This is a genomic window from Mycetocola sp. Y791 (genome assembly GCF_059445325.1).
This window is the reverse complement of the sequence record NZ_JCAIUC010000003.1, coordinates 631,099-746,441: the sequence shown is the minus strand read 5'-3', so window position 1 is coordinate 746,441 and position 115,343 is coordinate 631,099. Positions and strand designations below refer to the sequence as shown.

Genomic DNA, 115,343 nt, shown 5'->3' with positions numbered 1-115,343 from the left:
CATGGGTAAGATCCGTGCGCCGTACTACCGCATCGTCGTTGCTGACTCGCGCACCAAGCGCGACGGCCGCGTCATCGAGGAAATCGGCAAGTACCACCCCACCGAGAACCCCTCCTTCATCGAGGTCAAGTCTGACCGCGCGCAGTACTGGCTCTCCGTTGGCGCACAGCCGACCGAGCAGGTTGCCGCTCTTCTCAAGCTCACAGGTGACTGGGGCAAGTTCAAGGGTGACAAGGACGCTGTTTCCACCGTCAAGGTGAAGGAGCCCAAGGTTCCCTTCGTCGCAGACGAGAAGAAGAAGCCGGTCCTCAAGCCAAAGGCAGAGAAGCCGGCCGTCAAGGAAGAGGCTCCTGCCGCTGACGAGACCGCTGCAGAAGAAGACAAGGCGTAACAATTGCTCGCACCTGCTCTCGAACACCTCGTCAAGGGGATTGTTGACAATCCGGACGACGTGACCGTCGTAGCGCAGAGCTCACCACGCGGTGAGGTCCTCGAGGTTCGCGTGAACCCCGAGGACCTCGGCCGTGTGATCGGCCGTTCAGGCCGCACGGCAAAGGCACTGCGCACACTGGTTTCAGCCCTCGCCGATGGCCGACGCGTCCGCGTCGACGTCGTCGACACCGATTCCTAAGGTGAGCACCGACAAAATGCCGAAGACCCAACTGCGGGTGGGTCGGCTCACGAAGGCCCACGGGCTCAAGGGAGCCATCAAGCTCGAACTCTTCACCGACGACCCCGGCAGACGATTTGTCCCCGGCGCCGTCTTCACCCTCCAGGTTCCGACAGGATCGCCCTGGCACGGCAAGACGCTCACTCTGAGCGAGCTGCGCTGGTACAACGGCCACGCCGTCGGGTTCTTCGAGGGTGTCACCGATCGCTCCGAGGCGGAAACCCTCGTGAAAGCGATCCTCTGGATCGAACAGGATTCCGCTGAGCCTTCGCAGGAGGAAGACGCGTGGTACGACCACCAGCTGGTCGGGCTCGCTGTCTCGCGTGATGGCCAGACCATTGGCTCCGTTGCCCGGGTCGAGCACTTCCCGGCACAGGACCTTCTCATCGTGAAGACGCCTCAGGGCGAGGTCATGCTTCCGTTCGTGAAGGCGCTCGTTCCCGCTGTGGACATCGCCGCGGGGATCGTCACCATCACGCCACCGCCTGGCCTCTTCGAGGAGTTGCCGGACGAGCCCGATGACGAGACTGACGTGCCGGTCGACGCGGATGCCGCTGACGGTGTTGAGGCTGATGCTGACGTCGCTGAAACCGACGCTGATGAAGCGGATGCCTCTGCCGAGTCCGCTGCGGACGTCGCGGATTCAGGCCACACAGACCGCTAACCCCGGTTTCACGATGCAGGCCGCCGGGCGACCGGCGTCCCCGCCAGCAAGGGCCGCGTCCGGCGTCCGCCCCGTGCCACCTAGGATTTCTCATATGCGTATCGACATCGTCACGATCTTTCCCGAGTTCTTCGATGTGCTCGATATCTCCCTCCTCGGCAAGGCACGGCAGGCCGGAATCATCGACCTCGGCGTGCACAACCTCCGCGATGCCACGACGGACCGCCACCGCACCGTCGACGACACCCCGTACGGCGGCGGTGCAGGGATGGTGATGAAGCCTGAGCCGTGGGGGAAAACCCTCGACGGCATTCTCGCCGCAGACGGTTCGGAGGCCGACCACGAGAAGGGGCCCCTCGTCATCTTCCCCTCGCCGGCCGGTGAGGTCTTCACGCAGTCGATGGCCCGCGAGCTCTCCACCGAGGAACACCTGGTGTTCGGGTGCGGTCGCTATGAGGGCATCGACCAGCGCGTGTTCGATGACACGGCAACCCGGGCGCGGGTTCGGCTCGTCAGCCTCGGCGACTACGTCCTGAACGGGGGAGAGGTCGCCGTGATGGCAATGATCGAAGCAATCGGTCGGCTGATTCCCGGTGTCGTCGGCAACCCGCATTCCCTCGTCGAAGAGTCGCACGAAGACGGACTCCTCGAGGCACCGAGCTACACCAAGCCGGCCTCCTGGCGCGGCCTCGACGTTCCTCCGGTGCTGCTGAGCGGTAATCACGCTGCAATCGCCGCGTGGCGCCGTGAGCAGCAACTCGAACGCACCAGACGGGTGCGTCCGGACCTGCTTCAGCCCTGAGCGATCGGTCCGGCACGCGGGGGGATATTCCCAGCACACGGGCCTAGGCTTGGGCCATGATCGTACGCCGGGTATATCGGACCTGGATGCTCGTCGCATCCGTCGCCCTTCCCATCTGGCCGCTTATCGGCTGGGGCATCTTCGGCGGTGGCGGCTGGGAGTTCGTCGGCCTCGTCATCGCCATGCCGATTCTCTTCCTCGCCCTCGCCGCGGTATCCCTGCTGATCTACGCCCGCCCGACGGTACGCCGCGAGAAAGCCGTGAACTGGTGGGACGTCCTCGTACTCACTCTCTGGCACGTGTTCATCATTGGCTTCGGGTTGTTCGGTGACAACACCACGACATTCGCCGTCCTCGGAGTACTCGCCGGCATCGTCGCGTTCTGGTACTCGGTGTGGGCGTTCTTCAAGGATGCCGCGAAGCGCGCGCGGGAGACCCTCGCCGAGTTCGAGCAAATGGCGACGGCGCCCACCATCGGCCGGGTTCCCCCCGGTGCGACCGGCGTGGCGAGTGAGCAGGTAATCATCGTCAGGGAGAACCCCAGGGACGAGCCGTAGCCCACCCCGCTTTGCGCGTGGCATCCGATTCATGACAGAATAGAACATTGTGCCGCGGCCGGACTCTGCCACAGGGGAGTAAGCGCCTTCGCCCTGACTTTTCAGGGCAAGCGGACACACATCAACTCAACCCCTTATTCGTAGTCGACCTGTGGCGGTTACAGAGAGCGAACTATCATGCACATCCTCGACAGTGTCGATGCAGCATCCCTCAAAAGCGACATCCCTGAATTCCGCGCCGGTGACACGGTCAAGGTTCACGTCAACATCGTTGAGGGCAGCCGTTCTCGAATCCAGGTCTTCCAGGGCATCGTGATCGGTCGCCAGGGCGAAGGCGTCCGCGAGACCTTCGCCGTCCGCAAGGTCAGCTTCGGCGTTGGCGTCGAGCGCAAGTTCCCGGTGCACTCCCCGGTGATCGAGCAGATCGAGGTCATCACCCGCGGTGATGTCCGTCGTGCCAAGCTCTACTTCCTCCGCGAACTGCGCGGCAAGAAGGCGAAGATCAAGGAAAAGCGCTTCAACTAAGGTTTCTGAGAACTCAGCGAAACTTCACCGAGCTCCCCACCGATAAACTGGTGGGGAGCTCGGGCGGTTATATGACAGATATCACAGTGCCAGCGGACGATACGTCCGCCAGGTTGCGACGACGATCGCAGAAGAAAGGCGCGCTCCTCTTCGTGAGGGATGTGCTCGTTATCTTCGTCGTCGCCCTGCTCGTCTCCTTTCTCATCAAGACGTTCCTCGTCCGGTCGTTCTTCATCCCGTCGAGCTCCATGGAGCAAACCCTTCAGATCGACGACCGCATTCTCGTCAACGAGCTGGTGCCTGACCTCATCGACGTCCAGCGCGGCGACGTTGTCGTGTTCCGCGATCCGGGCGGCTGGCTGCCGCCGTCGGTCGAGCCGGAGCAGGCTCCGCTGATCGCCGCGGCCGACTGGGTGCTCTCGGCGATCGGGCTGTCGGCCTCTGACAGCGACGACCACCTCATTAAACGCGTCATCGGCCTTCCCGGTGACCATGTTGTCTGCTGCAACGCCCTCGGGCAGATGACCGTCAACGGCGTTCCGCTGAACGAGCCATACGTCACGCTTCCCGCCGGGGTCGCCACCGTGTCGAAGGACGCCTTCGACGTCACGGTTCCCGACAACTCGCTCTGGGTGATGGGCGATAACCGGTACAACTCGAAGGACTCGCGGTACAACCGCGAACAGCCCGGCAACGGGTTCGTCCCCATCGATAATGTTGTCGGCCGCGCCTTCGTCATCAGCTGGCCGAGTTCGCACTGGGGCTGGCTCGACAACCATCCGTCGGTCTTTGCCGGAATCCGGGACCCGGAAGGGTCATGATGGCGGTCTGCGACCCGACCGACCTCGTCGAGCGGGAATTCTTCTCGGCCGGTTCCCGGTTCGTGATCGGGTGTGACGAAGTCGGCCGCGGCGCTGTCGCAGGTCCTGTCGCCGTCGGTATGGCTGTCGTCGCCGAGACCTGCGGCGCCCACCCCGAGGGGCTGCGCGATTCCAAACTGCTCAGCCAGAAGCGGCGCGAGGAACTCGAACCGCTGCTCAGGAAGTGGGTGCTGTTCGGCGCCGTCGGAATCGCCGACGCGCGGGAGGTCGACGACCTCGGCATCGTCCACTGCCTCGGCCTCGCCGGCAAGCGGGCACTTCAGTTGCTTCACTCACAGGGCGCAGACGTCTCCTCGAGCGTGATCCTCCTCGACGGGAACCATGACTGGCTGAGCCCGGTGCTGTCGACGCCGCTCGACGTCCGGACCCGGATCAAGGCCGACCGGGATTGCGTGTCGGTCGCAGCGGCATCCGTCCTCGCAAAAGTGCACCGTGACGCGATGATGATCGCCGAGGATGCTGTGCTTCCCGGCTACGGCTGGAGCGGCAATAAGGGCTACGGAAGCGGCGAACACCTCGACGCCATCCGCACGCTCGGTACGACCGAATTCCACAGGAAGAGCTGGCTGGTTTCCTACGCGTAGGATGGACTCACCATGGAAGAAGACGAGTTCGAGGACTACGACCGCGAGGTCGAGCTGGCCCTGTATCGCGAGTATCGCGACGTTGTGTCGCAGTTCAAGTACGTGATCGAGACGGAGCGCCGGTTCTATCTGGCGAATGACGTCGACCTCGTTCGCCGCGACACCGAGCACGACTTCTACTTCGAGATCACCATGACCGACGTGTGGGTCTGGGACGTCTACCGGTCCGACCGTTTCGTGAAGAGCGTGCGGGTGCTGACGTTCAAGGATGTCAACATCGAGGAACTCTCCACCCGCGACTTCGAGCTTCCGAAGGAACTCGCGCTCGACGAGTAGGGCGCCCGGCTCCCGAGGCCTCGATTGCGTCGCTTTCGCGTGCGACTATTGTCTCCATGGCGGAGACTGATGCCGGAACGGGGCGAGGCACTGGCCACCGCCTGATCCGGATGTCGGGTCGGGACCCCGCCGAGCCACACCGCGGTGCGACTCCACTCGAGCTGCTCTTCGACCTCACGTTCGTCGTGGCGATCAGCCAGGCCAGCTCCCAACTGGCGCATCTGCTGGCAGAAGGCCACACGGCGTCCGCTGTTCTCGCGTTCTCCTTCAGCATGTTTGCAATCTGCTGGGCGTGGATCAACTTCACCTGGTTCGCATCGGCATACGACACCGACGACTGGTTCTTCCGGGTAACGACAATGGTGCAGATGATCGGCGTTCTCGTGCTGGCGCTCGGCCTGCCCGCCGTCTTCGAGTCGGTCGACCATGGCGAGTACCTCGACAACCGGGTCGTGGTCGCCGGGTACGTCGTCATGCGCATCGCGATGGTTGCCCAGTGGCTGCGGGCCGCGCGGAGCGACCCGCCGAGGCGCAGGGTGGCGCTCACGTACGTCGGATTCATCGCCGTCGCCCAGATCGGCTGGACCGTACTTGCCGTGATCGACGTGCCGCTCCTGGCGTTCTGCGTCTTCGCCGTCATGCTGTACCTCACCGAGCTCGCGGGCCCACTCACCGCCGAGAAGCGGTTCGGGAACACCGGATGGCACCCGCACCACATCGCCGAGCGTTACGGACTGCTCACGATCATTGCGCTCGGCGAAGTCATTCTCGGTTCGGTCGCGTCGGTGGCGGCCGTTGTCGAGAAGCACGGCTGGAGCGCCGAGGCGGTGTTACTCGTCGTGGCAGGTATCGGCCTTGCCTTCGGGCTCTGGTGGATGTACTTCATGCTTCCGGCCGGGCGGCTGCTCGAGCGACACCGGAGGCGGAGCTGGGTGTGGGGATACGGGCACATCGTTCTCTTCGCGTCGATTGCCGCGACCGGTGCAGGGCTCCACGTCGCCGCTTACGTCGTTGAGGATGCTGCGCACATCGCGGTGAGCGGGGCGGTCCTGGCCGTGGCGGTTCCCGTTGCGGTTTTCCTGGTCGCGCTCTTCATCCTGCACAGTCTTTTGCTGGGTGAAACCGCCCGATTCCAGGTTGCGGCCCTTGCCTGTTCCCTCGTCCTGCTCGCGTGCGCCGTTGCGCTCGCGGGTGCTGGCACGCCGCTCGGCCCCTGCCTGCTGGTGGCGATGGCAGCGCCAGCAGTAGTCGTGGGCACGTTCGAGGTGGCGGGACACCGAGGGCAGGAGCGCATTCTCGCCCGGGCCCTCGGGGAACAACTGCGGCCCGGTTCAGGACCTACTTGAGCAGCCGCGAGAGCACCCGGTCGGCGAGCACCTTCCCGCCGGTCTGGCAGGTCGGGCAGTACTGGAACGTCGAGTCGGCGAAGATCACCTGCCGCACCATGTCACCACACACCGGGCAGGGCTCGCCGGTGCGGCCGTGCACCTGCAGGCCGGCCTTCTTCTCTTTCTTCAATTCGGATGCCGCGAGGCCGTCAGCGCGCTCGATCGCGCTCCGCAGCGTGAACTGCATCGCGTCGTAGAGGCGCGCCACTTCCTCATCGTCGAGGGTTGCCGGCTTGAACGGAGACATCCTGGCGGTGTGGAGGATCTCGTCCGAGTAGGCATTGCCGATGCCGGCGATCACCGACTGGTTACGCAGCACGCCCTTGAGCTGCGCTCGCCCCGCCGAACGGAGGATGGCTGCGAGGGCGTCGACGGTGAAGCTTTCGTCGAGCGGGTCCGGGCCGAGCCGCGCGATCCCGGGGACATCCGCCGGGTCACGAACCACCGAGAGCGACAGGCTCTTCTTCGAGCCGGCTTCGGTGATATCGATGCCTGACCCGTCATCGAGGACGAGCCGCGCTGCGAGTGCAGTTTTTCCGCCCCGCGCCGACCGCTCAGGCGCGTTGTCGCGCCAGCGGATCCAGCCGGCCCTCGCGAGGTGGATAACGATGTGCAGGTCGTCCGCCGCAATGTCGAGGAACTTGCCGTGGCGGGAGACACCATCGATGGTTGTGCCCGCGAGCGCTGTGACGGGCGGGTCGTAGGTTTTGAGCGCGGCGAACGCGACGACCTCGAGCCGTTCGATGACGCGGCCGGTGAGGCGGGCGCCGAGGTCGGCGGTGAGCGCGTGTACTTCGGGGAGTTCTGGCACGACCCCAGTCTGACCCGCGCCGCGGTCATCAGTCCAGCGGCGTGGCTGCCGCCCCGGCCTTCAGTTGTCACAGAGTGCGGTTATCGGGCGTGCACGCGTGCGTTCGTGACAACTGAAGCGGGACGACCGTCCTCCCCACGCGGATGACGCGCCGCGGTTATCCGCAGAAGTACGGGTGGGCGGCAGGGTAGGCGACCGCGCGCCAGTATCGAGGGATGAAGGTACTCGTGTCGAATCGGATCGCGCTCGGGCGCCGCGGCGAAGATCTTGCCGCTGAGCACCTCACCGGGCTTGGCTACCGGGTAATCGCACGCAACTGGCGTTGCCGACAGGGCGAAATCGACATCGTTGCCACGCGCGGTGATGTCATTGCATTTGTGGAGGTGAAGACGCGCTCCTCGCTCGCTTTCGGGCATCCGTTCGAAGCCGTCACGCCAATGAAACTGGCCCGCCTGCGTCGGCTGGCTGCCGCGTGGTGTGCCGAGAACGATCCGCAGACGCCGCGCATCCGCATCGATGTGATCGCCGTCGTGATCCCTCACGATGGCCCATTCACCATCGAGCACCTGAGCGGGGTGTCCGCGTGACGGTCGGACGCACCTGGGCCGTCGCGCTTCTCGGCCTCGACGGCTCACTCGTCGAAGTCGAAGCCGACATCTCGGCCCAGCTGCCCAAGTTCGTGATCATCGGCCTCGCCGATCGTTCCCTCGGTGAGGCGGAGGGCCGGGTCCGTCAGGCGGCGACCAATGCCGGGTGCCGGCTGTCGGGCCAGCGCATAACCGTGAACCTGTCGCCAGCGAGCCTGCCCAAGAACGGGTCAGGCTTCGACCTCGCCATCGCGCTCTCGTGCCTCGCCGCCGACAGCGTCGTGTCGAATGAATCGATCGACGGCGTTGTCCACATCGGCGAACTCGGTCTCGACGGGAGGCTGCGGCCCACCCCCGGGGTGCTGCCCGCGGTCCTCGCCGCCGTGCGCGCGGGCCGAAAAACGGTGATGGTTCCGGCGGGAAACGAGCACGAGGCCCGCCTTATCCCCGACGTGACGGTCATCCCTGTGGCATCGCTCCGTGAGGCAGCTATCTGGCATGGCGCCGCCCTGACGCCGGTGGAGGTCACACCGATACTCGCCGCAGCGACGGATGCCGAGGCGCCGGTCGATCTGGATCTCTCGGAGATCGTCGGCCAGGAAGACGCGATCCAGGCGCTCCTGGTCGCAGCGGCCGGCGGCCACCACCTCATGATGCTCGGCCCGCCCGGGGCGGGAAAGACGATGCTCGCCGCCCGGCTCCCCGGTATCCTGCCCGACCTCGACGTCACCGAAGCACTCGACGTGACCTCGGTCAGGTCCCTCGCCGGACAGCCGATAGGCACGCAGCTCGTGTCGCGCCCGCCCTTCGAGAGCCCGCACCACACAGCGACGACCGCGGCGATCCTCGGCGGGGGGAGCAAGCTCATCCGCCCCGGTGCGGCGGCGAGGGCTGCGCACGGTGTCCTCTTCCTCGATGAGGCACCCGAATTCCAGGCGAGCGTTCTTGACGCACTGCGTCAGCCGCTCGAATCCGGAACCATCAGCATCCACCGTGCCAACGCCGTCGCCCACTTTCCGGGCAGGTTCCAGCTCGTCCTCGCTGCGAACCCCTGCCCGTGCGGCCAGTACGGCAGCAGGGAGAATTCGTGTGTCTGCCCGCCGTCCGCAATTCGTCGTTACCTCGGCCGTCTCTCCGGACCGCTCATGGACCGGATCGACATCCAGCTCAGAATGCGGCGGATCTCGCGGGCAGAAATGGTGCTCTCGGGTGAAAGCGCCGGCACGCACAGCGCTGACGCACGGCGCGTGGTCTCGGAGACCCGGCAGCGCACCATGGCCCGTCTGGCGGGCACCCCGTGGACCACGAACGGGCAGGTGCCAGGCCCGTGGCTGCGTGCAGGTCCGCGAGCGTTGCCGCGTGACGTCACAGAACCGATTGATCGCGCGCTCGAACACGGCAGCATCACCATGCGCGGATACGACCGTGTGCTTCGCGTCGCGTGGACTCTCGCCGATATGGACGCGACCCAACGGCCGGAGAAGACGCACATCGGGCGGGCTCTGTTCCTCAGGAAGGGGATCTGACATGCGGGTATTCGAACTCGACGCCGACGACGTGAACATGGCGATATTCTCCATAACCCCACAGGCTGTCGTCGACGCTGCCCGCGAATCCGGTGCGACGGCCGAGGTGGCGGCGGAGCGATTCGCCCGAGCCGTCTGGACGGGCATCGTCGAGCCGGGAGACGGCACCGCCGGATCCTTGATCGATGCTGTCGGTGCGACCGCGGCACTGCGCATGCTGATCGAGCGGTGGGGTCCGCAGCGGATCAGCGCGGCGCTTGGCGGCACTCGTAACGACGGTGCTCCTGGTGACAGCGACCCGAGTGACGGCGACTTGCTCGAGCACGTTCAGAAAGCGTGGGCCAGGTGGATTCCCCGGCTGGATTCCGCAGCAGCGATGGCATCCATCCGGCTTGCCACACACAACGGCGCGACGCTTATTTGCCCTGACGACGGCTGGTGGCCGGCGGGGCTGAACGACCTGGGCCCGCATGCCCCGCTCGCGCTCTGGGTGAGAGGGGATCCCCGGCGGTTACCGGCGACCTCGCCGTCGATTGCGCTGGTCGGCGCTCGCGCGGCCACCGGCTACGGCGAACACGTGACGGTCGAAGCCGCGAGCGCTCTCGTCGATCGCGGTTTCACCATAGTGTCCGGAGCGGCGTACGGAATCGACGGAGCGGCACACCGCGCAGCGCTCGCCTCGCAGGGCACGACGGTTGCGTTCCTCGCCGGGGGAGTCGACCGTCCGTATCCGAGCGGTCACGACGCGCTGATCGGGCGCATTATCGAGACGGGCGCCGTCGCTTCGGAGGTGCCCTGCGGAGTGCCGCCGAGTAAGTGGCGTTTTCTCCAACGCAATCGACTTATAGCTGCGGTCAGTTCGGCGACCGTCGTGCTCGAAGCGGGGTGGAGGTCTGGCTCACTCAACACAGCGGGCCACGCTGCGGCGCTCGGCAGGCCGCTCGGTGCCGTGCCAGGCCCCGTGACGAGTGCCGCGTCTGCGGGATGCCATCGGCTGATCAGAGAGTATGGAGCGACGTGCGTGACGAACGCCGACGAGATGGCCGAACTCGCGGGGGAGGTGGACCTGGGAGTTGGCATGCCGGGAGACACGCCCTCCCGGGGGACTGATCGAAGCTCGGATGAGGTGCGGGTGCTCGATGCGCTGAGCACCCGATCGGGTCGCAACGTCGACGACATCGCACGGCGGGCCGGGCTTCCTGTCGATGCGGTGCAGTCAGTACTCGGCGTGCTGGAACTCGACGGCGTGGTGGGAGAGCGTCCGCTGGGCTGGGTGTACCTGCCTCAGGGGCGCTGAGGCGGAGTCACGTGTTCAGCGGGTCAGACGACCTCTTCCAGGAACCTCACCCGGTCGGTGAGCAACCGTGCACGGATCTCGGGACGATAAACGTCGACGTGCGCGACGTCGTAATCGATCTGGCGTCCACGCGGGGCACGGTTAGCGAACTCGCTCACCTGATCGAGCGGGGACTCCCGATCCCCGACGGCAGCGCAGACCGACAGGGCCACAACCTCGATCCGTATCTCGTCAGGAAACGAACGATACCCGCGTGGTTGACGGGCGTTCAAGGGGCTCCCCGGAAAGACCGGCGGGTAGAACCGTACTGGATGGTACGGTCCTGCCATGAGTGAAGCACGGGAGCGCTGGCTGAACGAGGGCGTCCGCGTCCTGATGGACGAGGGGTTCAACGGCGTCCGGATTGACAGGCTCGCGGCCAGGCTCGGTCTGTCGAAGGGGTCGTTCCACCATCACTTCGCCGGCGCAGATGACTTCAAACACGCGCTGCTCGGCCGGGTCGAACAGCTGTCGCTCGAGGCGCTCGAACGGGCGGTCAACAGTGCTGCGAAAACAGCCACCGCGCGGGACATCCTGGGGCGCCTTACCGACGCCGTCGGAGCTCCGGAGGCGGGACTGTACCGACCGGAACTGGACATCGCGGTGCGCGCGTGGGCCCTCTCTGACGCTGACGCGAGTGCCACCCTGGCGAGGATCGACGAAGCGCGACTCGCGGCGCTGGAGCAGGTATGGCGACCGTACGTTCGAACGGACGCCGAGGCGCGCATCGCCGCCCTGGTCCCGTACCTGCTGTCCGTCGGAGCCGCGGTCACCTCACCGCCGGTCTCAGATGCAGAGTTAAAAGCTGTGTTCGAGCGGATCCTGCCGCTCGTTCCCGAAGTGCCGGGGGAGTAGGCCCCTCTCACCGCCGAAGGATTCACCTTCAGACCCCTTGATCCAAACCATACGGTTTGGTATGTTCTGGCATCAGTTCAAAGGTGGTTGACCATGACTGCACTGCAGGCGCCCGTCTGGCCCGTTCTCGCGCTCGCCGCGATCCAGGTGGCCGACGGCATCCTCTGTATCAAGCCTGTCGGGTTCGTGGCAGCGTGCTTCACCGACGTCAATTTCCCGAGGCGGTACTGGCGGCTCATGACCCCGGTCAAATTCGCCGCAGCCGTGGGTCTTATGGCAGGCATCTGGATTCCTTACCTCGGTGCGATCACGTGCGCGGCGCTGGTGCTGTATTTTCTCGTCGCGATCTCCATGCACATCGCCGCCCGCGACTTCGGCAGGAATCTCTTCCTGAACGCAACGGGGATGCTGGCCATTTGTGTGGCGACAGGGATGTTCTGTTTTCTGCTGTGAAGCTCGTCGCTCACCAGCGTCCCAATCCGGGCAGAGAGCGATTCGTGGTGCGCCTGCGGGGGATAGGGCAGCGGGTGCGCAATTCTTGACGGATGAAGATCCCGTCCGCCGTCGCTCAATACATCGACCACATAGCGGTCGAGCGGCAGTACTCCGAGTCGACCTGCAGGGCCTATGAATCCGACCTCACTGACTTCGCGGCGTTCGCGGCGAAACGTGAGAGGGCTCTCGTGACTGATGTGGACCTCGACCTGCTGAGGGACTGGCTCTGGAAATCGTCCCAGTCAGGGCTCGGGCCGTCGACGCTCGCCCGACGATCCGCTTCCGTCAGAGGGTGGTCCGCCTGGCTCGCGCACAACGGACATGTCCCGGTCGATACCGCGGTTCGGCTGCGGTCGCCGAAGACAGGCAGGGCCTTGCCGCACGTGGTGCAACGGCCCCAGATGGACGCCATGCTGGATTCCCTCGCCGAACTGGCCGCGGAAGGCGATCCGGTCGCCCTGCGCAACGCGGCGCTCATCGAATTGCTCTACGCAACCGGGACCCGGGTGTCGGAGCTGTGCGGCCTGAATGTCGATGACATCGATCTCGACCGACTGACCCTCCGCGTGGTCGGCAAAGGATCAAAGGAACGCGTCGTTCCGTTCGGTGTCCCCGCGCACTCGGCACTCGTCGACTACCTGCGGCTCGGTCGCGACGCCCTGCTGGCGCGCGGGAAAGAGAGAACGGATGCCGTGTTCCTCGGTGTGAAGGGAGCGCGAATGGGTCCGAAGAGCGTGTACAACCTGGTCAGTCGGCTGCTGGCGTCGCTTCCGGGTGGCTCTGCCCAGGGGCCCCACGCGCTTCGGCACACAGCGGCGACACATCTGCTCGACGGCGGCGCCGATCTTCGCGCGGTCCAGGAGATGCTCGGCCACGCCTCACTCGGCACGACCCAGATCTACACCCACGTCTCAACCGAGCGACTGAGGGAGAGCTACCGCGGCGCTCACCCCCGCGCCTGAGTGGATCTCAGCCCTCCAGCGGGAGGAGCACCGCCCGGTGGAGGGACTCGAGCAACGCGAGGGGGCTCACATACTCGCCGTGGAGCCGGACGCCGAAGTGCGCGCAGGATCCCGAACAGTGACCGCCGGAAGTCACGGTGCCGATCACGGCGCCCGCCAGGACCTGATCGCCCTCGGCCACCGTGGCGATGACGGGCTCGATGCTCGACACCAGCCCGTCGGGAAAAGTGATCGACAGCACCGGCCGGTCGACGACCGTACCAGCGAAGCTCACCGCGCCGTCTGCCGGTGCCACGACCGACGTGCCCGCGGGCGCTGAGAGATCCACTCCGCGGTGACCGGCCGAGTACCTGGTGGCCGGTGCCTCGAACCGCCGGAGAACCACCCGTGGCCCTGCGACGGGCCACACCCAGCTGTCGTCTGCTCTGGCGATGGGGGACGTGGCCTGACCGACCCGCGCTGCGGCATCCGGAACCGCAGCCGCGGTCGGCACCGCGAGGGTGGCGGCCACGCAGCTCGCGGCGAGAGCGCCGGAAAAAACTCCGTGCGATCGAAGGGTCATCCACCCACACTGGCCCGAAGCGCCCAGCGGCTCAGCGCCGGACGAGTGCCTGTGCCGAACGCGCAGGCCAGAGGCAGCTGTTCGGGACTCCGACGGCTGTCCCGTGCTGCTAAGATATTCGGAGCACCTCGCATGTCGGGGTGACTACGCGTGCCCATTCGGCTCCCACTTCCAATCGGTCTCTCTCGTGAAATACGACAGGGCGGACGTGCGCCGGGCACCAGGAGGAGCGGCCACTCGGCCGCACTGACAACCGACAGACGCTCGCCCGGCATCCGGGCGCGTCAGAATAGGAGAACGGCTCATGGCCGTCGTAACCATTCGCCAGCTGCTCGACAGCGGCGTGCACTTCGGGCACCAGACCCGCCGTTGGAACCCGAAGATGAAGCGCTTCATCTTCACCGAGCGTTCCGGCATCTACATCATCGACCTCCAGCAGTCGCTTGGATTCATCGACAAGGCATACGACTTCGTCAAGGAGACCGTCGCCCACGGTGGAACCATCCTCTTCGTTGGTACCAAGAAGCAGGCACAGGAAGCGATCGCCGAGCAGGCAACCCGCGTCGGCCAGCCCTACGTCAACCAGCGCTGGCTCGGTGGACTCCTCACCAACTTCCAGACGGTTTCCAAGCGTCTCGCTCGCATGAAAGAGCTCGAAGAGCTTGACTTCGAAGACACCGCAAAGTCGGGCTTCACCAAGAAGGAAATGCTCATCAAGAAGCGCGAGCTCGACAAGCTTCACAAGTCGCTCGGTGGAATCCGCAACCTCACCAAGACGCCGTCGGCTCTGTGGGTTGTCGACACCAAGAAAGAGCACCTCGCCATTGACGAGGCCAAGAAGCTCGGTATCCCCGTGATCGGTATCCTCGACACGAACTGCGACCCCGACGAAGTCACCTACCCGATCCCGGGTAACGACGACGCGATCCGTTCGGTCGGCCTGCTCACCCGCATCATCGCTGACGCAGCCGCTGAAGGCCTCATCCAGCGTCACCAGAAGCCGGTCGAGGGCGATGCCCCCGTCGAGCCGCTGGCCGCATGGGAAGCAGAACTCCTCGGAGCTGACGCTGCTGCAGCTGACGCGCCCGCAGCAGACGACGCCGCAACCGAAGCGCCGGTCGAGCAGAACGACGCTGACGCTGAAGTAGCCGAGAAGAACGCAGCAATCCCGGAAGACGCTCCGGTCGAGGTCGTTGCCCCCGAAAGCGACGAGAAGACTGAAGAGCGCCTCGAGGCGGAAGCGACCGAGGCTGAAAAGCAGCCGGTCGCCGACAACAACTAACCCGTAAACGAGGAGTTCACGAATATGGCAAACATCGCTCTTGCTGACATCAAGGCTCTTCGCGAGCAGCTTGGGACCGGAATGGTCGACACCAAGAACGCGCTCGTCGAGGCCGACGGTGACATGGAGAAGGCCACCGAAATCCTGCGTCTCAAGGGAGCAAAGGGTAACGCCAAGCGCGCCGACCGCTCCACGAGCGAGGGTCTCGTTGCTGTCAAGGAAAACGGCACGACGGCAACGATGATCGAGCTCGCCTGCGAGACCGACTTCGTTGCGAAGAACGACAAGTTCGTCGCTCTCGCCGACAAGGTCCTGGAAGCTGTCGCGGCATCCGGTGCATCCTCGCTCGAGGAAGCACTCGCCGCACCGGCCGGTGACCAGACGGTCGCCGACCTGATCAACGACCAGGCCGCCATCCTCGGCGAAAAGGTCGAGCTGCGCCGTGTCGCGCTGGTAACGGGTGAGCAGTTCGCTGTTTACCTGCACAAGACCAGCAAGGACCTGCCGCCGCAGATCGGTGTTGTCGTCAGCTACACCGGTGATGACGCTGAAACCGCCCGCGCGGTCGCCCAGCACATCGCCATGTTCGACCCGCAGTACCTCACCCGCGAAGAAGTTCCGGCTGAGACTGTGGACAAGGAGCGCGAGATCGTCACCGAGATCTCGAAGAACGAAGGAAAGCCGGAAGCGGCACTTCCCAAGATCGTCGAGGGTCGCCTGACCGCCTTCTTCAAGCAGGTTGCCCTGCTCGAACAGGACTACGCACGCGACAGCAAGATTCAGGTCAAGAAGGTTCTTGCCGATGCGAACCTGACAGTGACGGGCTTCGCCCGCTTCAAGGTCGGCGCGTAAGCACATCATGAGGAGTCCGGATCACAGTCGTGATCCGGACTCCTTTTTTGTGTGCGGCCACTCGCTCACACCAACTCCCCATCTCTGAAGTTCAAGGAAAGGCGTACAACGGATGTCTGCAGCCACGAAGAAGCGCAGGGTACTGCTCAAACTCTCCGGAGAGTCGTTTGGGGCAGGCTCCCTCGGCGTCAACCCCGACGTCGTTTCGAACATCGCCCGCGAGATAGCGGAAGCGGCAAAGACCGTCGAGATCGCGATCGTCGTCGGTGGAGGGAACTTCTTCCGCGGGGCAGAGCTGTCCCAGCGCGGCATGGATCGCGGCCGAGCTGACTACATGGGGATGCTTGGCACCGTCATGAACGCCCTCGCCCTCCAGGATTTCCTCGAGCAGGCCGGTGCCGAAACCCGGGTTCAGTCCGCGATCTCCATGACGCAGGTGGCTGAACCCTACATTCCGCGCCGGGCGGAACGTCACCTCGAGAAGGGCCGGGTCGTGATCTTCGGCGCCGGCGCCGGCTTGCCGTACTTCTCGACCGACACCGTCGCCGCCCAGCGCGCGCTCGAGATCGGCGCAGACATCGTCCTTCTCGCGAAGAACGGCGTTGACGGCGTCTACACGGCGGACCCGAAGGTCGACCTCAGTGCGACCCGCATCGATCACATCACGTACCAGGAGGCCCTGCAGAAGGGGCTCAAGGTCGTTGACTCCACCGCGTTCAGTCTCTGCATGGACAACGCGATGCCCATGCAGGTGTTCGGCATGGCGCCAGAGGGCAATGTCACCAAGGCCATCCTCGGTGACGGCATCGGAACGCTCGTCTCCAACTGACCCGCCGGTCTCCGGCCGACCTCGAGTCCTCCGCCTAGAATGGAGGACGACTACACGCAACAAGAAGGAGTCGCACGTGATTGCCGAAGTTCTCTCTGACGTAACAACCCGAATGGGAAAAGCGGTCGAGGTCGCGAAGGAGGACTTCGCTACCGTACGAACGGGGCGCGCAAACCCCCAGATGTTCCAGAAGATCCTCGTGAACTACTACGGCACCCCGACTCCTCTCGACCAGCTTGCGTCGCTCAACAACGCCGAGGCGCGCACGATCATCGTCAGCCCGTACGACAAGACGGCGCTCAAGGACATCGAGCAGGCCATCCGCGACGTACCGAACCTCGGTGCCAACCCCACCAATGACGGCACCATCGTCCGGGTCACGCTCCCTGAACTCACTCAGGAGCGCCGCAAGGAGTACGTCAAGATCGTGCGTACCAAGGGCGAGGACGCGAAAATTGCTGTCCGCAACATCCGCCGTAAAGGCAAGGATGACCTCGACGCGCTGAAGAGCGAGGTCGGGGATGACGACGTAGCGAGGGCCGAAAAGGAACTCGAGCAGGTCACGAAGACCCATATCGACGCCATCGACGACGCTCTGAAGCGCAAAGAGACCGAACTGCTTGAGATTTAGGCGCCCGTGGCTTCTGGAACGACGGTGACGGCATGACCGAACCCGGTGACGGACCAAGGGGACGGGCCCCTCGGTCGAAGCGTATGTCGCGCGACGACCTTCAGGCACAGCTGAGGGCACGGCGGGCCGAGCTCGAGCGCCAGGTGCGGTCGACTCGTGCGCAAATTGACCAGGTCAACGAGCGGATAGAGGCTCGCGCCGGGCGCAACCTGCTCCTGGCGACGGTCTTCGGCCTCGCACTCGGCCTGGTCATGATCGCGAGCCTGATCTTCGTGAAGGCCATCTTCGTGGTGTTCTGCGGGATCGTCGTTGCGTTCACCACCTTCGAGCTCGTGCGTGCGCTCAGCGAGAGCGGCAGACGCATCGACATTATCCCGGCGGTGCTCTCCGGCCTCGGAGTCGTTGCAGTGAGCTTCCTCGCAGAGCCCGCGTGGCGCTGGATAAGCCTCGCGGCCGCAGTGCTCTTCATCGTCGTGTGGCGGTTGATCGCGCTGCTCTTCGAGAAGGACAAACGAGCGCCTGGCAGCGTTCTGCGCGACCTCGTCACCGGGATTCTCGTTCAGCTCTACGTTCCCTTCCTCGCGAGCTTCGCGGTCGTCCTCGTCGCCCAGCCCGAGGGGCAGTGGTGGACGCTCGCGTTCCTGATCCTCGTGATCTCGGTCGACATCGGTGCGTACGCAAGCGGGCTCTCGTTTGGTAAGCACCCGATGGCGCCGAAGATCAGCCCGAAGAAAACCTGGGAAGGGTTTGCCGGTGCAGGCGTCGCCGCCGTGGTCGTCGGCACCCTGCTCGCTATCTTCATGCTGCACGTCCCCTGGTGGGTCGGTGTGATCTTCGGGCTTGCCCTTCTCGGCACCGCGACGCTCGGTGACCTGACCGAGTCGCTGATCAAGCGGGACATCGGCATCAAGGACATCAGTTCCTGGTTGCCAGGGCACGGAGGATTCCTCGACCGGATCGACTCCATGCTTCCGTCAGCACCGCTCGCGCTTCTGATGTACACGCTCTTCAGCGTGACCGGTATTACGGCATAGTGCTCACAGGTTATGCATGCGGGCACCGGTGCTGAGAGGATGAACGGGTGAGCACGACTTTTCCTCAGGCTGCCAAGCGCACAAAGGGCTATAAGCCTTCCCAGGTCGATGCATTTCTTGCGAAGGCCAGAGAGGCTTATGACGCCGATGAGCAGGACGGCGGGGCGCTGACCGCCGCCGACATCAGGCATACGTCTTTCTCCCTGGTGCGGGGCGGTTACTCCACGAGTCACGTCGACGCGGCGCTCGAGAGGCTCGAGGACGCTTTTGCGCTCCGCGAGAGGGAGCGCGCCCTGGCCACCGAAGGGAAGGGCGCGTGGCTCAGCGCAGCGCGAGAGACGGCGCAGGTGATCCTCAACCGCATCACGCGTGAGCCGGGACATCGGTTCCAGCGCACGAGCGCCCTCGCCCAGGGCTACAACGTCGACGATGTCGACGCTCTGTGCGACGCGTTGACCGAGTACTTCGAGCGCGGTGTGCCGTTCAACACCGACGCCGTGAGGACCGCCGTGTTCCGAGCGCAGCGGGGCGGATACCGCGAAGCGCAGGTCGATCTGCTGCTCGACAGCGTGGTCGATGTGATGCTCGCTGTTCGGTGAATCGGGATTCAAACTCGCGGTGAGCGGTGTTCTGGGCTAAAATCGAAAAATCGTGGCTAAACATCCTGTGAAACTCGAGTCCTCTGTACCTGCTCCCCGAGTCGGGCGGGCGTTCGAGAGACCCCGGTCCCGCAGCCCGTTCACGCTGTTCTTCTTCTCCTTTGTCGCCGCGGTTTCGGTTGTGGCTGTCAACGTGGTTGACCCTTACTCAGGAGCAACGGCGTCGCCATACTTCCAGGTCGCTGACCGGTATGACGGTGAGAGCACTCAGACCCTCGCAGTCGCTGGCGCGTACGAGACCACCTTCACGCGCGACGGTTACCAGTTCGTCGCTGCGCCCATCCCTGAGCCGGTCGTTGTCGAAGAACCCGAGGCCGAGCCGGACGCGAAGGCCACAACGCCGGGCAAGACGCCGCCTGCAGCGCTTCCGAAGGTCAACGCTGACCCCGGATCGGCGCAGGCCATCGCCCACGACATGGTGCTTGCCCGCGGTTGGGGCGAAGATCAGTTCTCCTGCCTCGTTGCCCTGTGGAAGAAAGAGTCGGGCTGGCGTGTGAACGCAGAGAACAAGTCCAGCGGTGCGTATGGCATCCCCCAGGCCCTGCCGGGAAGCAAGATGGCCAGCGCTGGCAGCGACTGGAGAACGAACCCGGCGACCCAGATCACCTGGGGCCTCGGATACATCACTGGCCGCTATGGCACCCCGTGCGGTGCGTGGGGTCACTCGCAGGCCAAGGGCTGGTACTAGCCGCAACGCCCGCCGATCGGCGGGCGCAGTGTCTAGGCTGAACCCATGCCACGAAGCAACCGTCCGAAGCGACGGCCTGGCGGTGCGCCCACGGGTGACGGCGGTTCCCTTGAACACCTGCTTTCCGGGTGGAAAAGAACGGAATCCCGGCGGGGGCGCGAGTTCTTTGTCCAGCCCGTCAGCGCTGAGCGCGCTGTCAAGGAGTACATCTGCCCGGGTTGCGGTCTCGGCATCGCGACATCGGTGCCGCACCTCGTCATTTGGCGCGCTGACGGCGTCATGGGGGACGAGGCTGACCTCGCGGCGCGGCGGCACTGGCACAATCACTGCTGGCGAATCGGCTGAACGGAACCCATGACCCGAATTGAGGTGCGCGGCGGCACGCTCTTGCCCGCTGTGCGCGAAGAGATCACGCTCACGACCGATGATGGGCTCACGCTCGTCGGTGAACTCGCTGTCCCCGTCGACCGGCCCCCGGTCGCGACGCTCGTCACGCTGCACCCGCTGCCGACCGCCGGCGGCTTCATGGACTCCCACATCCTGCGCAAGGCTGCGGCTCGACTTCCCGCCATGGCTGACCTCGCTGTGCTCCGATTCAACACGCGGGGCACCAGCTCCGACCGGGGGACGAGTGATGGCGAATTCGGCGACGGCGTCGCCGAAGAGCTGGACCTCAAGGCGGCGATGGACTTCGTCACCGCGAGGTCACTGCCGCGGCCGTGGCTCGTTGGCTGGTCATTCGGAACCGAGATCATCATCAAGTACGGCAGGGACCATCCGGTCGAAGGCGTCATTCTGTTGTCGCCGCCGCTTCACCGGGCCACGCAGGCGGAGCTTGACGCCTGGCGAGACGATCCCCGCACCCTGATCGCCGTCATCCCTGAATTTGATGACTATCTCCGCCCCGACGAGGCACGGGCGCGGTTTTCGACCCTGCCTGACGCCAAGCTGGTCGCCGTCGACGGCGGGAAACACCTCTGGGTGGGCGAAACACAAACCCGCCGCGTGCTTACCGAGATCGTCGCCGCGGTGAACCCGGCAGCGCTCCCGCTGCCGGACGAGTGGGACGTCGACGACGCCTGACCGCGCACCGGAGCGTTTCGGGCGGAGAATCGTCGGGTCCGGCCGACTCTCGAGCGTCGACAGCCGCATTTGCCTCCCGAAACGACAGGGAGGACCCAGGGCATTGAGCGGTGCGACGGATGCCGGCGGTCGGCACAGTTCGTGGGCCACGGCCGCTGCGTCCCGGTTTCGGCAGCCGGGTCAGTGTCGCGCCGTGTGGTTTCGGGCGGAGAATCGTCGGGTCCGGCCATCTCTCGAGCGTCGACAGCCGCATTTGCCTCCCGAAACGACAGGGAGGACCCACGGGACCGAAACGACAGGGAGGGCCCACGGCGTTGAGCGGTGCGACGGATGCCGGTGGTCGGCGCCCTGCCGCACCGTGCCGCCGGGCCGTCGCCCGGACGCCGGGTGCTGGGTCACAGCTCGTTCTGCCGGGGGATGACCACCTGTTTGATGATGAGCAGTATCGATGCCGCCGTCGGGATGGCGATGAGGGCGCCGAGAAGTCCGAGCAGCGATCCGCCGGCGAGTGCGGCGATCACGACGACGGCGCCTGGCACGCTGACGGCACGCCTCATGATGTTCGGGCTGAGGATGTACGCCTCGACCTGCATATAGATGAGGTAGTAGATGGCGGCAACGAGCGCGGTGAGCGGTGAACCGAGACCCGGGATCAGGCAGACGAGCGTGATGATGATCGAGCCGGTCAGGGTACCAACAAGCGGGATCATCGAGAAGAAGAATGCGACGCACGCGAGCACCGGCGGGAATGGCCCCTTGATAATCGACAGGAAGATGAACGTCAGGATGCCGCTGCACGCGGCGATTCCCACCTGCCCGATAACGTAGCGTCCCACCGAGTCGGTGATCTGCTCGGCGAGGTCGGCGAAACGCTCACGCTTGGTCGCCGGAACCAGCTGGTAGAGGCCCCGCTTGATTGCCGGGAGGGATGCCGTGAAGTAAATCGTCAGGATGAGGATGATGAGGGCCCCGAAGAGCCCGCTCCCGATGGCGACGGCGAACTTAATGGCGCCACTGCCGATGTTGGTGATGTTCTCGGTCAGGAAACCACCGGCGTCCGTGATGATCTTCTGGAAGTCAATGAACGGGAACTGCTCGGAGAGGTTGTCGACGAGCGGATACTCCTGGAACTGCGTCTGCAGGTCAGGAATGATCCTGATGAGCTCCGAGATCTGATCGACGATGATGGGGACGACCATCCACACCAGGCCGGCGAAGAGCGCGAGCAAACCGACAATGACGACGATCAGCGCACTCCAGCGGGGGACCCTCTTCTTCTCCAGCCAGGTGATGATCGGATCGAGTCCGAGTGCGATGAAAATCGCTGCACCGATGTACGTGAGAATCGTCTGCAGCGTGACGATCGAGAGGATGATGAGTACACCGAGACCGACGCCGAGGGTGCCGATAAGGCCGAACCGGAACGGGTTCTGAATCTTCACGTGGGTACCATCGCGGTGAACATTTCATCATCGTAGTGGTCGGGCACCGACGTGTGCGATGCCCACGGCGCTGCTAGGTCCCTCTCAGGGATCTCGGCTAGTCTGAAACGTCTGTGCCTGTTGCTTCCGGCCCGATGATGACCATAATTCGAGCGAAAATGCCCGTGCGGTAGCAGCAGAGAAGGAGATTTAGTGCGATTCGTACTCGCTATTCTGGCGTTCGTGGTTGCCGCGACAATGATTGTGCTCGGCATTGCCCAGCGCACCGTGTTCCTCGGCCCGTCAACCTACGGCATCGAGACCAGTGTCGACAGCGACCTTCCCTACACCGTGATTGACGGAGAAGTCCTCGTTTCCGAGGAAGGCCAGCAGTCGCTGACGGTCTCCGGCAGCGACACTGTTTTTGTGTCGTACGGCAGGACCGCCGACGTACTCGCCTGGCTCGGAGACGCCTCGTACAACGAACTCACACTTGACGAAGAGAGCGGTGAGCTCGTCGACGCGGTTGTCGAGCCGGAGCCCGCTGACACGCCACAGGACGAAGCCGGTGAGCTCACCCCCGAGCAGGTCACCGCGCAGATGGCACTCGACGATCCGCGTGGCTCCGATCTCTGGCTGGCTGAGCATTCGGAAGAGGGTGCTGTCGTCACGACCATCAACGTTCCGGAAGACATCAGCGTGCTGATCGCCTCGAACGGAACAGACCCTGCGCCGTCGAATGTCGGTATTTCCTGGCCGCTGGATAACGCGACCCCGTGGGCCGGCCCCCTCATTGCCGGCGGCATCCTCCTCCTGATCGCCGGTCTCGTTCTGTACCTGCTCGGTATCCACCAGATGCGGAAGAGCCGTGGGCCTCGCCGAAAGGGCATCACGGCCGGACCCGGAATGGAGAAAATGCCCAAGGTGCCGAAGCCTTCGCGCTACAAGTCAGACAAGAGGCACGGAAGCGTCCCCCGCCGACAGCGCGCGCCGAAGAGGACAATGATCGCGCTCATTCCTGTCGCGCTCGTCTCCTCCCTCGCGCTCAGCGGTTGCTCCGCCGGGTACTGGCCGGATTTCTCCAGCGACGAGACGCCGTCGGCCACACCGACGGAGGGCGAACTCGAGCTCGAGGCTGACGACCAGCCGGCCCCCGCCGTGACGACGCCCCAGCTTGAGCGCATCACAGCCCGTATCTCGACCGTCGCGTCCGAGGCAGATGAGGCGCTCAACGCGGACCTCGCTGCCACCCGATTCGTGGGGCCGGCGCTCGACGAACGCAAAGCGAACTACCTGATTCGTGCCAAGATCCCCGAGTATGCACCGGCACCGTCGATTCCCTCTTCGCCGGGCGGACTCACCCTGCCGCAGGCAACGGATACCTGGCCACGCACGGTCATGACCGTGGTTCAGGACGAAGCGAACCCGACGGCGGCTCCGACCGCGGTCGTTCTCGTGCAGGCGAGCCCGCGCGAGAACTACCACGTCGAATACGCCGTCCGCCTCGAGCCGCAGGCACAGATCCCAGAGGTGGCACCCGCGACGATCGGCGCTGCCCAGCTGCCGCCAGACTCCGCCTTCCTCCTCCTGCCGCCAAACGAGCTGGCCGCGGCGTACGCCGACATCATCACCAATGGAGACAACAGCGAGTTTGCGCCCCTGTTCAGCGGTGACGCGGACACACTCAGGGGAGTGATTGCCGCTGACCGTGAGGCCAAGAAGTCCGCTCTCCCGACGACGGCATCCATCGAGTTCTCCGTCGCTGCGGGCAATGCCCCAGCCGTTGCGCTCGCGACCAACGACTCGGGAGCTCTCGTCTCCGTCGACATTGCCGAGAACGAGATTGTCAAACCGCTCGAGGTCGGTGCCAAGATTAAAACGACCGGCGCGGTATCGGCGCTGAGTGGAATCACAGAAACGGAGAAGGGCGTGCAATCGACCTACGGTGATCAGCTTTTGTTCTACGTGCCCCCGGCCGGGAGCACCGATCAGATCAGGTTGCTCGGCTTCAGCCAGAGCCTGACCGCCGCGGTGCAGCTGCCGTGAGCGGCGTCCAGCCAGGGCCGTCGCCCCTCAACAGTGCAGCACTCCGCGGCGCGGTCGACCTGTCGAGCCTCGTGAACCGTCCGGCACCAGGAGCCGCGGCGCCAGCAGCACCAGGTGCCCCCGGCGCGGCACAGGGTGACGGGGGCGGCGTGAACGTACCCGCTCTTGTGCTCGACGGTACCGACGAGAACTTCGCCCAGTTCCTCGAGATCTCGCAGCAGGTTCCCGTGATCGTCGACCTGTGGGCCGAATGGTGCGGGCCGTGCAAACAGCTATCGCCGGTGCTGGAGAAGCTCACCGCCGAGTACGGAGGACGACTCCTTCTCGTCAAGGTTGACGTTGACGCGAACCCGCAGCTGGCGCAGGCGTTCCAGGCGCAGTCGATCCCGGCCGTTGTCGCCCTCATCGGTGGCCGCCCGTTGCAGCTCTTCACCGGGGCCATTCCCGAACAGCAGGTCCGCGCCATCTTCGAGCAGGTGCTCCAGGCGGCAGAACAGACGGGCGTCAACGCCGTCGCTGTTGCTGCCGGCGAACCGGTTGAAGAGGCCGAACCCGTTGAGCCGCCGCTTCCCCCTCTGCACGCCGAAGCGTACGACGCCATCGAGGCGGGGGACTACCCGCGCGCAATGGCCGCATACTCGAAGGCGATCGCCCAGAACCCCCTCGACAAGATGGCGGTGGCAGGACTGGCTCAGGTCAGCCTGCTCCACCGGCTCAACGGCAAGACCATCGAGTCGATCCGCTCCGCGGCCGCCGCGAAACCCAACGACCTCGACGCGCAGCTCGATGTGGCCGACCTTGACCTCTCCGGAGGCCACGTCGAGGATGCCTTCGACCGGCTCCTCACCCTCTTCGAGGCAGCGGGACCCGAGGATCGCACGGTCATTCGTACGCGGTTGCTCGACCTGTTCGAGGTCGTCGGCGTCACGGACCCCCGGGTCGGACGGGCGCGGGCGCGCCTGACAAACCTGCTCTACTGAGCCAGCTTCACCGAGAACACCCGTTCCCGTCGAAAACACCCGATATAACGGGTGTTCTCGACCGGAGCGGGTGTTTTCACGTGGGGGCGGCGGCTGGCACACCACGCGGGGCAGCGCACGGGCCGGCGGACGAGACGTTCTACCTCAGCGCGAGCGCATCAGTTCCGGTCGAGAACATCCCGCGGAAGTGGTGCTTTCGACCGGAAGTGATGCTCTCGCGGTACGGCGGGCCCGACGACCGCGTGGCACGCCGGGCCCAACGAGAACGCGCCCCGCGCCGGTCACGGGGACCAGCGCGAGGCGCGATGCAGGGGTGCTGAGCGGCCTAGCGGCGAAGACGCAGCCAGATGCTCCCGAGCGGGGGCAGTGTCACCTCGGCGGAGGCGGGACGCCCGGCCCACGGTGTGTCCGTGGCCGTGACGGAACCCATGTTGCCGACTCCAGAGCCACCGAAGACTGTGGCATCCGTGTTGAGCAGTTCTTCCCACTCGCCGGCTTCTGGCAGACCGACCCGGTACGGGCCGACAGGTGCGCCGGAGAAGTTCAGCAGCACGGCAATGGCGTTGCCATCGTGATCGCGGCGGAGGAACGACAGCACGCTGTGCTCGGCGTCGCCCCCGTCGATGAGCTCGAACCCTTCCGGGTCGCTGTCGCGCGCCCAGAGGGCCGGGTTCTCCTTGTAGACGGCGTTGAGCTGTCCGACGAGGTTGAACAGGCCCTGGTGGGCTGGCTGGTCCAGGATCCACCAGTCGAGACCGCGTGCCTCAGACCATTCGGACGGCTGACCGAACTCCTGGCCCATGAACAGCAGCTGCTTGCCGGGGTGCGCCCACATGAAGGCGAGGAACACGCGAACGTTGGCCAGTTTCTGCCAGTGGTCTCCCGGCATCCGTGTCAGGAGTGATCCCTTGCCGTGCACGACCTCGTCGTGGCTGATCGGCAGGAGGAAGTTCTCGCTGAACGCGTAGACGAAGGTGAAGGTCAGTTCGCCATGGTGGTACTGGCGATACATCGGGTCTTCCTTCATGTACTGGAGGGTGTCGTTCATCCAGCCCATGTTCCACTTGATGCCGAAGCCCAGTCCGCCAGACGACGTCGGCCTGGTAACTCCGGGCCAGCTCGTCGACTCCTCGGCGATCATCACGATGCCTGGGTTGCGCTTGTACGCTGTCGCGTTCGCCTCCTGGAGCAGGCTGATGGCGTGGAGGTTCTCCCGGCCGCCGTGCTCATTGGGCACCCACTGGCCCTCTTCCCTCGAGTAGTCGAGGTAGAGCATCGATGCAACCGCGTCGACGCGAAGACCGTCGACGTGGAACTCCTCCAGCCAGTACAGCGCGTTGGCAACAAGGAAGTTGCGCACCTGGCTGTCGCCGAAGTTGAAGATGTACGTGCCCCAGTCCTTGTGCTCGCCGAGGCGCGGGTCTGAGTGCTCGTAAAGGGCCTGGCCGTCGAAACGGCCGAGCGCCCACTCGTCGGTGGCGAAGTGCCCTGGAACCCAGTCCATGAGCACGCCGATGCCGGCCTGGTGCAGCTGGTCGATCAGGTACTTGAGGTCGTCGGGGTGGCCGAAGCGGCTCGTCGGCGCGTAGTACCCGCTGATCTGGTAGCCCCACGAGCCGCCGTACGGGTGCTCAGCGAGCGGCATGAACTCCACGTGCGTGTAGCCGAGCGCGCGGATGTACTCGATCAGCGGCTCGGCAACCTCGCGGTAGCCGAGGCCAGGGCGCCACGATCCGAGGTGCATCTCGTAGATGCTCATCGGCCCGTCCTGCGGGTTGGTGCCCGCGCGACGCTCGAGCCACGCTGAGTCGTTCCAGGTGTGCGTGGATTCACCGACGACGGATGCCGTGAGCGGCGGGATCTCCGTGAACCTGGCCATCGGGTCGGCGCGCTGCACCCACTCGCCATTCGCGGTCAGGATCTCGAACTTGTACTTCGCGCCGGCGGCCACATCTGGAACGAAAAGCTCCCAGACGCCGGTCGGCCCCATGGTCCGCATGGCATGGGACAGGCCGTGCCAGCCGTTGAACTCGCCGATCACACGGACCGCACGAGCGTGCGGTGCCCACACGGTGAACGCTGTTCCCTCGACGGGGTCGCCGTAGGCGGAATGGGTCGTGAGGCGGGCGCCGAGCGCGTGCCACAGCTCCTCGTGCCTGCCCTCACCGATGAGGTGAAGGTCGAGTTCACCGATCGTCGGCGGGAAACGATACGGGTCGTCTGACGTCCAGGGTTCGCCGTCCTCGTACGTTGCGCGCACGCGGTAGTCGACGAAACCGTGAGCGTGAGTACCTGACCAGATGCCGCCGTGGAGGTGCTCGAGCTGCACCTCTTCTCCGGCGGAGAGGATGGCGGTGACCGACGAAGCGAACGGTCGGAGCACGCGGATGACCGACTCGGCTCCGAACGTGTGCTGTCCGAGGACCGCGTGCGGGTCGGGGTACGCACCGGCGGCGACAGCCTCGAGGACAGCGGTCTCGGGGACCGGAACCGGCGTGGCAGCCGGTGTCACGGCATCCGCCCTGGGCGGCACGACATCAGCGGCCGGGGGAGTGACAGTGCCGGAAACGGCATCCGTCTTCGGGGTGGCATCCGTCGGGGTGTCCGCGTCCGCGGGCTCCTGGGTCAGCGGCTTCTGGATCGCCGGCTCCTGGGTCGCGGGTTCCTGGGTCGCGGGCTCGCGGGGAGCAGCCTCCAGGGGCGCGGGTTCCGGGGTGGCGGGGGTCGCCGTCGCCGGACGCGCGGGGGTGACGGGCGTGACCGGCGACGCCGAACGCTCGGGCGTTACCGGTGCTGCGGGCGTGACCGGCGCTGCTGGCGTTACCGGTGTCCTGGGTGTTGCCGGGGGTACCGGCGTCTTCGGTGTCGGCGTGTTTGGGTCTGTCACTTGTTGAGCTCCTCAACGTGGAAGATGTGTACCGGTTCGACAAAGGCATCGAGCCGGACGAAGTTGTCGGTTCCCCACTCCCAGGCGTTGCCCGTGATGAGGTCCGTGACACGGTACGGCGTTCCCGGCGCGATGCCGAATGCCGTCGTGTCGAGGTGAACCATGGTCTCCCGCACCGAGTGCGGATCGACGTTGGCAACGACGAGGATCGTGTCAGGGGCACCGGTCGGTGTGAATGCACCGTCGAGGTGCTTGCTGTACACGAGGATGGAGTCGTCGTTGCTCGCGTGCAGGGTGAGGTTCCGCAGCTGCTGCAGCGCAGGGTGCGCCCGGCGGATCTTGTTCAGCATCCCGATGTAGACCGAGAGCGACTTTCCGGCCGCGTCGGCAGCGGCGAAGTCACGAGGCTTGTACTCGTACTTCTCGTTGTCGATGTTCTCCTCTGAGCCGGGACGGGCGACGTTCTCGAACAGCTCGAATCCGGAGTAGACGCCCCAGGTCGGAGCGGCGGTCGCCGCGAGGGCGGCACGGATGGTGAACGCGGCCGGTCCGCCGAACTGGAGGTACTCGGTGAGGATGTCGGGCGTGTTCACGAAGAGGTTGGGGCGGAGGAAATCGGCGGTCTCGCTGGAAATGCTCGTGAAGAATTCCTCGAGCTCTTCCTTCGTGTTGCGCCAGGTGAAGTAGGTGTAGCTCTGCTGGAACCCGACGCGGGCAAGAGCCTGCATCATCGCCGGGCGGGTGAAGGCCTCCGCGAGGAAGACGACATCCGGGCTCTCGGCGTTCACGGTCCCGATCAGCCACTCCCAGAACTCGACGGGCTTGGTGTGGGGGTTGTCGACGCGGAAGATCTTCACGCCGAGCGAAATCCAGTAACGGACGATACGGAGGACTTCGGCGCGGATGCCCTCGGGGTCGTTGTCGAAGTTGACCGGGTAGATGTCCTGGTACTTCTTCGGCGGGTTCTCCGCGTACGCGATGGAGCCGTCCGGCAGGGTCGTGAACCACTCGGGGTGAGTGGTCACCCAGGGGTGGTCGGGCGAGGCCTGGAGGGCGAGGTCAATAGCGATCTCGAGCTTGTGCCGCGCTGCCTGCTTGATGAACCAGGTGAAGTCGTCGACGGTGCCGAGGTCGGGGTGGATGGCGTCGTGTCCGCCCGCGGGCGATCCGATGGCCCATGGCGAACCCGGGTCGTGCTCACCGGGGGTGAGGGAGTTGTTGGGGCCCTTGCGGAATGACGTGCCGATGGGGTGGATCGGGGGCAGGTATACGACGTCGAAGCCCATGTCTGCGACGGGTCCGAGGCGTTTCGCGGCGGTCCGGAACGTGCCCGACTGCCATGAGCCGTCCGCGCGCTGCTTCGCGCCTTCCGAACGGGGGAAGAACTCGTACCAGGCGCCGAGTCCGGCCCTGGCGCGTTCCACCCGGATCTCGGCGGTCTCTGATTCGCTCGCGATGCCGCTGATCGGGCGAACGCTGACGATGCGCTCGATCTCGGGGTCGGAGAGCACGGCGAACCGCGCGGCGTCATCGATCGAGGTGTCGAGCAGGAGCTCAGCCGCTGTGGCGAGTGCATCGCGCTCACGTACCGGGCGGTTTTTGTCCTTTGCGGCGCCGACGAGGAGCTCGGCACCCATGGTGTACATGAGCTCGACGTCGATGCCTGCGGGAATCTTGATCTCAGCGTTGTGCTGCCATGTTGCCCACTCATCGGCGTATGCACGCACACGGAACGTCCACGTTCCCTGCGAGGTGACCTGCGCGAGTGCGGAGTAGTCGTCGAGTCCGACGGTTACGAGCTGCATCGGATGCCGTGTCGTGCGCCCGGAAGGATCGGTGAGCAACAGCTCAACCCCGATGCTGTCGTGACCCTCGCGGAATGCCGTTGCCTGGAACGGGATGACCTCGCCGACGAAGCCTCGTGCGGGCCACCGGCCACAGGAGACGACGGGTGAGATGCCGAGAACGGGGATGCGACCGATTCGGGACACGGGAGCTATGGATTTAATGTTTGCTGCAGTCGGGGCTGTCGCCGCCGCCGCGCTGGATGCTTTCTTCGCCACCCCCCGACCGTACCGCGAATACACGATCGACGAGGAGCCTTGACCAAACCGTCACAAGCTAATACGGCCCACTGCTAACGCCCGAAGTGCTCGCTCACCTAGGCTGAAACGCGTGAAGGCCATTCGACGATTTACTGTACGCCCCGCACTCCCTGAGCGGCTCGCCGCACTCGAGGCGCTCGTAGGGAATCTCCGCTGGGCGTGGCATCTGCCGACGCAACAGCTGTTCTCTGAAATTTCACCCGGCGCGTGGCGGGACTACCAGCACGATCCGATGAGCCTGTTCGGCGAGATCGGGCAGGAGCGAATCGACGCACTCGCCGCCGACGATGCGTTCGTGCACCGGGCAAACACGCTCAGGGATGACCTCGATCGGTACCTGCACGAGCCGCGCTGGTACCAGGGCATCGAGGGAGAGAAGCCCGGGCTGATCGCATACTTCTCACCGGAGTACGGCATCGCCGCCGCACTGCCGCAGTACTCGGGCGGACTCGGCATCCTCGCGGGTGACCACCTCAAGAGCGCCTCCGACCTCGGCGTCCCGCTCGTCGCCGTCGGACTCTTTTACCGCGCCGGTTACTTCAGCCAGTCGCTGTCGCCCGACGGCTGGCAGCAGGAGACGTATCCGGTTCTCGATCCGGACGGACTCCCGCTCCGGGTGCTGCGCCAGCCAGACTCGAGCCCCGTCGTGATCACCCTGAGCCTCCCCGACGATCGCGTCCTGAGCGCTCGGGTCTGGGTCGCTGCGGTTGGCCGGGTGACACTGCTGCTGCTCGACACCGACATTCCCGAGAACACCGACGACCTCAGCCGGGTGACCGACCGCCTGTACGGCGGTTCAGAAGAGCACAGGCTGCAGCAGGAGCTCCTCCTGGGTATCGGCGGGGTGCGCGCTATTCGAGCCTGGACAGAGCAGACCGGAGTCGGGCAGCCCGATGTCTTCCACAGCAACGAGGGGCACGCCGGTTTCCTCGGGCTCGAGCGGATCGGCGACCTGATCCGTGGCGGGCTCAGCTTCGACGAAGCCCTCCAGAGCGTTCGGGCCGGAACCGTCTTCACCACTCACACCCCTGTCCCTGCCGGCATCGACAGGTTCTCGGCCGACCTGGTGAGGCGCTACTTCGACGCCGATCTTCTCCCCGGCGTATCGGTCGACGACATCCTCGCGCTCGGAAGCGAAACCGGAGCTCCCGGCGGCGCGTTCAACATGGCCGTCATGGGTCTTCGACTCGGGCAGCGCGCCAACGGGGTGTCGAAGCTGCACGGCAAGGTGAGCCGCGGCATGTTCTCGTCGCTCTGGCCCGGATTCGACCCGGAGGATGTCCCGATCACGTCGATCACCAACGGTGTCCACGCCCCCAGCTGGACGTCACCCGAGCTCACGGCGCTCGCCGAGGCCACCTGGGGTAACCCGGAAACCGCGCACGCCGACTGGACCAGTCCCCAGCTGTCGACCGCGGCCCTGTGGGAAACCCGCAACGTCATGAGAGCGGAACTCGTCGCCGACGCCCGACGCCGGGTGATCAGGGCGTGGAACGAGCAGAACCCGGGAGGGCTCGCACCGAACTGGCTCTCAACGATCCTCAACCCCGATGTCCTCACTATCGGTTTTGCGCGGCGCGTTCCGACCTATAAGCGGCTCACCCTCATGCTCCACGACACCGACAGGCTGAAGCGGCTCCTCACCGACCCCGACCGCCCGGTTCAGATCGTCATCGCCGGCAAGTCTCACCCGGCAGACGAAGAGGGAAAACGGCTGATCCAGAAGGTGGTCGAATTTGCGAGCGACCCCGAGGTTCGCCAGCGCATAGTATTCCTGCCCGACTACGACATCTCGATGGCGCAAAAGCTCTATCCAGGCACGGACATCTGGCTCAACAATCCGCTTCGGCCCTTCGAAGCATGCGGGACGAGCGGGATGAAGGCGGCGCTCAACGGAACGCTCAACCTGTCGATCCTCGACGGCTGGTGGGATGAGTTCTTCGACGGGGAGAACGGCTGGGCGATTCCTTCCGCCGCCACAACGGATCCGGTCGAGCGGGACCGGCTCGAGGCAAACGCCATGTACGAATTGATCGAGCACCAGATCGCCCCGCTGTTCTACGAGAGGAACGAGTCGGGAGACCCCGAGCGGTGGCTCGGGCATGTCAGGCACACCCTCGCCACCCTGTCTCCGCAACTCACCGCGGACCGGATGGTGCGACAGTACGTGACCGAGCTCTACGTTCCCGCGTATTCAAGCCAGGCCGTTCTTCGCCACGACGGCTATCGTGCCGCTCGTGCGCTGGCCGAGTGGAAACGACGCGTTCGAGCGGCGTGGCCCGACGTCGCCATCGTTCACGTGGAATCCGGTGGGCTCGACGCGACACCCCAGGTGGGCGACGAGCTGCGGCTTCGTGCGACGGTTCGCCTCGGCACGCTCTCACCGGATGACGTCGCCGTGCAGGTCGTCTACGGGCAGAGCAAAACGGGGGACGACGAGCTCCACGACACCCGCACGCGCGACCTGGAGATCGAGATCGACCCGGACAGGCCCGCTGACCAGTCGGACGGCACCAGCCTCTTCACGGGCTCGGTGCGGCTCAGGCGGCCAGGCGGGTTTGGGTACAGTGTCCGGATCGTGCCGAAGAACGAGCTGCTCGCCAGCCCCGCAGAACTCGGCTTGATCAGTACCGCCAGCTAGCTCCTGGCGATCGCCCGGAGCTCACCGTCGGTGACCGCGACGAGGTCGCCCGGGGTGAGCTCGATGTCGAAGCCTCGCCTGCCACCCGAGACGAAAACCGTCTCGTGGGTGGCGGCCGCGGAGTCGATCACCGTGACGAGTCGCGACTTCTGGCCGATCGGACTGATTCCGCCGACGACGTAACCGGTCTTGCGTTCGGCGAGGCGGGGATCCGCCATCACGGCTTTCTTGCCCCCGACCGCCGCGGCGAGTGCTTTGAGGTCGAGCTGGGCAGCGACGGGAACGACGGCGACGACGAGAGAACCGTCGACGTCGGCGAGGAGCGTCTTGAAAACCCGCGTCGGCGGAACCCCGAGCGCGGTGGCCGCTTCGAGGCCGTACCCGGTGGCTGCGGGGTCATGAGCGTACGGATGAGGCGTGAAAGGGATGCCTCTGGCCAGGAGCGTCGCGGTCGCGGGCGTCTGTGCCGATTTCTCCTTGCGGGCCACGGTGTCTCCTTGCGTCAGCATCTCCGGGTGTCAGTGTCTCCCGGCCAGTGTCCCCGGCGCCAGTGTCTGCGTCAGTCGCGTCTTTCGTCGCTCACTTCGCCGCCGTCATCGGAGACCGCCAGGAACAGTTGCATCGATGTTGGGGCTATCTCGATTCTGTCCCTTGGCGCCGAGCTGACGGCATCCGTCACCGGTGTTTCATCGCTGCTTCGCCAGAGAAGTTCATACCGTGAGACCTCCGGATGCCGGGGGAGTGTCACCGTCGTGCCGTCCTCGACCCCGTGGATGATCAGGAGAATCCGGTTGAAGTCTTCGAACTCCGGCGTCGAGGACGCCACGTACTGCAGGGTGCGGTTGCGTGCGCTCTCCCAGTCGTCGGCGCTCATGGTGTTGCCGGACGCGTCGTACCAGTCCATCTGGTTCGCACTCGGAATCACCTCTCCTGAGCGTCCGAATCGGGTCGGCCGCAGGGCCGGATTCTGCCGCCTGAGTTCGATGAGTCTCTTCGAGTGTGCGAACAGGTTGCGCTGCCAGCCGTCGACGGGAGAGCCGAGCCAGGTCAGCTCGGAGTCGTGGCAGTACGCGTTGTTGTTTCCCCGTTGGGTACGCCCGAATTCGTCACCGGCCGTGATCATGGGGATGCCGGCCGAGAGCAGCAGGGTGCCGAGCAGGTTGCGCATGGCCTTCCTGCGGGTGGAGAGAATCGTCACGTCGGCGGTCGGGCCTTCGGCACCGTGGTTGAACGACCGGTTGTTGTCCGTCCCGTCGCGGTTCGATTCGCCGTTGCCGATGTTGTGCTTGATGTCGTACGACACGAGGTCAGCGAGGGTGAACCCGTCGTGGGCGGTGATGAAGTTGACGGACGCGAGCGGTCCGCGGTCGGGTGAGAAGGTGTTGCTTGACCCCGCGAGTCGCGTCGCGAAGCCGCCGATGCCGACCGGCGCCTGGCTCGCCCTCCGTGCGTAATCGATGTCGGAGAGCCAGAAGTTCCGGGCGCGGTCACGGTACCTGTCGTTCCACTCGCTCCAGCCGCGGGGAAAGTGCCCCGTCTGCCAGCCGCCAGCGCCGACATCCCACGGCTCGGCGATCATCTTCACCCCGGCGAGGGCCGGGTCGGTGATGATGTCGTTGAGCAGTTCGGAGTGAGCGGAGAACTCGTGGTTCGCCTCCCGCCCGAGCGTCACGGCGAGGTCGAACCGGAAGCCGTCGATCTGGAGGTCGTTCGCCCAGTACTTGAGCGAGTCGAGCACCAGCTGGCGCGCGGCGGGATGTGCGGTGTTCACGCTGTTGCCGCAACCCGTCACATCGATATAGGTGCCGTCGGCGGTCTGCCGGTAGTACGCGTCGTTGTCGATTCCGCGAAGGCTCGTTGTCGGACCCTTCCTGCCCTCCTCAGCCGTGTGGTTGTACACAACGTCGAGGATGACCTCGATACCGGCCTCGTGCAGAAGCCTGACCATGCCCTTGAACTCACGGAGAATGGCATCCGGACCTTCAGCCTGTGCCGCCTTGGACGCGTATGGCGGATGCGGGGTGAAGAAGTTGAGGGTGTTGTAGCCCCAGTAGTTGACGAGGCCCTGCCTGACGAGCCGTTGCTCCGAGGTGAACGCGTGGACGGGGAGGAGCTCGACACTCGTGACGCCGAGGTCCTTCAGGTACCCGATCGTCGCCGGGTGGGCGATGCCGGCATAGCTTCCGCGAAGGTGCTCGGGTATCGAGGTGTTGAGCTTGGAGATGCCCCGGCCGTGCGCTTCGTAGATCACCGTGGCGTCGAGGGGGACCTTCGGTTTTTCGACTCCGCCCCAGTCGAAGGTGCCGTCAACCACGACGGACTGGTATTGACCGGGAGCGATCCGGACGAGGCCCTTCGAGTATGGCTCGATGAGAAGCGTTGAGGGGTCGAAGGCGTGAGTCGGACCCTCTGGGCCTGCGGCGCGAACCGCGTATCGCGTGCCGACTTTCAGCGATCGCGTCCGAACCGACCACACATCGGAGTCTCCGCGTTCGAGGGGCAGAGTCTTCGTGACCCAGGTGGGATCCTTGGGGTCGAACAGCACGAGCTCGAGCTGCTGGGCGGAAGCGGACCACACCCTGAGCTCTCCACCGTGCGAGGTCAGGTGCACTCCGAGGGAGCGCGGTGCGCCGGCAGAAGTCATGCGATCTAGAGTAGTTGGGTACGGGTTTCGTACGTGAATCGTCACCGGGAGGGAGAACCCATGGTTGTCTACCTCGACCACGCGGCGACGACGCCGATGCTCCCCGAGGCAATCGACGCATACACGGATGCCATGCGCCAGGTCGGTAATCCTGCCTCCATTCACTCGCAGGGACAGTCCGCGAAACAGATGCTCGAGGAAGCCAGGGAAGTCATCGCGCGATCGCTGGGCTGCGACCCGATCGAGGTTGTGCTGACCTCGGGCGGCACTGAGTCCATCAACCTCGCGCTCAAGGGCATTTACTGGAAGCGCAACGCCGACGCGCAACGCCCGGTCATTCTCGCCCCCGGCGGCGAGCACCACGCCACCATCGACACGCTGGAGTGGCTCCAGGCGCACGAGGGTGCGTCGCTCGAGTGGCTTCCGCTCGACGAAAACGGCTGGCTCTCACCCGACGTCGTCGAGCGTGCGCTCGCCGAACACGGTGACCGGGTCGCCCTCCTCACCCTGCTCTGGGCGAACAACGAGGTGGGGACCATTCAGCCCGTCACCGAGATCGCGACGCTCGCTGCGGCATCCGGAGTGCCGATGCACGTCGACGCCGTCGCGGCATACGGATACCTTCCGGTCGACTTCGGAGCGGTTCGGCGCGCGTCAGGCAGCACCGGCGACACCGGACTCGTGGCGCTGAGTGTCTCAGCGCACAAGATCGGCGGCCCTGTCGGCATTGGCGCCCTCGTCGTTTCGCGCTCGGCGCACGTTGAACCGCTGCTGCACGGCGGGGGTCAGCAGCGCCAGGTCCGTTCCGGGACCCAGGATGTCGCGGGCGCTGTGTCGTTTGCTGTTGCGGCCCGCGCGGCCGACGAGCGTCTCGCCAGCGAAGCTGATCGTCTTATGGCGCTGCGCGACCGGCTCATCTCCGGCATCCTCGACGCTGTCCCGTCGGCGAAGCTCAACGGGCCGACCGGGCAAGGACGGCTGCCGGGCAACGCGCATTTCGCCTTCCCGGGATGCGAGGGCGACTCGCTGCTCTTCCTTCTCGACATGGCCGGGGTCTCGGTCTCGACCGGATCAGCGTGCCAGGCCGGAATCCCCGAGCCGTCGCACGTGCTGAGGGCCATGGGGCGCGACGAACTCGAGGCTCGGGGCGCACTCCGGGTTACGCTCGGGCACTCGACAACCGAAGCGGACGTCGATGCCCTCCTCGCTGCCATCCCCGCGGCATACGCCCAGGCCGCGCGCGCCGGACTGGCCGACCGGAAGACCGTGCTCGGCGCATAGGCCCGACCCGCTGCCTTGCAGGGAACCGCGTCTGGGCAGCCCGACAGGCCCTATCCAGTCGAGGGCGCGTAGACTGTTCCGGTGAAGGTTTTAGCAGCTATGTCAGGCGGGGTGGACTCCGCGGTCGCCGCAGCGCGTGCGGTCGAAGCGGGTCACGAGGTCGTCGGCGTGCACCTGGCGCTGAGCCGGATGCCCGGTACGCTGCGCACCGGGAGCCGCGGGTGCTGCACCATCGAAGACTCGATGGACGCACAGAGGGCCGCGAACATCATTGGCATCCCGTACTACGTGTGGGACTTTTCCGAGCGGTTCAAGCTCGATGTCGTCGACGATTTCATCGCCGAGTACACGGCAGGCCGGACCCCGAACCCCTGCATGCGGTGCAACGAGAAGATCAAGTTCGCCGCCCTGTTGGAGAAGGCTCTCGACCTGGGCTTCGACGCGGTCTGCACCGGCCACTACGCCACGATCGTGATGGATGCCGACGGCAACCCTGAACTTCACCGCGCGAGCGCGTGGGCGAAGGACCAGAGCTACGTGCTCGGCGTGCTTACTGCCGAGCAGATCGCACACTCGATGTTCCCCCTCGGCGCTACGCCGTCCAAGGCCGAGGTTCGAGCCGAGGCTGCCGCGCGGGGATTCAGCGTGGCGAACAAGCCGGACAGCCACGACATCTGCTTCATCCCCGACGGCGACACCCGTGGCTGGCTCGCCGATCGCGTCGGTGCCGAGAAGGGCGCGATCCTGGACCGGAACGGAACAGTCGTCGGCTCGCACGAGGGCGCACAGGCGTTCACCGTCGGCCAGCGTCGCGGACTCAACCTCGGCGTGCCAGACCCGGGAGGTCGACCGCGCTTCGTGCTCGAGGTTCGGCCGAAGACCAACGAGGTCGTCGTCGGGCCGAAGGAAGCTCTGGCCATCGGTGAGATCGCCGGGTCGCGGTTCACCTGGGCAGGACGCGCACCCGAGCACCGCGACCTGGCATTCGAGTGCGACGTGCAGATCCGCGCGCACGCAGACCCGGTGCCGGCCGTCGCCGTCGTGCAGCCGAACGCCGAGACCGGCGAGCCCGAGCTGATGATCCGCCCGCACACCCCGCTCGACGGTGTCGCGCCAGGACAGACCGCTGTCGTCTATGTGGGTACCCGCGTGCTCGGGCAGTGCACCATCGACCGCACGGTCAGCGCGGTTCCGGCCGACGCCTGAACCGTCGCGCAGCGAGGTGTGGGCTGAGCCCCGCTGTAGCGCGCAACCCCTCCGCCGGTGTCTGTGCCTGTCCCTAGACTGGTTGGGTGACAGAAAGCATCGAGACGCAGGGCACACGCGACGACCTTGAGACGGCAGCGGCTGAAGCCGCCGACCTGACCACACGCATCCTCGAACTCCGCGACGCCTACTACGAGCGAGACACCTCGCTCGTGTCCGACGCCGAGTACGACGCCATGATGCACAGGCTCGAGCAGCTCGAGCATCTCTTCCCCGAGCTGCAAACGCAGGACAGCCCGACCCAGACCGTCGGCGGTCGCGCGCAGGCGTCGCTCTTCGATCCGGTCACCCACGTGGAACGGATGCTGAGCCTCGACAACGTCTTCTCGGCCGATGAGCTCCGCGCGTGGAGCGAGCGGGTTGAGCGCGCGTCAGGCCGGAAGGTCCACTACCTCACCGAGCTCAAGATCGACGGCCTCGCCGTCAACCTGCGCTACGAGCGGGGTCGGCTCGTGAGCGCCGCGACCCGCGGTGACGGCGTCGTCGGCGAAGACGTCACCGAGAACGTCGCCGCAATCTCCTCCATCCCCGAGCGCCTCAGCGGGACCGGGCATCCAGACCTGGTCGAGGTCCGCGGCGAGATCTTCTTTCCCGTCGAATCGTTCCGTGAACTCAATGAACTGCAGCTCGCCGCTGGCGAGAAGGTCTTCGCCAATCCCCGCAATGCAGCGAGCGGCAGCCTCCGGCAGAAGGCAGAGGGCAAGAACGCCGCCCAGCTCACGCTGATGAAGAACCGGCTGGGCCGGCTGCGGATGCTCGTTCACGGTGTCGGGGCGTGGCCGAACCCGCCCGTTGCCGCGCAGAGCGAGGTCTACGACCTCCTCGCGGGCTGGGGACTGCCGACCTCGACCCATTACCGGGTCTTCGACGACATCGACGGGGCCGTCGGCTTCATCGACTATTTCGGTGAGCACCGGTCGAGCGTCGAGCACGAGATCGACGGCATCGTCGTCAAGGTCGACGAGCTCGCGCTGCACGACGAACTCGGTGCGACGAGCAGGGCCCCGAGGTGGGCGACGGCATACAAGTACCCGCCGGAGCAGGTCAACACGAAACTACTCAACATCGTCGTCAGCGTCGGCAGAACAGGGCGGGCCACCCCGTTTGCACAGGTCGAGCCCGTGCGCGTTGCCGGCTCGACGGTGAGCCAGGCGACGCTGCACAACCAGGACGTGGTCAAGGCGAAGGGTGTGCTCATCGGCGACACCGTCGTGCTGCGCAAGGCGGGTGACGTGATCCCGGAGATCCTCGGCCCCGTCGTCGAACTGCGCGACGGCTCCGAGCGCGAGTTCGTGATGCCCGAGCGCTGTCCATCGTGCGACACCCCCCTCCGTCCGGCGAAAGAGGGCGATAAAGACCTCCGCTGCCCCAACTCCCGGTCGTGCCCGGCGCAGGTCAGGGGTCGGGTCGAACACGTCGGTTCCCGTGGCGCCCTCGACGTCGAGGGACTCGGAGAGGTTGCGGCTGCCGCGCTGACCCAGCCGCTCGAACCGACACGACCACCGCTCGCCGATGAAAACGGCGACGTCTCCGAAGCGCGATTGTTCGCGATGACCATCGCCGACCTGTTCCCGGTCGAGGTGACCGTGATCGACATCGAGACGGGACTGCCGAAGCTGACCGACGACGGTGCTGTGAAGCGGGTTACTCCGTTCCGCCGCCGCAGGGCGAAGAAAGACGGCCCGTTCGACCCCGACTCCGAGGTGTTCAACGGCGACGAGTTCTCCGTGCCGTCCAAGGGTGCACTCGAGTTGCTCGAGAACCTTGCAGCGTCCAGGACCAAACCGCTGTGGCGGATCCTCGTCGCCCTGAACATCCGGCACGTCGGCCCTGTCGCTGCCCGGGCTCTCGCGAACTACTTCGGGTCACTCGACGCGATCCGCGCGGCGACCCGCGATGAACTGGCCGAGACTGAGGGTGTTGGCGGCATCATCGCCGACGCGGTCATCGACTGGTTCGAGGTCGACTGGCACAAGCAAATCGTCGAGGAGTGGCGAAGGGCAGGCGTCCAGTTCGCGACACCGGGGCACCCCGGCCCCGGCGCCGCTGGCAACGAAGACGGCGTCCTCGCCGGGCTCACGGTCGTGGCGACCGGGTCGCTCGAGGGCTTCACCCGAGAGGGCGCCCAGGAGGCGATCATCGCCGCCGGTGGCAAAGCGGCATCGAGTGTGTCGAAGAAGACGGACTTCGTCGCTGCAGGACCGGGCGCAGGGTCGAAGCTCGGCAAGGCCGAGGAACTCGGCCTCCGGATCATCGACGCTGAGCAGTTCGCCCTGCTGGTGTCGAAGGGACCCGCCGCACTCGACGAGTAACCGGGGTCGTCGCCTGGGCGCTTCCTAAACGGTCGGGAAGGACCCTGTCTTGCCCGATTCCTTCTCGAGCAGGCGCTCCCTGACCTGTTTGCGCAGCACCTTGCCGATGAGCGAGGTGGGCAGTTCGTCGATGAACATGATGCGCCGCGGCACCTTGTACGGCGTGAGGTTGTCCCTCGCGAACTGGCGGATCGACTCGCGGTCGGGCTTTTCGCCAGCCTTGAGCACGATCGCAGCGACGACGTCCTCGCCCGAGTGCGCGCTCGGCATACCGACGACAGCAACATCGGCAATGGAGGGGTGCAGGCGCAACGTGTTCTCCACCTCGGTCGGCGCGACGTTGAACCCGCCGGTGATGATGAGTTCCTTGATCCTGTCGACGACGGTGACGAAGCCGTCGCTGTCCATCGAGACGATGTCTCCCGTGCGGAACCAGTTGCCGACGAAGACGGCACTCGTCTCCTCCGGCTTGCGGTAGTAACCGGAGAACACCTGTGGCCCGCGAACGATGAGCTCGCCTGGCATGCCCGGCTCAACGTCGACTGTCGGGTTCTCGGGGTCGACGATCCTGATTTCGGTGCTCGGCAGGGGGAGGCCGACGGTCCCGGCCTTCCGGCCGTCGGAGACCGGGTTTGCCATGAGCACCGGCGAGCACTCGCTCAGGCCATAGCCCTCGATGAGGTATCCGCCGGTTGCAGCTTCAAACGGCACGACGAGGTCGTGGGGGAGGGCCATGGCGCCGGTGATGCCGATCTCGAGTCCCTCAAGCGACACATTGGTCTCGATCGCTCGCTTGAGGAGGCGGTCAGCGATCGGCGGGACGGCGGGCAGGAAGGTCGGCGGATGCTTCTTCGCGGCTTTCAGCACAAGGTCAGGGTCGAACTTGGGGAACAGGACCAGCCGTGCGCCGAGGCTCATCGCGAAGGTGAGGCACAGCGTCAGGCCGTAAGCGTGGAACATCGGCAGGACCGCGTAGATCGTGCAGCCGACGTGGGTGATCGTCGGGGTCCACGCCCTGGCCTGGACGGCGTTCGCGAGAAGGTTCGCGTGGCTGAGCACGGCGCCCTTGGGGAGACCCGTCGTTCCCGAGGTGTACTGGATGATCGCGACGTCGCCGGACTCCGGGCGCGGGTGCTCCGGATCGATCGGACGGGAGGACAGCAGGCTCGACCAGCTGATCGTGCCGCTCGTCTTCGCGGTGAGGGCGTCTCGTGACGCACGGGCCTTCGCGATCGGCAGGGTCAGCGCCACGCGCATTCCGAATGGCATGCTCCGGGTGATGTCGACGTCGATGAGCGAGTCGACGGCGATGTCGCCGGGGAAGTCCTGAACCGTTGCGACCACTTTGTTCCACACGATGGCGACCTTCGCACCGTGATCCTCGAACTGGTGCCTCAGCTCGCGTGGAGTGTAGAGCGGATTGTGCTCGACCACTATCGCGCCGAGGCGCAGGATCGCGTAGAACGCCACGATGTGTTCCGGGCAGTTCGGCAGCACGATGGCCACGGGGTCGCCCTTCTTCACGCCGAGGCCACGGAGCGCTTCTGCGACACGCTCGATGGACTGCAGGAGTTCGCGGTAGGTCGTTGTTGCGCCGAAGAACTCAAGGGCAACGAGCGACGGGTGCTTTTCGGCGGAGAGGCGGACCAGGTCGCCGAGGCTTCCGTCCTGAACCGGGATGTCGAATGGGACGTCCGGTGCGTAGTTGGCAAGCCAGGGACGTTCGGTGGTATCGGTCACTCGGCATATTCTAATCCCGCGGGCTCACGGGCGACGAGCCGCAGCGCACGCTCCCAATACAATGGAGGGACACCCCAGTACTTATATGACGGAGACCCATGTCTGAAATTTCTGAGGAGCAGGTGGCGCATCTGGCGAACCTCGCCCGAATTGCCCTCACTCCCGAAGAGATCTCGAGTCTCACGACCGAGCTCGACCAGATCGTCGACAGCATCGCAAAGGTGCAGAAAGTCGCCACAGACGACGTTCCGGCGACGAGCCACCCTGTCCCGCTCTCCAACGTCTTCCGCGATGACGTCGTCGGTGACACGCTCACCATCGAACAGGCCCTGCAGAACGCGCCGGAACAGGCAGACAACCGGTTCAAGGTCTCAGCGATCCTCGGGGAGGAGCAGTAATGAACGACATCATCAGAATGACAGCTGCCGACCTCGCCGAGAACCTGCAGAGCGGCGCAATCAGCGCTGTTGACGCGACCCAGGCGCACCTCGATCGCATCGAGGCCGTCGACACCGACGTGCACGCCTTCCTCGCCGTGAGCGACACCGCACTGGCGACTGCCCGTCGCATCGACGAACGCCGCGCGGCCGGCGAAGAACTCGGCCCTCTTGCCGGGGTTCCGCTCGCCGTCAAGGACGTGCTCGTCACCACCGACATGCCGTCGACCTCCGGCAGCAAGATCCTCGAGGGGTACATGTCGCCGTTCGACGCGACAGTCGTCCGTCTCTCCCGCGAGGCCGGCCTGATCCCCATCGGCAAGACCAACATGGACGAGTTCGCCATGGGCTCGTCGACCGAGCACTCCGCATACGGGCCCACCCGCAACCCCTGGGACCTCGACCGCATTCCCGGTGGGTCTGGCGGTGGCTCGGCTGCCGCCGTCGCCGCTTTCGAGGCTCCGCTCGCGCTCGGCAGCGACACCGGCGGTTCCATCCGTCAGCCCGCGCACGTCACGGGCACCGTCGGCGTCAAGCCGACCTACGGAGCCGTCAGCCGGTACGGCGCCATCGCCCTCGCATCATCGCTCGACCAGGTCGGACCCGTCACCCGCACCGTGCTCGACGCCGGGCTCCTGCACGACGTCATCGCCAAGCACGACCCCAAGGACTCGACGTCCCTCACCGACGCCTGGCCGTCGATGGCGGATGCCGCGCGGTCGGGCGCACGCGGGGAGGGCCTCGCCGGTCTCAAGGTCGGTGTCGTCAAAGAGCTCTCCGGCGACGGCTTCCAGGCCGGAGTGCAGAGCCGGTTCGAGGAAACCGTCGCCATGCTCACGAAGCAGGGCGCCGAGGTCGTCGAGGTGAGTGCGCCACACTTCGAGTACGCCGTTGCCGCGTACTACCTCATCCTCCCCGCTGAGGCGTCGAGCAACCTCGCCAAGTTCGACTCCGTCCGGTTCGGCATGCGCGTGCAGCCTGAGGGCGGCGGAACCGTCGAGCAGGTCATGGCGGCCACCCGCGAGGCCGGATTCGGCCCAGAGGTCAAGCGCCGCATCATCCTGGGTACCTACGCCCTGAGCGCCGGTTACTACGACGCCTACTACGGCAGCGCCCAGAAGGTCCGAACGCTCATCCAGCGCGACTTCAACGCCGCGTTCGAGCAGGTCGACGTCCTCGTCACACCGAGTGCGCCGACGACCGCCTTCAAATTCGGCGAAAAGCTCGCGGACCCGATGGCGATGTACCTCAACGACATCACCACCATCCCGGCAAACCTGGCCGGAATCCCCGGCATCAGCGTTCCGATCGGACTCGCGCCGGAAGACGGACTGCCGGTCGGCATCCAGGTCATGGCCCCGCAGCGTGAAGACGCCCGTCTCTACCGCGTTGGTGCGGCAATCGAAGCTTTGCTCGAGCAGCAGTGGGGTCACACGTTGATCTCGCAGGCTCCGGCACTGGGAGGAAAATAATGGCGAAAGACGCCCTGATGGACTACGAGAAGGCGCTTGAGCTGTTCGAGCCGGTGCTCGGCTTCGAGGTCCACGTCGAACTGAACACCAAGACGAAGATGTTTTCGTCAGCGCCGAACGAGTTCGGCTCCCTGCCGAACACGAACGTCTCGCCGGTGTGCCTCGGGCTGCCCGGCTCGCTTCCCGTCGTCAACGGACAGGCCGTCCGCTACGCGATCAGCCTTGGTCTCGCCCTGGGCTGCTCGATCGCGCCGTCGTCGCGGTTCGCCCGGAAGAACTACTTCTACCCCGACCTGGCCAAGAACTACCAGATCTCGCAGTACGACGAGCCCATCGCGTTCGACGGGTCCGTCGATGTCGAGCTGCCGAACGGCCGCCTCGTCACCGTGTCGATCGAACGTGCGCACATGGAAGAGGACGCGGGCAAGCTGACCCACGTCGGCGGGTCGACCGGCCGGATCCAGGGTGCCGAGTACTCGCTCGTCGACTACAACCGTGCCGGCGTTCCGCTCGTCGAGATCGTCACAGACATCATTTACGGCGCCGAAGCGGATGCCCCCGAGCTGGCCAAGGCGTACGTTGCGACAATCCGTGACATCGTCACGAGCCTCGGAATCTCCGACGCGAAGATGGAGCGGGGCAACCTGCGCTGTGACGCCAACATCTCGCTGCGCCCCCGCACGCCGGAGGGCCAGCCGCCCGCCCCGCTCGGAACGCGCACTGAGACAAAGAACGTCAACTCGCTTCGGTCGGTCGAACGGGCGATCCGCTACGAGATCCAGCGCCAGGCGCAGGTGCTCGCCGACGGCGGGACCATCATCCAGGAGACCCGTCACTGGCACGAGGACACCGGCCGCACGAGCGCCGGCCGTCCCAAGAGCGACGCCGACGACTACAGGTACTTCCCCGAGCCCGACCTGCTGCCGGTCGAGCCGAGCCTTGAGCTCATCGAGGAACTGCGTGCAGCGCTCCCCGAGCCTCCTGCCGCGCGCCGCCGTCGGCTCAAGGCCGAGTGGGGTTTCACCGACCTCGAGTTCCAGGACGTCGTGAACGGCGGGCTCCTCGTCGAGATCACAGCGACTGTTGCCGCCGGTGCGAAGCCAGCAGCGGCACGCAAGTGGTGGACAGGGGAGATCAGCCGGATCGCCAACGTCCAGGGCACCGAGGCATCCGCCCTCGTCTCACCGGAGAACGTTGCCGCACTCGCCGCGCTCGTCGAGGACGGCACCCTCACTGACAAGCTTGCGCGCCAGGTCCTCGAGGGCGTCATCGCGGGGGAGGGATCGCCGCAGGAGGTCGTCGACGCCCGCGGGCTCGCTGTCGTCTCCGACGACGGTGCCCTGATCGCGGCCATCGACGACGCGCTCGCGTCGCAGCCCGACGTGCTCGCGAAGATCCGCGACGGCAAGGTCCAGGCGGCAGGCGCCGTCATCGGTGCTGTGATGAAGGCCATGAAGGGCCAGGCGGACGCGGCGAGGGTGCGGGAACTCGTTCTCGAACGCGCACAGGGCTAAGGGCGTTCGTCACCTGTAAACCTGAAAACTCTTCAGGTACGATCAGCCCATGCTGGTCGAGGGTTCGATTCGCTGGCAGATTACAGAGGATTGCCCGAGGGATCTGCTCCTCGCGCTTGCCCTGAGAGACCTCGCGGGTCTCTCGCGTGAGTGCGAGGCGCAGGTGCCTCGAGTCATCCCTCCGCCAGCCGGGGTTGCCCTGCCCGATATCGACAGGGTCGCACTTGCCGCGCAGTGGCGCGGGTGGTGGGCCGGCATCGTGCGCAGGGAGACCCGGCCGTTCATCAGCCAGGTTCGCCCGCCGCATTTCGAGGTGTTCGATCGCGCTCTCGAACTGCAGGACCTCGTGTATGCCTGTTACGACACCGTCACGGCCTGGGTCGAGTCCCGCCACGCCGAATACCTGATGGCGGTGAAAGCGAGAGAACATCCACTGGGAGACGCGTACCAGCTCGTGCAGAGGCGGCAATTCGAGCTCCGCAGGCAGACCACGTCCTTCAGGCTCGACCTCGAGGTGATTCCCGTCGCTGAGCCGGGAGCCTGGGTGGTTGCTCCGGACACCGTGATCATTTCCGAGTCGCTCCGTGACGATCCTGAGGCATTCCGGGAGTGGCTCAAGCCGGTCGTGATCGCCCTGGTCTGACCCGGCATGGCGTGGCCGCAAAGCTGGGAGAATAGAACCCATGAGCAGGCAGGACGGCAGCGCACGACAGGTCACGCGAGGTGACGTCGACGACACCGGCGCAAGCATCCTGCACATTGACATGGACGCATTCTTCGCGTCGGTGGAGCTGCTGGACCACCCCGAACTCCGCGGCAAGCCGGTGATCATCGGGCATCCGGAGGGCCGGAGCGTCGTCACAAGCGCCACCTACGAAGCACGGCGATTCGGCGTGACCGCTGCGATGCCGGTCTCGAAGGCGATCAGGTTGTGCCCGCAGGCAACGATCCTTCCTCCGCACCACGAGCGGTACACCGAATACTCTCGCCAGGTCATGGCGATATTCCGGGATGCGACCCCGCTCGTCGAGCCGCTGAGTATCGACGAGGCGTTCCTCGACGTGTCGGGGGCGAGGCGGCTGATCGGTTCGCCCGCTGTCGTCGGTCAGCACATTCGTGAGCGGGTGCGCCGCGAGACCGGGCTGACCTGCTCGGTCGGTGCGGCTGCAACCAAGTTCGTGGCGAAAGTCGCCTCAGGGCGCGCCAAACCGGATGGACTCCTCGTGATTCCGCCGGCCGAGACGCTTGCGTTCCTGCATCCGCTACCGATCCGGGCGCTGTGGGGAGTCGGAGCAAAAACGGAGGAGGCCCTGCAGCGGCTTGGCCTGTCGACGGTCGGTGACGTCGCCGATACACCGCTCGCTACCCTGACCAGAGCGGTCGGAGAGGCCACCGGCGTCAAGCTGCACGAGCTCGCACACGGACGTGACGCCCGCCGCATCGTGACAGCGACGTCGGAGAAGAGCATCGGGCACGAGGTCACGTTCGACGTCGATGTCACAGACCCGGCACGCGTCAGGCTCGAGCTGCTCCGGCTGGCCGACCAGGTGGCCGTACGGCTCAGGAAAAGCGGCGTTTCCGCGAGAACCGTCGCGATCAAGGTGCGGTTCGAGGACTTCACGACGGTGACCAGGTCGCGCACGTTCGCCGAGCCGACGAACGTCGGCAGGCGTCTTTTCGAGGGCGCGAATGACCTGCTCACCGTCCTCGGCATCGACGGCAGGGCGATCCGCCTCATCGGGGTTCGCGCGGAACAGCTCACCGACGAACAGGATGCCGTCGCCGCGCTGTGGGACCCGGACGAGGAGTGGCGAGAGGCGGAGACAACCATCGACTCGCTTCGCGCGAGGTTTGGTGGCCAGGCCGTTCGACGCGCGTCCCTCCTGGGCAGGAAGGGAAACGACACAGCGGGCGGGACGCGGGCTCCGGCGCCGTGACGCCGGGCACCTGACTCCCGCGCGCGCAGAAAGCAACCCTTGGCGCGTCTCTCCTGCGGCCGGTAGCGTGTTGGCATGACAAATCTCGCGTTGGAAATGGCAGACAGGTTCAAGTCAATCGGAGTGACCTCCGTCTACGGTGACCCGGTTGAGGTCGACGGGGCGAAGCTCGTTCCCGTCGCACTCGCCTGGTACGGCTTCGGAGTCGGTGAGGGCGAGGGGGAGGGCGACACAGCGTCGTCGACCGTGTCGGGCAAGGGCACAGGTTCCGGTGGCGGAGGCGGCGGGTTCGCGCTTCCGATCGGCGCCTACCTCAAGACGAGCACCGGCCTGCGCTTCGAGCCGAACGTCGTGTCGCTCATGGCCGTCGGCATCCCCTTCGTGTGGGCCGTCGGCAAAGCGCTCGCGTTTGTCATCAAAGCACTGAAGAAGTAACGTTCGGGCTATACTCGCCTGAGTAACACGGGAGTCCGGTGAACCGGGCTGAGAGGAAGATTCCATAATCTTCGACCGTCGAACCTGATCTGGGTCATGCCAGCGCAGGGAGGCCTTCATCTCGCTACCCGTGCCCTGTTTCCTACACGGAGGGCGCGAAAGTGCATTTTTCACAATCACCAACACAGGTACAACACTCGACGGATGCCGCCGGCACGCCAGCGCGAGGACGCCGTCCGTCCCGCTGGCGCGTCGTTGACATCGTCACGGCCAGCGTCATCGGCGTTGCCGCCGGCGTCATCTTCTGGGCGTGGGGACTCGCCTGGGGCCCGATCAGCACAGCCCTGGCGCTCACACCGGGACTCGGCGGACTGCTCGCCGGGGGCTGGTTGTTCGCCGGGGTGCTCGGCGGGCTCATCATCCGGAAACCCGGTGCGGCGATCTACACCGAACTCGTTGCCGCTGCGGTCTCCGCGCTCATCGGTACCGTCTGGGGCTTCGACACCCTGATCTGGGGACTGATCCAGGGCGCAGGGGCCGAGCTCATCTTCGCCCTGTTCTTCTACCGCCGGTTCGGCATCGGGGTGGCATTGCTCGCCGGTGCGGGAGCCGGCGTCGCCGTCGGGCTCCTCGACACGACCTTCACGAGCTATGCGGCGCTCGATGCAGCGGCGAAGCTGACCTACTTCGTGAGCGCCGTGGCATCCGGGGTCGTCCTCGCCGGCCTGCTGTCGTGGTTTGCTGTGCGTGGCCTCGCCGCGACGGGTGCGCTGTCACGGTTCGCCTCGGGCAACTCGGCTCGTGCGATTCCCGCTCGAGCGACCGACCGGGGCAACTGAGTGTCGGGAACGACCCGTGACGGTACCGTTCGCGGGGCGGCTATCCGTGCAACCGGGTGGGGCTGGCGGCACTCCGGTCGGGGCACTCCGGCGGTCTCCGAGCTGACGCTCGACATCGCTCCGGGTGAGCGCGTCCTGCTCCTCGGCGCGTCGGGCGCGGGCAAATCCACGTTGCTCGCCGCCCTCGCTGGCGTGCTCGGGGGCGATGAGGAGGGCGACGAGACGGGCCAACTGCGCATCGACGGCGCGAGGCCCGCTGAGGTTCGCGGCAGGGCGGGACTGGTTCTTCAGGACCCCGACTCGCAGGTCGTCCTGGCGCGCGTCGGTGACGATGTTGCGTTCGCGTGCGAGAACCTCGGGGTTCCACGGGACGAGATCTGGCGGCGGGTGCGGTGGGCGCTCGATGCCGTCGGGCTCCGCCTTCCCCTCGATCACCCGTCGTCGCGGTTGTCCGGCGGGCAAAAGCAGCGGCTGGCCCTCGCCGGTGTCCTTGCCATGCGTCCTGGCCTCGTGCTGCTCGACGAGCCGACCGCCAACCTCGATCCCGAGGGTGTGACCGAGGTGAGGGATGTTGTCGCGCGCGTGATCGCCGACACGGGCGCGACCCTGATCGTGGTCGAGCACCGGGTCGCTGTCTGGCAGGATCTCGTCGATCGGGTCATCGTCCTCGACCCGGAGGGCGGAGTGCTCGCGGACGGGACACCGGCCGATGTACTCGACACCCACGGTCAGCGCCTCGCCCGGGCCGGGGTGTGGGTGCCGTCTCATCCACCCGTTCTGCCCACGCGACCGGCGCGTCCAGGCAGGGGTGCTGAACTCCTCGTCGCGGGGGACCTCTCGGTCGGTCGAACGCCGTTCGCCTCGCGGACGCGGCTGACGGCGGCATCCGCCCTCGACCTGTCGCTGTTCGAAGCAGAGAGCATCGCGATCACCGGGCCCAACGGCGCGGGGAAGTCGACGCTGGCCCTCACGCTCGCGGGACTGCTCGCTCGCCTCGGCGGCACGCTCGACGCGAGGTCTCCACTGGCCAGGGGACTCGGGCCGGACCCAGCGCGGTGGAAGTCGAAGGAGCTGCTGACGCGAATGGGCACCGTCTTCCAGGACCCTGAGCACCAGTTCCTCGCCACGACGGTGAGGCGCGAGCTTGCCGTCGGGCCGACGGCACTCCGACTCGAGGATCGGGAGGTCGGCGAGCGGGTCGATGAACTGCTCTCGAGGCTGCGGCTCGACGCCCTGGCCGATGCCAATCCGTTCACGCTGTCCGGCGGAGAGAAACGACGTCTGAGCGTCGCGACGATTCTCGCGACGAAACCCCAGATCCTGTTCCTCGACGAACCCACCTTCGGTCAGGATGCTGTCACCTGGCGTGAACTCGTCGTGCTGCTCGGTGAACTCGTCGACTTGGGAAGCTCCGTCGTGACGGTCACGCACGACGACGATCTCGTGCGAGCACTGTCCGACCGGGAGTTCGCCATCGATTCCAGCCACGCGGTGCTGTCGTGACCACGCTGGTTTCCGCAGCGCCCGACTCCGCGCTCGGGCGAGTGAACCCGATCGCCAAGCTCGCTGTTGCGGTACTGATCAGTGTGACCCTCCTGCTGTCGATCGACGTGGTCTCGGCATCCGTTGCCCTGATCCTCGTCTGCGTGCTGCTGTTCTGGTCGGGGCTCGACGCCCGCGGCTTCTGGCTCAGGACAGCACCGCTGTGGCTCGGCGCGCCCTTCGCCGGGCTGACCACTGTGCTCTACGGCGAGGACTCCGGAGCGCTTCTGGCCTCGTGGGGATTCGTCTCCATCACCGAGGGGTCTCTCGCCCTGGGTATCGCCATCATGCTTCGGGTGCTGGCGATCGGTTTGCCGAGCATCGTGCTGTTCGCAACGACCGACCCGACAGACCTCGCCGACGGGCTCGGCCAGGTGCTTCACCTGCCCGCCCGCTTCGTGCTCGGCGGGCTGGCTGGACTGCGGATGGTGGGATTGTTCGTCGACGACTGGCGTGCGCTTGGTCAGGCACGTCGCGCCAGGGGTGTTGGCGACGCCAGGATGCTCGTCCGGTTCGCCAGCCAGGCCTTCGCACTCCTGGTCCTCGCGATCCGGCGGGGCAGCAAGCTCGCGACAGCCATGGAGGCCAAAGGATTCGGCTCGTCCATTGAGCGCACGTGGGCCCGGCCGTCGACGGTCGGCAGGCCCGAACTTGTGCTGCTGCTCATCGGGGCGTCCATCGCGGGGGCGGCGATCACCGCGGCAGTGCTGGCGGGGACCTGGGAGTTCATCCTTGCCTAAGTTCGGACTGTCCCTGGCGGTCAGCACAATCGTGGGGCGGTTGGGGGACCCAGCAACCGAAGTGGTCATCCTCGACGGTCCGAGTGGCGCCGGCAAATCCACTCTCGCCGATGCCCTCGTGGCATCCTGGCCGGGGTCGGCGTACCCGACGCTCGTTCGGATGGACGACATCTACCCGGGCTGGGACGGGCTCAGCGCTGCGGGGGAGCACGTGGCAGTGAACCTGCTCGAGCCGCGAGCGCGGGGTGACCTGGCCCGTTGGCGGAGGCATGACTGGGCACGGGACGCGCACGCGGAATGGAACGTGGTGCCCGGTTCCGGCCCTCTGGTCATCGAGGGGTGCGGCGCGCTCACGGCGGCGAACCGGCGATTCGCGACGCTCGCCGTCTGGCTGGATGCGGACGACACCGTGCGGAAGGCGAGGGCGCTGGCGAGGGATGAGGGCGCTTTCGACGCACACTGGGACTCATGGCAGGCACAGTTCGAGCGGTTCGTCGACCGTGAGGACCCCGAGCGCCTGGCGGACCTCGTGCTCAGGCTCGACTAGCCGGTCAGCGAATCGATGAGCGCGCCGATCACCGGGACCGGGTGGGAGAGCCGCCAGAACACACCGGGATCGGTCAGGGCTCCGTCGAGCGTCAGCGAGGTCCTGGCGGACGTCGATCCGTCGACGACACTGATGCTGCCGACCTTTGCCCCGGTCCCGGCCGACGTGACCTGATCCGTCACCACGTCGATCTCGGGCGCAGCCGCGCTCCAGCGGAGTCGTGCGGGTGACGCTCCCGAAATACCGTTCGCCGAATCGCCCCACGCGGTTGTGAACGAGACGACCGGCGTGGCCTCGGCAAGGACAGGCGTCGGCGTGACGCCGCCCCTCGCGCTCTCCATCACGGCGGTGACAGCCGTCTCGAGGGTGTCCCAATCCGGTTGCCTGAGGAATGCGCCGTAGAACCTGTACGACTCGCCATCGACGGAAACGTCGCCGGCGAAGAGGAGGCAGATGCCGGCGGCATCCGTGTAGCTCCGTGAAACCCCGACCACCTGTTGTTCGGGCAGGTAGGTCGTGGTGTTGGTGACGCCGCGCCGGCTCGGAAGACCGGTGACCGGTTCGGCGAGCACCGAGGATATTGCAGGGTTGGTGAGCGCGAGGGCGGCCAGGCGGGAGAGATCTTTCGCCGTGCCGACGCTTGCTTCGTCAAGCCCTGTGGCGTCGACCACCGTGGTCTCGGTCATGCCATTCTCGACCAGCCAGGCGTTCGCGGCCTCGACGTACGCCTCGGTCGATCCGAATGCCCAGCCTGCGAGCGTGTCGGCATGGTTGTTGCTCGAGCCGAGGAGCACCGCCTGGAGCATTTCGCGCTGGGTCCACTGGTCCTCGGTGTACACGCTGACGGTGCGGGTGCCCGCGTCGCGGTAACCGACGTACTTCAGGTAGTCATCGCTCGTGATGGGAACGGTCCCGCCGGGCGCGCCGTCAGCGAGGGGTTTGGCGTCGAGGACGACCAGGGCCGTGATCGTCTTGGTGATACCGGCCATCGGGACAGCGTCCGGAGTGCCAGCGACCGCGAGGGGGGCGGCGTCCGCAGCTTCAGTGACAGCGCTGGCGCCGGTGGTTGGCAGTACGGGAGGCGCACTCGCCGCAGCGGGCGCCGATGCCGGGAGGGCGGTCACGGATGCCGCTGGCAGCGGACCGATGAGGGTGGCGGGCCCATAGATGCCCGCTCCGAGAATGACCAGAGTTCCGGCGAAGATCCCGAGACCTCGTGCTACGCCCATGGTGTACCGCCTGTTCCTGACACGGGATCAGGCTATCTGGCCGAGCGTCTTTCGACCGTCAGCCCCAGCCGAGCGAGTGCAATTCGTCGTCGTCGATTCCGTAGAAGTGGGCGATTTCGTGCACCAGTGTGATGCGCACCTGTTCCCTGAGCTGCTCTTCGTTGTCGGCGATGGCGAGAAGAGGCTCACGATAGATGCTGATCATGTCGGGCAGCTCGCCGAAACCGTACTGCCCGCGATCGGTCAACGCCACGCCCGAGTACAGGCCGAGGAGGTCGAGCGAGCCGTCTTCGGGAAGATCCTCGATCACGATGACGACATTATCCAGTCCGTCGACCATGTCGTCCGGCAGGGCGTCGAATACGTCACCGACGAGGGCTTCGAATGCATCGGCGTCGAGGGTGAACATTGACGACTGCCGATCCGACCCGGTTCGCGACCCGCGCGCGAGGATCTGTCTACTTGGGGTGAGTAACGGGGCTTGAACCCGCGACCTCCTGGACCACAACCAGGCGCTCTACCAACTGAGCTATACCCACCATGCGCATCCCCCGATCTCTCAACCGGACGAGGCAACCCTAAAAGTGTATTACATGATTGGAGCGTAATTGTTCACTACGGCCTGTGCAGCCGATTTTGCCTGGTCGGATGTCGGTCCGGGCTGCGGAACGAACACGGCCTCCCTGTAGTAGGCCAGTTCACGGATCGACTCGAGGATGTCGGCGAGCGCGCGGTGGCCGCCGTCCTTGGCCGGGGCATTGAAGTACGCCCTGGGGTACCAACGCCTGGCGAGCTCCTTGATCGACGACACATCGACGTTGCGGTAGTGCAACTGTGCATCGAGCCGCGGCATGAATTTGGTGAGGAAGGCGCGGTCTGTGCCGATCGAGTTTCCGGCGAGGGGAGCACGCTGCTCCGCGGGAACGTGCTTGAGCACGTACTCGAGGACCTGGTACTCCGCTTCGGCGACACTGACACCGAGGGGGATCTCCTCGAGGAGGCCGGAGGAGGTGTGCATGTTGGTGACGAACTCACCCATGTTCGCCAGCGCCGAGTCATCGGGTTTGATCACGATGTCGAGGCCATCGTCGACGGGCTTCAGGTCATAGTCGGTGATCACGACGGCGATCTCGACGAGTTCGTCGGCATCGATGTCGAGTCCCGTCATTTCGCAGTCGATCCAGACAAGTCGGTCGCTCACAGTGCTCATGGTGTCCATGCTATCCGTGACCTGTGACGCCGGCTGCCGCGCTGCGGGTGACAGGGGTCCAGCGTGCTGCGGTATTCTGAAAGACGCCAGCCTCCGTAGCTCAGGGGATAGAGCAGGAGCCTTCTAATCTCTTGGTCGCAGGTTCGAATCCTGCCGGGGGCACATTTCTGTCGGCGCGACATCCGTTCGTAACGGCGGGTGGGTAAATTACTACCCATGCGAGAACTCCAAAAACAGATCATTGCCGAACTGCACGTTCTTCCTGAGATCGACCCGGAAACCGAGGCGCGTCGGCGCGTCGATTTCCTCGCCGATTACCTCACGGCGACCGGTGCGAAAGGCCTCGTACTCGGTATCAGTGGCGGCCAGGACTCGTCCCTCGCGGGGAGGCTGTGCCAGCTTGCCGTTGAGCAACTCGCCGAAGACGATGTCAAGGTGTCGTTTATCGCTGTGCGGCTGCCGTACGGGGTGCAGCGTGACGAGGAGGATGCGCAGCTGGCACTGGAGTTCATCCAGCCCCAGCGGGTCGTGACGTTCAACGTCAAGCCGGGCGTCGACGGCATTGAAACGGAGTTCGAGACAGCGACCGGTGAGCCGATCAGCGACTTCAACAAGGGCAATGTGAAGGCACGGGCGCGGATGATTGCGCAGTACGCGCTTGCCGGGCAGGAGGGGCTGCTCGTTGTCGGGACAGACCACGCCGCCGAGGCCGTCACCGGTTTCTTCACGAAGTTCGGTGACGGTGGCGCGGACATCGTCCCGCTCACCGGATTGACAAAGCGGCAGGGCCGGGCCCTGCTCACGTTCCTCGGGGCGCCCGCACGACTGTACGAAAAGCTCCCTACGGCTGACCTGCTCGACGACCAGCCCGGACAGACCGACGAGGCGAACCTGGGGCTGACCTACGCGCACATCGACGACTACCTCGAAGGGAACGACGTTCCCGATGAGGTTGCGGATGCCATTGAGGCGCGGTTCCTCGCGACCAGGCACAAGCGCTCGACACCGGTGGAGCCCGCAGACAACTGGTGGCGCTGACCGGTCGCAGCGCCCCGCCGCGCTGAAGGCATAGGCGCTGAGCTGCGCGCGGGCCCACAGGCGCTGACCCGACACACGACGAAGCCGGTACCGCGAGTTCGCGGTACCGGCTTCGTGGTGGAAATGGTGGCTCTAGGCCAGCTTCTTCTCGTCAGACTCGCGAGCCGCTGTGGCGCGGGCGACATCCATCGCGGCGACATCGTCGATCAGCTTTTGCGTCGTGGTGTCGGGGATGTCCGACTCCTGACGGGCGAACGCAGCGGGGGCGACCGCGGCGGGCTGCTCCGCGGGCTCTGCTTCCGTGTACTTCTCGTGGTGCTGGCGTGTCGCCCAGGCGTCCTGCTCCGCGAGCAGGGTCTTCTCGTGAGTCGTGGTTTCGAACCGCCAGCGCTCCAGGTCGGTTTCGAAGACGCGCTTCGCACGGTTCGGACGGTTCTGCCATTCGACGAGACGGTCACGGAACTCGGCGACGACGGGTCCGAGTTCATAACCGAACGTGGCGGAGTTGCGCTTCATCTCGGCGAGCTGGTGTGCAGACCAGTTCGCCGCGGTCGACGCACCCTTGATGGGCAGGAGGCGCAGCTGGATATCCGCCTGGGCGACTGCCCGGTCGGCGAGTGTCTGCTCCTGGGGGGTCAGTGAGTTCCAGGCGGCGGCCTCGGTCGACGCGTCGACGAGTGCGGCGATCGCCGCTGTCTTGAGGTCGCGATCGCGCTGGGAGATCAGCCGGCGTACCGCTGCCTTGGTGATCGACGCCGCGAGCAGCGCCGAAACGATAATCGCGATAAAGATCACGGCGGCGGTGAAGAGCACCGGTCGTGTGTCGGTTGCGGTGAGCCAGTCTACGAATTCATTCCACCATTCCATGTGCCGAAGGCTACCTTCGGGCCCGCCCGTAATCCCGCAACGCCGCCGCCGTGTCGTGCTTTCGACCGAGCGTTGCCCGACCGGTCATGACCGGGAAACAGCGAAACCGCCCACGGGGCTACCACCGCTCAACGCAGCGAATCGACGGCATCCTGCATGTTCCAGAACTGCCCGAGGGACAGGAATGACGCCCGGACCGGCGAGAACCGCTTGGCGATGAAGACGTCTCCTGTGGCCGAGCTGAGGCGCTCGACGTGTCCGAGTATGCGTCCGTCGCTGAGGCGAACGCGCCACAACCCGTCGTGGACGGTGACGAGTTCGATGCCAACCCTCGTGCTCGACGAGAGTGTCGCCTGGTGTGTTGCGATGTGCATGCTGCCTCTTGTCTCCGGCCGGTGGTGTCGGTGATCTCTTACCCACACGATAGGAGACACCACCGACACCGCCCGGTCGGCCGAGAGGAGCGCTAGCTCAGTCCGGTGCCGTCAACGGCGAACGGTTCGATCGCCGCGAGTTCGTCTGCCGTGAGCGGCGGAGCGCCAAGCGCGGCGACGTTCTGTTCCAGCTGCTTCACCGAGCTCGCACCGATGAGCGCCGAGGTGACCTGCGGATGCCTGAGAACCCACGTCAGGGCGAGTTGCGCGAGCGACTGCCCGCGGTCGGCGGCCAGCGTGTTGAGGGCTCGGGCTCGTTCGAGATAGGTGGGCGAGATCCGCTCAGCCGGCAGGAATTTGCTCGTCGCCGCACGGGATCCGTCGGGAACCGTTCCATCGAGGTAGCGGTCGGTCAGGAGTCCCTGGGCGAGGGGCGAGAACACGATGGAGCCCGCTCCGACCTCGTCGAGGACGTCGAGGAGCCCGTTTTCGACGTGCCGGTTGAACATGGAGTAGCTCGGCTGGTGGATCAGGAGGGGGACGCGGTGCTCGGCGAGCGCCGCGGCGGCCGCTCTGGTCTGCTCCGGCGAGTAGTTGGAGATTCCGGCATAGAGGGCTTTCCCTGAGTGCACAGCTGTCGCGAGTGCCCCCATCGTTTCTTCGATGGGGGTGTCGGGGTCCGGGCGGTGGGAGTAGAAGATGTCGACGTAGTTCACGCCGAGTCGCCCGAGGCTCTGGTCGAGAGAGGAGAGGAGCGACTTGCGTGAGCCCCACTGGCCGTACGGGCCAGCCCACATGTCGTAACCGGCCTTCGTCGAGATGACGATTTCATCGCGGTGAGCGGCGAGATCGTCGTGGAGGATGCGACCAAAGTTGCGTTCAGCAGATCCCGGAGGGGGACCGTAGTTGTTGGCCAGGTCGAAGTGGGTAATACCGAGGTCGAACGCTCGCCGCACGATGGCCTGCTGGGTCTCGAGGTCCCGTCCGTCACCGAAGTTGTGCCAGAAGCCCAGCGAAACGCGGGGGAGCATGAGGCCGCTCCTGCCCGTCCTGGCGTAGTGCATGTCGTCATATCGGTTTTCGGCAGCTGAGTACGTCATGAGGACAGGGTAGCGGTGTCGGGTGCAGGGCACGCCGCCGGGTATCCCTCCCCAGTTTCAGCGGCCGGATGCCCTGTCCACCGGGGAGGTACCGGAGGGACCCCGCCCGCTGGAGGGTCGCACACTCGAATCATGGTTCCGGAGGCGGCAGTCCGGCACGAGGTCGTCTCCGGAACCTCCACACCGGAGGTCCTGCGTGTGGAAATCCAGTTGGGAGAACCCTCATGACAGACAGCATCACCCTGACCGGCCTTGTTGCTACAGTTCCCGAGCACAAGACGATCCGCGACGGCGTGGAGCTCACGAGCTTCAGGCTCGCCTCGAACCAGCGCTACTTCGACAGGACGGCAGGAGCCTGGGTAGCTGGCGAGACGAACTGGTACACGGTCTCCTCGTTCCGGCAACTCGCCGGCAATGTCCACGAGTCGGTGCACAAGGGTGACCGCGTGCTGGTGATGGGGCGGCTGCGCATTCGGCGCTGGGAGAGCGGAGACAAGAACGGCACGACTGTTGAGGTCGACGCTGACAGTGTTGGTCACGATTTGGCCTGGGGGACCGCCAGGTACGCGAGGAACCCAGCACGCGACTCAGGCACACCCGCGGCTGACGCCGTCGACGCCGCGAACCCGGGCTACGCTCCCGCGAGGCCAGCGGGTGATGACGGCACCGGTTACCCCGGGCTGGCGGCACGGGAGCCCGACCCCGCCAGCGCCCGACCGGACTCGTCGCGCGAGCAGGCGGATTGGGTAGCGCCGGTACTCGGCAGGACGGCCGTATCGGTCGGCGACCCCGGCACCCGGGGAACCAGCGAGGGTCGACCGGAGTTCGAACCGGACACTCCGTTCTGACGGTTCGGGCGCTCCCGTCCTAGACTCGACTGATAGCCGATCGTTCCGACACGGCGCGATCACAACGGGCCAGATCACAACCGGCCCGGATCACAACAGGCACAGGCACAGGGAGATGGCGTGGCGAAACCCGATACACGGTGGCGAGGTCGGGTTGGAACTGGTGTGTTCGCTGTTCTTCTCGCTGGGGGATTGCTCGCCGGATGCTCGATGCCGGGAAGCCCTCCGACTCCGACACCGGCGCCGCCCGTTGCAGCCGAATCGCCGGCGCCAGAGCCGCAGGCACCGCAACTGGTGCCTGGCGGGACCGCGGAGGAAAACCTCCCATACTTCGATTCGGTCAACGCTTCTACCCTCGCCGCCTACCCGGCCGCAGACGGTCGTGCGTTCATCGACGGGCTTGTTGCCGCCGGCTTCGACAAGGCGGCCATGGAAGTGACGAGCGATACGACGACGATCGGGAACGCGGCGGACTCCATCCAGTTCTCGGTGCGATGGGGCGAAGCGTGCCTCATCGGTCAGAATGGCACGGCCGTCGGCGGCTATCACTCGACGGTGGGTCGGGTGCTCGGCACCGGGACATGTCTCATTGGGAAGACAAGAACAATAGACTGGTAGCAATATGGCCGAATATATCTATTCCATGGTCCGCGCCCGCAAGGCTGTCGGAGACAAACTAATTCTTGACGACGTCACCATGTCGTTCTTCCCCGGCGCCAAAATCGGTGTCGTCGGTCCCAACGGGGCCGGAAAGTCCACGATCCTCAAGATCATGGCTGGCCTCGACACACCGAGCAACGGTGAAGCGAAGCTCACGCCCGGGTACACCGTCGGCATCCTCATGCAGGAACCGGAACTCGATGAGTCGAAGACCGTGCTCGAGAACGTCCAGGAGGGCGTCGGCGAGATCAAAGCCAAGGTCGACCGCTTCAACGAAATCTCGCTCGCCATGGGCGAACCGGATGCTGACTTCGACGCGCTGCTTGCCGAGATGGGCACGCTCCAGGAGGAAATCGACCACGCTGACGCGTGGGACCTCGATTCCCAGCTGGAACAGGCGATGGACGCGCTGCGGACCCCGCCCGGCGACCTGCCCGTTGCGAACCTCTCCGGTGGAGAGAAGCGTCGCGTCGCGCTCTGCAAGCTTCTTCTGCAGAAGCCGGACCTCCTGCTCCTCGATGAGCCCACTAACCACCTCGACGCCGAGAGCGTTCTCTGGCTCGAGCAGCACCTCGCCAAGTACGCAGGTGCTGTGCTCGCCGTCACTCACGACCGGTACTTCCTCGACCACGTCGCCGAATGGATCGCTGAGGTCGACCGCGGTCACCTCTACCCGTACGAGGGCAACTACTCGACCTACCTCGAGAAGAAGCAGGAACGACTGCAGGTCCAGGGCAAGAAGGACCAGAAGCTGTCGAAGCGCCTCGCTGAGGAACTCGAGTGGGTCCGGTCGAACGCCAAGGGACGACAGGCGAAGTCGAAGGCTCGACTCGCACGTTACGAAGAGATGGTGACCGAGGCCGAGCGTACGCGGAAGCTCGACTTCGAAGAGATCGTCATCCCCGTCGGACCGCGCCTCGGCGCGCAGGTCATCGACGCGAAGAACCTCAAGAAGGGCTTCGGGGAGCGCATCCTCATCAACGACCTCAGCTTCACCCTGCCCCGTAACGGCATTGTCGGAGTCATCGGCCCCAACGGTGTCGGTAAGACCACGCTCTTCAAGACCATCGTCGGCCTCGAGCCGCTCGACGGCGGAGAGCTCAAGATCGGTGAGACGGTCGACATCTCCTACGTCGACCAGAGCCGCGGTGGCATCGACCCCAACAAGAACCTGTGGGAGGTCGTCTCAGACGGCCAGGACTACATCCAGGTCGGAAAGACCGAGATTCCGTCACGGGCGTACGTCTCCCAGTTCGGATTCAAGGGACCTGACCAGCAGAAGAAGGCCGGTGTTCTCTCCGGTGGAGAGCGCAACCGCCTCAACCTGGCACTGACCCTCAAGCAGGGCGGAAACCTCCTGCTCCTCGACGAACCGACTAACGACCTCGACGTGGAAACCCTTGGAAGCCTCGAGAACGCGCTTCTCGAGTTCCCCGGTTGTGCCGTGGTCATCACTCACGACCGGTGGTTCCTCGACCGCATCGCAACGCACATCCTCTCCTACGAGGGGACAGAGGAAGACCCGGGCAACTGGTACTGGTTCGAGGGCAACTTCGAGTCGTACGAGGAGAACAAGATTGAGCGGCTCGGACCGGATGCAGCGAAGCCGCACCGTTCCGCATACCGCAAGCTCACTCGCGACTGACGCGGGCGCTCTGGCGAAACGATGAAGGCCATGCCGGTGACTCAGTCACCGGCATGGCCTTCATCGTTATCTTCTGCCAGGCGGGCTTAGGTGTCTGTTGCCAGTGCCGGTGGTACCCGCACCATGCCCTCCTGGGCGACGCTCGCAACCAGGACGCCGTCGCGGGAGTAGAACCGGCCGAGCGCGAGTCCGCGTCCGCCCGATGCGCTCGGGGACTCCTGGACGTAGAGCAGCCACTCGTCAGCCCGGGCCGGCCGGTGCCACCACATGGCGTGGTCGAGGCTCGCAACCTTGAGATTCGGGGTCACCCAGGCCAGGCCGTGCTTGCGCAGGATCGACTCGAGCAGCGGGTAGTCGCTCGCGTACGCGAGCGCAGCCCTGTGCAGGCTCGGGTCGTCGGGAAGGGTGCCGAACGCCTTGATCCAGACCGCGTTCGTCGCGGTGCGCTCGCCCTCGACCGAGAGGTAGATCGGCGACGGTACGTGGCGGATGTCGAATGGCCGGTCGTTGGCCCACGCCCTGGCAGCCGGATGATCAATGTGTCCGAGCAGCTCGGCTGCGGTCGGCAGGCTCTCCGGATCGGGGTAGCCCTCAGGCATTGGCGCCTGGTGGTCGAGGCCTTCGTCCTGGTCCTGGAACGAAGCGATCATCGAGAGGATCGGAACGCCGGACTGGTATGCCTGTGTGCGTCTCGTCGAGAACGAACGGCCGTCGTGGATCCGGTCGACGCTGAACGTGATTTCCTGGTTGACGTCACCGGGCCGCAGGAAATACCCGTGCATCGAGTGCACGATACGCTCCTCCGCTGTCGTCCGGCTTGCCGCCATCACGGCCTGCGCAAGAACCTGCCCCCCGTAAACCCGTCCACCCGGCATCCACAGTGATGGCCCCGTGAAGATGTCCTCGCTCGTTCGAGCTCCGGTATCAGTCAGGTTCAGGGCGTTCAAGAGGGATGCGACGGGGTCTGTCATTGCTCTCCGATTGGTGGTGCTGGCGGACTGGTGGGTTTCACCAATGCTTCTTAGGTAGTTTAGACAGCAGATGAATGACGCGATCACCCTCCAGGACGCCCACGCCGCCGCCGACCTTCGGGTGTACCTCGCCCGGGCGAGGCTCGTCGATGACACGGCGGTTCGCCTGATTGCCAGCGGGGGAGTGCTTGCCGTGTACTCGGCGGTGCTGCATCCGCGCGGCCTGCTCGACACGAGCCCGACGATCCTCGGCCTCCGGACCTTCGCCGAGGTTTCTGGCGCCGTCTTCGACCGCGTGGTCGCTCCGGCTGCGATCGCGGACCGGCTCGCTCACACCGACGGGGCGTCCGGCGAGATCGTGGTCCCGCTTCCGCCGGCCGACGTACGAACGAGCTGGTCAGGGATCGCGCCGCCACGTGGCGGGTGGGAGCGGATCGGCGGGATCAGCTCTCTGGCGCTCGAACTGGCAGCGAGGGACGGCGCGGGAGAAGTCGCTCGGACGGTGCCGGACAACGCGGGTGACGCCATCGTGCAGCGGGTCAGGGCCGAGGTCTGGTCGCGCCCGCTCGCCGGGCACCCGGACGTTCCGTCAGGAATCGCGTTCGCGGCGGGGAGCCTCGGGTTCCTCGTCGGCGAGGAAGAGGTCCCGCTCTACGCCTCCGGTGCCTGGGTCAGGGCGAGTCCTGTGCGGGGCCACGTCCTCGTTCGCTCGTCACGGGGTCTCTGACCTCTCCCGGAATTGCCTGACGTGCGACCGCGGAAACGGCTTGCACGCAGAACGATGGCTCAGGGCAGCTGAGCGTCGATCGCGCGCCCGGCGGTCCGACCGGTGAACAGGCATCCGCCCAGAAAAGTCCCCTCGAGCGCTCGGTATCCGTGCATGCCGCCACCGCCGAAGCCGCTGGCCTCTCCGGCCGCGTAAAGCCCGGGAACCGGTGTGCCGTCGTCGCCAATCGCGCGTGCGGACAGGTCGGTCTGGATGCCGCCGAGGCTTTTCCGCGTGAGGATGTGCAGTTTCACGGCGATGAGCGGACCAGCCTTCGGATCGAGCAGTTTGTGCGGGCGTGCGACACGGATGAGCTTGTCGCCCCGATAGGAGCGGGCACCCCTGATCGCTGTGATCTGTGCGTCCTTCGAGAACTCGTTGTCCAGCTGGGCATCGCGCCACCTGATCTCCCGTTCCACCCGCACCGTGTCGAGCGGGGCAGTGCCGGAGAGCCGCTGCATGCCCGCCAGCAGCTCCGGCAGGTTGTCCGCGACCACGAAGTCGTCGCCCTTCTCTTTGAACGCCTCAACCGGGCCTGGCGCGCCGGGAGCAACCCGCTTGAGCAGAAGCCTGAGGTCCCGGTCGGTGAGATCGGGGTTTTGCTCGCTGCCGGAGAGGGCGAACTCCTTCTCGATGATCTTCTGGGTGAGCACGAACCAGCTGTGACCGTGTCCTGTGCCGAGGATGTGCTGCAGGGTCCCCAGCGTGTCGAAGCCGGGGAACAGCGGCGCGGGAAGGCGTGCACCCGTGGCATCGAGCCAGAGCGATGACGGCCCGGGGAGGATACGGATGCCGTGGGCGGCCCAGACCGGATCCCAGTTGGCAATGCCCTCCGTGTAGTGCCACATCCGGTCACCGTTGACCAGTCGCGCGCCGGCGCGTTCGGCGATACCGAGGCCGCGGCCGTCGACGTGGGCCGGGACTCCGGAGAGCATCGACTCGGGTGGAGTACCGAGTCGTGCCGGCCAGTTCGCCCTGACCAGGTCGAGGTTGCCGCCGATCCCGCCCGTCGTCACGACAACGGCCTGCGCCGACAGCTCGAAATCGGCGACGACGTCGTGTGGGCTCGCTTCGCCACGTCCGGCGGTCGACGGCGAGAGAACGCTTCCGGTCACGCCGGTCACGGCACCGTCGTGAACCACGAGCTCATCGACGCGGTGGCGATGTCTGAACTGCACACGCCCTGCCTCGACCCCCGCCAGGACGCGCTCGAGGAAGGGTTCGACGATCGCGGGGCCCGTGCCCCAGACGATATGGAACCGCGGGACCGAGTTGCCGTGCCCGTTCGCTGTGAACCCGCCGCGCTCCGCCCAGCCGACGACGGGGAAGAAGCCGACACCACGTTCGCGCAGCCACGATCGCTTGTCGCCAGCGGCGAAGTCGACATACGCTTCTGCCCATCGCCTCGCCCAATTGTCGTCCTGTCGGTCGAAGGCGGCGGAGCCCTGCCAGTCCTGCCACGCGAGGGAGTGCGAGTCGCGGATGCCCATCCGGCGCTGCTCGGGCGTGTCGACGAGGAACAGCCCGCCGAACGACCAGTGTGCCTGCCCGCCGCGCGACGCCTCCGGCTCCTGCTCGACGATGATCACCCGCCTGCCGGCGTCCGACAGCTCAGCGGCAGCGACGAGCCCGGCGAGCCCAGAGCCCACAATGATCACGTCGGTCGAGGTCTGTGCTGCTGGCATCCGGGATCTCCTTCGATCCGCGGGCTCCGTCGCCCGCGATGCTCCCAGCGTAGGAGATGCGCGCCCCGTCGGACGAGAGGGGCGTTACGCGTCGAGTCGCAGGGCGTTACTCGTCGAAGGTATTGACCATCGCCTGCGCTGCGCGCTCGAGGTAGTCCCAGAGGGTCGCCTCGTGCAGCGGTGACAGGCCGAGGGTATCGACCGCGGCGCGCATGTGCAGCAGCCAGCGGTCTCGCGCATCCGGATTGACCTTGAACGGCATGTGTCGCATGCGGAGCCGCGGGTGCCCGCGCTGCTCACTGTACGTCGACGGACCGCCCCAGTACTGCTCGAAGAACATCGTCAGGCGTTCGGTCGCTGCCGCGAGGTCTTCCTCCGGGTACATCGGCTTGAGCACCGGGTCGGCGGCGACACCCTTGTAGAACTCGAGCGACAGCTTTTCGAAGGTAGCGCGGCCGCCGACCTCCTCGTAGAAGCTGGGGGAGTTGAGGTTGGTCATGGCTGCGCCGGCCCCTTCTTCGCTGCTTTCCTCACGGCGTGGGGAGCTTCGTTGATGGTCTTGAGCGGCTTGGTGCGCGGCGGGCGTGCACCCGTGACGGAAGCCGCACCGTCGAAGCCCTCGAGGACCACGCTCTTGAGCGATGGCAGCTGGACGCCCAGCTCGTCTGTGGCGTACTTCAGGCGCGCACGCAGTTCACGGGCAACGTCATCCTTGGCAGGGGGACGGGTCTTCACGACGAGGCGAATGATGAGCGCCTCCTCGGAGATCGACTCGATTCCCCACAGCTCGGGGCGCTCGAGGATCCGGCTGCGCCACTTCGGGTCCTGGGCAAGGGCTGTCGCCGTGGTGAGCATGGTGTCCTGGACAGTCTCGATGTCCGCGTCGTAGGGCACGGCGAGGTCGATGATGACCCGCGCCCAGCCCTGGGACATGTTGCCGACGCGCAGGATCTCGCCGTTACGCACGAACCACAGGGTTCCGTTGACGTCTCGCACCTGGGTGATGCGGATGCCGACGCGCTCGACGACACCGGTGGCAGGGCCGAGGTCGACGACGTCGCCGACGCCGAGCTGGTCTTCCATCACCATGAACAGGCCGTTGAGCACATCCTTGACGATGTTTTGGGCGCCGAAACCGAGGCCGGCACCGAGCGCGGCGGTGAGCAGGGCGAGCGAGCCGATGATGTTGGGGTCGATCTGGTTGACCACAAGGATGATCGTGACCACAACGACCGTGACGTTGACGATGTTGCCGAGTACGGTGCCGAGCGTGCGTGTTCGCTGCACGAGCCTCACCGCGGCGAGCGGTGACACGTTGAGCGCCTGGGTGTCTTCGGCACCCTGGGTCTTCTTCACCCCGGACACGATCTGGTTCACGATCCGTCGGATCGCGAAGTGAAGGAGCCATGATGCGATAAACGCTCCGACGATGATGATCGCGATCATGACGAGCCGGCCGATTGGGGTAAGGAAGAAGGCGTCAACACCTTGCCAGAATTCAGTCATCGGGCCAAGTCTACCGTCGGGCCACTGGGCGGACGCTGGAGGTCCGGCGGGCAAATGGGCTGTGTCGTTAACGACTGTGCCGTTAGCGACTGTGCCGTTAACGACAGAGGCGCCACGCGCACGGGCCGGTGACGGCATCCGTGCGCGTGGCGCCTCAGAACATCGGGCTATGCCCGGGCGTCACGCTCCTGTGCCTTGAGCGCACGCTCGACGCCGGCGAGGTTCTCGACGACGATGCGCCGAAGGGCCGGCGGCTCGGCGTTCTGGTCGAGCCAGGCCACCGTTGCGTCGCGCAGTTCTGCGCTGGCGAGCGGAGCGGGGTAGAGCCCAACCGCGAGGTACTCGGCGATCTTGTAGCTGCGCGATGCCCAGATGCGCTGCAGCATCTCGAAGTAGTCGGGAACGAACGACGCGAGGACATCCCGGTCGCGAGCGCGCTGGAAGCCGATGCCCGTCCACTGCACGATGGCGTTCGGGGCGGTGTCGATGTCGACGACGGATGCCCACGCGGCACGCTTCGCTTCGAGCGTCGGGATCGCCGCGCGGGCGAGCGCGGCAGCCTTCGCGCCATTGGCCGTGTTGTCGGCGGCCAGGGCCGCGTCGACCTCGTCGTTTCCGGCGACTCCACCCGCCGTGAGCGCGGCGAGGAGTTCCCAGTCGAGGTCGGTGTCGATCTCGAGCCCGTCGAGCGCGGTCTCGCCCGAACGGAGGGCGCGAATGGCGTCGAAGTGCTCATCGGTGGACGCAACCGCCGCGAAGAACTTCACGAACTGGAACTGGGCGTCGCTCCCGGCCTCAGCACCCTGGGCGAGGGCCCACAGTGCGTCGCCGACGTCCCGAACCGTGCTCTCCCGGCGCTCGGGAGCGACGTACTGGGTCGCCGCGAGCACGAGCTGGTTGAGCGTCGTGCGGATCGTCGTCGACTCGGTCTCGGTCGCAATGTTTCCGAGCACGAGGCGGACGTAGTCGCGAGCCGGGGTTTCGGCGTCGCGGGTCGCGTCCCAGGCGGCAGCCCAGACGAGGGACCGTGCAAGCGGGTCCTCGATGGCGGACAGCGACTCGGTCGCGACGGCGAGAGACGCCTCGTCGAGGCGGATCTTCGCGTAGGCGAGGTCGTCGTCGTTGAGCAGCACGAGGTCTGGGCGCTTCAGGCCGACGAGTTCGGCGACCTCGGTGCGCTCACCATCGACGTCGAGTTCGATCCGGTGCTCACGGAGGAGCTTGCCGTCGACGAGGTTGTAGAAACCGATGGCGAGGCGGTGGGGGCGGATCGTCGGGTACTCAGGTACCGCCGACTGCAGCACCGCGAAGCCGGTGATAACTCCGGAGTCGTCGACCGTGATCTCCGGGCGGAGCGTGTTGACGCCGGCCGTCTCGAGCCAGAGCTTGCCCCAGTCGGTGAGGTCTCGGCCCGATGCGGTCTCGAGTTCGCTGAGCAGGTCGACGAGCTCGGTGTTGCCGTACTCGTGCTTCTTGAAGTAGGCGGCCACGCCGGCGTAGAACGCGTCGATGCCGACCCAGGCCACGAGCTGCTTGAGAACCGAGCCACCCTTGGCGTACGTGATGCCGTCGAAGTTGACCTGAACGTCCTCGAGGTCGTTGATCGTCGCGACGATGGGGTGGGTCGACGGCAGTTGGTCCTGCTTGTATGCCCAGCTCTTCTCCATGGCGTTGAACGTCGTCCAGGCACCGGTCCACTCGGTGGCCTCTGCGACAGCGATGGTCGAGGCCCACTCGGCGAACGACTCGTTGAGCCACAGGTCGTTCCACCACTTCATCGTGACGAGGTCGCCGAACCACATGTGCGCGAGCTCGTGCAGGATTGTGACGACGCGGCGTTCCTTGATGGCATCCGTCACCTTGGAGCGGAAGACGTACGCCTCGGTGAACGTGACAGCCCCCGCGTGCTCCATCGCGCCAGCGTTGTACTCGGGGACGAACAGCTGGTCGTACTTGGGGAAGGGGTACGGGTAGTCGAAGTTCTTCTCGAAGTATTCGAAGCCCTGGCGGGTCTTCTCGAAGATGTAGTCAGCGTCAAGATACTCGGACAGGCTCTGACGGCAGAAGACACCGAGCGGAATCGTGCGTCCGTCGCTCGACGTCAGCTCGCTGCGCACGGCGACGTACGGTCCCGCGATGATCGCGGTGATGTAGCTCGACATCCGCTGTGTCGGCTCGAACGCCCAGGTCTTGCTGTTCTCGCCTGCATCGACGGGCTCAGGGGTGGGGGAGTTGGAGATGACGTCCCAGTGGGCGGGCGCGGTCACGGTGAACCGGAACGTCGCCTTGAGGTCCGGCTGCTCGAAGACCGCATACATGCGGCGTGAGTCCGGGACCTCGAACTGGCTGTAGAGGTACACCTCGTCGTCGACGGGGTCGACAAAACGGTGCAGGCCCTCACCGGTGTTCATGTAGATCATGTCGGCGTCGACGATGAGCTCGTTGTCGGCCTGCAGGTTGTCCAGGGCGATACGGATGCCGTCGCTGATGGCCGCCGGGTCGAGGGCAACGCCGTTGAGGGTCACCGAGTGCACGGTACGGGTAATGGCGTCGATGAAGGTCGAAGCGCCCGGTGTCGCGCTGAACCGGACCGTCGTCGTCGACCGGAAGGTCTCAGGGCCGGTGGTGAGGTCGAGGGCGATCTGGTAGCTCGAGGGAGAGACGAGCGAGGCTCGTTCCTGTGCTTCGGCGCGGGTGAGGTTTTCTCCGGGCAACGGGGACTCCTTAGGGTGTGGCTGTCGATCGGTGCGGATCGTGTCCGAGATTCCAGCGTAGTGCTCCGCCTTCCGCTGCCAATGGGCTGAGGCGGCCTCTCGCGAGCGAAATCCGTGGTTGGCTGTGGGAATGAGCACCGATACCCCGACCGCTGCTGATTTCTGGTTCGACCCGTCCTGCCCGTGGGCGTGGATGACCTCGAGGTGGGTCGACGAGGTTGCGAGACACCGCAACCTCGAGGTGACGTGGCACGTGATGAGCCTCGCCGTGCTCAACGAGAATCAGGACGTGTCGGATGAGTACCGCGCTTTCTTCCCGCGCGCGCTTCGGTATACCCGCCTCGTCACCGCGGCGAAGGAAGAATTCGGACAGGCCATCGTGAAGCCCCTCTACGACGCCCTCGGAACCCAGATTCACCCCGGCGGCTCAACCGACCCCGACACGGTGATCTCGCAGGCGCTCGCCGAGGTCGGCCTTCCCCCGGAATTCGCCGAGCACTCCGAGAGCGACAGCTACGACGCCCAGATGCGTGCCAGCCACTTCGACGGCATCGAACGGGTCGGCCAGGATGTCGGAACGCCGGTCATCGCTGTCAACGGCACAGCGTTCTTCGGGCCGGTGATTTCGCCGGCGCCAGTGGGCGAGGAGGCGGTCCGGTTGTGGGACGGCGTCGTTGCTGTGGCGTCATACCCGGGTTTCTTCGAACTCAAGCGCAGCCGGACCGTCGGACCGATCTTCACCTGATCGGGCCGCGTGAGTCGCGCGGACGCCGGTCGGGGACGGCAGAATGGAACCATGCGCATCCATATCGCCACCGATCATGCCGGCCTCGACTTCAGCACCGACCTGCAGGAATACCTCGCACGCAGCGGACATGAAGTCGTCGATCATGGGCCGACGGAGTACGACGCCCTCGACGACTACCCGGCGTTCTGCATCAACGCCGCGCTCGGAGTGCTGCGCGACCGTGAGGCGGGTGTCGAGGCACTCGGTGTGGTCTTCGGCGGTTCAGGCAACGGTGAGCAGATCGCCGCGAACAAGGTGCACGGCATCCGTGCTGCCCTCGTCTGGAACGAGAGCACAGCGAAGCTCGCACGCGAACACAATGACGCAAACGTGATCTCGATCGGTGCGCGACAGCACTCGTTCGATGAGGTGAAGACGTTTATCGACGCATTTATCGCCGAACCGTTCTCGGGCGATGAGCGCCACGTCCGGCGCATCGCGCAGATCGCCGAGTACGAGACCACGGGGACGATCGCCGGCAAGGGCGTCGACGCCGGATCCTCTGAGCGGGGTTAGCGTGCCAGAGGGTCATTCCGTTCATCGCATCGCCAGGCAGTTCCGCTCCAACTTCCAGGGACATCAGGTCACGGCGTCGAGCCCGCAGGGCAGGTTCGCCGAGGGCGCAGCGGTCCTGTCCGGCCGCACGCTCGTCGACGTGAAAGCCGTCGGCAAGCAAATGTTCCTCGACTTCGATGACGAGCTCTGGCTGCGCGTCCACCTCGGCATGTACGGCGCATGGGACTTCGCCGGAGAGATCACTTCCGACGCCACTATCGCGAGTGCCAACGGCAGGATGGGCCAGACCAACCAGCACGGAACCGACCTCGCCGCGGTGATCCTCGACGAGGCTGGAGAGAATTCCCTGCACTCGATTGGTGCGCCGAGAAAGACCCGCGTGCGCATGTCTGAGCAAACCAAAGGCCTGTCGGGCGAGGAATGGGACACGTTCCCGCCTCCGCCCGTCGGCGCGGTCCGGCTCCGACTGCTGACCGAGCACGCCGTCGCCGACCTGCGCGGTCCGACCGCCTGCGAGATCCTCGACAGCGAACGGGTGAACGCCGTGATCGCAAAGCTCGGCCCTGACCCGCTCCTCGACCCGAGCCAGGCCGCGGAGGACAGGTTCACCGCTGTTGTACGCAAGAAGCCCACACCGATCGGCCTGCTCCTGATGGACCAGTCCGTCGTCTCCGGGATCGGAAACGTCTACCGTGCTGAGCTGCTCTTCCGTTCGCGGATCAACCCGCACACGCCGGGCAAGCTGATTCCCGAGGAACTCGTGCGCGGGCTCTGGCAGGACTGGGCGAGGCTCCTCCCGATCGGGGTGGAGACCGGCCAGATGATGACGATGGACGACCTCCGGGGCGAGGACTATCGCAAGGCGATGGCGAGTCGCGACGATCGCCACTGGGTCTACAAGCGCGAGGGCCTGCCGTGCCGGGTCTGCGGGACGAACATCGTTCTCGAAGAGATGGGTGCCAGAAAGCTGTACTGGTGCCCCAACTGCCAGCGGTGACCGGCGGCGATATGGCCCACCCGCGGAGGGCGCGATGACAGAATTCCGGCTGAGCGCAACCAGTCCCGGCTCGGGCATCCGCTCGACCCTCAGAAACGCGCGTGTCGTCGGCTCCGACGGCGCTGGTGTCGACATTCTGCTCGAAGACGCCCGGATCACCGACATCCGTCCTGCCGGTTCGATCGCTCCGGAGGGAGAAGCCACCGATCTCGATGGCCGATGGGTGCTGCCCGGCCTCTGGGATCACCACGTTCACTTCACGCAGGTGGCTCTCGCCTCCCGGCGGCTCGACCTGACGGCGAGCGTCTCGGCCGCATCGGTGCTCGACCTCGTTCACGACTACGTTGCCGCTGCCGTGCCGAGGGTGCACCCGGACGATATCCTCGTCGGCACCGGATTCCGTGACGCGATGTGGCCGGATGCCGCCGACCTCGATGCGTTCGACCGGATCTCCCGCGGGCGGAGGGTTGTACTGATCGGTGCAGACCTCCACGGTGTCTGGCTCAACAGCGCTGCCCTCGCGCAGTTCGGGCACGCGGGTCACCCGACAGGTCTGCTGCGCGAGGAAGACGCCTTCGCGGTGAGCCAGGGGCTCGGCGCAGACGACAGCGTCGTCGATGGGTGGGCACGCGATGCGGCCGCCGCGGCGGCTGCACGCGGAGTGGTCGGGGTGGTCGACTTCGAAATGGCGTGGAACCTCGAGGTGTGGAGACGTCGAGCCCAGGCCGGGGCAACCGCGCTCCGGGTGCGGTTCGGTATCTATCCCGGCGACCTCGACCGCGCGCTCGCCGCGCGGCTCGCGACCGGCCAGATCGTGCCGCACACCCACGGCCTCGTCGAGGTCGGCTCGCTCAAGGTCATCACCGACGGATCCCTGAACACGAGGACCGCGTACTGCGACGACCACTACGACGGACTCGCTGGCCAATCGGACGCACACGGTGTGCTCACGGTGCCCGAAGCCGAACTCACCGAGCTGATGCGTCGCGCAACGGCCGGCGGACTGCACAGCGCGATTCACGCGATCGGTGACCGCGCCAATTCGCTCGCGCTCGACGCCTTTGCCGCGACGGGGGCGACAGGCTCGATCGAACACGCTCAACTGCTTCGCGACACCGATGTTGCGAGGTTCGCCGAGCTCGACGTCACGGCGAGTGTTCAGCCCGAGCACGCCATGGACGACCGCGACGCTGCGGAGAAGCTGTGGCCTGGACGCACGCGCCGCGCCTTTGTTCTCCGTGCCCTGCTCGACCAGGGGGCGAGAATCGCCCTGGGTTCTGATGCGCCCGTCGCGCCACTCGATCCGTGGGTCGCCATTTCTGCCGCGGTGGGTCGATCGAGGGACGACCGCGAGCCGTGGCATCCGGAACAGTCGATCGGTGTCGCCGAGGCGCTCGCGGCGACGACCCGCACGCCGAATGAGGCGGTAGCGGCCGGGCGGGTCGCTGACCTCGCGATCGTCGACAGGAACCCGCTCACGTCGACGCCGGAGGAATTGAGGCGGATGCCGGTCGCTGCGACGATCCTCAACGGCCGGTTCACGCACTCCGTGATCTAGAACCCATCCGGCTGTACACGCCCGCGCATCAAAAAAGAGGGCCGCCCGAAGGCGACCCCCTTTCGAAGAGAGCGGGGAACCGGTGCTACTTGGCGACGTGGGCGACGAGGAACCAGCGGTCCTTTTCAAGGCCGCGGGAAACCTCGACGGCGATGTCCTGGCTGGTGAGGTCGATCGCGTCGAGCTCGTCAACCGCTGTCTTCACCGTGGTGAGCGTTGCGTCGATCTGCGCGACGAATTCGGCGATGGTGGTCTCTGACTGCTGGAAACCAGCGGTCAGTTCACCGGTCGTGGTCTTGGCAGCGACGGTGGACAGGCGCGCGTCGACCGGAAGGCCGAGTGCGACGATGCGCTCTGCTGCGCTGTCTGCCCAGTCCTGGGCGTGCGCGACGATGGTGTCGAGGAGTTCGTGGACGCCGATGAAGTTCGCTCCCCGAACGTGCCAGTGTGCCTGCTTGCCGTTGACGACGAGGGCGGTGAGGTCGATAACGACCGGGGTCAGGAACTGGGCGACGCCTGCGGCGACGTCGGGGCTGACGGAGGTCTGTGAGACGGTTGCGGTGGTTTCTGCCATGGGGTTCCCCTTTGCTTGTGCGCTGAAAGTGGTGCGCTCTGGATGCAACGGTACTCAGGCTCAGGCATTCCGCAAGCAAGACAAGGCTCTGCTTACCTGGGCCAGGGCTGGGTTCTCGAAGCCCCGACGGTCCTCCAGCAGAGAGCGCCGGTGCGGGGGTTTTCCCCCTGGCGGATCCGGGTGGTTCCCTGATATCGCGCGTTCGTTGCGCTCGCGAGGCTTGATTCATGCTTTCACCGTCTTCTGCCTCCACTCAGTCCGCCGCCTTCACAGCGGCCTCGGATCCGGGCGTCCTGGCTGGCGGGCGGGGCCGACGCCGCAGGCGCCCTCTCGTTGTCATTGCGATCCTCGTGCCCGTTCTCCTCGTCGGGGGGTGCGGGGCGCTGGTCGGTGTCGGTGCCCTCATGAACGGCCTGGGTTCGGCGAGTCCGGTCGACACCGTTGGCGCCGTCGAATTCGAGAACCCTCTCGCCATCCCTGCCCCTGCGCCGTCGACGGTCGACCCCGATGGCACGCGCGTGTTCACCCTCAACCCGCAGCGAGGAGCCAGCGAGTTTCGTGCGGGAGTCAATACCGAGACCCTCGGCTACAACGGCGCGTATCTCGGCCCCACCCTGATGGCCGACCGGGGTGAGCGGGTCAGGGTCGACGTCAGCAACTCGCTGCCGGAGGCGACAACCGTGCACTGGCACGGAATGCACGTGCCTCCGGGAGTTGACGGTGGGCCGCACCAGCTGATCGCCCCTGGCGCCCGGACGTCACCCGGCTGGACGATCGACCAGCCCGCTGCGACGCTCTGGTACCACCCGCACCCCCACGGCGAGACCGAAGGCCAGGTGGCGAGGGGCCTCGCTGGACTGTTCCTGGTCAACGACGATGAACAGCGCCGACTTTCCCTGCCGAGCCGGTACGGGGTCGACGACGTTCCCGTGATCGTCCAGGACGCGACGCTTGGCGGCGATGATGCCGCGAGCGGCGGAGGCGACGCGTTCGTCGGTGCGCTGAGACCAGACCTGCTCGTGAACGGAACCCTCGCACCATACCTCGACGTGTCCACGACACAGGTGCGCCTTCGGCTCGTCAACGCGTCGACTGCCCGCACCTATAACTTCGGTCTCAGCGACGAACGCGAGTTCGCGATGATCGCCTCCGATGGCGGGCTCCTCGGCGAACCGTTCGTGACCGACGGCATCCGCCTCTCACCGGGTGAGCGTGCAGAAATTGTCGTGACGATGACCCCTGGCGAGAGAGTGATCCTGCGCTCGAGGGCGCCGGACCTCGGCATGCCTGCGGTAACCGCGTCGGGGAACGGCGGCGCCGACAGGTTCGACGTCCTGGAACTGCGAGCGGGCACATCGCTCGAGCCGTTGGCCGCCGTGCCGGACACTCTCGCGGCGATCGAAGAACTGAGACCGACGGATGCCCGGGCAACGCGCACCTTCGAACTCAACGGTTTCACGATCAACAACCAGCCGATGGACATGGGTCGCATCGACGAGGTCGTCACGCTCGGCAGCACCGAGTCCTGGCTGGTCACGAACGGTATGGGCATGCCGCACAACTTCCACATTCACGACGTGCAGTTCCAGGTGGAGTCGGTTGGCGGTGAGCCACCGGGTCAGGAGCTGGGCGGGTGGAAGGACACGATCTACCTCGAACCGGAGGTGGAATACCGGCTCACCCTCCGGTTCGAGGACTATTCGGATCCTGACCTGCCGTACATGTATCACTGCCACCTGCTCGCGCATGAGGACAGCGGGATGATGGGCCAGCTCGTCGTGGTGAAGCCGGGAGAGCGGGCAGGAACCCCGCCGCGTCATGACGACGGCTCGGGGGCATCCGGAGTTGACAGGACCGACGGGGAGACCTCTCGCGGGGACACTCCCCGCGAGAGAGCACGGGACGGCTTCGGGCCGCGCGAAACGGAAGGGACGCAGCATGTCCATTGAGCAAACCTCGCCAGGGGACATCCGCCAGGGCGATCGGAATTCTGGCACCCTTGATCCCATGGCGGGCGACGCGGGCCAGGCCAAAGTCCCGGCGAAGGGCTACGGGGCGCTCTGGCGGGGCGTTCCCCGGGAGCTCGGCTTCCTTCTGCCAACGCTCCCCGTCGTCGTGGTCGGGTTCGTGGCCGTTACCGTGCTTTTCTCCGCGGGGCTGGGACTGCTCGCGGTTGCGATCGGACTGTTTCTCGTCGTTGGTGCTCTCTACGTTGCGCGTGCGTTCGGCACCCTGGAACTGGTCAGGCTTGAAGCGGCGGGAAGGAAGCCGATCCGGCGTCCGGTGTGGCGAGCGCCCGGCGAGCGCCCCGGTTTCTGGCGCACGGCTCTCGGCCCACTCGCCGACGGGCATTACTGGATGTACCTGCTGCATACCGGGTTCGTCGGCTTCGTGGTCGGGGTGTTCTCCTGGTCGCTGGCTTTCAGCTGGCTCGCGTCAGGGCTCGGCGGGATCTCGTACTGGTTCTGGAACTCGTTCATTCCTGAGGGGGATTCGCAGTTCTGGCTGAGCGGTGTCATCTACCGGTTCTTCACGGGAGGCCGGGAACTCCCCGTCGATGCCGACGTTGCTGACGGCATCCTCGTCTTCATTGCCGGCCTGCTGTTTCTCGCGACGCTGCCCTTCGTCACCAGGGGAATGGTGAGCCTTCACGACCTGATTGCCCGGGGGATGCTGTCTCGGTGGCCGAGCGACGACCTCAGAACCGAGGTAGCGGCGCTCGCCGCCTCACGGGGTGCCGCCGTGTCGGCGGAGGACCAGTCCGTACGGCGTCTCGAACGCGATATCCACGACGGGCCGCAACAACGGCTGGTTCGACTCCAGATGGACCTCGCTGCGGCCGAACGGAGGCTGGAGGACGACCCGGCGGCAGCGCGGGCGCTGATCGCCGAAGCGCGTGAGCAGGCTCAATCCTCCCTCGAGGAACTCCGCGCGCTGTCCAGGGGGTTTGCCCCGCCGATCCTCGCCGATCGTGGGCTCGTGAGCGCCGTCGAGTCGTTCGCCGCGGTGAGCCCCATCCCGGTCAGGGTGAGGAGCACCCTCGAGGCCGGTACCCGCCTGCCCGCAGAGATTGAAAGGAACGCCTACTTCGTGATTGCGGAACTGGTGACCAACGCGTCCAAACACTCCGGGGCGACGGCGATCAGCGTCGAGATCGGCACGACCGGCACGCCGCACGCCGGTTACCGGCTGCAGCTTGTCGTCGCCGACGACGGGGTGGGAGGTGCCAGGTTCGACGACGGTCACGGGCTGAGCGGACTCCGCGATCGCCTCACCGGGTTGCGGGGGACGCTGTGGATCGACAGCACAGCGGGTAATGGCACGCGCGTGAGCGCATCCGTCCCCATTATCGATGGATGATCGCGGTCGTATGCTTCTCTCGTGACCGAGAACAGCGCCCCGTCGTCATCGATTCGCGTGGCCCTGGCGGATGATTCGGTGTTACTCCGCGAGGGGCTCGTGCGGCTCTTCGACGAGGCCGGCTTCACGACCGTCGGTTCGTACAGCGATGCTGGCAGCCTGCTGGCCGACGTCGGGACTCTCGAGGTGGATGTCATTGTCCTTGATGTGCGGATGCCGCCCACCTACCGCGATGAGGGAGTTCGGGCTGCGATCGAGATCCGTGCGTCGCGGCCGGGGGTCGGGATCCTCCTGCTGAGCCAGTACGTCGAGGCCACCTACGCGGAAGAACTCCTCGGTGCGTCCGCGGGCGGGGTCGGGTACCTCCTCAAGGACCGGGTGGCGTCGCTCGACGAACTCAAGGACGCGGTGCTGCGCATCGCTTCGGGCGGAACCGTGCTTGATCCGGAGGTGGTGCGTGAGCTCCTAGCTCATCGCAGGGATCCGCTCGCCTCGCTGACGCCGCGGGAGACCGAAGTGCTCCAGCTCATGGCTGAAGGCCTCACTAACCAGGGCATCGCGACCCGGCTGGTCATCGGCCTCGGCGCTGTCGAGAAGAACGTCACCGCGATTTTCTCGAAGCTCGAACTCGATGCGACAGGCTCAGACCATCGCCGGGTTCTCGCCGTACTCCGGTACCTGCGTTCCTGACACCAGCCGGGCGGTCGAACGAGACGGCAGCGCACTACCGCAGGGAGGTGATGCTCCGGGCAACGGCCCGAAGGTCACGAATCCGTTTCTCGTATGTTGCCGCAAGGACGATGAGGATTGTGCCGCCGATGCCCGCCCACAGCCACCAGGGGATGGCGCCATAGAGTCCCGAAATCCACGGCCAGAGCTGGGCGAGGCCGTGGACGACCAGTACGGCGGCCCCGATCAATGTCGGTGCACTGAGCTTCAGAGCGAGGCCGATTCCGAACACGACGAGCGCCGCAACCCCGAGGGCAACAACGCGCCACAGTTCGTTGCTCGCGAAATCGGCGAACAGCGACGGAACCAGGAGAAGGATCAAGCCGGCACCGAGGTGCGGCCACGAGCGGGCCGCCGGGTCGGCGGTCAGGCGCACAGCGCCAACGGCAATCAGGGCGATCGCGATCGGCACCGTCGCGGTTTCGAACGGGTCGGCGAGGCCGACGGTGATAGCCGATGCTGCGACGACCACCGCGGCTCCCAGCGCCGTCCACCGCACGATCTCTGAGCGCGCGGTACCGAGAGACGCGGCAACGAAGAGGGCGCTGGCGAGCAGCAGCGTGAGGAGGAACCGCCAGAGCTCGGCCTCTCCGGCCAGGATCGATTCCGCGAGTGGGAGGGCGATGGCGACAGGGGCTGCCGCGACGGCGAGGGTGCCCAGGATGTGGGGAACCTGGCGGCGGTACAGCCAGAGCGCCCCTCCGGCCAGCAGGCCGGCCGCGGCAACCTCGTTCTCCCATCCGGCAACGGTGCGTGTCGAGTCGAAGATCGGGAGAACGAGGGTGAGGAGCAGCATCGTAACCACGCCGGTGAGCCACACCACGATTGCAACGCGGGTCGCGTGCCAGACAGGCGGCAGGAATGGACCGGCGAGAAGCAACACGATGGCGGCGCCAAGGGCGATGGTCATGCGGACGGGCTCATCGATGCCAGAGGCTGCGGCGCTCGGGAGCAGTGCAACGGCGAGCGCCGCACCGAGAAGGACAGTCCTGGGTGAGCTGACGCGGGCGGTGGGCGGCTCTCGACGGATAACGATGAGGGCCAGGATCGCGAGCAGGAGACCCGAGACCGGCAGGGTGTAGAACTCGACGACGTCCACGTCGTTTCGCGCGAGGCCGAGCCACAGCGATCCGACAGCGAGCGGGAGGCCGGCCCACGCCACGTGGCGGCGGAGCGAACGACCGGCGAAGACGCCACCTTCGCCACTCGCGACGATCACTGCAGCGACCGCGAGCAGAAGGAGCGCGAGCCAGCCGAGCCTCTCGCTGCCGACGGCGAGTGCGACGACAGGTACCGCGGTGAGGATGAGCGTGACATCCCAACACAGCCGGGCGATCTGCGGCGGGTCTGTCAGTACGCCGGCGGGATGTGGTCCCCATGAGTTATGCGTCGGGCGGAAGATCGCGAGTGCGCCAGCGGCGAGAATGACGATGGCCGCGGACACGGCCACCGGTATCACCGTGTCATCGATCCGGTCCCACAGGACAGAAACGAACCACAGGCTGACGAGGGGGGCCGCGGCGGCGGTCATATACCGCTCCGGCCAGGTAGCGACGCCACGCGGGAACTGCCAGAGAATGGTGACGGCAGCGGCGATCCCTGAAGCGATGAGGAAGCCGGTCGAGTCGACGGACACGCGCGAGGCGAGGAAGAAGAGTCCGCCGAGCACGCCGAATGCGCTGATGGTCACGGCCACGGCAGACTCTGCGCGGGTGAAGAATCCGCGGGTGAATGGCACCATCAGCAGGATCACAGCGGAGCACACGGCCAGGGCCAGGGCGGGAGCGGCCTGCCCGCTGGTGACTCCCGTTACCGCCTGATACCAGGAGGGAACGAGCAGGACGCTGCCGAGCAGGACCACGAGCGCGCTGGCGACGATGGTCGGCGTTGTGGCGTAGGCCAGGGTCTGCGGGGCTGTGTGCTGAACGATCCGGTGGAGCACAACAAGAACAGCCAGCGTCACGAGCACAGCGAAGGGGAACGAAACGGTACTCGTGAGGCCGACAGCGAACACCCCGAAGGCGCCGAGAGCCGAGGTGATTGCCGCGACGAGCCGGTATGGCCAGGCGAGTCGCCGTGACGCCGTCGCGACAAGCGCCGCCGCGGTGACGACGAGGAGACCCGGCCCGCTGAGCGCCGGTGTGGCCAGGGTGACGCACACAGACAGCAGGCCGATGGCGCCGAGGGCCGCGGATGCCCAGCCGATGCTGGACAGGCGGCCGATGAGGGCGAGAGCGGATGCCGTGAGCAGCGATACCGCGATGAGTGCGACCGGTACCGCCCAGTCGGTCCCGGACAGGAAGCGCGCGATGGGGTCGAGAACGTCGAGGCTGAACGGCCGGACGGCGAGGACAGAGACGAGCTGGATGAGCGCACTGAGAGCGGCGGGTGCAGCCGCGAGAGCTGTCGTGGCCAGGGGGACAGCCGTTGCGAGCCGCATGAGCTGTGCGCTGTCCGATGCGCGACCGAGGCGGGCGGCAGTGGCGAGAACGACGGCACCGAGCGCTGTCGCGGTCGCGGGAAGCCAGAACAGGTCGGTGGGGGTGTTCGCGTCGAGCAGGAGAGCAGGACCAACTGCCGCGACGCTCACGCCGAGTCCGATCGCTGCGATGACCTGCCACGGGGTGCTGCGGAGCGATGTGGTGACGCCGGGACGCGGCGGGGAAGACGGCTGCTCTGAACCGGGCGCGTCCCCGATCGGTTCCTGGCCGACCGGGGCTCCGGTTGCCACGTTGACGCCGATCGCGTCAGCACCTGCCGGGTCAGCGCCAGGCGGCGGCGCCGTGACGACCCGGAACTCGGACAGTGCGAGATGTCCGAACCAGATGATCGCGATGACAGCGAGGGCGATGACGGCGCCACCCCGAAGGTCGGGGAACGCGATCGACGCAGGGAGGATCGCCAGCCCGGCCGCCAGGAAGCCGAGCGCCCGCACCAGGCCGCGCTCGAGCTGGCCGAGTGGAACCCAGCGCCAGGCGAGGGCGGCAGCGCCCACGGCCGCAAACGCCGCCCAGCTGTGCTCGACGGCGTCGACCGTGTTGAGAATGCCGATGGTGAGCGCGAAGACGGCGACCGGCCCGAGCAGCGCCGCGGAGATGCTCAGCGATCGGAGCGGCAGCATCCGGAATCCCGCGGTGAGTGCAACAGCCAGCAGGCCGGTTGCGATGCCCGTGTATAACCAACCGTCGAGCGTTGCCGAGCCGAACAGGTCGTTGGCGCGGACGATCCAGATGTCGAGCAGGAGGAGCACGATGGCGAGCACGGCGATGCCCTGCGCTGTACCCGAGAGCCTCCGCCGGTGCAGCAGCCAGGCAATGCCGAAGACGGCGATGCTTGCAGCTCCGGTCAGTACCGACCGGACCTCGAGGCTCGCGACCAGGTAGGCGAGAAGGACGAAGAAGATCGCCATGATCGAGACGAGGATGACGCCAACCGTCAGCATGAGGATCTGGATGCCCGAACGCCGCGGTCGGTCATCGGCCGCTGCCCCTCCCGCTGCCGGTGGGAAACCCTGTGGCGGCAGTTGCGCGTGCAGCGCGCTCAGGGAAGCTGGTTCTGTCGCGGGTGCGGACGGAACCGACGCGGCGGGGGACTGCGCTCCCAGGAAGTGCTCACCGGGGTATCGCCCGACGGTAACTGGCTGCTGCTGTGCCACCTGTGCCACCTGTGCCACCTGTGCCACCTGTGCCACCTGCGGCAGGGGCGCGCTCGCCGCGAGCCGAAGTGCCTCGCGCTCAGCCTGGGAGGCGCGCATGCGATCGAGAAGGCGCTGCCGTTTCGACTCAGCGGTCCGAACAGCTGTGCCGGCTTCGAGCACGCCAGCGGCGTCAGGGCCCGAGAGGTCGAGACCGCACACGTGGCACACAGGACCGGCGGAACCTGCCGGTACCGGGGTGGATGCCGAGAGAGCGGTGAAGCAGGACGGGCACCGAGAGCTGTCCGTCAGGTATTCCGCGCGCGGCGGCCACACCGGTGGTCGGCCGTTCGGTCCTCCACCCGGGACAGTGGGCTCAGTCGAAGCGTGCGGCTGGGGCACATGGCCCTGAGTCGAAGACATGGCCCGATTGTGGCAGAGGCTGTCGTGATGAGTGGGTACATTTGCGATCGGTGGACAGAACTGCCCATGTGGAGGAAATCCGGAGCGATAGGGTGACCCCATGACGAGTGACAGCAGCGCAACAGTCCTCCGGCTCACCGGTATCGGGGGCCCGACGATCGACGACACGGCCTTCATCGCGCCCGGTGCGCGCATCGTCGGTAACGTCACGCTCGGGAGGGCGTCGAGCGTCTGGTACAACGCGGTACTCCGCGGGGACTCAGCGTCGATCGAGGTCGGCGAGGGAAGCAACATCCAGGACGGGGTCGCCGTGCACGTGGACTCAGCATCGCCCGTCTCGATCGGAAAGGGTGTTTCGGTCGGTCACAATGCCGTCGTGCACGGCTGCACGATCGGAGACACGGTGCTCGTTGGAATGGGTGCCGTCGTGCTCAGTGGAGCGGTGATCGGCGACGAGTGTCTGATCGCCGGGGGAGCGGTCGTGCTGTCAGGCGCCGTTATTCCACCGCGTTCCCTCGTTGCAGGGGTGCCGGGAAAGGTCCGACGGGAGCTGACGGATGACGAGATCGATGGCATCCGAAAGAATGCGGAGATTTATCTCGAGCACTCTCGTCACCACGCGGAATCACTCGACGCACTGGCGTGAGTCTCACTCAGCGCTGGCGTGCGCGGTTTTTCTTCGTCCAGCGCTTCTGCGAGGCCATTCCCGTGCCGAGGCAGAGGGCCGACGCGGCCATCAGAAGAACTCCGGAGCCGAAGCGGCCGGTGGCGAGTGCAAGGCCGGCAATCACGAAGAGCACGACGCCGGCGGCTGTCCACAGCGCGTATGGGCGGAGCATCTTCATGGCTTCGCCTTTGTCTTGCGGGCGGAACTGATAATTGGAGGGGCTGACGAGAATCGAACTCGCATCATCTGTTTGGAAGACAGAGGCTTTACCACTAAGCTACAGCCCCGAATCCGGCGGATTTCTGCCGGAATTACGGTATTCAATTGGGAGAACCGAGCCGGCGAACCGGCACTCGAATATCGTAGTACACGTTTGGGGGTGGTGTGTGCACACGCACGGTGGACAGGATTGCCCGCCGTCCGTGCATTAGACTGTCCGAGGCCTTCCAACCGAGTTTTGTTATCGATTGGCTTGTCCATCACCGGTAGTAATACCGGGGCGTAGCTCAGCTTGGTAGAGCGCCCGGTTTGGGACCGGGAGGTCGCAGGTTCGAATCCTGTCGCCCCGACAATCCGAAACTCCTCAGATCGAGGAAAAATCCACAACACAGGAGAACACACCAACGTGAAATCCACGGTCGAACAGCTCAGCCCCACTCGCGTCAAGGTTGCCATCTCGGTGACACCCGAAGACCTGAAGCCGAGCATCACCCACGCCTACGGCCACATCGCCGAACAGGTCAACATCCCCGGATTCCGCAAGGGCAAGGTTCCCCCGGCAATCATCGACCAGCGCATGGGCAAGGGCGCTGTGCTCGAGCACGCCGTCAACGAAGGCCTCGACGGTTTCTACCGCGCCGCCATAGAAGAGCACGGCATCCGCACTCTTGGTCGCCCAGAGGCTGACATCGTCGAGTGGCCGAGCGACAAGGACTTCTCCGGAGACCTGAAGCTCGCCATCGAGGTTGACGTTCGTCCCGAGATCACCCTCCCGGCATACGACGACATCACCATCGAGGTCGACGAGGCCGAGGTCACCGACAAGGACGTTGAGGAAGAACTCGACAAGCTCCGCACCCGGTTCGGCACGCTCGTCACCGTTGACCGCCCAGCGGCAACCGGCGACTTCGTGCAGATCGACCTCGTTGCGACGATCAACGGCGAAGAGGTCGACACCGCTTCAGGCATCTCGTACGAGGTCGGTTCTGGTGACCTCATCGAGGGCATCGACGAGGTTCTCGAGTCACTCACCGCCGGCGAGGTCACCACGTTCAGCGCTCCGCTGCTCGGTGGAGACCACGAGGGCGAGACCGCTGAGATCACCGTCACCGTTGGAGCCGTTAAGGAGCGCGAGCTTCCTGCAGCCGACGACGACTTCGCACAGATCGCGAGCGAGTTCGACACCATCGCAGAGCTGACCGAGAGCCTCAAGGAGCAGGCGGCTCGCCAGAAGGCGTTCGGCCAGGGCACCGAGGCACGCACCAAGCTGCTCGAGAAGCTCGTCGAAATGGTTGAGATCCCCGTTCCGGAGAAGCTCGTCGAAGACGAGGTTCACCGTCACCTCGAGGGCGAAGGCCGACTCGAAGACGACGAGCACCGCGCAGAGGTCAAGACCTCGAGCGAGGCAACGTTCAAGCAGCAGATGCTCCTCGACACCATCGCAGAGGCCGAGAAGGTCCAGGTCAGCCAGGACGAGCTCACCCAGTACCTCATCCAGGGTGCCGCTCAGTACGGCATGGAGCCTGGCGAGTTCATCAAGGTCCTCGACGAGAACAACCAGATCCCGGCCATGGTCGGAGAGGTCGCCCGTAACAAGGCCCTCGCTGTTGTCCTCGGCAAGACCAAGGTCGTCGACACCGCTGGAAAGCCCGTTGACCTCACCGGGTTCATCCCGACCGATGGAGACGACGCTCCCGCTGACGAGACCGACGCCGACGACGCTGTTGAGGCAGACGCTGTCGAAGCTGACGCTGACGCAGCCGCTGAGACCGAAGAGGCTCCGGCGAAGAAGGCGAAGAAGGCCAAGAAGTAGTATCGCCGTGCGATAACGACGGATGCCCCGGAACTTTTTCCGGGGCATCCGTCGTTTTGTCGTAAGTGCGCTGTGTGCGGGGCCGAGCCCCGCGGGATATCTGCCCACGGCGAACAGGGCAGAAGTGGCTTTGCACCTCCGATAGATTCGATTACACGCAACAACTGAAATGGAGCGCGACATGGCCGAACTGGCACTGCCGAACAGTGTTTTTGACCGACTGCTGAAGGATCGCATCATCTGGCTCGGCGCAGAAGTACGCGATGAGAACGCCAATGAGATCGCTGCGAAGCTGTTGCTGCTCGCGGCTGAAGACTCCAAGCGTGACATTTACCTCTACATCAACTCACCCGGTGGTTCCATCACCGCAGGCATGGCGATCTACGACACCATGCAGTTCGTCCCCAATGACATCGTCACTGTCGGTATCGGCATGGCGGCATCGATGGGACAGCTTCTCCTGACGGCCGGAACCAAGGGCAAGCGCTACATCACGCCGAACGCCCGCGTGCTCCTGCACCAGCCGCACGGCGGCTTCGGTGGAACCGCGAGCGACATCCAGACGCAGGCTCAGCTCATCCTCGACATGAAGAAGCGCCTCGCTGAAATCACCGCAGCGCAGACCGGCAAGACCGTCGAGCAGATCAACGCCGACGGTGACCGTGACCGCTGGTTCACGGCACAGGAAGCCCTCGAGTACGGTTTCGTCGATCACATCCGCGAATCAGCAACGGACGTCGCCGGCGGCGGCGGCACCGAGGCGAGCTAAGCGCAGAGAAACAAAGGAAAAACTATGGACACCCCTACATTCCGCGCAGCGGGCAATCTTCCGCAGCAGGCGGCAGCGATGCCGAACTCGCGCTACATCCTCCCCAGCTTCGAGGAGCGCACGGCATACGGCTACAAGCGCCAGGACCCGTATGCGAAGCTCTTCGAGGATCGCATCATCTTCCTCGGCGTCCAGATCGACGACGCATCGGCGGATGACGTCATGGCCCAGCTGCTCGTGCTCGAGAGCATGGACCCTGACCGCGACATCGTCATGTACATCAACTCACCCGGTGGTTCCTTCACCGCGATGACGGCGATCTACGACACCATGCAGTACATCCGCCCGCACGTGCAGACTGTCGTGCTCGGCCAGGCCGCGTCAGCTGCCGCCGTGCTCACCGCTGCCGGTACGCCGGGCAAGCGACTCGCGCTGCCGAACGCCCGCATCCTCATCCACCAGCCGGCTGTCGGCCAGGCGGGCCAGGGGCAGGCATCCGACATCGAGATCCAGGCCGCGGAGATCCTCCGCATGCGGGTCTGGCTCGAGGAGACGCTGTCGCAGCTCTCGAACCGCTCGGTCGAGCAGGTCAACAAGGACATCGACCGCGACAAGATCCTCTCGGCCGCCGAGGCGCTCGAGTACGGTCTCATCGACCAGGTGCTCACGAGCCGCAAGAGCCTGCCGGCTCTCGTCAAGGGCGCGTAACACCGATCAACCACGAAGGTGGGATCCATGGAACACCATTGGATCCCACCTTCTTCGGTCTGCGGGGAGTCACGATTGTGACCCACCGCGCGCCGGATACACCCCGATGTCATATGTTCGGGTTAGGCTCGAGTACCGGATAGCCAGAAGAGGAGAAAAGCTGATGGCACGAATCGGTGAGAGCGCCGACCTGCTCAAGTGCTCCTTCTGTGGCAAGAGCCAGAAGCAGGTACAGCAGCTCATTGCTGGGCCAGGCGTCTACATCTGCGACGAGTGTGTCGAGCTCTGCAACGAGATCATCGAAGAGCGTCTCGCGGAGGCAGGCGAGGTCGCGGCGACGGAGTTCGAACTGCCGAAGCCCCGCGAGATCTTCAACTTCCTCGAGGAGTACGTCATCGGGCAGGAGCCGGCCAAGAAGGCGCTGAGTGTCGCGGTGTACAACCACTACAAGCGCACACGGGCTCGGTCCACGCTCACCAGCGCCGACTCGATCAACGACGACATCGAGATCGCGAAGAGCAACATCCTGCTCATCGGCCCGACCGGCTGTGGCAAGACTTACCTCGCGCAGACCCTGGCGAAGCGGCTCAACGTGCCGTTCGCCGTCGCCGATGCCACAGCGCTGACCGAGGCCGGCTACGTCGGTGAAGATGTCGAGAACATCCTCCTGAAGCTCATCCAGGCCGCCGACTACGACGTCAAGCGCGCCGAGACCGGCATCATCTACATCGATGAGGTCGACAAGATCGCCCGCAAGGCCGAGAACCCGTCGATCACCCGCGACGTATCGGGCGAGGGCGTTCAGCAGGCCCTTCTGAAGATCCTCGAGGGTACCGTCGCTTCGGTTCCGCCGCAGGGCGGCCGCAAGCACCCGCACCAGGAGTTCATCCAGATCGACACCACGAACGTGTTGTTCATCGTCGCTGGAGCGTTCGCCGGACTCGAGGAGATCATCTCGTCACGAGCAGGGAAGAAGGGCATCGGTTTCGGCGCCCCCCTGCACTCCAAGGGCGACGACATGAACCTGTTCAGCGAGGTTCTCCCGGAAGACCTGCACAAGTTCGGGCTCATTCCCGAGTTCATCGGCCGTCTGCCGGTCGTCACGACAGTCACGCCGCTCGATCAGGACGCGCTGATGCAGATTCTGACCGTGCCCAAGAACGCTCTCGTTCGGCAGTACCAGCGCATGTTCGAGATCGATGGCGTCGAGCTCGAGTTCGAGCGAAGCGCCCTCGAGGCAATCGCTGACCTCGCCGTGCTGCGCAAGACCGGTGCCAGAGGGCTCCGAGCGATTCTCGAAGAGGTGCTCGGCCCCGTCATGTTCGAGGTTCCGTCCACCGAGGAGGTGGCGCGGGTGATCATCACTCGCGAGTCCGTTCTCGAGAACGCGGCGCCGACGATTGTGCCTCACAAGCAGCGTCGCCAGGAGAAGTCGGCCTGATCCTCGTCGGCGTTCTCGCGAGCGTCAACCGCAACATCCGTATGCCACAAGCGGCTCGCTAACCCCGCCGAGACCGGGTTGGGGGAGCCGGTTTTGGCAATCCGGCGAGCCCGGTCGGCGGGTGCCGCCCCGCCCGGGTGACCTCAGGCCGGCGCCCTGGCGCGAGCGAGCTCAGGCCAGAGCGCGCCGGACGAGCAGCGGCTCTATCGCGGCGTCGCGACCGCGGAATGCGCGGTACGCCGCCAGCGGATCCATGCGACCGCCGACGCCGAGCAGCGTGCTGCGGAAGTGATCACCGTTGGCGCGGGTGAGCCCTCCGTTCTCGGTGAACCAGCCGACGGCATCCGCGTCGAGGACTTCGCTCCAGATGTAGGAGTAATAGCCGGCGTCATAGCCGCCCGAGAACGTGTGCGCGAAGTGGGTACTTGAGTATCGGGGTGGTACCGCCGGGTTGTCGAGCCCGGCCGCCTCGAGCGCGCCCTCCTCGAAGACCGCGACATCGGCAATACTGTCGGTCGCGGCGATGCGGTGCCAGGCCTGGTCGAGCATCGCGGCAGCGAGGTATTCACTTGTGAGGAACCCTTCGTTGAAAGCTGCAGCCTCGGTGAGCTGCGAAACGAGCGCTGATGGCATCCGCTCGCCGGTTTCGGCGTGGCACGCATAGTTCTCCAGCACCTCGGGCCAGAGCATCCACATCTCGTTGACCTGACTCGGGAACTCGACGAAGTCGCGGAAGACGTTGGTGCCTGCGAACCTGGGATAGGTCACCGTCGCGAAAAGGCCGTGGAGTGCGTGACCGAACTCGTGGAAGAACGTGGTCACCTCGTCGAGGCTCAGGAACGTGGGTTCGCCGGCGGCGGGTTTGGGGACGTTGAGGTTGTTGACGACGACCGTCGGTGAGCCGAGGAGAGTGTTCTGCGAGATGAGCGGGTTCATCCAGGCGCCGCCTCGCTTGGAATCCCTGGTGTAGAGGTCGAGGAGGTACAGGCCGACGGCGGTGCCGTCTTCGTCGGTCACCTCGAAGATCCTGACGTCGGGGTGGTAGGCGACGAGATCGTGACGTTCGGTGAACCGCACCCCGTAGAGCTTTTCGGCCGCGAAGAAGATGCCGTGAATGAGCACGCGATCCGCCTCGAAGTAGTGGCGGAGAGCGGCGGTATCGATGGAGAACCGGTCGGCGCGCACGCGCTCGGTGTAGAACGCCCAGTCCCAGCTCTCGACAGGGTGTGAGTCGCCATCGGAGCGGATGAGCGCCTCAAGGTCGGCCTGTTCAGCCCGTGCGTTCCGCGCGGCGGCGGGAGCGAGTGACTCCAGCAGGGAGGCGACGTTCTCCGGCGTTTTCGCCGTCTCGTCCGCGGTGACGAATGCGGCGTGTGAGTCGAAGCCAAGGAGTGCCGCGCGTTCGGCGCGCAGCCGCGTGATGTCGAGCACCAGTGACCGGTTGTCATGATCGCCACCCCTGATGCCGCGGGCCCTGGAGGCGCGCATGATGCGCTCTCGAACGTCACGGCGGGTAAGGCTCGCCAGGGCCGGGTGACCCGTCGGCAGGACGAGCGTGAGCAGGTAGCCGTCCGTCAAGCCGCGTTCACGGGCTGCTTCAGCCGCTGCGGAGATCTGCCCGTCACTGAGGCCGTCGAGTTCGGCAACGTCGGTGATGACAACGGCGAGTTCGTTGGTGTCGGCGAGAAGGTTCTTCTCGAACCTGGTGGTGAGAGTCGACAGAGTGGTGTTGAGCGCTCGGAGACGCTCCTTGTCGGCGTCGCTCAGGGCAGCCCCTGCCAGGGTGAACTCCGTGTGATATCGCTCGAGGAGGTAGCGGGACTCGTCGTCCAGGCCGAGATCATGGATGCTGGCATACAAGGCGCTGATCCTGCCATAGAGCCCGGCGTTCAGGCGGATCGCGTCCGAGTGTGCGGCGAGCCGGGGAGCCATGTACTCTTCGAGCGCGGTCGTCTCAGCGCTGGAATCCGCCGAACTCTTGTTGAAGAAGACGTTGCTGACGCGGGCGAGGGTCTGGCCGGATCGTTCCAGCGGAAGCATTGTGTTCTCGAACGTCGGAGCATCCGTTTCTGTCACAATCGCGTCGATCTCAGCGAGCTGCTCGGCCATGCCGGCTTCGAACGCCGGCAGGAAATGCTCGTCCCTGATATCCGCGAACGGCGGCAATTGGTACGGGAGAGTGCTCGGGGCGAGGAACGGATTGTTCGAGTCAGACATGAACCAACCCTAGGGCCCGTCATGTGGGCGAGGACGCCCGTGAACCGGTCATAGGCTTGGGCTATGGCAATTTCCGAGCGCTACACGCTGGGGCACCACGAAAGCGTGCTCCGCACGCACAGCTGGCGCACCGTTGACAACTCCGCTTCATATCTTGTGCCTTACCTCGTCCCCGGGGTCAGGGTGCTCGACGTCGGGAGCGGACCCGGCACGATCACCCTCGATATCGCCGAGAGGATCACTCCAGGATCCGTTATCGGTATGGATGCATCCGCTGACGTGTGTATCCAGGCCTCAACGCTCGCTCGGGACAGCGGCGTGATGAACGTCGACTTCGTGGTCGGTGACGCATACTCCCTGGATTTCCCCGACGACAGCTTCGATATTGTTCACGCACACCAGGTGCTGCAGCACGTTGGGGACCCGGTTGCCGTGCTGCGCGAGATGCGTCGGGTTGTGAAGCCCGGCGGCATCGTCGCCGCCCGCGACGTTGTCTATGGAGCGGCATCCTGGTATCCGCTTCTGCCCGGTCTCGATACCTGGATGCGGGTGTATCAGGCACTGGCCAGGTCGAACGCGGGAGAGCCGAACGCCGGACGTTCACTCAAGGCGTGGGCGATGGAGGCCGGTTTCACCGAGGTGGAGAGCACCGCGTCGATCTGGTGCTTCTCGACGGATGCCGACCGCGATTGGTGGGGGAGTGCATGGGCGGATCGTGCGGTCGAGTCGAGCTTCGCCGCGCAGTCGATCGAAACCGGTGCTGCAACCGAAGCCGAGCTCGAGCAGATCTCGGCCGCATGGAGAGAATGGGTTGCCGACGATCGCGGCTGGTACGCGATGCCTCACGGTGAGATACTCGCGCGGAAGTAGCAGGGGGATGCCCGGGGCGCCAGCCCTCTGCGCTTTGAGCCGGCGGGTCTAGGGTGGCCCCCTGTGCCGAAGGGGTTATCCATGAGTCAGAAATCGACGGGGTCGACTGCCGACCGCTACGTGCGGTACCGCTGGTGGGGCTTGCTTGCCATCAGCCTCGGCGTCGCCATCATCATCATGGACGCGACAATTGTCTCGGTCGCGATCCCGTCGATCGTCGATGACCTCGGTATTTCCAGTACGGAGATCCAGTGGGTGCAGGAGATCTACACGCTGCTGTTCGCCGCGCTGCTCCTGACCTGGGGCCGCATTGCAGACCGGGTCGGGCGACGTCGGATCATGCTGATCGGTGTCGTGATCTTCGTTGCGGCCAGTGTGCTCTGTGCCCTCGCAGACAACGGGGCTGTGCTCATCGCCGGGCGCGCCCTGCAGGGGCTCGGCGGATCGATGATCCTGCCAACGACGCTTGCGCTGCTCAACGCCAACTTCCAGGGCAGGGAGCGCGGTATCGCCTTCGCAGTCTGGGGGTCGACCATCGGTGGAATGGCCGCCATCGGTCCGCTGCTGGGCGGCTGGCTCACCGAGAACGCGAGCTGGCGCTGGGCGTTCGGCATCAACGTGCCCGTTGGTGCGTTGATCATCGCTGGATTGATCCTCTTCGTGGCCGAGTCATCCGAGGCGGTGACCGGGGCGCTGCAGCGGCTCGACATCGGGGGCGCGCTGCTCTCCATTCTCGGTTTCGGTGCGCTCGTCTTCGGTCTGATCGAGGGGCGCAACTATGGCTGGTGGACGGCCACGGACGATGCGCCATTCGCCGTCGGTGATATCTCGCCGGTGCCATTCGCGTTCCTGCTCGCCGTGACCGCCCTGACCGCCTTCGTGCTCTGGGAGCGCGCCAGGACCAACGCAGGAAAGGGAGTCATCCTCGATCTCTCGCTGTTCAGCATCCCGTCATTCGCCAACGGCAATGTGACCGCGCTGATCGTCAGTTTCGGTGAATTCGGGCTCATCCTTTCGCTGCCCCTCTGGTTCCAGAACGTGCTGGGGTACACGGCGTTTGAGGCCGGACTTGCTCTCGTGCCCCTTGCGGCGGGGTCTTTCCTCGCGAGCGGTGCGGTCGCGGGGTTGTCGAAGCGTCTCTCACCGATTGTTGTGGTGCGAATCGGGCTTGGCCTCGAGATCCTTGCGATCGCCGTGCTTGCGCTCCTGATCCGACCGGACAGCACGGCCTGGCTGACCTCCCCGATCCTCCTGGTTTATGGGATGGGCGTCGGGCTTGCGACGGCTCAACTGACCAGTGTGGTGCTGGCCGATGTTCCCGTGGCGAAGAGCGGCCAGGGATCCGCCACGCAGAGCACCGCACGGCAGACCGGGTCTGCGCTCGGGATCGCCGTGCTGGGCACCGCGTTCTTTACGACGCTCAAGACGGGTACGGAGAATCGGGTGGCGGATGCCGTTGCGGGTAACCCGATGCTCCAGTCTCTCGTTGACTCGGTGAATGCGAGCTCAGGCGGAAGTATCGCTTCGCTGGCTGCAAATGAGCAGACGGCGTTCATTGCGGATGCCGCGCGTGCGGCGATGACGGACGGTGCGTCACTCGCCGGCTGGATCGCCGCGGGTGCTCTGGTGGTCGGGCTGATCACGAGCCTGCGGATCAGGCCGGCAGCAGGCTCCGCTGGGGACGTCTCCGACGACGGGGCTGCTGCAGCCAGGGCCAGCGGCACGGAGACCACTCAGACGGGTGAGTCGAACTGACCGTCTGGCACACCGCGCGGTCTGCGTAGTGAGCGCGTTGACAACTGGACCTGTCCGGAATCCGTCATATGTTGACCGCTGAGCGGTTTCGCGGTGGCACTCCGGGCACGCAGGATGGGTCCATGAATCGAGAAGCCCCCACCGCACTGCTCGTCATCGACGCTCAGGAGTCTTTTCGCCAACGGCCGGATGACTGGGCAAGGATGGCAAACCCATTCGTGTTCGACAACATCGCCCGGCTTGTGGCGCACGCACGCTCCGCCGGTCAGCTCGTTGTATGGGTAACCCATGCCGAGCCCGGGACCGGTGGCGTGTTTGATCCTGAGCTTGGGTTCGTGCGGGTCGTGGCGGAACTCGATCCGCTCGACAGCGAATTACGCGTGACCAAGACCTCGGTCAACGCGTTCACGACGACGAACCTGCATCAGCAGTTGGTGCGACACGACGTTCGCAGGGTGGTCATCTGCGGGATCAGAACTGAACAGTGCTGCGAGACCACGGCACGCGTGGCAAGCGACCTGGGCTTCGAGGTGGAGTTTGTGACCGACGCCACCACGTCCAGCGACATCGAGCCGGGGCCCGGTTACGCGGGCGTCTCCGCTGATGACCTCATCAGCCGGACTGCGAGCATCCTCGGTAGTCGCGAATTCGCCTCGATAGTCACGACGGAACAACTGGTGCATCCCGCCGAGCACCTGACTGCATCTGCAGCGCGGTGAGGCTCGGCGTAGCTTCAGATACGCACTCGAAGATATCTACGAAAAACGTGGAGAAAAGTCTTCTCTAATATCGAATGTCTTGGTATCATGAAGTATGGCAAAGGTGTCCGAGCAGATTCGAGAGGTCGCCCTTCGGGTGTGCGACCAGATCGCTCGGTATGAGGACGCCATCGAGGCTATTGGTCGTGTGGCGGGGGATGCCGCGGGGCCGGAGCCTGCGTCGGGCCCTGAACCGGTATCGGGCCTGCAGGTTTCGGGCAGGGGAGGCTCTTCGTCTGCAGTGTCTTCGCCTGCAGCGGTTTCGACCGGCATCACCAAGTTCGATGGTGCCGGTTCGTCGTTTAAGCGGCCGCGATTCGTGCCGGTGGAGCCGGAGCCGGAGCCGGAGCCGTTGAGCACTGGGCGTGGTGCTGGTGCGGATGTTGGGGCCGCTGGTACGAGCCCGAGTACGGGCGCGGGCACGGGGGCAACACCTGCAGGTTCCGCCGTGGACACTGGTCTGCCGTTGTCGATGGTGTTGGAGCGGGCGGCGAACGCCGAACTGGAGGAATTGCTCCGCAACGCGGCGCGGGCGAAGTCGGAGCTTGATGCGGTGATCGCTGCGGGGGCTGGTGTTGCGGCGAAGCGATCGGCGCGTGACCTGGGTTACTCGGGGTGGGCTCAGTCGACCGGGGATCGCACGGCGGTGAACCTGGTGCAGCGGTTGACCGGGTCGACGAAGTCGGAGGCGTTCCGGCAGGTGCGGCTCGGTGAGGCGATGGGTGAGGCGGATGCTGCCACCCACCCGACCGGGTTCGGACCGGGTGCCGGTGGTTCTGATAGGGCTGGCGGGTCGGGTGGCGATGGTGCTGACGACCCTCTGATTGATGTGGACGGGAACCTGCTGGTCGATCCCGACGCCGACCCTGACACGGACACAGACCGCACTGCGGTGTCGGTGTTGCGTCCGGTGCCGGTGGTGCCGTGGCATGAACCGATCTCGCGAGCAGCGCGGGAGGGTGTGATCCGGTCCGAGGCGGTAACGATCATCATGCGCGGACTCGGGCAACCGAACGACCGGGTGGATGTGGAGATGCTGCGGGCCGCGGCGGTGGAGATCATCGCGGACGCTGCCGGTGTGAACGCTGACGAGTTGGGTGTGCGGGCGCGGCATGTGCGGGATCGGATTGATCCGGCCGGGGTGCAGTTGCGGTGGGATGAGCGTTACGCGAACCGGAAGTGGCGGTTCGGCCGTAACGAGGACGGCACGAAAACAGCGTATGTGGCCTTCGATGAGGAAGGCGCCGCCTGGGTGGAGTCCATCGTCGGGGCGGCGTTGCGGCCACGGCGGGGTGGCCCGCGGATGGTGGACCCGGTCGAAGCGGAACGGGCCGAAAAGCTCCGGGTGGATGAGCGCAGTAACGACCAGATCGTGTATGACATTCTGATGGGTGCGATGCGGACCGGGGTGCAGGCCGACCCGACCACAACGTACGGGTCCCGCCAACCCGGAATCCGGGTGGTGATGACCGAGGAGAACCTTGACAACCGTGCCACCGACAGTGAGGGTGCGGAGCACCTGGTCGGTACCGGGTATCTCGAAGACAGTAAAGACGCGGTGCCGGGCAGTGTGATCGAGAAGCAGATCTGTATCTCCGGGATCTCCCCGATCCTGATGGACACCTCCGGCACGATTCTCGACGTGGGCCGGGAACAACGCTTGCACACCCGGAAGCAGCGGGTGGCGATGGCGGTTCGTGACGGTGGCTGTCGGATCGAGGGGTGTGAGTGTCCACCGTCGATGACGGAGGCGCACCACATCAACGAATGGGCCGCCCACGAAGGCTGCACTGATCTCGCGGACGGGATCCTGTTGTGTCCGTATCACCACACGTTGGTGCATACGTTTGGCTATCGGGTGGTCCGGATCGAGGGTGAGTATTACCTGATCCCACCACCGGGGGAGAACGGGGAACGGATCCCGATCCGGATGCCATCGAAGTCACCGTTGGAGAAGGAACGCCTCCGCCTGGCCGGGATCAAGGCCGCGACCGACGCCGCGGACGCCGCCGCACGAGCCGCAGCCGCCGGGAACAACGGTGCTCGTGCAGGCAGTGCCGATGGCGGCGGTGACCGGTCGGGCAGACCGGGCGGCCAGGCGCCAGGGGAGAACTCCGCCCACCCGCCAGCCCGGCAGACCAGGACCGCGTAGTCGGGGGCCGGGGGAGAACTCAGCCTTCCCGTCGGCCCAACAGACCAGGACCGCGTAGTCGGGGGCCGGGGGAGAACTCAGCCTTCCCGTCGGCCCAACAGACCAGGACCGCGTAGTCGGGGGCCGGGGGAGAACTCAGCCTTCCCGTCGGCCCGACAGACCAGGACCGCGTAGCAACCACTGACCGTGCGGCCAGCGCCGGGCTCAGGCGATGGATGAACTTGAGCCGGGTTGCGCCCTAGGCGTCGTCCTCGTCGTCGTCGAGGGTCGGCTCGTCATACTGCCGAATCGTTGCTGAATCGGTTGTCGAGTTGTACGTGATCACCGTTCCATCATCGAGTTCGACAACCGGCTTTCGCTCAAGCCAGGTCAGGGTCCATCGCCACCCGGTGGTGGTGACATCCTCCGCACGCAGCTCATCCTCAACCGTCCTGACCGCAGCGACAATCACCTCGGGAAGCCCCGCGGGCGGGGTATCACCGATCGACCAGCGTGTCCCGAGTTGCATGACGCTCTAGCCGTTGACGTTGCGGTCGTAGGTGATCCAGTCGGTGCGGTTCGCAACCTTGCCGCCGAGGCTCTGAGCCGCGTCGTTGTCGGGAGCTGTTGTCCACCGCACGATACCGGCGCGCTCAGAACGGGCGATCTCAGTGACCCGGTCGAGCAGCGCCGTCCCAATGCCGTTGCCGCGCGACTCGGGAGCGACGAACAGGTCATCGATAAAGATGCCGGTTCCACCCTCGAGCGGCCTCGGGAACGGCCGGTAGTGGGCAAGGCCAACAAGCTTGCCGTCGTCATCCTGCGCCACGAGGGCAGAAACGCCGTGCACTTTCTCCGAGATCCAGCTCCAGACAAGGAGGGCCTTCTCGTCAGGCACCTGGGTGCCATAAAACTCGCCATAGCTTGCAAACAGTGGCAGCCAGTCAAAGAAGTCGCGGTCGCGGACCGGACGGATTTCGATCGTCATTGTGTCTCCTCTAACTGTGGTTCGACGTCGGGGCGTCGACCGGGGCAAACTCCACCCCGGTTACCGACAACTCGTCGGCCGGGGTGAATGTGAGTCTAACGATACGTCCTACCGCTTTAAGGTCGCCTTCCGCACCAGCCAAAAGGCCTATCTGGTCCGGTGTGCCGGTGATGGTGGCCTCGTTCAACGTTGCCTTCTGCGAGGCCTTGGCGTCCGTTTTGGCACGACGGATGCTCGTGAGCGCCTGTCCCGCAAGCGCCAGCAGTTCAGGCTCACCGGTCGCTGTCAGCTCATCGGCGGTCGGCCAGGAAGCGGAGTGCACCGAGCCCTCATTCCACCAGGACCATGCCTCATCGACGGCAAACGGGATGAACGGGGCGAACAGACGAAGCAAACCGCTCAGTGCTTCACGGAGCGCCGCCACAGCAGAGGCCTGGCCCGGGTGCTCAGCGTCGTACGCACGCTCCTTGACCAGCTCGAGGTAGTCGTCGCAGAACGTCCAGAAGAACGACTCGGCGGTCTCAAGCGCACGGGCGTGGTCGTAGGACTCGAACGCCGTGGTCGCGTCAGCGACAACCGTACGCAGAGTCGCGAGCATGCTCAGGTCCAGAGGCTCGGTCACGGCCGCATCGGCCGCTGATTCGAAACTCAGGATGAACTTGGACGCATTGAGCACCTTGATCGCGAGACGACGACCGATTTTGATCTGGGTCGGGTTCTGCGGGTCGAAGCCGGCATCCGTACCGAGGCGAGATGATGCTGCCCAGTACCGCACAGCATCCGAACCGTGCTTCTCCAGAATGTCGGCGGGCGTCACGACGTTGCCCTTCGACTTCGACATCTTCTTGCGGTCGGGGTCGAGGATCCAGCCGGACAGGGCTGCGTGCTCCCAGGGCTTTTCGCCGTACTCAAGAACCGAACGGAGCATGGTCGAGAACAACCAGGTCCGAATGATGTCCTGGCCCTGCGGGCGCACCGAATACGGGAAGACGAGGTTCCAGAGCTCCGGGTCACGCTCCCAGCCACCGGCGAGTTGCGGGGTGAGCGAGGAGGTCGCCCAGGTGTCCATCACGTCGAGCTCGCCGATGAAGCCACCGGGAGCATTGCGCTGTGATTCGTTGTAGCCGGGGGCGGTGTCGCTCGACGGGTCGACGGGTAGCGACTCTTCCGATGCAACGATCGGGGAGTCGTAGACCGGGTTGCCGTCGGCGTCCAGCGGGTACCAGATCGGGATGGAAACACCGAAGAAGCGCTGGCGCGAAATCAGCCAGTCGCCGGTGAGTCCACCGACCCAGTTCTCGTAGCGCACGCGCATGAAGTCGGGGTGCCACTCGAGCTCGTTGCCGAGTTCGATCAGGCGGGCACGAAGCTCCTCATCGCGGGCACCGTTCTTGATGTACCACTGACGGGTGGAGACGATCTCGAGCGGCTTGTCGCCCTTCTCGAAGAACTTCACCTGGTGCGTGATCGGCTTCGGGTCTCCGATGAGTTCACCAGACTCCTTGAGCAGGGCAACAACGGCCTGCTTGGCGCTGAAGACTGTCTTGCCGGCCAGTTCGCGGTACGCGGCCTGTCCTTCTTCGCTCGTGATGACATCCGGTGCTTCGCTGATGATGCGACCGTCGCGACCCATGATGGTGCGGTTCGGCAGGTCGAGTTCACGCCACCAGACCACGTCGGTGACGTCACCGAACGTACAGATCATCGCGATACCTGCACCCTTGTCCGGCTCGGCAAGGTGGTGCGCGAGCACGGGGACGTCGACGCCGAACAACGGCGTCTTCACCGTCGTTCCGAAGTACTGCTGGTAGCGCTCGTCATCGGGGTGCGCGACGAGGGCGACACACGCAGGAAGCAGCTCGGGCCTCGTGGTCTCGATCTCGATCGTTCCGCCGTCGGGCTTGGCGAAGGCGAGGCGGTGGTAGGCCGCCGGCTGCTCTTTGTCCTCGAGCTCGGCCTGGGCGACCGCGGTACGGAAGGTGACATCCCACAGGGTGGGCGCCATCGCCTGGTAGGCCTCGCCGCGCGCAACGTTGCGCACAAACGCAAGCTGGCTGGAACGGATCGAGTCCGCGCCGATCGTGCGGTACGACTGGGTCCAGTCCACCGAAAGGCCGAGCGTGCGCCAGAGGGCCTCGAACTGCTTCTCGTCCTCGATCGTCAGCGTCTCGCACAGCTCAATGAAGTTGCGTCGCGAGATCGGCTTCTGGTCGGCGGCCTTGGAGCTCTTGTTGTCGCCACCCTCGAACGGCGGCACGAAGTCAGGGTCGTAGGGGAGCGTCGGGTCACAGCGGACACCGTAGTAGTTCTGCACGCGGCGCTCGGTGGGGAGACCGTTGTCGTCCCAGCCCATCGGGTAGAAGACCTGCTTGCCGCGCATGCGCTGGAACCGCGCAACGACGTCGGTGTGGGTGTAGCTGAACACGTGCCCGATGTGCAGTGAACCGGATGCCGTCGGTGGGGGTGTGTCGATCGAGTACACGCACTCGCGGCCACCGTCGAGGGCGGCTGAACGGTTGAAGCTGTAGGTGCCGCGGGACTCCCACTCCGGACCCCATTTCGCTTCGAGGCCCTCGAGTGCGGGCTTGTCTGGAACGTGCGAGGTCATGGGTAACTCCGGTTCAATATGGGCGGCACCGTGTGTACGTGCCTGAGTGTCGGGGACTATCCATGGTAGCGGAGCCGGGGCAGCGCGAACCGCGACGCCACCCCGAGGGTGACCCGATGGCCACCCCGCCGGCGAGGGAAACGGGCGGTCGTCAGAGCGAAGCGGCGGTTCCGCGAGCGATTCGGAACCTCAGGCGAGCTCGGTGACAAACCCAATCTTGTTGCCGTCGAGGTCGGTCAGTTCAAAGAAATCAACGACGCCGTCAATGTGCTGCAACGGGCTCACCTCAAGTCCCTTGGCAGCGAACGTCTCTCGCTGTGCCGTGGCGTCAGCGACGCTGATGTTGACCGAGATGCCCTCGTTCCCGGCGAGCTCAGCCGACAGCGCGAGTTGCAGCCAGAAGGCGCCGAGGTCGAACTCGACGAGCCCTTCCATCGGTTCGAGGTCGGGCTCACCCAGCTCGAACGCCGTCTGGTACCAGGCGGTAGCCGCCCGGAGATCGCGGACCGGGATGCCGATGGTGACTGCCTGAGGTTTCATACCGACACCGTAGCGGCCGGGCGAACCGGCACGGAATGGATCACGCGAATCAGTGTGATGGCAGGAGCCGGGGCACATCGGCGACGAGGCGTGCCGTGTACGGATGCTGCGGGTCGGCAAACACGGTCGCCGCGTCGCCGGTCTCGACAATCTGCCCATCCTTCATCACGGCGACCCGGTCGCTCATGTGCCGGACAACGCCCAGATCGTGGGAGATGAACAGATAGCTGAGCCCGCGTTCGACCTGCAGCCGATCGAGCAGGTCGAGCACCTGGGCCTGGACCGTGACATCGAGCGCAGAGACCGGTTCATCACAAACAATGACGTCGGGCCGGGCCGCGAGCGCGCGGGCAATCGACACCCGCTGCCGCTGACCACCCGAGAGCAGCAACGGTCGCACGTCGGCAACACCCCTCGCCAGACCGACGGCGTCGAGCAGTTCATCGACGGTCGACCGGTCGGTGGCAGGCGCCGTGCCGATGGCGTCGTCGAGAATGCGTCTCACCGAGAGTCGGGGATCGAACGAGCTGAGGCTGTCCTGGTAGATGGCACCGATCCGTTGCCGGAGTGGACGCCGCTCCCGCTCCTTCAGTGCGGAGAACGGAGTGCCGTCGAGCAGCACCGCGCCCTCGTCCGCCGGAGTCAGCGCGAGGACCAGCCGGGCCACCGTCGTCTTGCCGGACCCGGATTCGCCGACGAGGCCGAGCGTCTCGCCCCGGGCCAGGGCGAACGACACACCGTCCACCGCGCGGAACCGGCCCGCTGGTGACCGATAGGTCTTCACGAGCGAACGTGCCTCGAGGACAGCGGGAGCGGCATCCGGTGTCTCAGGTGTTGTGTCTCCAGGGAGGGCGACCGCGGCATGGATCGGCTTTCGGCTCATGCCCCCATTGGTCATGTCCGGCTCCTGAACCGGGACGAGCGGGGTATGGCGCGGCTTATCGGTGGGCACCGCCGCGATGAGTCGTCGGGTGTACTCCTCCCGTGGCCGGGTCAGCAACTCCCGGGTCGCTCCCGACTCCACAACGCTGCCGTCCTTCAGCACGAGCACGCGATCGGCGATGGCACTCACGACGGCGAGGTCGTGGCTGATCAGCAGGATGCCCGTTCCGCGTGACCGCAATTCGGCCAGCAGATCGAGAATGCGTGCCTGGATGGTGACGTCGAGGGCGGTCGTCGGCTCGTCGGCGATCACGAACGGCGGATCCAAAGCGATAGCCGCGGCGATCAGTGCGCGCTGGCGGAGACCACCGCTCAGTTCGCCAGCACGCTGGGAGACCGCCCGCTCGGGATCCGGCATTCCGACGCGTGCGAGAACCTCGACAACGCGACTGCGGGCATCCGTTGCCGACAGGTTCGCGTGCAGCCGGAGTGCATCGCCGATCTCGCGACCGATGGGACGCAGCGGGTCGAGGGAAACCAGCGCGTCCTGGAGGACGAGCCCGACCTGTGACCCGCGGATGCCGCGCCAGTCCCGTTCGCTCGCCGCTGTGAGGTCACGCCCGGCGAGTGTCAGCGTCGACGCAGTGACCTCGGAGCCGCGACCGGCGAGGCCGAGCAGGGCCCTCGCGGTGACGCTCTTGCCCGACCCGGATTCACCGACGATGGCAACGCACTCGCCCCGGCCGATGCTGAGGGAGATGTCCCTGACCACGGGGACGCCGCCGAAGGAGACGGAGAGACCCACCACGTCGAGGAGTGGTGACGCGGAGCTTGTCGAGAGCGAATCGTTCATCGGTTGCCCGCCGTTCGTCGGGTGAGGCTCCGGCCGAGCACCGTTGTCGCGATGGTGGTGAGCACGATCATGAGGCCGGGGAACACGGTCAGCCACCATGCGGTACCGATGTAAGTGCGCCCGGCGGACAGCATGGCGCCCCATTCCGGCTCCGGCGGTTGTGCGCCGAGGCCCAGGTAGCTGAGGGCGGCAGCCCACACAACAGCCTGCCCGACACCGAGGGTGGCGAGTACCGCGAGGGGAGCGAGGGCGTTCGGCAGGATGTGCCTGGTGAGGATTCGCCACGGCCCGTGACCGAGCACCCGTGCCGATTCGACGTACGCAGACGAACGGATGCTGACGAGCTGGCCGCGGATGATCCTCGCGTAGCCGGGCGCGGTGGAGAGGCCGACCGCGATGGTCGCGGTCACCGGGCCGGGCCCGGCGATGACAATGACGAGGAGAGCGAGGAGGAGTCCGGGGAACGCGAAGAGCACCTCGATAGTGCGGTTCACCGTGAAGTCGAGCACGCGACCGCCGAACCCGGCGAGCACACCGAGGACCAGCCCCAGAACGAGGCCGATCGCCGTTGCTGACACTCCAATCAGCAGGGAGGTGGCGGTTCCGGTGACGACCCGGCTGTAGATGTCACGCCCGGACTCGTCGGTGCCGAACCAGTGAGCCAGCGACGGGCCCTGGAACGCGTCGCGTGCCGAGATGGCGTTGGGGTCGAATGACGAGAGCAGTCCGGGAGCCACGGTGGCCACGATGAGGAAGAGAACGAAGAGACCGGCGAGTACTTCGCCGACACTCGGGCGGGCGCGACGGGCGGGTGCCGCGCTCGCCGCAGCGGTCCTCAGGTCGAGTTCGCTCATCGCGTTGCCTCCGTACTGGCCAGGCGTGGATCTGCCAGCCGGGAGGCGGCATCCGTCAGAATCGTCATGAGGATGTAGACCAGGGCGACCAGCAGGACAACACCGGTGACCACCGGCACGTCACGAAGCGTCACCGCCTGCAGCAGGGTGCGGCCGAGTCCCGGCCTGGCAAAGATGGTCTCGACCACGACGGCGCCCGAGATGAGGTAGCCCAGCGCCCAGCCGGACAGGCTGATCGCCGGCAGGCTCGCGTGGCGGAGTGCATGGCGGAGACGGATGCCCCGCTCCGATTCGCCCCTGGCCCTTGCCGACACGATGAAGGGTGCGTCGAGGGTGTCGAGCAGCGTCTCGCGCATCACCTGGGCGAGGAACCCGGCGAGGGGAATGGCGAGCGTCACGGTCGGGAGGACGAGTCCCGTCGCCCCTCCCGTCGATACCGGTGGGAGCCAGCCGAGGCTCGTGCTGAACACGGCGATGAGGACAGTGGCGAGCCAGAAGTGGGGGAGCGCAGCACTCGTGAGTTCGATGCCCTGCCCGAGGGATGCCGCAACGCGGCCGCCGCCGGTCGACCAGAGCGAGAGGCCGAGGGCAGCGAGCCAGGCGAGGGCGAGGGCCGCGAGAGCGAGGAGGAGCGTACCGCCGAGCTGGGCGCCGAGAAGTTCGGTGACGGGGACCTTAAGCGCGTAGGAGGTGCCGAGGTCGCCCCTGAGCAAGCGGCCCAGTGCGTTGAGGTACTGGATGCCGAGGGGGAGATCGAGACCGTAGTCGCGTCGAACCTGGTCGAGGGTCTCCTGTGATGCCTGTGACCCGGGCCCGCCGAGTACCGCCTCCGCCGGGTCTCCCGGAATCAGGCGGATCGCGAAGAAGGTCAGCGTCGCGACCGACCAGAGCACGAACGCAGCACCGCCGAGTCGGACGAGGAGCCAGCGCACTGAGCGCCGGCTCCTCGATCGCTCAGCCGGCTTACTGTCCGGCAAGCCAGGCGTCATAGAACGTGGGCGTCGACACCGTCGGCATGGCGCGGGCATCCTTCACCTGTGTGCCGAGCAGGAAGTGGTTCTGCTGGTCGTAGAGAGGGAGGATGTGGAAGCCACCGAGGATGATGTCCTGCGCCTGGTCGTAGAGCGCGGCGCGCTCGCCGTCATCAGAGGTTTCACTCGCCGTGGTCAGCAGCTCGTCCAGCTCAGGGTTGCTGACCTGCGAGAGGTTCGCGAAGTATCCGCTCGGCGCCGGGACGATTCCGTCGGAGTGGTACAGGATCCGCAGCACGTCAGGGCCGACCTTCGTGTACGGGGCGCTCACGAGGTCGTAGTTGTTCTCAGCGAGGACGCCGTACCAGCTCGACAGGTCGAGCAGTGACAGTTTGACCTCGAACCCTGCGTCCTTCGCCGTTGCCTGGATCTGCTCGAAGAGCGACTGCTCGGCGGGGATCGACTGGTTCGTCGAGACGGGGAAATCGAGAGTGAGGCGCTCGCCGCCTTTGACCCGGTAGCCGTCGGCATCCCGTTCAGTCCAGCCGGCGGAGTCGAGCAATTCGTTGGCCTCGTCGAGATCGGTGTCGAACAGTGACTCGTCGGAGAAGCCTTCGGGCTCAGCGCTCGACAGCGGCGAGTATGAGCGTTCCGCCGAGCCGAAGAACAGTGACTCGATTCCGTCATTGACGTCAACGGCGCGGATGAACGCCTCACGGACAGCGGGGTCGCTGAATGGTGCAGCACCGGCGTTCAGCTCGATGCGGTTGGCGGCGCCGGGGCGCGGTGCGTCGATGTGCGCGAGCGTCGTGGTCTTCTCGGCTGCGGAGATCGTGTCCGGCTGCGCATTGTCGAGAACATCGACCTGCCCGGCCTGCAGAGCGGCGTAGCGCGATGCGGAGTCAGGGATGAAGCGCCATTCGATCGCCTCGAGGTATGCCTTGCCCTCGTGCTTCGCGTCGGCCGGCGGCGAGTTGTAGTCGTCATTGCGAACGAGTGAGACGTGGTCCTGCTTAACCCACTCGTCGACGATGAACGGCCCAGTGCCGATCGGCGCCTGGCAGTTCGCCTCCATGCCGCGGGCGATTCCCGCGGGCGACTCGATGGCGAGCCACGGCATCGAGAGGGACTCGAGCAGTGCGCTGTCCGGCGCGCTCAGGGTGAATCGCGCGACGGTGTCGGAGACCGCTTCGACACTCTCAACCTTGCCGAGTGCGAGGTAGCCCGTCGACGACTCAGTGGCCGGATCCTTGAGGTGCTCGACGTTGACCTTGACGGCCTCGGCGTTGAACGGGGTGCCGTCCGTGAAGCTGACGTCATCACGAAGAGTGAAATCCCAGCTGAGGCCGTCGTCTGATGCCGACCATTCGGTGGCCAGCCAGGGGATGACGGTTCCATCCGAGTCCCGCGAGACGAGCGAGTCGAGGAACTGGCCGGCGATGAGTGCCTGCGGGTAGTTGCCACCGACGTGGGGGTCGAGGCAGGTGGGTTCCGCGTCTCCGCTGGCGTAGGTGAGGGTTCCGCCGGCGACCGGGGTCGATGACTGTTCGGCCGCGGGTGACTGGCAGGCGGTGATGAGAAGGGCGAGAACGGCTGCCGAGCCGACCGCCGCAAGTCCGCGCCGCGCGCGGGTGATGGTGAGTGAGTGCATTGCCTGTTCCTTGACGAGGGCAAAGCCGCGATGCGGGTGGCCCGAGCGTGGCGCCCAGATTTATTGGACGCGGTCTAATAACGACCCTAGTACCTGATTTCTTCCCGATTGCCCTGACGTGGCAGCCGGTGTCGACGCCCGGCTGGATCCACCCCGATCGACGGGCGGTGGAGACGGTATGCCCTCGGGTCGATACGCTTTCGGGAGGAGGAACCTATTGGCCGAGAACACTGTGCAGGTCGGGCGCCCGAGGCGATCATCGAAGCGCACGCTTGAGGAGGCCGCCGCCGAGCTGTTCCTCGAGCAGACCTACGCCGGGACGACAGTCGACCAGATCGCACAGCGAGCCGGCGTCAGTCGCAACACGTTCTTCAACTACTTCGGCTCCAAGTCCGACGTGCTCTGGATCGACTTCGACGAGACGCTCGCTCGGCTCGCCGATGAGCTCGCGGCGGCGGATGCGACCGAGCCAGTGACGGATGCCGTGCGCAACGCGGTCGTGCGTGTCGCGCGGTCGCATCCCGGTGATCGTGTGCCGTGGGCGCTGACCCAGGTCGACCTCATGGGCACCCGCGAGGACCTCGAGGCATCCGGGCTCCGTCGCCTGATGAAGCAGAGCGCCGTCATCCGTGACTTCATTCTGCGCCGGACGGAAGGTTCCGCCGGAGTGCTGCTGCCTCAGGCCATCGCCTTCGCGGTGCTCGGTGCGGCAGCGGCTGCAGCCGGCGTCTGGGCGAACGCCGGTGTCGCCAGGCGCCCTCTCGCCGATTACGTCGACGAGGCCGTGGGCCCGGTCTGCGCGGGTTTCGCCGACGCGGTCTGACGGAGTCTGGCGGTCAGTCGAGGATGTGCCGCAGGTAACGTCCCGGCGCATCGAGGTAGGACTTCCAGTGGGTGACGAGATCGAGGTCTTCCCAGTTGGCGCGGCGGATGCCGTGATCGCCGAGTTCGTAGATCGTCGCGCCGGGAAGTGACGCGAGCACGGGGGAGTGCGTCGCGCACAGCACCTGGGAGCCGTTAGCAACGAGATCGGCAAGCACCCCGATCATCGCGAGGGTCGAACTGAAACTCAGGGCGGCCTCAGGTTCGTCGAGGCAGTAGAAGCCGGGTCGTGTCAGGTAGGTCTCGGCCACGGCGAGGAACGATTCGCCGTGGCTCATGCTGTGGAAGTCGTGGCCGCCCTCGAGTGAATCCTGGAAGGTGTAGTAGCCGTGCATCGTCTCGGCGCGAAGGAAGAAGCCCCACTTTGCTGCTCCGGGGCGTCTGGCGAGGGAGATCCAGTCGCCGAGTGGCGACTCCGTGCGCCTGGTCTCATGCGCCGAGTTGATGGTGCCGCCCTCCGGTCCGAGACCGTACGCCGCTGCCGCCGCCTCGATGAGGGTGGACTTGCCACTGCCGTTTTCACCGACGAGGAACGTGACGCCGTCTCCGAGCGGGAGCCCGGACTCGAGGACCGCAGCGATCGCGGGGATGGTTGCCGGCCACTGGTCGGCCGGGACTGCGACGTCGGTGATGCGGCGAATGTCTCGCACGAGCCGGGTGTCGGTGAAGGGATCGGCGCGGGTCATCCGGCCATTGTCGCAGGCGGGTTCGGCAATCTGCGAGATTGCCACTTGTTCTAGTGGAAATAGAACTATAGGATGAACACATGCTCCTTCGAATCGACCAGTCGTCGACCACACCGCTGTTTGACCAGCTCGCCGCGAGCATCCGCGCCGCCGCCATCTCCGGTGATGTGAAAGCGGGGGAGCGGCTCCCGGCCGCTCGAGAACTCGCTGAGTCGCTCGAGATCAACGTGCACACCGTCCTCAGGGCGTACCAGGTGCTCCGCGACGAAGGTCTCGTCGACCTCCGGAGGGGGCGCGGCGCCGTTGTCACCGACCGTGCCGCCCGCTACTCACAGCTCAGCGCCGCGATCGACGCCGTCGTCGCTGAAGCCCGCATCCTCGAACTCAGTCCAGATACCGTAACCGCACTACTCCGAGAGGCCCTTCGATGACCACCGCACCCCAGACGATGCCAGGCCGACGCCGATACCTGGTCATCGGCGTGATCCTCCCGATCCTCATCGCCCTGGTCGGAGCAATCGTCGCTCTGACCTGGCTGCCGGACCTCCCCGATCCCGTTGCTATCCACTGGGACAGCAACGGTGCCGACGGATTCGGGAGCGTATGGATCATGATCCTGATGCCGCTGGCCATCGTCACCGGGGTCACTGTGGCGAGCGGGTTGTCACTCCGCGGCGCACCCCAGCGCGGCGGCCTGACCAGCACCGAAAAGATCGTTGTTGTCACGCGAGTCTTCCTGAGTGTCCTGCTGACCAGCGGCGTGATCGGTTCGCTCGCCGTCCAGCGCGGACTGAACGATGCGGCTGCCGCCCCGAACATCGCGACGCCGATGATCATCGGCGCCCTCGGCGGCGTCCTTGCCGCTGCCATCGCCTGGTTCATCCTGCCCAGGGCAGTACCGGCGGACTTCGACGAGGAGACAGCGGTCGAGCCGCTCGATCTTGCACCTGCGGAGAGCGTCTACTGGTCGCGAACGGTCCGGATCTCCGGCGGCGTCGTCGTGTTGCTGGGTGCAGTCGTCGTGCTCACTGTCGGTATCGCTCTCGCGACGGCGTTCACCTCCCCATCCGACGCCACCTACCCTCTCGCTCTCGCCGTGTTCGTTCTGCTCCTGTCGGTCGGGATGTCGTTCTGGCGCGTGCGCGCAGACCGACGTGGTTTCACCGTCCGCGGGATCCTGGGCTGGCCTCAGGTCAGCATTCCTGCGAGTGACGTCGCCGAGGTCCGGGTCGTCCAGGTCAACCCGACAGCCGATTTCGGTGGCTGGGGCTGGCGCGTGGCCCCTGGCAGGCGAACGGGAATCATCCTCCGCGCCGGTGAGGCGATCGAGGTCACCAGACGCAACGGCAAACGACTCGTCGTGACCGTTGATGACGCCGAGACGGCCGCCCGTGTGATGCAGACGCTCGTCTCGCGCTCTGCCGTCTGACGGCATCCGCACCACGCCGAAAGGCCCTGACTCCCCGGCGACCGGAATTCCCCGCTATCCTTGAGGAAGCGACTGTGAACCGGCCATCACCGGGGAGTCTTCGGAAGAACAGCACCGTGCACCTGCGGAGCCCAGTAGAACCGAACGGGGCTGGCCCGTCACAGCCAATGAACGAGCGGCCGTCACAAGCGGCAAGCGAGGTGGTACCGCGGATCGGAAACGATCCGCCCTCGCAGGTGAACACTGAACCTGCCGGGAGAAAAATGCCTTACCCCAAGTCGAACGACGATTCGCCGAACGCCGGGTCCGCCTTCGGCGTGACCCCCTCGCCGAAGTTCCCCGACATCGAGAACCAGATCCTCGAGTTCTGGAAGAACGACGGAACCTTCGAGGCATCCGTCGCCCAGCGCGAGGGCGCCGATGAGTGGGTCTTCTACGACGGTCCGCCGTTCGCGAACGGCCTGCCGCACTACGGCCACCTGCTCACCGGATACGCGAAGGACCTCTTCCCGCGCTTCCAGACGATGCGTGGCAAGCAGGTGCACCGCCGCTTCGGCTGGGACACCCACGGACTGCCCGCCGAACTCGAGGCGGAGCGTCAGCTCGGCATCACCGACAAGGCCCAGATCGAAGAGATGGGCATCGCCGCGTTCAACGCCGCCGCGAAGGACGCGGTGCTCAAGTACACCGAGGACTGGGAGCGGTACGTCACCCGCCAGGCTCGCTGGGTCGATTTCGACAACGACTACAAGACGCTCGACATCACCTTCATGGAGAGTGTCATCTGGGCGTTCAAGCAGCTGCACGACAAAGGGCTCGCCTACGAGGGCTACCGCGTGCTGCCGTACTGCTGGCGCGACCAGACTCCGCTGTCGAACCACGAGCTCCGCATGGACGACGACGTCTACAAGATGCGCCAGGACCAGACGGTCACCGTCACCTTCCCGCTCGTCGGCATCAAGGCCGAGTCGCTCGGCCTCACCGGCGTGCGCGCGCTGGCCTGGACGACGACGCCGTGGACCCTGCCGACCAACGCCGCGCTGGCCGTCGGACCCGACATCGAATATGCGGTTGTGCCCGCCGGTCCGCACGGAACACCGGATGCCACTGTGCTGCGCGAGAAAGCCGGAGACGACGCCGGCCTCACCGAGGTGCTTGGCGGGCAGTACCTGCTCGCAACGGCGCTCGTCGGCAACTATGCGAAGGAACTCGGCTACGACTCCGCCGAGGACGCCCTCGCGGCCGTCTCGCGGACGCTGATCGGGTCCGAGCTCGAAGACGTCACGTACGACCGTCTCTTCGACTACTACTCGGATGTCGAGGAGTACGGCATGCAGAACGCGTGGCGGATCCTCGTCGCCGACTACGTCACCCTCGAAGACGGCACCGGCATCGTGCACCAGTCGCCGGCGTACGGTGAAGAAGACCAGAAGATCTGCGAGGCAGCAGGCATCCCGGTCATCATCTCTGTCGATGACGGCGGAAAGTTCCTGCCCGCGGTGACGGATGTCGCGGGGCTGCTGTGGTCGGACGCCAACAAGCCGCTCACCCAGCTGATCAAGTCTGAGGGACGCCTGCTCCGCCAAGCGAGCTACGAGCACTCGTACCCGCACTGCTGGCGCTGCCGCAACCCGCTCATCTACAAGGCGGTGTCGAGCTGGTTCATCCGCGTGCCCGAATTCCGCGACCGGATGGTCGACCTCAACGAAGACATCAACTGGGTGCCTGACAACGTCAAGCACGGCCAGTTCGGCAAGTGGATCGGCAACGCCCGTGACTGGTCGATCAGCCGCAACCGCTACTGGGGATCACCGATCCCCGTGTGGAAGAGCGATAACCCCGAGTATCCCCGCATCGACGTGTACGGGTCGCTCGACGAGCTCGAGCAGGACTTCGGCGTTCGCCCGACCGACCTGCATCGGCCGTACATCGACGAGCTGACGCGCCCGAACCCCGACGACCCCACCGGGCAGTCGACCATGCGGCGCATCACCGACGTCCTCGACGTCTGGTTCGACTCCGGCTCGATGCCGTTCGCCCAGGTGCACTATCCGTTCGAGAACCGTGAGTGGTTCGACTCGCACAACCCGGCCGACTTCATCGTCGAGTACATCGGGCAGACCCGCGGCTGGTTCTACACCCTCCACGTGCTCTCGACCGCGCTGTTCGACCGGCCCGCGTACAAGAACGTGCTCAGCCACGGCATCGTGCTCGGCAGCGACGGCCAGAAGATGTCCAAATCGCTCCGCAATTACCCGGACGTCAACGAGGTCTTCGATCGTGACGGCTCGGATGCCATGCGCTGGTTCCTGATGTCGAGTTCCGTCCTGCGCGGCGGCAACCTCATCGTCACCGAGGAGGGCATCCGCGAGGGTGTCAGGCAGATGCTGCTTCCGTTGTGGAGCACGTGGTACTTCTTCAGCCTCTACGCCAACACGGCTCGCGACGGTGGATACGACGCCTCGTGGCGCACCGACTCCACCGACGTCCTCGACCGGTACATTCTCGCGAAGACCCGCCTCGTCGTGGAGGAGGTCGGCACTCACCTCGAGAACCTCGACTCGACCCTGGCAGCGGCGACGCTCCGGGACTTCGCCGACGTGCTCACCAACTGGTACGTGCGCCGGTCACGCGAGCGATTCTGGACCGGAGTCGACGAGAACGGCAACGGAACCGAGGCGTTCGACACGCTGTACACGGTGCTCGAGACGATCACGCGCGCGTCCGCACCTCTCCTCCCGCTGGTCTCCGAGCGGATCTGGAAGGACCTCACCGGTGGCCGCAGCGTGCACCTCGAGGACTGGCCGGACCTGAACGCCTTCGATGAGGACGATGTGCTGGTCGCGTCGATGGACGCCATCCGCGCTATCAGCTCAACCGTGCTCTCCCTCCGGAAGCAGGCGGGTCGGCGCGTGCGTCTCCCGCTCGCGACGCTCACCGTTGTCTCACCGGACCCGGACCACCTGGAACGGTTCGGCGACATCCTCCGCGATGAGGTCAACGTCAAGAACGTCGAGTTTGTCACCCTCACCGACTCCAGCGCCGGCGACTACGGCATCACGTCGAAGCTCACCGTCAACGCTCGCGCCGCCGGACCGCGTCTCGGCAAGAACGTGCAGACCGTGATCAAGGCAGCCCGCGCCGGGGACTGGTCCGAGACCGACGGTGTCGTCACCGCCGGCGGTATCGAACTCCAGGACGGCGAATTCGAGCTTGTTCTAGAAACCGCCGCCGTTGAGGGTGGCGCCGAGCAGGCGCTCGCTCTGCTGCCCGGCGGGGGATTCGTGCTGCTCGACACGCACACGACCCCCGAACTCGAGGCCGAGGGTCTCGCTCGGGATGTCGTTCGTGCCGTGCAGGACACCCGCAAGGCCGCCGGATTCGACGTGAGCGACCGCATCCGCCTCGGTCTCGTCTTCGAGAGCCCCGAAGACGCGGATGCCGTGACCTTCGTCACCGAGGTCGACATCGCGGCGGAGACGCTCGCGACGACCACCTCGATCCACGCGTTCGCCGAGGTCGACGAGGCCCGTCGCGCCGGCACGCCGGCGGAGTGGCTCCCCGAGCTGCTCGACGACGAGCCGGAGTTCTACCAGGTGTTCGCCAAGGGACAGTTCGCCAACGCGGGATCGTTCATCGTGGCCGTTCGCCGAGCAACCAGGAGCATCAATGTCTGAGATTGACGACGAATTTGCCGATGAAGGACAGGCCGTCTACGAGGACCTGCTCGCCCGCACGGGCGAACAGGCTCCTCAACCGCGGCTGGAGCCTACCCGCCGGGTGCTAGACCTGCTCGGCGACCCGCAACGCGCGTTCCCGATCATCCAGCTCACCGGAACCAACGGCAAGACGAGCACGAGCCGCCTGATCGAGGGGATTCTCCGTTCCTACGGGCTTCGGACCGGACTCTTCACGAGTCCGCACCTCGTGAGTTTCAACGAGCGCATCGTCATCGACGGTGAGCCGATCTCGAACGAGGCCCTCGCCCGGAACTGGGAAGACATTCGGACGTACGTCGAGATGGTCGACCTCGAGCTCGAAAACGCGGGTGACGTGCCGCTGACCTTCTTCGAAGTACTCACCGTGCTCGCCTACGCGAGCTTCGCTGACGCGCCGATCGACGTCGGTGTGATCGAGGTCGGGATGGGCGGCGAGTGGGATTCCACCAACGTCGCTGATGCGCAGATCGCCGTGTTCACCCCGATCGATCTCGACCACGTTGCCCGACTCGGTTCGACCATTGCCGAGATCGCGCGAACCAAGGCGGGCATCATCAAGCCGGCCGCGACGGTCGTCACCGCCGTGCAGCATCCCGATGCCATGGCAGAAATCCTGAAGGCGGCGGAACGGGACGAGGCCCCCGTCATCGCCCAGGACGTCGACTTCGCGCTGACGGCAGATCATGTCGCCGTCGGCGGCCAGGTGATCAGCGTGCGCGGACGGGCGGGGGAGTACAACGATCTCTTCCTGCCGCTCTACGGCGACCACCAGGGTCAGAACGCGGCAGTCGCCATCGCCGCGGTCGAGACGTTCCTCGGTGACGGCAGCCAGCCGCTCTCGATGGACCCACTCGTGGAGGGACTCTCGGAGATCACTACACCCGGTCGGCTCCAGCTCGTCGGCATCGAGCCGACGGTTCTCATCGATGCGGCGCACAACCCGCACGGCGCACGGTCACTCGCCGCTGCGCTGGGGAAGTACTTCGACTTCGCCGAGACCGTCTTCGTCGTCGGTGTGCTCGGAGACAAGGACGCCGAGGGAATCCTCTCCGTGCTTGCGCCGATCGCGGCACGCATCCACGTGACCGAACCGTCGTCCGAACGGTCCATCCCGGTCGCTTCTCTCGCCCGGCGGGCGGCGGCTGTTGCGGATCCTGGACTCGTTCACGCTTACGACACCGTGGAAGACGCGGTCTTCGCCGCACGCGAATGGGCGAATGACGGCCCGTCGAGGCTCGTCGTCGTCACCGGCTCCGTCGTTCTCGCCGGAGAGGTCATCGAGCTGGCCGAAGCCGGAGAGTGGAAGAAGTCATGAGAAGACAGCGGCAGAGCGTGAGGCAGTCCCTCGCGTCGATCGTCCTCGGCTTTGAACTCATTGTGATGTTCCTCGCCGCGCTGGTGGCCTTCGGGCTCAAGGTCCTGCCGGCGCCGGTCGCCCTCGGGGGCGGCGCCGCGATCTGTGTCGCGATCCTGGTGGCACTCGCCGGCCTCCGCTACCGCTGGGGCATCATTGCGGGCTGGGTGCTGCAAGGCGTTATCGTTGCTACCGGCATCCTGGTGCCGATCATGTTCATTATTGGTGCGCTTTTTGCCGGCATGTGGGTTTACTCCATGGTGGCTGGCGGTCGGATCGACCGCGAAAAAGCCGCCGCAGCGCAATTGGGAGACGAAACACATGGCAGTTGAAGAAACACTCGTTTTGGTCAAGCCGGACGGTGTCGCACGCAACCTGACCGGAGCGATCCTCGCGCGTATTGAGGCGAAGGGCTACTCGCTCGTCGACATCCGTCTCGTTCAGCCCGACCGATCGGTTCTCGCCGCGCACTACGCCGAGCACGAGGGCAAGCCGTTCTACGAGCCGCTCGTGGAGTTCATGCTGTCAGGTCCCATCGTCGCCATTCGCGTCGCCGGTGACCGCGTGATCGAGGGCTTCCGCAGCCTCGCGGGCACGACGGACCCGACGACGGCGGCTCCCGGCACCATCCGTGGCGACTTCGGTCGCGACTGGGGCCTGAAGGTTCAGCAGAACCTGGTTCACGGGTCAGACAGCCCCGAGTCGGCGGCGCGCGAACTCGCGCTCTGGTTCAAGTAACCCGATTACCTCAAACAGCGAGGCGACCCGGAAACGGGCGCCTCGCTGTTTTTCTGTCACGGCGCTGTCACCGGGGTCTGCGACCGGCCGGTAGCCACGGGGGAGAGGGCGGCTTAGAGGTGCTGCAGGACGTCGAGGCGCATCTGGGCGATCACGGCGACGATCAGGTAGCAGGCCAGGGTGAGCGGCACGAGCCAGCCGTACAGAGCCGTGGCTACCCGGCGCACGCCGGCGGGCGCAGGGAGATTCCCGGCTTTGAGGTTGTAGAGGGTGACGGCGAGGAACGCGGGGATGGTCACCGACCAGGTGACCATGCACCACGGGCAGAGGGTGCCGAGCACGAAGATGCTCTGGGAGATCAGCCAGATCACGAAGGCGAGGGCGCCGGCCAGCCCCAGGTTGAACAGCGCCCAGTACCAGCGCGCAAAACGAGCTCCGGCGAGTATTCCGACGCCGACGACGATCGGTGCGGCCCAGCCGACGAGCCCGATCAGCGGGTTGGGAAACCCGAAGACAGAGCCCTGCCAGGACTCGAGATTGGCGCCGCACTGCACGAGGACGCTGAAGTCGCACGAGAGCGATTCGCCGGGCGATGACAGGGTGTGGATCTTTTCGACGGTGAGGGCGAAGGCAGCAATCTCACCGATGATGCCCGCGAGGATGAGAAAGACAGCGAGGACAGTCGGTCGGGTGTTGGTCTCGTCGCGGCTCACGGTTCGAGGGTACGACACTGAGGCTGGCCGTGGCGGCATCCGCATGCTCGGCCACAAATTGCTGTTCAGTCGCCGCTCGGACAGGGAGGGCTGCACTTTCGAGAGAAGTGTGACCGTTTGTGTCCGAGCACGCCCGCGGGCGGCGCGAGTGACCGTTTGTGTCGGAGCACGGCTCTTCGCGACACACCTTTCGAGAGAACGACACAGTGCGGTGCGGCGCGAGCCGGAGAATCGCTCTGAACGCGCCTGCCGTGCGATAATGAGAGCACGACCATAGGGCCGCGCTCTAGGGTCGTACAACAGAAGGCTTATTGGGCACGGCGCTCGTAATGAAACAGCGTTCGCCCAGTGTTTGAGACAAAAGTGTTCGTCGGTCACAACTCGAAGGGGTACGGCCGACAAAGAAGGTACGCGACCAGAGCCACAGGGCCGGTCGTGGACGTACAGGATTTGCGGGGAGTACGCGAAAGCGAGAAACCGCTCGAGAGTTCCCGGATGGGCAGCGCGGCTGCCGTGCCGGATGAGGAGTGCACCAGGAATGGTGAATGAAAATTTTGACAACACGGCCGACACATCAACCAACAGCGAGGGCGTAGCGCCGGAAAGCTCCGAGACCCAGGCCTTCGAGGCGCAGGCTTTCGACGCGCCGACTGCCGACACGCAGGCACCGGATGCCGCAGCGAGCGAACCGGTCGCCGAAGACGCACCGCAACGTCCTGACTCTGAGGACGCGGCGTCATCCGACGCAGAGCCTGTGGCCGCCGAGGATGCTGCAGGCGATACGGAGTCCGCAGCCCCGTCCGCAGCCCCCGTCGGTTCCGCTACTGTCGCGGAACCGACTCAGGCCGGTGACGAGTCTGCTGCCGAGGAGCCAGCGGCAGACGCGGCCGAGCCCGCGAAGACCGCGGAGAGCACGGCGCCCGGAATCTTCGCCGCATACTCAACAGCGCCGACGACAGCGCTGTTCTTCCAGGCACCCGACGTCAAGCCGCTCCCCGCGCGCGACTATCGCGACGACGCGATCGACGATGACGACGACGAGGATGACGAGCCGTCGACGGTCCGCCGGCGCGCACGCCGCCGATCGGGCGACGAACGCCGGTCGGGACAGAACGACCCGGCCAACACGGTAGTCAAGGTCAGGCAGCCCAGGGAACAGCCGCGTGAGGTCGAGCAGATCACCGAGCCGCAGCGCATCAAGGGCTCGACGCGCCTCGAAGCGAAGAAGCAGCGACGACGCGACGGCCGCGATGCCGGCCGCCGCCGCCCGGTTGTCACCGAGGCAGAGTTCCTCGCCCGTCGTGAGTCAGTCGACCGCACGATGATCGTCCGCTCGAAGAGCAACAAGATTCAGATCGGTGTACTCGAGGACGGCGTGCTCGTCGAGCACTACGTCGCCCGTAACGAAGAGGCATCCCTCATCGGGAACGTCTACCTCGGGCGCGTGCAGAACGTGCTGCCAAGCATGGAAGCAGCCTTCGTAGACATCGGACGCGGACGCAACGCCGTGCTGTACTCGGGCGAAGTCGACTGGGACGCCGCAGAGACCGGAAACCAGCCGCGCCGCATCGAGCTGGCGCTCAAGCCAGGCGATCGTGTTCTCGTCCAGGTCACCAAGGACCCGGTCGGACACAAGGGTGCTCGACTGACCAGCCAGGTCTCGCTTCCGGGCCGGTACCTCGTCTACGTGCCCAACGGCTCGATGAACGGCATCTCACGCAAGCTGCCCGACACCGAACGTGCTCGCCTCAAGAAGATCCTCAAAGAAGTGCTTCCTGACAACGTCGGCGTCATCGTGCGCACCGCTGCAGAGGGCGCGACCGAGGAACAGCTCACGCTCGACGTCAATCGCCTGATCAACCAGTGGGCAGAGATTTCACGGCAGATGGAGAGCGTTCAGGCGCCAGCTTTGCTGCACTCTGAGCCTGACCTGTTGATCAAGATCGTCCGCGATGTGTTCAACGAGGACTTCCAGAAGATGCTCATCGCCGGCGATGACGCGCAGGAAGTCATCGAAAGCTACCTGCGTGGTGTCGCTCCCGACCTGCTCGAGCGCGTCGAGCGCTACGAGGGCAACCGGGACGTCTTCGACGAGTACCGCATCACCGAGCAGATCGAGAAGGCCCTCGACCGCAAGGTCTGGCTGCCCTCCGGTGGATCGCTCGTCATCGACCGCACCGAGGCAATGACCGTCGTCGACGTCAACACGGGAAAGTTCGTCGGTTCAGGCGGAAACCTCGAGGAGACGGTAACGAAGAACAACCTCGAATCCGCCGAGGAGATTGTCCGCCAGCTTCGGCTGCGCGACATCGGTGGAATCATCGTCGTCGACTTCATCGACATGGTGCTCGAATCCAACCGGGATCTCGTTCTGCGCCGACTGATCGAGTGCCTCAGCCGTGACCGGACCAAGCACCAGGTCGCCGAGGTGACCTCGCTCGGTCTCGTTCAGATGACGCGCAAGAAGCTGGGCCTTGGCCTGCTTGAGTCGTTCAGTGAGCCATGCGAGGTGTGTGCCGGCCGCGGTGTCATCGTGCACCACGACCCGATC

General features: G+C 65.8%; 104 protein-coding genes, 4 tRNA genes and 1 riboswitch (2 of these 109 only partly in view). Of the genes, 72 read left to right on the top strand and 36 right to left on the bottom strand.

From position 1 onward, the window contains the following. The 10 genes from rpsP to AC1C2N_RS12545 all read left to right on the top strand — a co-directional run. A protein-coding gene (gene rpsP, locus AC1C2N_RS12590) for a 30S ribosomal protein S16 (protein ID WP_108391333.1) crosses the window boundary here: on the top strand, positions 1-391 show its 3' portion. The gene continues 26 nt to the left of window position 1, outside the view; only the last 391 of its 417 coding nucleotides appear in the window; its start codon lies off the left edge, out of view; the stop codon is at positions 389-391. A gap of 3 nt (positions 392-394) precedes the next feature. Then, positions 395-631 carry an RNA-binding protein gene (locus AC1C2N_RS12585; protein WP_090709355.1) on the top strand — a complete coding sequence of 79 codons (237 nt, stop codon included), beginning with the start codon at positions 395-397 and terminating at the stop codon, positions 629-631. A 16-nt stretch (positions 632-647) separates the two neighbouring features. Further along, the gene (rimM, locus tag AC1C2N_RS12580) at positions 648-1,334 is read left to right on the top strand and encodes a ribosome maturation factor RimM (protein WP_483404435.1); all 687 of its coding nucleotides are present in this window, start codon (positions 648-650) and stop codon (positions 1,332-1,334) included. Between the two features lie 94 nt (positions 1,335-1,428). After that, the gene (gene trmD / locus AC1C2N_RS12575; RefSeq protein ID WP_483404434.1) at positions 1,429-2,136 is read left to right on the top strand and encodes a tRNA (guanosine(37)-N1)-methyltransferase TrmD; all 708 of its coding nucleotides are present in this window, start codon (positions 1,429-1,431) and stop codon (positions 2,134-2,136) included. A gap of 56 nt (positions 2,137-2,192) precedes the next feature. Beyond that, positions 2,193-2,693, top strand: coding sequence for a hypothetical protein (locus AC1C2N_RS12570; RefSeq protein ID WP_483404433.1), 501 nt, complete (start codon positions 2,193-2,195; stop codon positions 2,691-2,693). Between the two features lie 177 nt (positions 2,694-2,870). Next, positions 2,871-3,218 carry a 50S ribosomal protein L19 gene (gene rplS, locus AC1C2N_RS12565; protein WP_483404432.1) on the top strand — a complete coding sequence of 116 codons (348 nt, stop codon included), beginning with the start codon at positions 2,871-2,873 and terminating at the stop codon, positions 3,216-3,218. 71 nt (positions 3,219-3,289) lie between these two features. Further along, positions 3,290-4,039, top strand: coding sequence for a signal peptidase I (gene lepB / locus AC1C2N_RS12560; RefSeq protein ID WP_483404431.1), 750 nt, complete (start codon positions 3,290-3,292; stop codon positions 4,037-4,039). After that, positions 4,039-4,683, top strand: coding sequence for a ribonuclease HII (gene rnhB / locus AC1C2N_RS12555; RefSeq protein ID WP_495434229.1), 645 nt, complete (start codon positions 4,039-4,041; stop codon positions 4,681-4,683). Before lepB ends, rnhB begins: the two co-directional genes overlap by 1 nt. 12 nt (positions 4,684-4,695) lie before the next feature. After that, a complete protein-coding gene (locus AC1C2N_RS12550; protein ID WP_108391321.1) occupies positions 4,696-5,019 on the top strand; it encodes a DUF2469 domain-containing protein in 324 nt (107 codons plus the stop codon). Positions 5,020-5,075: 56 nt separating this feature from the next. Beyond that, positions 5,076-6,365: a low temperature requirement protein A gene (locus AC1C2N_RS12545; protein WP_495434159.1), complete on the top strand. Its 1,290-nt coding sequence runs from the start codon at positions 5,076-5,078 to the stop codon at positions 6,363-6,365. Here AC1C2N_RS12545 and AC1C2N_RS12540 read toward each other — a convergent pair. After that, positions 6,358-7,218, bottom strand: a complete 861-nt coding sequence (locus tag AC1C2N_RS12540; protein WP_495434158.1) for an Fpg/Nei family DNA glycosylase — start codon at positions 7,216-7,218, stop codon at positions 6,358-6,360. The two genes, AC1C2N_RS12545 and AC1C2N_RS12540, sit on opposite strands and share 8 nt — an antisense overlap. Positions 7,219-7,433: 215 nt before the next feature. Here AC1C2N_RS12540 and AC1C2N_RS12535 point away from each other — a divergent pair, with 215 nt between their 5' ends. The 3 genes from AC1C2N_RS12535 to dprA are packed head-to-tail and all read left to right on the top strand — an operon-like array spanning position 7,434 to position 10,628. Further along, on the top strand, positions 7,434-7,805 hold the full coding sequence (locus AC1C2N_RS12535; RefSeq protein ID WP_483404427.1) for a YraN family protein: 372 nt from the start codon (positions 7,434-7,436) through the stop codon (positions 7,803-7,805). Further along, positions 7,802-9,331: a YifB family Mg chelatase-like AAA ATPase gene (locus tag AC1C2N_RS12530; protein ID WP_495434157.1), complete on the top strand. Its 1,530-nt coding sequence runs from the start codon at positions 7,802-7,804 to the stop codon at positions 9,329-9,331. The genes AC1C2N_RS12535 and AC1C2N_RS12530 overlap by 4 nt, the downstream gene beginning before the upstream one ends. Position 9,332: 1 nt before the next feature. Continuing rightward, complete coding sequence (gene dprA, locus AC1C2N_RS12525) at positions 9,333-10,628, top strand: DNA-processing protein DprA (protein WP_495434156.1); 1,296 nt, start codon at positions 9,333-9,335, stop codon at positions 10,626-10,628. 23 nt (positions 10,629-10,651) lie between these two features. On the opposite strand, the gene AC1C2N_RS12520 is transcribed toward dprA, so the two are convergent. Next, positions 10,652-10,900 (bottom strand): hypothetical protein, encoded by a 249-nt coding sequence (locus tag AC1C2N_RS12520; protein WP_495434155.1) that lies wholly within the window; start codon positions 10,898-10,900, stop codon positions 10,652-10,654. A 55-nt stretch (positions 10,901-10,955) separates the two neighbouring features. Between AC1C2N_RS12520 and AC1C2N_RS12515 the strand changes: the two genes are divergently transcribed. The 3 genes from AC1C2N_RS12515 to AC1C2N_RS12505 all read left to right on the top strand — a co-directional run bounded on the left by AC1C2N_RS12515 (position 10,956) and on the right by AC1C2N_RS12505 (position 12,979). Beyond that, complete coding sequence (locus tag AC1C2N_RS12515; RefSeq protein WP_495434154.1) at positions 10,956-11,522, top strand: TetR family transcriptional regulator; 567 nt, start codon at positions 10,956-10,958, stop codon at positions 11,520-11,522. Between the two features lie 93 nt (positions 11,523-11,615). Beyond that, positions 11,616-11,975 carry a DoxX family protein gene (locus AC1C2N_RS12510; RefSeq protein ID WP_495434153.1) on the top strand — a complete coding sequence of 120 codons (360 nt, stop codon included), beginning with the start codon at positions 11,616-11,618 and terminating at the stop codon, positions 11,973-11,975. A gap of 92 nt (positions 11,976-12,067) precedes the next feature. Continuing rightward, positions 12,068-12,979 (top strand): tyrosine recombinase XerC, encoded by a 912-nt coding sequence (locus tag AC1C2N_RS12505; RefSeq protein WP_483404421.1) that lies wholly within the window; start codon positions 12,068-12,070, stop codon positions 12,977-12,979. Positions 12,980-12,986: 7 nt separating this feature from the next. Here the strand turns inward: AC1C2N_RS12505 and AC1C2N_RS12500 are convergent, their stop codons facing one another. Beyond that, the gene (locus AC1C2N_RS12500; RefSeq protein WP_495434152.1) at positions 12,987-13,541 is read right to left on the bottom strand and encodes a murein hydrolase activator EnvC family protein; all 555 of its coding nucleotides are present in this window, start codon (positions 13,539-13,541) and stop codon (positions 12,987-12,989) included. A gap of 304 nt (positions 13,542-13,845) precedes the next feature. On the opposite strand from AC1C2N_RS12500, the gene rpsB reads away from it, so the two are divergent. The 9 genes from rpsB to AC1C2N_RS12455 all read left to right on the top strand — a co-directional run bounded on the left by rpsB (position 13,846) and on the right by AC1C2N_RS12455 (position 20,599). Then, positions 13,846-14,823 carry a 30S ribosomal protein S2 gene (gene rpsB / locus AC1C2N_RS12495; RefSeq protein ID WP_483404419.1) on the top strand — a complete coding sequence of 326 codons (978 nt, stop codon included), beginning with the start codon at positions 13,846-13,848 and terminating at the stop codon, positions 14,821-14,823. Positions 14,824-14,847: 24 nt separating this feature from the next. After that, complete coding sequence (gene tsf / locus AC1C2N_RS12490; RefSeq protein ID WP_483404418.1) at positions 14,848-15,675, top strand: translation elongation factor Ts; 828 nt, start codon at positions 14,848-14,850, stop codon at positions 15,673-15,675. A 112-nt stretch (positions 15,676-15,787) separates the two neighbouring features. Beyond that, complete coding sequence (pyrH, locus tag AC1C2N_RS12485; RefSeq protein WP_483404417.1) at positions 15,788-16,504, top strand: UMP kinase; 717 nt, start codon at positions 15,788-15,790, stop codon at positions 16,502-16,504. Between the two features lie 76 nt (positions 16,505-16,580). Next, complete coding sequence (gene frr / locus AC1C2N_RS12480; RefSeq protein ID WP_483404416.1) at positions 16,581-17,135, top strand: ribosome recycling factor; 555 nt, start codon at positions 16,581-16,583, stop codon at positions 17,133-17,135. A gap of 83 nt (positions 17,136-17,218) precedes the next feature. Next, on the top strand, positions 17,219-18,169 hold the full coding sequence (locus tag AC1C2N_RS12475) for a phosphatidate cytidylyltransferase (RefSeq protein WP_483404415.1): 951 nt from the start codon (positions 17,219-17,221) through the stop codon (positions 18,167-18,169). Between the two features lie 47 nt (positions 18,170-18,216). Next, the gene (locus AC1C2N_RS12470; RefSeq protein WP_483404414.1) at positions 18,217-18,768 is read left to right on the top strand and encodes a DivIVA domain-containing protein; all 552 of its coding nucleotides are present in this window, start codon (positions 18,217-18,219) and stop codon (positions 18,766-18,768) included. Positions 18,769-18,820: 52 nt separating this feature from the next. Then, positions 18,821-19,516 carry an aggregation-promoting factor C-terminal-like domain-containing protein gene (locus AC1C2N_RS12465; RefSeq protein WP_483404413.1) on the top strand — a complete coding sequence of 232 codons (696 nt, stop codon included), beginning with the start codon at positions 18,821-18,823 and terminating at the stop codon, positions 19,514-19,516. A 45-nt stretch (positions 19,517-19,561) separates the two neighbouring features. Beyond that, on the top strand, positions 19,562-19,861 hold the full coding sequence (locus tag AC1C2N_RS12460) for an Rv1322 family protein (RefSeq protein ID WP_495434151.1): 300 nt from the start codon (positions 19,562-19,564) through the stop codon (positions 19,859-19,861). Between the two features lie 18 nt (positions 19,862-19,879). Further along, the gene (locus AC1C2N_RS12455) at positions 19,880-20,599 is read left to right on the top strand and encodes an alpha/beta hydrolase (protein ID WP_495434228.1); all 720 of its coding nucleotides are present in this window, start codon (positions 19,880-19,882) and stop codon (positions 20,597-20,599) included. 395 nt (positions 20,600-20,994) lie between these two features. On the opposite strand, the gene AC1C2N_RS12450 is transcribed toward AC1C2N_RS12455, so the two are convergent. Continuing rightward, the gene (locus AC1C2N_RS12450; protein ID WP_483404410.1) at positions 20,995-22,041 is read right to left on the bottom strand and encodes an AI-2E family transporter; all 1,047 of its coding nucleotides are present in this window, start codon (positions 22,039-22,041) and stop codon (positions 20,995-20,997) included. Positions 22,042-22,233: 192 nt separating this feature from the next. Between AC1C2N_RS12450 and AC1C2N_RS12445 the strand changes: the two genes are divergently transcribed. Together AC1C2N_RS12445 and AC1C2N_RS12440 are read left to right on the top strand one after the other, a co-directional pair. Further along, entirely contained in the window at positions 22,234-24,066 is a 1,833-nt protein-coding gene (locus AC1C2N_RS12445; protein ID WP_495434150.1) for a DUF8094 domain-containing protein, read from the top strand. Further along, positions 24,063-25,046: a tetratricopeptide repeat protein gene (locus AC1C2N_RS12440; RefSeq protein ID WP_495434149.1), complete on the top strand. Its 984-nt coding sequence runs from the start codon at positions 24,063-24,065 to the stop codon at positions 25,044-25,046. The genes AC1C2N_RS12445 and AC1C2N_RS12440 overlap by 4 nt, the downstream gene beginning before the upstream one ends. 325 nt (positions 25,047-25,371) lie before the next feature. Here the strand turns inward: AC1C2N_RS12440 and glgB are convergent, their stop codons facing one another. Together glgB and AC1C2N_RS12430 are read right to left on the bottom strand one after the other, a co-directional pair. Next, positions 25,372-27,558 carry a 1,4-alpha-glucan branching protein GlgB gene (gene glgB / locus AC1C2N_RS12435; protein ID WP_483404969.1) on the bottom strand — a complete coding sequence of 729 codons (2,187 nt, stop codon included), beginning with the start codon at positions 27,556-27,558 and terminating at the stop codon, positions 25,372-25,374. A gap of 371 nt (positions 27,559-27,929) precedes the next feature. Beyond that, on the bottom strand, positions 27,930-29,996 hold the full coding sequence (locus AC1C2N_RS12430) for an alpha-1,4-glucan--maltose-1-phosphate maltosyltransferase (RefSeq protein WP_483404407.1): 2,067 nt from the start codon (positions 29,994-29,996) through the stop codon (positions 27,930-27,932). Positions 29,997-30,108: 112 nt separating this feature from the next. Between AC1C2N_RS12430 and glgP the strand changes: the two genes are divergently transcribed. Further along, on the top strand, positions 30,109-32,679 hold the full coding sequence (glgP, locus tag AC1C2N_RS12425) for an alpha-glucan family phosphorylase (RefSeq protein WP_483404406.1): 2,571 nt from the start codon (positions 30,109-30,111) through the stop codon (positions 32,677-32,679). Here the strand turns inward: glgP and ybaK are convergent. Together ybaK and glgX are read right to left on the bottom strand one after the other, a co-directional pair. Further along, on the bottom strand, positions 32,676-33,167 hold the full coding sequence (gene ybaK, locus AC1C2N_RS12420; protein ID WP_483404405.1) for a Cys-tRNA(Pro) deacylase: 492 nt from the start codon (positions 33,165-33,167) through the stop codon (positions 32,676-32,678). The two genes, glgP and ybaK, sit on opposite strands and share 4 nt — an antisense overlap. 71 nt (positions 33,168-33,238) lie before the next feature. Then, a complete protein-coding gene (gene glgX / locus AC1C2N_RS12415) occupies positions 33,239-35,323 on the bottom strand; it encodes a glycogen debranching protein GlgX (protein WP_495434148.1) in 2,085 nt (694 codons plus the stop codon). Positions 35,324-35,383: 60 nt separating this feature from the next. Here glgX and AC1C2N_RS12410 point away from each other — a divergent pair, with 60 nt between their 5' ends. The 3 genes from AC1C2N_RS12410 to ligA all read left to right on the top strand — a co-directional run bounded on the left by AC1C2N_RS12410 (position 35,384) and on the right by ligA (position 40,182). After that, positions 35,384-36,604 carry a cysteine desulfurase family protein gene (locus AC1C2N_RS12410; RefSeq protein ID WP_483404403.1) on the top strand — a complete coding sequence of 407 codons (1,221 nt, stop codon included), beginning with the start codon at positions 35,384-35,386 and terminating at the stop codon, positions 36,602-36,604. Between the two features lie 81 nt (positions 36,605-36,685). Next, entirely contained in the window at positions 36,686-37,810 is a 1,125-nt protein-coding gene (gene mnmA / locus AC1C2N_RS12405) for a tRNA 2-thiouridine(34) synthase MnmA (RefSeq protein ID WP_483404402.1), read from the top strand. Between the two features lie 86 nt (positions 37,811-37,896). Continuing rightward, the gene (ligA, locus tag AC1C2N_RS12400; RefSeq protein WP_483404401.1) at positions 37,897-40,182 is read left to right on the top strand and encodes an NAD-dependent DNA ligase LigA; all 2,286 of its coding nucleotides are present in this window, start codon (positions 37,897-37,899) and stop codon (positions 40,180-40,182) included. Between the two features lie 24 nt (positions 40,183-40,206). Here ligA and AC1C2N_RS12395 read toward each other — a convergent pair whose 3' ends face one another. After that, positions 40,207-41,922: a long-chain-fatty-acid--CoA ligase gene (locus AC1C2N_RS12395; protein ID WP_495434147.1), complete on the bottom strand. Its 1,716-nt coding sequence runs from the start codon at positions 41,920-41,922 to the stop codon at positions 40,207-40,209. Between the two features lie 98 nt (positions 41,923-42,020). Here AC1C2N_RS12395 and gatC point away from each other — a divergent pair, with 98 nt between their 5' ends. From gatC to AC1C2N_RS12345, 10 genes are all read left to right on the top strand, one after another. Then, complete coding sequence (gene gatC / locus AC1C2N_RS12390) at positions 42,021-42,320, top strand: Asp-tRNA(Asn)/Glu-tRNA(Gln) amidotransferase subunit GatC (protein ID WP_108391294.1); 300 nt, start codon at positions 42,021-42,023, stop codon at positions 42,318-42,320. Next, positions 42,320-43,831: an Asp-tRNA(Asn)/Glu-tRNA(Gln) amidotransferase subunit GatA gene (gatA, locus tag AC1C2N_RS12385; protein WP_483404399.1), complete on the top strand. Its 1,512-nt coding sequence runs from the start codon at positions 42,320-42,322 to the stop codon at positions 43,829-43,831. The genes gatC and gatA overlap by 1 nt, the downstream gene beginning before the upstream one ends. Continuing rightward, positions 43,831-45,345: an Asp-tRNA(Asn)/Glu-tRNA(Gln) amidotransferase subunit GatB gene (gatB, locus tag AC1C2N_RS12380; protein ID WP_483404398.1), complete on the top strand. Its 1,515-nt coding sequence runs from the start codon at positions 43,831-43,833 to the stop codon at positions 45,343-45,345. The genes gatA and gatB overlap by 1 nt, the downstream gene beginning before the upstream one ends. Before the next feature lie 49 nt (positions 45,346-45,394). After that, positions 45,395-45,988, top strand: a complete 594-nt coding sequence (locus AC1C2N_RS12375; RefSeq protein ID WP_483404397.1) for a hypothetical protein — start codon at positions 45,395-45,397, stop codon at positions 45,986-45,988. A 40-nt stretch (positions 45,989-46,028) separates the two neighbouring features. Next, the gene (locus AC1C2N_RS12370) at positions 46,029-47,282 is read left to right on the top strand and encodes a DNA polymerase IV (protein WP_483404396.1); all 1,254 of its coding nucleotides are present in this window, start codon (positions 46,029-46,031) and stop codon (positions 47,280-47,282) included. A gap of 75 nt (positions 47,283-47,357) precedes the next feature. After that, the gene (locus AC1C2N_RS12365) at positions 47,358-47,717 is read left to right on the top strand and encodes a hypothetical protein (RefSeq protein ID WP_108391289.1); all 360 of its coding nucleotides are present in this window, start codon (positions 47,358-47,360) and stop codon (positions 47,715-47,717) included. Between the two features lie 17 nt (positions 47,718-47,734). Continuing rightward, positions 47,735-47,845, top strand: a riboswitch (TPP riboswitch). A gap of 33 nt (positions 47,846-47,878) precedes the next feature. Further along, positions 47,879-48,556 carry an ECF transporter S component gene (locus tag AC1C2N_RS12360; protein WP_483404395.1) on the top strand — a complete coding sequence of 226 codons (678 nt, stop codon included), beginning with the start codon at positions 47,879-47,881 and terminating at the stop codon, positions 48,554-48,556. Then, positions 48,557-50,059 (top strand): ABC transporter ATP-binding protein, encoded by a 1,503-nt coding sequence (locus AC1C2N_RS12355; RefSeq protein WP_483404394.1) that lies wholly within the window; start codon positions 48,557-48,559, stop codon positions 50,057-50,059. Then, positions 50,056-50,838, top strand: coding sequence for an energy-coupling factor transporter transmembrane component T family protein (locus tag AC1C2N_RS12350; RefSeq protein WP_483404393.1), 783 nt, complete (start codon positions 50,056-50,058; stop codon positions 50,836-50,838). Before AC1C2N_RS12355 ends, AC1C2N_RS12350 begins: the two co-directional genes overlap by 4 nt. Further along, positions 50,831-51,385 carry an AAA family ATPase gene (locus AC1C2N_RS12345; protein WP_483404392.1) on the top strand — a complete coding sequence of 185 codons (555 nt, stop codon included), beginning with the start codon at positions 50,831-50,833 and terminating at the stop codon, positions 51,383-51,385. Before AC1C2N_RS12350 ends, AC1C2N_RS12345 begins: the two co-directional genes overlap by 8 nt. On the opposite strand, the gene AC1C2N_RS12340 is transcribed toward AC1C2N_RS12345, so the two are convergent. The 4 genes from AC1C2N_RS12340 to orn all read right to left on the bottom strand — a co-directional run bounded on the left by AC1C2N_RS12340 (position 51,382) and on the right by orn (position 53,824). Next, positions 51,382-52,614, bottom strand: a complete 1,233-nt coding sequence (locus AC1C2N_RS12340; RefSeq protein ID WP_483404391.1) for a D-alanyl-D-alanine carboxypeptidase family protein — start codon at positions 52,612-52,614, stop codon at positions 51,382-51,384. The genes AC1C2N_RS12345 and AC1C2N_RS12340 overlap by 4 nt on opposite strands. Before the next feature lie 58 nt (positions 52,615-52,672). Beyond that, entirely contained in the window at positions 52,673-53,023 is a 351-nt protein-coding gene (locus AC1C2N_RS12335; protein WP_483404390.1) for a metallopeptidase family protein, read from the bottom strand. Positions 53,024-53,077: 54 nt separating this feature from the next. Then, positions 53,078-53,153 (bottom strand) — tRNA-His (locus AC1C2N_RS12330). Positions 53,154-53,203: 50 nt separating this feature from the next. Continuing rightward, positions 53,204-53,824 (bottom strand): oligoribonuclease, encoded by a 621-nt coding sequence (gene orn, locus AC1C2N_RS12325; protein ID WP_483404389.1) that lies wholly within the window; start codon positions 53,822-53,824, stop codon positions 53,204-53,206. An 89-nt stretch (positions 53,825-53,913) separates the two neighbouring features. Between orn and AC1C2N_RS12320 the strand changes: the two genes are divergently transcribed. Both AC1C2N_RS12320 and nadE read left to right on the top strand, forming a co-directional pair. Then, positions 53,914-53,986 (top strand) — tRNA-Arg (locus AC1C2N_RS12320). 54 nt (positions 53,987-54,040) lie between these two features. Continuing rightward, positions 54,041-54,862: an NAD(+) synthase gene (nadE, locus tag AC1C2N_RS12315; protein ID WP_483404388.1), complete on the top strand. Its 822-nt coding sequence runs from the start codon at positions 54,041-54,043 to the stop codon at positions 54,860-54,862. A gap of 132 nt (positions 54,863-54,994) precedes the next feature. Here nadE and AC1C2N_RS12310 read toward each other — a convergent pair whose 3' ends face one another. From AC1C2N_RS12310 to AC1C2N_RS12300, 3 genes are all read right to left on the bottom strand, one after another. Then, positions 54,995-55,729, bottom strand: coding sequence for a hypothetical protein (locus AC1C2N_RS12310; protein ID WP_495434146.1), 735 nt, complete (start codon positions 55,727-55,729; stop codon positions 54,995-54,997). A 128-nt stretch (positions 55,730-55,857) separates the two neighbouring features. Next, positions 55,858-56,103 carry a hypothetical protein gene (locus AC1C2N_RS12305; RefSeq protein ID WP_495434145.1) on the bottom strand — a complete coding sequence of 82 codons (246 nt, stop codon included), beginning with the start codon at positions 56,101-56,103 and terminating at the stop codon, positions 55,858-55,860. Positions 56,104-56,195: 92 nt separating this feature from the next. Further along, on the bottom strand, positions 56,196-57,203 hold the full coding sequence (locus AC1C2N_RS12300; RefSeq protein ID WP_483404385.1) for an aldo/keto reductase: 1,008 nt from the start codon (positions 57,201-57,203) through the stop codon (positions 56,196-56,198). A 224-nt stretch (positions 57,204-57,427) separates the two neighbouring features. Between AC1C2N_RS12300 and AC1C2N_RS12295 the strand changes: the two genes are divergently transcribed. From AC1C2N_RS12295 to ettA, 3 genes are all read left to right on the top strand, one after another. Continuing rightward, entirely contained in the window at positions 57,428-58,051 is a 624-nt protein-coding gene (locus tag AC1C2N_RS12295) for a single-stranded DNA-binding protein (RefSeq protein ID WP_495434144.1), read from the top strand. 165 nt (positions 58,052-58,216) lie between these two features. After that, positions 58,217-58,669 (top strand): DUF6993 domain-containing protein, encoded by a 453-nt coding sequence (locus AC1C2N_RS12290; RefSeq protein ID WP_495434143.1) that lies wholly within the window; start codon positions 58,217-58,219, stop codon positions 58,667-58,669. Positions 58,670-58,673: 4 nt separating this feature from the next. Then, complete coding sequence (gene ettA / locus AC1C2N_RS12285) at positions 58,674-60,356, top strand: energy-dependent translational throttle protein EttA (RefSeq protein WP_108391278.1); 1,683 nt, start codon at positions 58,674-58,676, stop codon at positions 60,354-60,356. A gap of 86 nt (positions 60,357-60,442) precedes the next feature. Here ettA and AC1C2N_RS12280 read toward each other — a convergent pair whose 3' ends face one another. Further along, positions 60,443-61,327: an acyl-CoA thioesterase gene (locus tag AC1C2N_RS12280; protein WP_495434142.1), complete on the bottom strand. Its 885-nt coding sequence runs from the start codon at positions 61,325-61,327 to the stop codon at positions 60,443-60,445. A 70-nt stretch (positions 61,328-61,397) separates the two neighbouring features. Here AC1C2N_RS12280 and AC1C2N_RS12275 point away from each other — a divergent pair, with 70 nt between their 5' ends. Then, positions 61,398-62,054 carry a DUF8185 domain-containing protein gene (locus AC1C2N_RS12275; RefSeq protein ID WP_495434141.1) on the top strand — a complete coding sequence of 219 codons (657 nt, stop codon included), beginning with the start codon at positions 61,398-61,400 and terminating at the stop codon, positions 62,052-62,054. A 59-nt stretch (positions 62,055-62,113) separates the two neighbouring features. On the opposite strand, the gene AC1C2N_RS12270 is transcribed toward AC1C2N_RS12275, so the two are convergent. The 4 genes from AC1C2N_RS12270 to pepN form a co-directional block, all read right to left on the bottom strand. Further along, on the bottom strand, positions 62,114-63,778 hold the full coding sequence (locus AC1C2N_RS12270; protein ID WP_495434140.1) for an FAD-binding dehydrogenase: 1,665 nt from the start codon (positions 63,776-63,778) through the stop codon (positions 62,114-62,116). A gap of 106 nt (positions 63,779-63,884) precedes the next feature. After that, on the bottom strand, positions 63,885-64,277 hold the full coding sequence (locus AC1C2N_RS12265; protein ID WP_108391274.1) for a globin: 393 nt from the start codon (positions 64,275-64,277) through the stop codon (positions 63,885-63,887). Next, complete coding sequence (locus tag AC1C2N_RS12260) at positions 64,274-65,284, bottom strand: mechanosensitive ion channel family protein (protein ID WP_483404379.1); 1,011 nt, start codon at positions 65,282-65,284, stop codon at positions 64,274-64,276. Before AC1C2N_RS12260 ends, AC1C2N_RS12265 begins: the two co-directional genes overlap by 4 nt. 167 nt (positions 65,285-65,451) lie before the next feature. Beyond that, a complete protein-coding gene (gene pepN, locus AC1C2N_RS12255) occupies positions 65,452-67,998 on the bottom strand; it encodes an aminopeptidase N (RefSeq protein WP_495434139.1) in 2,547 nt (848 codons plus the stop codon). 130 nt (positions 67,999-68,128) lie between these two features. Between pepN and AC1C2N_RS12250 the strand changes: the two genes are divergently transcribed. Genes AC1C2N_RS12250 through AC1C2N_RS12235 form a run of 4 tightly spaced genes read left to right on the top strand, consistent with a single transcriptional unit; the run spans position 68,129 to position 71,856 of the window. Then, complete coding sequence (locus tag AC1C2N_RS12250; RefSeq protein WP_495434138.1) at positions 68,129-68,743, top strand: mycothiol-dependent nitroreductase Rv2466c family protein; 615 nt, start codon at positions 68,129-68,131, stop codon at positions 68,741-68,743. 51 nt (positions 68,744-68,794) lie between these two features. Further along, positions 68,795-69,301 (top strand): ribose-5-phosphate isomerase, encoded by a 507-nt coding sequence (locus tag AC1C2N_RS12245; RefSeq protein WP_495434137.1) that lies wholly within the window; start codon positions 68,795-68,797, stop codon positions 69,299-69,301. Between the two features lies 1 nt (position 69,302). Continuing rightward, the gene (locus tag AC1C2N_RS12240) at positions 69,303-70,298 is read left to right on the top strand and encodes an Fpg/Nei family DNA glycosylase (RefSeq protein WP_495434136.1); all 996 of its coding nucleotides are present in this window, start codon (positions 69,303-69,305) and stop codon (positions 70,296-70,298) included. Positions 70,299-70,332: 34 nt separating this feature from the next. Further along, complete coding sequence (locus AC1C2N_RS12235; RefSeq protein ID WP_495434135.1) at positions 70,333-71,856, top strand: amidohydrolase; 1,524 nt, start codon at positions 70,333-70,335, stop codon at positions 71,854-71,856. A gap of 85 nt (positions 71,857-71,941) precedes the next feature. Here the strand turns inward: AC1C2N_RS12235 and AC1C2N_RS12230 are convergent, their stop codons facing one another. After that, the gene (locus tag AC1C2N_RS12230) at positions 71,942-72,430 is read right to left on the bottom strand and encodes a Dps family protein (protein WP_483404373.1); all 489 of its coding nucleotides are present in this window, start codon (positions 72,428-72,430) and stop codon (positions 71,942-71,944) included. A 227-nt stretch (positions 72,431-72,657) separates the two neighbouring features. Between AC1C2N_RS12230 and AC1C2N_RS12225 the strand changes: the two genes are divergently transcribed. The 3 genes from AC1C2N_RS12225 to AC1C2N_RS12215 are packed head-to-tail and all read left to right on the top strand — an operon-like array spanning position 72,658 to position 76,480. Next, positions 72,658-74,379: a multicopper oxidase family protein gene (locus AC1C2N_RS12225; RefSeq protein WP_495434134.1), complete on the top strand. Its 1,722-nt coding sequence runs from the start codon at positions 72,658-72,660 to the stop codon at positions 74,377-74,379. Continuing rightward, complete coding sequence (locus AC1C2N_RS12220) at positions 74,369-75,790, top strand: sensor histidine kinase (protein WP_483404371.1); 1,422 nt, start codon at positions 74,369-74,371, stop codon at positions 75,788-75,790. Before AC1C2N_RS12225 ends, AC1C2N_RS12220 begins: the two co-directional genes overlap by 11 nt. 21 nt (positions 75,791-75,811) lie before the next feature. After that, a complete protein-coding gene (locus tag AC1C2N_RS12215) occupies positions 75,812-76,480 on the top strand; it encodes a response regulator transcription factor (protein ID WP_483404370.1) in 669 nt (222 codons plus the stop codon). 34 nt (positions 76,481-76,514) lie between these two features. Here AC1C2N_RS12215 and AC1C2N_RS12210 read toward each other — a convergent pair whose 3' ends face one another. Then, a complete protein-coding gene (locus tag AC1C2N_RS12210; RefSeq protein ID WP_495434133.1) occupies positions 76,515-80,375 on the bottom strand; it encodes an SCO7613 C-terminal domain-containing membrane protein in 3,861 nt (1,286 codons plus the stop codon). A 301-nt stretch (positions 80,376-80,676) separates the two neighbouring features. Between AC1C2N_RS12210 and AC1C2N_RS12205 the strand changes: the two genes are divergently transcribed. Then, positions 80,677-81,222 carry a gamma carbonic anhydrase family protein gene (locus tag AC1C2N_RS12205; protein ID WP_495434132.1) on the top strand — a complete coding sequence of 182 codons (546 nt, stop codon included), beginning with the start codon at positions 80,677-80,679 and terminating at the stop codon, positions 81,220-81,222. 7 nt (positions 81,223-81,229) lie between these two features. Here the strand turns inward: AC1C2N_RS12205 and AC1C2N_RS12200 are convergent, their stop codons facing one another. Both AC1C2N_RS12200 and AC1C2N_RS12195 read right to left on the bottom strand, forming a co-directional pair. Next, positions 81,230-81,421 (bottom strand): hypothetical protein, encoded by a 192-nt coding sequence (locus tag AC1C2N_RS12200; protein ID WP_495434131.1) that lies wholly within the window; start codon positions 81,419-81,421, stop codon positions 81,230-81,232. 35 nt (positions 81,422-81,456) lie between these two features. Beyond that, positions 81,457-81,530, bottom strand: a tRNA-Gly gene (locus AC1C2N_RS12195). A 208-nt stretch (positions 81,531-81,738) separates the two neighbouring features. Between AC1C2N_RS12195 and AC1C2N_RS12190 the strand changes: the two genes are divergently transcribed. The 5 genes from AC1C2N_RS12190 (at position 81,739) to clpX (ending at position 86,193) form a co-directional block, all read left to right on the top strand. Continuing rightward, positions 81,739-81,812, top strand: a tRNA-Pro gene (locus tag AC1C2N_RS12190). Positions 81,813-81,868: 56 nt separating this feature from the next. Continuing rightward, the gene (gene tig / locus AC1C2N_RS12185; protein ID WP_483404366.1) at positions 81,869-83,275 is read left to right on the top strand and encodes a trigger factor; all 1,407 of its coding nucleotides are present in this window, start codon (positions 81,869-81,871) and stop codon (positions 83,273-83,275) included. A 181-nt stretch (positions 83,276-83,456) separates the two neighbouring features. Continuing rightward, positions 83,457-84,044, top strand: a complete 588-nt coding sequence (locus AC1C2N_RS12180; protein WP_108391261.1) for an ATP-dependent Clp protease proteolytic subunit — start codon at positions 83,457-83,459, stop codon at positions 84,042-84,044. Between the two features lie 24 nt (positions 84,045-84,068). After that, a complete protein-coding gene (locus tag AC1C2N_RS12175; RefSeq protein WP_108391260.1) occupies positions 84,069-84,752 on the top strand; it encodes an ATP-dependent Clp protease proteolytic subunit in 684 nt (227 codons plus the stop codon). A gap of 163 nt (positions 84,753-84,915) precedes the next feature. Further along, positions 84,916-86,193 (top strand): ATP-dependent Clp protease ATP-binding subunit ClpX, encoded by a 1,278-nt coding sequence (clpX, locus tag AC1C2N_RS12170; protein ID WP_108391259.1) that lies wholly within the window; start codon positions 84,916-84,918, stop codon positions 86,191-86,193. Positions 86,194-86,364: 171 nt separating this feature from the next. On the opposite strand, the gene AC1C2N_RS12165 is transcribed toward clpX, so the two are convergent. Next, positions 86,365-88,410 carry a M3 family metallopeptidase gene (locus AC1C2N_RS12165; RefSeq protein WP_495434130.1) on the bottom strand — a complete coding sequence of 682 codons (2,046 nt, stop codon included), beginning with the start codon at positions 88,408-88,410 and terminating at the stop codon, positions 86,365-86,367. 63 nt (positions 88,411-88,473) lie between these two features. Between AC1C2N_RS12165 and AC1C2N_RS12160 the strand changes: the two genes are divergently transcribed. The 4 genes from AC1C2N_RS12160 to AC1C2N_RS12145 all read left to right on the top strand — a co-directional run bounded on the left by AC1C2N_RS12160 (position 88,474) and on the right by AC1C2N_RS12145 (position 93,945). Continuing rightward, a complete protein-coding gene (locus tag AC1C2N_RS12160) occupies positions 88,474-89,280 on the top strand; it encodes a class I SAM-dependent methyltransferase (RefSeq protein ID WP_483404364.1) in 807 nt (268 codons plus the stop codon). 81 nt (positions 89,281-89,361) lie between these two features. After that, positions 89,362-91,035, top strand: a complete 1,674-nt coding sequence (locus tag AC1C2N_RS12155) for a DHA2 family efflux MFS transporter permease subunit (protein WP_495434129.1) — start codon at positions 89,362-89,364, stop codon at positions 91,033-91,035. Between the two features lie 122 nt (positions 91,036-91,157). After that, positions 91,158-91,754: an isochorismatase family protein gene (locus tag AC1C2N_RS12150; RefSeq protein ID WP_495434128.1), complete on the top strand. Its 597-nt coding sequence runs from the start codon at positions 91,158-91,160 to the stop codon at positions 91,752-91,754. Between the two features lie 487 nt (positions 91,755-92,241). Then, a complete protein-coding gene (locus AC1C2N_RS12145) occupies positions 92,242-93,945 on the top strand; it encodes a DUF222 domain-containing protein (protein WP_495434127.1) in 1,704 nt (567 codons plus the stop codon). A 238-nt stretch (positions 93,946-94,183) separates the two neighbouring features. Here AC1C2N_RS12145 and AC1C2N_RS12140 read toward each other — a convergent pair whose 3' ends face one another. From AC1C2N_RS12140 to AC1C2N_RS12105, 8 genes are all read right to left on the bottom strand, one after another. After that, positions 94,184-94,453: a hypothetical protein gene (locus tag AC1C2N_RS12140; protein WP_108391254.1), complete on the bottom strand. Its 270-nt coding sequence runs from the start codon at positions 94,451-94,453 to the stop codon at positions 94,184-94,186. A 6-nt stretch (positions 94,454-94,459) separates the two neighbouring features. Beyond that, positions 94,460-94,912 carry a GNAT family N-acetyltransferase gene (locus tag AC1C2N_RS12135; RefSeq protein ID WP_483404359.1) on the bottom strand — a complete coding sequence of 151 codons (453 nt, stop codon included), beginning with the start codon at positions 94,910-94,912 and terminating at the stop codon, positions 94,460-94,462. Positions 94,913-94,922: 10 nt separating this feature from the next. Then, positions 94,923-97,520 (bottom strand): valine--tRNA ligase, encoded by a 2,598-nt coding sequence (gene valS / locus AC1C2N_RS12130; protein WP_495434126.1) that lies wholly within the window; start codon positions 97,518-97,520, stop codon positions 94,923-94,925. Between the two features lie 189 nt (positions 97,521-97,709). Then, entirely contained in the window at positions 97,710-98,060 is a 351-nt protein-coding gene (locus AC1C2N_RS12125) for a VOC family protein (RefSeq protein ID WP_495434125.1), read from the bottom strand. A 49-nt stretch (positions 98,061-98,109) separates the two neighbouring features. Then, positions 98,110-99,795 (bottom strand): dipeptide ABC transporter ATP-binding protein, encoded by a 1,686-nt coding sequence (locus AC1C2N_RS12120; RefSeq protein ID WP_495434124.1) that lies wholly within the window; start codon positions 99,793-99,795, stop codon positions 98,110-98,112. Beyond that, positions 99,792-100,649 (bottom strand): ABC transporter permease, encoded by an 858-nt coding sequence (locus tag AC1C2N_RS12115; protein ID WP_495434123.1) that lies wholly within the window; start codon positions 100,647-100,649, stop codon positions 99,792-99,794. The genes AC1C2N_RS12120 and AC1C2N_RS12115 overlap by 4 nt, the downstream gene beginning before the upstream one ends. Then, positions 100,646-101,638, bottom strand: a complete 993-nt coding sequence (locus AC1C2N_RS12110; protein ID WP_495434122.1) for an ABC transporter permease — start codon at positions 101,636-101,638, stop codon at positions 100,646-100,648. Before AC1C2N_RS12110 ends, AC1C2N_RS12115 begins: the two co-directional genes overlap by 4 nt. Beyond that, positions 101,613-103,271 carry an ABC transporter substrate-binding protein gene (locus AC1C2N_RS12105; protein ID WP_495434121.1) on the bottom strand — a complete coding sequence of 553 codons (1,659 nt, stop codon included), beginning with the start codon at positions 103,269-103,271 and terminating at the stop codon, positions 101,613-101,615. The genes AC1C2N_RS12110 and AC1C2N_RS12105 overlap by 26 nt, the downstream gene beginning before the upstream one ends. A 217-nt stretch (positions 103,272-103,488) precedes the next feature. Between AC1C2N_RS12105 and AC1C2N_RS12100 the strand changes: the two genes are divergently transcribed. After that, positions 103,489-104,094: an acyl-CoA-like ligand-binding transcription factor gene (locus AC1C2N_RS12100; RefSeq protein ID WP_495434120.1), complete on the top strand. Its 606-nt coding sequence runs from the start codon at positions 103,489-103,491 to the stop codon at positions 104,092-104,094. A gap of 13 nt (positions 104,095-104,107) precedes the next feature. Here AC1C2N_RS12100 and AC1C2N_RS12095 read toward each other — a convergent pair whose 3' ends face one another. Next, positions 104,108-104,884 (bottom strand): AAA family ATPase, encoded by a 777-nt coding sequence (locus tag AC1C2N_RS12095; protein WP_495434119.1) that lies wholly within the window; start codon positions 104,882-104,884, stop codon positions 104,108-104,110. Between the two features lie 35 nt (positions 104,885-104,919). Here AC1C2N_RS12095 and AC1C2N_RS12090 point away from each other — a divergent pair, with 35 nt between their 5' ends. From AC1C2N_RS12090 to ndk, 6 genes are all read left to right on the top strand, one after another. Then, positions 104,920-105,270: a GntR family transcriptional regulator gene (locus AC1C2N_RS12090; RefSeq protein WP_108391245.1), complete on the top strand. Its 351-nt coding sequence runs from the start codon at positions 104,920-104,922 to the stop codon at positions 105,268-105,270. Then, a complete protein-coding gene (locus AC1C2N_RS12085; RefSeq protein WP_495434118.1) occupies positions 105,267-106,268 on the top strand; it encodes a DUF1648 domain-containing protein in 1,002 nt (333 codons plus the stop codon). Before AC1C2N_RS12090 ends, AC1C2N_RS12085 begins: the two co-directional genes overlap by 4 nt. 263 nt (positions 106,269-106,531) lie before the next feature. Beyond that, a complete protein-coding gene (gene ileS / locus AC1C2N_RS12080) occupies positions 106,532-109,945 on the top strand; it encodes an isoleucine--tRNA ligase (RefSeq protein WP_495434117.1) in 3,414 nt (1,137 codons plus the stop codon). Next, a complete protein-coding gene (locus tag AC1C2N_RS12075) occupies positions 109,938-111,302 on the top strand; it encodes a bifunctional folylpolyglutamate synthase/dihydrofolate synthase (RefSeq protein WP_495434116.1) in 1,365 nt (454 codons plus the stop codon). The genes ileS and AC1C2N_RS12075 overlap by 8 nt, the downstream gene beginning before the upstream one ends. A 17-nt stretch (positions 111,303-111,319) precedes the next feature. Then, on the top strand, positions 111,320-111,673 hold the full coding sequence (locus tag AC1C2N_RS12070) for a DUF4233 domain-containing protein (RefSeq protein ID WP_158270246.1): 354 nt from the start codon (positions 111,320-111,322) through the stop codon (positions 111,671-111,673). Further along, the gene (gene ndk, locus AC1C2N_RS12065; RefSeq protein WP_108391240.1) at positions 111,663-112,079 is read left to right on the top strand and encodes a nucleoside-diphosphate kinase; all 417 of its coding nucleotides are present in this window, start codon (positions 111,663-111,665) and stop codon (positions 112,077-112,079) included. The genes AC1C2N_RS12070 and ndk overlap by 11 nt, the downstream gene beginning before the upstream one ends. A 113-nt stretch (positions 112,080-112,192) precedes the next feature. Here the strand turns inward: ndk and AC1C2N_RS12060 are convergent, their stop codons facing one another. Further along, on the bottom strand, positions 112,193-112,792 hold the full coding sequence (locus AC1C2N_RS12060; protein ID WP_495434115.1) for a vitamin K epoxide reductase family protein: 600 nt from the start codon (positions 112,790-112,792) through the stop codon (positions 112,193-112,195). 538 nt (positions 112,793-113,330) lie between these two features. On the opposite strand from AC1C2N_RS12060, the gene AC1C2N_RS12055 reads away from it, so the two are divergent. Then, positions 113,331-115,343: the 5' portion of an Rne/Rng family ribonuclease gene (locus tag AC1C2N_RS12055; RefSeq protein WP_495434114.1), read on the top strand. Its footprint extends 774 nt past the window's final position; 2,013 of the gene's 2,787 nt are visible here — the first part of the coding sequence; its start codon is at positions 113,331-113,333; its stop codon lies beyond the right edge, outside the window.

Coding starts and splice junctions, on each gene's coding strand:
- AC1C2N_RS12160 (WP_483404364.1), top strand. CDS start 88,474: ATGGCAATTTCCGAGCGCTACACGCTGGGGCACCACGAAAGCGTGCTC.
- ndk (WP_108391240.1), top strand. CDS start 111,663: ATGGCAGTTGAAGAAACACTCGTTTTGGTCAAGCCGGACGGTGTCGCA.
- AC1C2N_RS12250 (WP_495434138.1), top strand. CDS start 68,129: ATGAGCACCGATACCCCGACCGCTGCTGATTTCTGGTTCGACCCGTCC.
- AC1C2N_RS12180 (WP_108391261.1), top strand. CDS start 83,457: ATGGCCGAACTGGCACTGCCGAACAGTGTTTTTGACCGACTGCTGAAG.
- AC1C2N_RS12165 (WP_495434130.1), bottom strand. CDS start 88,410: ATGTCTGACTCGAACAATCCGTTCCTCGCCCCGAGCACTCTCCCGTAC.
- valS (WP_495434126.1), bottom strand. CDS start 97,520: ATGACCTCGCACGTTCCAGACAAGCCCGCACTCGAGGGCCTCGAAGCG.
- AC1C2N_RS12140 (WP_108391254.1), bottom strand. CDS start 94,453: ATGCAACTCGGGACACGCTGGTCGATCGGTGATACCCCGCCCGCGGGG.
- rplS (WP_483404432.1), top strand. CDS start 2,871: ATGCACATCCTCGACAGTGTCGATGCAGCATCCCTCAAAAGCGACATC.
- ileS (WP_495434117.1), top strand. CDS start 106,532: ATGCCTTACCCCAAGTCGAACGACGATTCGCCGAACGCCGGGTCCGCC.
- AC1C2N_RS12370 (WP_483404396.1), top strand. CDS start 46,029: ATGAGCAGGCAGGACGGCAGCGCACGACAGGTCACGCGAGGTGACGTC.
- AC1C2N_RS12335 (WP_483404390.1), bottom strand. CDS start 53,023: ATGTTCACCCTCGACGCCGATGCATTCGAAGCCCTCGTCGGTGACGTA.
- AC1C2N_RS12105 (WP_495434121.1), bottom strand. CDS start 103,271: ATGCACTCACTCACCATCACCCGCGCGCGGCGCGGACTTGCGGCGGTC.
- lepB (WP_483404431.1), top strand. CDS start 3,290: ATGACAGATATCACAGTGCCAGCGGACGATACGTCCGCCAGGTTGCGA.
- AC1C2N_RS12505 (WP_483404421.1), top strand. CDS start 12,068: ATGAAGATCCCGTCCGCCGTCGCTCAATACATCGACCACATAGCGGTC.
- clpX (WP_108391259.1), top strand. CDS start 84,916: ATGGCACGAATCGGTGAGAGCGCCGACCTGCTCAAGTGCTCCTTCTGT.
- AC1C2N_RS12515 (WP_495434154.1), top strand. CDS start 10,956: ATGAGTGAAGCACGGGAGCGCTGGCTGAACGAGGGCGTCCGCGTCCTG.
- AC1C2N_RS12570 (WP_483404433.1), top strand. CDS start 2,193: ATGATCGTACGCCGGGTATATCGGACCTGGATGCTCGTCGCATCCGTC.
- dprA (WP_495434156.1), top strand. CDS start 9,333: ATGCGGGTATTCGAACTCGACGCCGACGACGTGAACATGGCGATATTC.
- AC1C2N_RS12120 (WP_495434124.1), bottom strand. CDS start 99,795: ATGAACGATTCGCTCTCGACAAGCTCCGCGTCACCACTCCTCGACGTG.
- AC1C2N_RS12260 (WP_483404379.1), bottom strand. CDS start 65,284: ATGACTGAATTCTGGCAAGGTGTTGACGCCTTCTTCCTTACCCCAATC.
- AC1C2N_RS12300 (WP_483404385.1), bottom strand. CDS start 57,203: ATGACGTACTCAGCTGCCGAAAACCGATATGACGACATGCACTACGCC.
- AC1C2N_RS12545 (WP_495434159.1), top strand. CDS start 5,076: ATGGCGGAGACTGATGCCGGAACGGGGCGAGGCACTGGCCACCGCCTG.
- rimM (WP_483404435.1), top strand. CDS start 648: ATGCCGAAGACCCAACTGCGGGTGGGTCGGCTCACGAAGGCCCACGGG.
- tsf (WP_483404418.1), top strand. CDS start 14,848: ATGGCAAACATCGCTCTTGCTGACATCAAGGCTCTTCGCGAGCAGCTT.
- AC1C2N_RS12135 (WP_483404359.1), bottom strand. CDS start 94,912: ATGACGATCGAAATCCGTCCGGTCCGCGACCGCGACTTCTTTGACTGG.
- rpsB (WP_483404419.1), top strand. CDS start 13,846: ATGGCCGTCGTAACCATTCGCCAGCTGCTCGACAGCGGCGTGCACTTC.
- AC1C2N_RS12085 (WP_495434118.1), top strand. CDS start 105,267: ATGACCACCGCACCCCAGACGATGCCAGGCCGACGCCGATACCTGGTC.
- trmD (WP_483404434.1), top strand. CDS start 1,429: ATGCGTATCGACATCGTCACGATCTTTCCCGAGTTCTTCGATGTGCTC.
- AC1C2N_RS12150 (WP_495434128.1), top strand. CDS start 91,158: ATGAATCGAGAAGCCCCCACCGCACTGCTCGTCATCGACGCTCAGGAG.
- AC1C2N_RS12200 (WP_495434131.1), bottom strand. CDS start 81,421: ATGAAGATGCTCCGCCCATACGCGCTGTGGACAGCCGCCGGCGTCGTG.
- glgX (WP_495434148.1), bottom strand. CDS start 35,323: ATGACTTCTGCCGGCGCACCGCGCTCCCTCGGAGTGCACCTGACCTCG.
- AC1C2N_RS12305 (WP_495434145.1), bottom strand. CDS start 56,103: ATGCACATCGCAACACACCAGGCGACACTCTCGTCGAGCACGAGGGTT.
- AC1C2N_RS12510 (WP_495434153.1), top strand. CDS start 11,616: ATGACTGCACTGCAGGCGCCCGTCTGGCCCGTTCTCGCGCTCGCCGCG.
- AC1C2N_RS12475 (WP_483404415.1), top strand. CDS start 17,219: ATGTCGCGCGACGACCTTCAGGCACAGCTGAGGGCACGGCGGGCCGAG.
- AC1C2N_RS12110 (WP_495434122.1), bottom strand. CDS start 101,638: ATGACGCCTGGCTTGCCGGACAGTAAGCCGGCTGAGCGATCGAGGAGC.
- AC1C2N_RS12500 (WP_495434152.1), bottom strand. CDS start 13,541: ATGACCCTTCGATCGCACGGAGTTTTTTCCGGCGCTCTCGCCGCGAGC.
- AC1C2N_RS12235 (WP_495434135.1), top strand. CDS start 70,333: ATGACAGAATTCCGGCTGAGCGCAACCAGTCCCGGCTCGGGCATCCGC.
- AC1C2N_RS12410 (WP_483404403.1), top strand. CDS start 35,384: ATGGTTGTCTACCTCGACCACGCGGCGACGACGCCGATGCTCCCCGAG.
- AC1C2N_RS12205 (WP_495434132.1), top strand. CDS start 80,677: ATGACGAGTGACAGCAGCGCAACAGTCCTCCGGCTCACCGGTATCGGG.
- ettA (WP_108391278.1), top strand. CDS start 58,674: ATGGCCGAATATATCTATTCCATGGTCCGCGCCCGCAAGGCTGTCGGA.
- gatA (WP_483404399.1), top strand. CDS start 42,320: ATGAACGACATCATCAGAATGACAGCTGCCGACCTCGCCGAGAACCTG.
- AC1C2N_RS12265 (WP_108391274.1), bottom strand. CDS start 64,277: ATGACCAACCTCAACTCCCCCAGCTTCTACGAGGAGGTCGGCGGCCGC.
- AC1C2N_RS12535 (WP_483404427.1), top strand. CDS start 7,434: ATGAAGGTACTCGTGTCGAATCGGATCGCGCTCGGGCGCCGCGGCGAA.
- AC1C2N_RS12225 (WP_495434134.1), top strand. CDS start 72,658: ATGCTTTCACCGTCTTCTGCCTCCACTCAGTCCGCCGCCTTCACAGCG.
- AC1C2N_RS12280 (WP_495434142.1), bottom strand. CDS start 61,327: ATGACAGACCCCGTCGCATCCCTCTTGAACGCCCTGAACCTGACTGAT.
- gatC (WP_108391294.1), top strand. CDS start 42,021: ATGTCTGAAATTTCTGAGGAGCAGGTGGCGCATCTGGCGAACCTCGCC.
- AC1C2N_RS12550 (WP_108391321.1), top strand. CDS start 4,696: ATGGAAGAAGACGAGTTCGAGGACTACGACCGCGAGGTCGAGCTGGCC.
- AC1C2N_RS12175 (WP_108391260.1), top strand. CDS start 84,069: ATGGACACCCCTACATTCCGCGCAGCGGGCAATCTTCCGCAGCAGGCG.
- AC1C2N_RS12310 (WP_495434146.1), bottom strand. CDS start 55,729: ATGGAATGGTGGAATGAATTCGTAGACTGGCTCACCGCAACCGACACA.
- orn (WP_483404389.1), bottom strand. CDS start 53,824: ATGAGCACTGTGAGCGACCGACTTGTCTGGATCGACTGCGAAATGACG.
- AC1C2N_RS12270 (WP_495434140.1), bottom strand. CDS start 63,778: ATGCCAGCAGCACAGACCTCGACCGACGTGATCATTGTGGGCTCTGGG.
- AC1C2N_RS12340 (WP_483404391.1), bottom strand. CDS start 52,614: ATGGGCGTAGCACGAGGTCTCGGGATCTTCGCCGGAACTCTGGTCATT.
- AC1C2N_RS12125 (WP_495434125.1), bottom strand. CDS start 98,060: ATGAAACCTCAGGCAGTCACCATCGGCATCCCGGTCCGCGATCTCCGG.
- rnhB (WP_495434229.1), top strand. CDS start 4,039: ATGGCGGTCTGCGACCCGACCGACCTCGTCGAGCGGGAATTCTTCTCG.
- AC1C2N_RS12075 (WP_495434116.1), top strand. CDS start 109,938: ATGTCTGAGATTGACGACGAATTTGCCGATGAAGGACAGGCCGTCTAC.
- pyrH (WP_483404417.1), top strand. CDS start 15,788: ATGTCTGCAGCCACGAAGAAGCGCAGGGTACTGCTCAAACTCTCCGGA.
- nadE (WP_483404388.1), top strand. CDS start 54,041: ATGCGAGAACTCCAAAAACAGATCATTGCCGAACTGCACGTTCTTCCT.
- AC1C2N_RS12460 (WP_495434151.1), top strand. CDS start 19,562: ATGCCACGAAGCAACCGTCCGAAGCGACGGCCTGGCGGTGCGCCCACG.
- AC1C2N_RS12275 (WP_495434141.1), top strand. CDS start 61,398: ATGAATGACGCGATCACCCTCCAGGACGCCCACGCCGCCGCCGACCTT.
- gatB (WP_483404398.1), top strand. CDS start 43,831: ATGGCGAAAGACGCCCTGATGGACTACGAGAAGGCGCTTGAGCTGTTC.
- AC1C2N_RS12155 (WP_495434129.1), top strand. CDS start 89,362: ATGAGTCAGAAATCGACGGGGTCGACTGCCGACCGCTACGTGCGGTAC.
- AC1C2N_RS12365 (WP_108391289.1), top strand. CDS start 47,358: ATGACAAATCTCGCGTTGGAAATGGCAGACAGGTTCAAGTCAATCGGA.
- AC1C2N_RS12230 (WP_483404373.1), bottom strand. CDS start 72,430: ATGGCAGAAACCACCGCAACCGTCTCACAGACCTCCGTCAGCCCCGAC.
- AC1C2N_RS12090 (WP_108391245.1), top strand. CDS start 104,920: ATGCTCCTTCGAATCGACCAGTCGTCGACCACACCGCTGTTTGACCAG.
- AC1C2N_RS12295 (WP_495434144.1), top strand. CDS start 57,428: ATGACAGACAGCATCACCCTGACCGGCCTTGTTGCTACAGTTCCCGAG.
- AC1C2N_RS12245 (WP_495434137.1), top strand. CDS start 68,795: ATGCGCATCCATATCGCCACCGATCATGCCGGCCTCGACTTCAGCACC.
- AC1C2N_RS12115 (WP_495434123.1), bottom strand. CDS start 100,649: ATGAGCGAACTCGACCTGAGGACCGCTGCGGCGAGCGCGGCACCCGCC.
- AC1C2N_RS12220 (WP_483404371.1), top strand. CDS start 74,369: ATGTCCATTGAGCAAACCTCGCCAGGGGACATCCGCCAGGGCGATCGG.
- AC1C2N_RS12375 (WP_483404397.1), top strand. CDS start 45,395: ATGCTGGTCGAGGGTTCGATTCGCTGGCAGATTACAGAGGATTGCCCG.